Below are 92,760 nucleotides of genomic sequence, written 5' to 3' on the forward strand. Positions count from 1 at the left end.
CTTGTTCCAGAATAAGTCGGTAACCATTGAAGCAGGTCAAAAAGTGGGGTTAGTGGGCTATTCAGGCAGCGGCAAGTCCACTTTTGTTAATTTGATTTTGCGACTTTATGAGGTAGTGGATGGACAAATTCTAATCGATGATCAAAACCTATCTGAAGTGACTCAAGAGAGTTTAAGACAAGCCATTGCTATGATTCCTCAAGACCCTACACTTTTTCATCGAAGCTTAATGGATAATATTCGTTATGGTAGGACAAAAGCCTCGGATGAGGAAGTCATTTTAGCCTCCAAGAAGGCTCATGCGCATGAGTTTATCAGTCTTTTGCCAGAAGGCTATGAGACATTGGTCGGTGAGCGTGGTGTGAAGCTTTCAGGCGGGCAACGCCAGCGTATTGCCATTGCTCGTGCGATTTTAAAAAATGCACCCATTTTAATGTTGGACGAAGCCACGTCCCAGCTGGACTCCATTACAGAATCCAACATTCAAGACAGTCTTTGGGAGTTGATGCAGGGAAAAACAACCCTGGTCGTTGCGCATCGCTTATCGACTCTGCTGCATATGGACCGAATTTTAGTATTTGATAAAGGCCATATTGTTGAAGATGGCACACATACTGAACTGTTGAATCTTGGTGGTTTGTATAAAACCCTGTGGGACGCGCAAGTAGGTGGATTCTTGCCTGATGAGCGAAAAGAAGAATCTGAAGAGTCAGTTAATAACGGGGTATTAGATGAGTAAATTACATACAGAATTTTCGGAAGTGAATCATTTGCTTAATGACTTACTGTCCGGCTTGCAATCAATTTTAAAGGAACATTTGCTGGGCGTTTACGTGTATGGTTCATTCGTCTGGGGTGATTTTGATGAAACAACCAGCGACATTGATGTTCTTGTGGCATTAAACCAAGAAATGACATCAGAAGAATTCGCGGCTTTAGATTATTTGCATACCAATCTGGTTCAGCATTTTCCAGATTGGTATGACCGAATTGAAGTAGCTTATGCATCGTATAGAATGTTACAACATTTTAAGACAGAGCAAGGTCAAATTGCTGTCATTAGCCCAGGAGAACCGTTTCACCTCAAACAGGCGGGAACTGACTGGCTTATTAATTATTATTTATTGCAAACAAATAGCCTCATTCTATATGGTCCATCAGCAAAGTCGATTGTTGCTCCTGTATCAAGCAGTGAGTTTATAGAGCATGTCAAAAAGCAGAGCATTGAATGGCAAGATTGGGTTATTCATACCAGAAATTCTTTAGGGTACCAATATTATGCTGTATTAACACTGTGCAGGGCTTTGTACGTGCTCCACCATCAGGAACAAGGCTCTAAGTTAAAAGCTGGAGTGTGGGCTAAAAATCAATTCCCAAAATGGCGAGCTTTAATTCAACGAGCATTAACTAAAGCGGAACTAGATCATGCAAGCGATATCTTGACCGAAGAAACCTATCAAGAAGTCACCGCATTTGTGGATGAAATGGTTCAGCATATTCAAGAGAGAGAATAGATGATGGAAGTCAACCAACAACAACGGCTTATCGAAGTAGTTTCTTATGATGCTAATTGGCCTATGCAATTTGAACAGGAAGCAGAGCGAATTAAAAAAGCATTAGGTAGTAATTGCATTGAAATTCATCATATCGGTTCCACTTCAGTACCTGGTTTGGCTGCAAAACCAATCATCGATATGATTCCAGTTGTTTTGGAACTAAGCAAAGTAGATAGTGCCAATGCTGCCATGAAAGCCCTGGGCTATGAAGCAAAAGGAGAATACGGAATTCCATTTCGCCGCTATTTTCAAAAGGGAGATAACCAAAGAACTCATCATGCTCATATTTTTGAGTTTGGAAACCCAGAAATCGAGCGCCATTTAAAATTTAGGGACTGGATGAGAGCAAATCCAGAAGATAGAGTAGCCTATGCTCGTTTAAAACAAGAGTTAGCACATCAACATCCCTATGACATTACTGCCTATTGCGTGGGTAAAGAGGATTTTATCGCAGCTATTGATAGAAAAGCAGGATTTAATGGATTAAGAGTGGTTAAGGCATTAACACCTCGTGAATGGGATAAAGTACGCCATTTTAGACAATTCTATTTTTTTGATAAGGCAGGGCTTTCTGATCCATATACTTGGACTTTTGAGCATGAAGCTCATGTTCATTTTGTTTTATCTCAAGGAAGCGACATCATTGGTTATGCCCATCTGCAATTATGGCCTCACAAAAGAGCAGCTTTGCGCATCATTGTGATTGATGAGGAAAAAAGAAACCACCAATATGGTGGCCAATTCTTGGCGTTATGTGAAAAGTGGCTAAAAACACAAGGCTATCAAAGCTTGCACGTGGAGTCTTCACCGGATGCGCTAAGATTTTATAGAAATAATGATTACATCGACATGCCATTTGATGATCCAGATGGCTATGAAGGTGATGCGAGAGATACTGCAGTAGGGAAAATACTATGATTCAAATCGAAAAAATAACGGGAGATTTAGCTCAATCCTTATGTCGAACCATTACAAAGGATTTGCCAGAATACTTTGGTTTGCCAGAAGCGAACGAGCACTACGCAATAGGTGTGACCACACGCACTAATTTTGCGGCAAAAGATGGGGATAATACGTTTGGCCTTGTTTCAATTGATTTTCCCTATCCTGATAATGCTAATATTTACTGGATGGCTGTAAAACGTGATTATCATCGTCAAGGTGTAGGAAAGCAATTAATCAAAACGGCTTGCCATTTTGCTGCAACACAAGGTGCTAAAACTATAACCGTTGAAACCCTAAGCCCCTCTGAATTGGAAGAGAATTACCTTAAAACCTACCGATTCTATCAGTCCGTTGGTTTTAACCCTCTTTTGGATTTAAAACCAGCAGGATATGAGTGGAATATGGTGTACATGATGAAACAGCTTGAAGCTTTAGCAGAAAACCAATCGTCAATTGCCATTAAGCCACTAGAATTATGCGATATCCCCGTTTTGGTCGATGCGTTTCAAAAAGCAAATTGGCAAAAACCTTACGTTTTGTTTGAAGGGTACTATCAAGAACAAGAACAGTCTGAGCGAGTCGTTTGGGTGGCCTATGTTCAAGACCAAATCGCGGGCTATGTTACTCTAAAATGGACCTCACACTATAAACCTTTTTCTCATAAAGGAATCCCAGAAATTATGGACTTAAATGTATTGCCTGCTTTCCGCAAGCGTGGAATAGGCAGTGCTTTGCTCACTATTGCTGAAGAAAATGCAGCCAGTCAGTGTGATGTTGTAGGAATTGGTGTTGGATTATATGGTGGTCCTGATGGCGGATATGGACAAGCTCAACGACTTTATGCTAACCGAGGTTATATTCCTGATGGTTTAGGGGTAACTTATCATTATAAACCAACCATTCCTGGGGAAACATATCCCTTGGATGATGATTTAATTTTGTGGTTTACCAAAAAAGTAACCAAACATTTGCATGTAGAAAGAGATACTGTAACTAAAAAAACAACTGATAGCTGCGATGTATATGTACCAAACACAAAATATAAATTGGAGTTCAATGCCAAAGATTCATTTAAAATTATCGATCAAAAGTTGTTTGAGTTTAATAAATTGTGTGTCTCTGCAACACAACAACCGGAATTAATTGATATAAACGTTACGATTAAAAACGGTGATGAGGTAATAGCGGGTATTTGTTCGGAGGTTTATACATGGAATATCCTGTACATCAGTGTCTTTTTTGTTGAGGAAAAATATCGGAACCAAGGTTTGGGTACCCTTTTACTCAATAAAGTTGAGGAGAAAGCAAAAGAATTAGGAGTCAGTTTAATTCACCTCGATACCTTTGATTTTCAAGCAAAAGATTTTTATCTCAAACATGGTTATGAAGAGTTTGGGGTTCTGGATGACTGTCCAAAAGGTCATCAGCGTTATTATATGAAGAAGGTGCTATGAGTTTTATTAAAAAAGGAATATACCGTCATTATAAAGGCAATCTGTATGAAGTGATTGATATTGCCAGGCATTCGGAAAGCTTAGAAGATATGGTGGTTTACAGAGCGCTTTACGGCGATTTTGAACTATGGGTTCGACCTCTCAAAATGTTCCTTGAAAACATTGAGATAAATGGTGAGCTCCAAAAAAGATTTGAATTACATGAATAAATTAGAACAAGCAAATCGTTTTATCTTTACTGGCACCCCAGGCAGTGGAAAAACTTCTGTTATTTTGGCATTGAAAAGATTAGGGTATGTAGTGATTCCTGAGTCTGCAACAGATGTCATTGCAGAGGAACAGGCAAAGGGAATTATGCGTCCATGGGAAGAGACTGATTTTGTAGATAAGATTGTTTTAACACAAAAATTAAGGCAATTGAATGCTCAAGGTGCGTTGCAATTTTATGACCGATCGCCATTTTGTGCTTATGCATTGGGGCGTTATTCCGCTCATTGGCATAAAAATGATTTTACACCCTCACCTATCTTATTAGCTGAAGTTGACCACTGCCTAAAAGCTAGTATTTATCAACGCAAAGTATTCTTTTTTGAGAACTTGGGGTTTATTGAACCAACTTCAGCTCGCAAAATCAGTTATGAAGACGCCCTTATTTTTGAGCAAATTCACATAGATGTATATAAAGAGTTTGGTTTTGAAATCATGCTCATGCCTAAAAAAACGATTACAGAGCGCTGTGAATTTGTTCTTGAAACGTTAGGCATAAAAAAATAAATATCAATTTTATGAAAAAACCGCTTGACCCTATTGTTACTATATATCTTACCTTTGTTCTTAAGGAGGTAATACTATGACTCAATGGTTCGTAAAAGACTTAAGCAAATTAACTGGTGTTTCGGTGCAAACATTGCATCATTATGATCGCATTGGTTTACTTAAACCTTCATTACGACAGTCCAATGGGTATCGTATTTACTCCGAGAAGGATTTATTGAAATTACAACAGATTATTGCTTTAAAGTTTTTTGGTTTTGAGCTATCACAAATCAAAACCTTGCTCTCTGAAGAACGTCACGCGCTAAACCATTTTGAAGCCCAAGCTCAAGTGTTAGAACAAAAAGCATTGGCATGTACTTCCGGAGCTAAAACCTTAAGAAGCATTATAGACTCTGTTGATGTCAATCAATCCATTCCATGGGAAACCATTATACAACTGATTGAGGTATATAAAATGGCAGAGCATCTTGAACATGATTGGGTTAAGGAAATATTTACTCCTGATGAGCTCAAACAATACGTAGCATTTGAAAAGGAAATGAAAACAAATAACAAGGCTGAGTTTGAAAAACAATGGCATCAACTTTTAGATGAATTGAAACAAAGTATGAAACACGATCCTGATTCCACTATAGGTATCCAAACAGGGAAAAACTACATGGAATGGGTTAATAGCGTATACGGTAAAAAATATGCCCATCTGAGAACCAAAAAATGGGAAAAAGGATTTGGAGAAGGAAAAGGTCTTGATGAAATTGGTTTAACACCAGAGATTATGACATGGTTAGAGAAGGCTTTAGACGCTTATTGGAAGCATAGGCTTTATGGTATTCTTGAACAAGTAGGCAAAACGCCAGACTCCAACATATTAACGCTTTGGAATAAGGCATTAGATGATATGTATGGCGAAGAAACTTCACGAAAATATGCTGTTTGTGATATTGCTTTGAAGGATGAAAAGGTCAGTCCAGAAGCAAAGACTTGGCTCAAAAGTATCGTAGATGCTTACAACATGTAAAAAAATAGCTATAAATTTTGGATCGGTCTTGTTTTTACCGATCCAATCTCAACGGAATCCATTTTAGGTTCTTCTTTCCGTCTAGAAAACGGCTAATCTAAACATCCGACAATGTTAAAAATTTGTAAAAAAATACTGATTGAGAATAAATTTTACGGCATAGGGTATAATTAACTTACTTGTTTTTATTATGATCAATTGTATGTCTTATGCAAAAATGGCGGAATTACTTTTGCTGGATGTCATGTCTAAAGCACAAATTCCAGGAATTTCTATTGCCTTTATAAGCAGTGATGGAATCATATCTACTCAAGAAAAAGGGCTTACAGATGGTTTCGGCCTTTTTGCAATACCTGTTGATCCACTCAAATATCCCTTTCATAAGTTGGGATTAGGAACTAAAGATGCTGTAGTTCTATTTGACGACACACTTTATTATGTGAATCAAACAACACAAAGCGTTCATCAAATACAGTTAAATGAAAGTAATCAATCCTCATATCAAAAGTTACGAGAAAGTTGTACTGATACTTATAAATTGGCCAATTCTCAAGAATCTGAATTAATAACTACTCTAACAGGCCTTGCACCACCTACAAAAGTGCAACCAGAAACCGTTTTTGGAGCAGCCTCGCTAAGCAAACCCGTATTTGCCTATTTAGTACAAAAATTGATGCAGTCCAATGCGGCGAATCAAGCAAAGCGCGGGACAGGTAAATTTAATTTGGATAAATTCAACCTGAGTCAATTTGATTTAGATACTCCTCTTTTTCATATTCTACCATTAGAAGAATTTGAGATAGATGGAATGAAATTTGATATGTCTGACAAATCTGCTGTTGTCTGTGCTAAAGCACTCACTGCAAGGATGGTGTTATCACATACAACAGGCCTTGCTCATGGTGAAATGAAGTTTCAGTTCATTCCTAACCCTAAAGAAAAAGATTCTAAAGAAAAAATGCATGGATACTCAAATGTTGGTATCGTGTACTTACAACAAGTGATTGAAAAATTGACTGAAGCAAATCTAGAAACATTGGCCAAAAACCATGTATTTGATCGTTGTGACATGACTCATAGCACTTATGAGCCATTAAAGGCCTATCACTCGCTTTTGCATGCTGAAAAAGAACCCTTGTTTGATGAAATGAAACCTGGTCAGATTGTCATACTAAAAGAAGATGAGCAACTAACAGCATATTGGTTAGATAATGGAAAAATAGTCAATCGCTCCTTTCCGGAAAGAGTAGTTTCAAGCATTCTTGAACAGTTACCTGATAAAGGTAAACTTTCAAACAATCCGGAGCTGATTGGAGCTGTAGTCTCACAATATGGATGTAAAGAACCCAAACCATGTGCCGCCAATACACTAAGAACTACGGCATCAGATTATGCACAGTTTGTCAAACATCTAAGCCATGACAGCTCGATTGAAAATCCTTTTATTCCGCATGCCTTCATGACGCACGATAGAGGTTTGGCGGGAGCAATTGGAATTGCTAGAGACAAGATACGCGATTCCATTTTAAGCCATGTTGCATGGGGTTTAGGTTGGGGGTTACAAACCAATGAAAAAGAAGAGGTTGTTACCGCCTATCATTCGGGTGACATGAATGATTGCAGAGCGTGGGTTGCAATCAATTTAAAGGATAAGAGTGCCATGGTATTTTTCGCTAATTCACATAATGGACATATTCTTGCGGAACAAATTGTCCCTTCGACAATTCAAATAGAACTGGCTTCGAACTATTTTTTTCCAAAATGGGGTTTTGCTAGAACTATTGATGAGCTAGGGGGTAAAACTAATAATTGGGGCATCAATCCACTTCCAAGACCCAATCCATCTAAAGAACGGACAAGTTCTTTAAGTGAATTGCAAAAAAGAACTAGTATCCCAAGTATTGCCACAGCAATTATTTCTGACCGCGGAGTTGTTACTACAGAAGAGGTAGGTGTGACTAATGTCAGCAAACCTGAAGAAGTTACTAGTTCGACTGTTTTTGAAGCCGCTTCATTGAGTAAACCTGTATTTGCTTATATTGTATTGAAACTAGCGCAAAAAGATCTCATTGATTTAGACAAACCACTCCATGAATACGGCGATTTTGGTCCTCCACAGATGCGAACTGATAAAAATTATAAAAAATTAACTGCCCGTATGATCCTATCCCATCAAGCAGGCTTACCTAACGAATTTTCATCACCAGAATCTCTAAAGTATGTCTCTGAAGTAGGAAAACAATTTGATTATTCAGGAGTAGCTTATCAATTTCTAGGTGAAATTGTGGAACACATTACTGCAAAATCACTGGAAGCTTTAGCTCAAGAAGAGTTTGCTAAGATAGGTATGACTGATAGTAGTTTCATGCCACCAACGGGTTGCAGTCTTATTAAACTGCCAGATGAAGAGGAAGAACCAACTCCTGAACGCATTAAAAAATTATTAAAAGATACTTTAGATGTACATGGTCAATTAAGTATTATCCTACAAAAGGATAAATTATTTGTTGCTGAAAGGGCAGTAGACGGCAGCGTACAAATGACTGAAAAAAATTCCAACCAACTTGAAGAAAAAAGCCTACAAGAAATCAAAGCTCGCTTTGCTCAAATACCACCATTTTTTTGGTCAAAGCCAATACCTGTTGAAGCAAGGGAGTTACCCCTTGTGACTACAATTATTGGTCATCCTCCAGAACATGCTGCAACAATAGCAATTGGCCATGATCAAGATGGCTCAGTAAATCGTAAGCAAAAATTTTATATGGTTCACCCGGCAGGATCCTTGTATACAACGACTTCTGACTATGCAAAATTTCTAAAAGCCTGTATTAACGATCCCTATATTAGATGGGAAATGTTTAAACCGGTTGTTTCATCGTTGAAAGATAAAGATACTAAAGCAATGAAGCAAGGAGTCTCTACTGATACTTTAGATCAAATCTCTTGGGGTCTAGGAATTGGGATTCAGAAAAATACCGATGGAACCCGTATCGCTTTTCATTGGGGTGATAATGGAACTGGACGCAATTTAGCAGCGATCAACCTTACTACTGATGAAGCAGTTGTTTGTCTCACTAATAGCGAGAATGGACCCGCTGTTTTTCGAGAAATTGCAGAGCCTATCGTTGGTGATCTAAGTGCTATTGGGCAATGGTTATCAATACGAGAAGAATTGCCTCTTGATATGCGTTTAAAAGAAAATCCCACCCAAGAAATGAACCCACGTTTACAAGAGCAGACACAAATTAAAACGACAGGCGTTGCTACTAAAGGGCAACAAGAGGTAGAGCAAAAGCATTTTGACTTAGGGCTGTTCTAAGCACCGCAGCGTTTTGTACAAACCACCACAATTCAATAGTTCAGCATACGTTTAATTTGTCGATCATTAAGTAGGAGCTCTGGGGTTTGCACCCAGAGCCCCTATAAGATGTCTTAACTAAATAAAACTTCAACAAATTTATTTTCTTTCAAAACTATTTCAAGGCTACTATTTTTATAGTAGTATCTACTAAAAATATAGTAGATTATGTTTTACTTAGTTTCTGGAGAAAAAATGTCAATAAAAAGAGGGGAAAACACTTTTGCTCATGATCGCCTCCTTACAGAGGTAGAGCTTGAATTAATGAATATTATTTGGAGCCTTAATAAAGTAACCATTAAAGATATTGTTTCACATTTGCCCAAAGAAAGACCTTTAGCTTATACCACTGTGGCAACTGTAGTAAAAGTACTTGAACAAAAAGGATTTTTGGGATGCCAAAAAAATACTTATGCCCATGTTTTTCTCCCAATTGTTACCAAGGCTGAGTACGAAAGCACGTGCATTGAGCATATGGTCACTAATGTTTTTGATGGTGAACCTGTAGCACTGGTGCAAAGACTCTTGATGGCCAAAAAGCTACAACATGATGACATTCAAGCAATTGAGGAAGCACTAAAACAATTAGTAACCTCTGAACAAAAAATAGAGGCATGATTATGTTATTCCTGGAAATTTTATTGAGCATTCATTGCTTGCTTTTAGTCAGTTCATGGTTTATTGGCGGTCGTTGGCTCTCAAATCAGCCATCATTTAAACTCAAATTGGCTCGCTTTTTATTAATTAGCTGTGTGATTTCTCCATTAATGGTTCATTGTATTAAAACCAATCAAAAATTGGAGCGGCATCACTATGCATCCATTGATGCTTTGCAAGAGTATGTGAATCAACCTATTTTAAAGTCTAAACACTCCCAAGAGACTCCTGAATCAGCAACCTCTTTTTCAATAAGCAATACGAGTTATTTTCATATTTTTTATATCGTATTTTGTTTGCTCGTCTTATTTCGCAGTTATAAAGTATTGTTGAGTTTGGGCAGTTTAAGAGCACTATTAGCTGAAGCAATTCCATATCGAACTTCCGGTAAATTGGTCATTAAAGTTTCTCGACGTTGTCATATTCCTTTCTCCGTCGTTTTATTTAACAAAGCTTATATCGTATTACCCGTATCCCTATTTTCTTCCTCCAAAAATGTGAAGATTGCCATTGCTCATGAGGGCCAACATCATCGTAATGGTGATTGTCTATGGGCCTATTTTATTGAAGCCCTGCGCATTCTTTTCTGGGGTAATCCAGGTGTTATTCGATGGGGTCGTATTTTAAGCGAATTACAAGAATGTTCATGTGATGAAGTATTGGTTGGCCAGCCAAAAATTTCGGCACATGACTATGGCAGCTGTCTGTTTCATGTAGTGCAGACAGTGTCTCAATGTTCTCTGTCATCAGACCTAGAAATTGCATGCACGGTAGGTATGGCCTTGGGCAAAGACAATGAAGACTGTACTTTTATCATCAGGAGAATTTCAATGTTATCAGCTTATCCACTTAAACCATCTAAATCATTATGGTTAGCAGTTGGATTTATGGGGGTTTCTATTTTGGCACCAATCTGTGTCGCCTATTCAGCAGTCGGTTCATTGACCGGTTCTAAGGCACAAGAAATCGATACCTCTCATTTAGATCCTAAAATGCAACAAATTGCCGCGCAAGAAATTAAAATGGCGGTAAAAAACTATCATGCAAAATCGGGGGTTATTGCAATCGTCAATGCACAAACTGGTAATCTCATTGCCTTTGCTGAGTCCGGTAATGATGAAAATCAGAATAGCTGGAAATCACGTGTTTTTTCACCTGGCTCTACGATAAAACCGTTTATTGCGGCGGCAGCAATTGATGCTGGGAATAGTTCTGAAACCAAAAAATATGATTGTCGCTCACCTTACTCCGTAGAAGGTAAAACATTTACAGATTACTATGTAAGTCAAGGCCCTACTTCATTGACCCAAGCGGTTGCAAGATCAAGTAATGTATGCATGATTAAAGTCGCCCAAGAAACTGGACTACCTGTAATTCGTAAAAAACTCACTGAATTTGGTTTTGATATTAATACTTGGTGGCAAGCAAATCAAAGTGATGACTTGCAACTTGCAATGGTTTCTCTTGGGGAGAATATACCGGTCACAATTGATTCATTAACAAAATCCTACGCCATTCTTGCAAACTTTGGACGTCCATTCAAAGGAGAAGAGGCTCCTATCATTTCAGCAGCAACAACCAATTCAATAAATCATATCCTCGAGAACGTTGTTATAAATGGCACAGGAAAACTTGCTGCGATTCCTGGTGTTCATGTCGCGGGTAAAACAGGAACTGTTACAGAAAATATTAATGTTGCAGAAGGCGAGCATATTGCCTTGTTTGCAGGTTTTGTACCGGTTGATGCGCCACGTTATGCCATGGTGGTTGTAATAGAAGACGGTCATTCAAGAAAAAATGGTAAGACTTTAACCTCCGGTGGAGAATTGGCTGCTCCAGTATTTCGTAAGGTTGCTCTAAATAGCCTAAGTAATACCACGCTATAAATCACCTGTGGGTACAGCAGTGTAGCTCGTACCCATATCGATATAAATTCACATGATGTTGGAGTTGTTATGAAGAAACTAAGCGTACTTCTATGGTTGACACTATTTTATTGCGGAACTATTTGGGCCCAAAGTACTTGCTTTTTGGTACAGGAAAATCAAACTGTGCTAAAGCACGAGGGTAAAGATTGCAATAAGCGTTTTGCGCCAGAATCAACCTTTAAAATTGCTTTGAGTCTTATGGGTTTTGATTCAGGAATATTAAAAGACACACTCAATCCGGAATGGCCGTACAAAAAAGAATATGAACTTTATCTTAATGTTTGGAAATATCCTCATAATCCACGTACCTGGATAAGAGATTCCTGTGTTTGGTATTCACAAGTTCTAACACAACAATTAGGTATGACTCGATTTAAGAATTATGTTGATGCATTTCACTATGGCAATCAGGATATTTCCGGCGACAAAGGTCAGAATAATGGATTAACCCATTCCTGGCTATCAAGCTCGCTTGCCATCTCACCAAGTGAGCAAATTCAGTTTCTGCAAAAAATAGTCAATAAAAAACTATCCGTGAATCCCAAAGCTTTCACTATGACTAAAGACATTCTATATATTCAAGAATTAGCGGGTGGTTGGAAACTGTATGGAAAAACAGGGAATGGTCGACAGTTAACAAAAGACAAAAGCCAAAAACTATCACTACAACACGGATGGTTCATCGGCTGGATTGAGAAAGATGGTCGTGTGATTACCTTTACGAAACACATTGCAGATAGTAAAAAACATGTAACCTTCGCCAGTTTCAGAGCGAAAAATGAGACCCTGAATCAATTATTTTACTTAATTAATGAATTGGAAAAATAATACATGAAATCCAACATTTCTTTATTAATAGCACAAGCTCTATTCCTATTTTGCTATCAAGCTTTTGGTTACGCCAGTGAAATAGCAATTACTTTTGATGATTTACCTGCTTCAATCGAAGAATCTATAGAGGAACAAGCTCAAATAAATCAGCAAATAGTAAATGCGCTTATCAAATATAGAGTACCTGCAATTGGATTTGTGAATGAAGGGAAACTCTACCGCACTAATGAAACTCAAGAAAAAATAAATCTCCTAAAATTATGGGTGGATAACGGATTTGATTTGGGAAATCATACTTATTCGCATCTGTCCTTAAGTAGCATCACAACCAAGCAATTTAAAGCCGAAGTGACTAATGGCTCTAAAATATCCAAACAATTAATGCAAAGTGCAGGTAGAGAGTACCGTTACTTTAGGCACCCCTACCTTGATACAGGTGAAACATTCAAGATTCGCTCTCAATTTGAGTCGTTTTTAAAACATGAAGGATACCTAGTTGCTCCAGTTACTATAGACACTGACGATTGGAAATTTAACCAACAATTACATGAGTTTCCTCAAAATAAAGACAAAATCATTCAAAGTTACTTGAAACATACACGTGCTAAATTTGCCTTTTATGAAAGCGCATCTAAACAAATGTTTGGTAGAAATATTAATCAGATTTGGCTACTTCATGCCAATCTTGTTAATTCATTAGCCATTGAATCACTCTTAACTATAGCCCAAGAATACGGTTATCATTTTATCAGCCTAGATGATGCACTACAGGATAAAGCCTATCTATCCGCTGATTCTTACTATGCCCATTTTGGGGTTTCTTGGCTTTATAGATGGGATTTTACCCGCGGGAAAGTGGTTGATTGGTCTCAGGATCCAGAGCCTGATAACAATCCATTTATCTCAACTAAGACCATTAAATTTTATGATAAAGATCGCAAACGACTTATTCCAGTTAAAATTTATGTGAGTAATGAATCACAGGGGAAAGCAAATGCTGGTATTATTAAACTACCCGTTGCCATCATTAATCATGGATACACTGTACGCGATACTGAATATTCATTCTTAGCCAATGCACTTGCTGCAAACGGTTATTTTGTTGTAAGCATCCAGCATGATCTAAAATCAGATCCCCCATTAGCTCAAACTGGCAATTTATTTGAGCGACGCAAACCCTTATGGGAACGAGGAAGTACCAATATACTTTACGTAATCAAAGAGCTTAGCCGGATCAACCCCAGTTTAAACTTGTCTAAAGTGACATTAATTGGTCATTCGAATGGTGGTGATATTGCCATGTTGTTTGCAAGAAACCATCCTCAATTTGTGAAAAAAATTATATCATTGGATAGCTTGCGCATGCCTTTTCCACGTACCGGGCTAACACCTATTTTATCGCTGCGTGGAAATGATACTAAGGCAGATGAAGGCGTACTGCCTTCTCAAGAGTCGTTAAAACAATTAGCCATAACAATTATTCCACTACCTGAAGCCAAACATATTGATTTATGTGACCGTGGGCCTGAGGTAATTCAGAAACAAATGAATGCTCTTATTTTAAAGTCTTTGCGAGGCTAGTTTATGAAAAAAATGTTCACCTTGTTCATTTTAATATCTTCCTTAAGCCTTATGGCAGCAGCCAGCATATCGACGAAGATACAAAGTAATCCGCTAGAGGAAAAATACACGAATACATTTAGCTTACATCATACGTTAACCAAAGAGTTTCCTTCAAAGATCAATGGAATCAAATATAACTTATATATTAGTCTCCCCAAAGAATATGATTCTAACAAAAAAGACTATCCAACTATTTACTTATTAGATGCTGATTACAGCTTTGCATTAGCCAAACAAATTAGTGAGCATTTATCTGACCGAAATAGAATCAACGACTCCATTATTGTTGGGATAGCTTATGCAAATCCTAATGAGTATAAGAAAAATAGAACCAGAGATTACACACCAAGTTATGTTGGATCAGGAGGATATGGAGCTGAATATCAAAAATACTCGGGTGGTGCCGAATCATTTTATCGATTTATTCATTCAGAACTTATTCCATATCTTCACCAGACATATAGAGTTAATAAAACCGCTACTTTTGTCGGTCATTCTTACGGTGGATTATTTGGGGTATATTTATTAGTCCACCATCCTGGAATATTTAATCGTTACATTATCGTTAGCCCCTCTCTCTGGTATGATAATCATTTGGTGCTAAAAGCAGCTCAAAAAAAGCAAAATTTTAATCTTGAAGAAAATACTCGTGTTTGCTTTATTATCGGCGACCAAGAAAATAAAGGCGATTACCAAATGATAGATGATTTAAAGTTATTGAATGAAACCATCATGAGCAAGCCTCACAGGAATTTAAGCACTGCTTTTAATGTTCTAAATAATATGGATCATGATACTGTTTTTCCAGGAGCTTTAAGTTTAGGACTTCTAGAGTCTTCATCTGACTTCAAAAAGAATCGACTCTGAACTCAATCAATAAGTCTGTATACAAAGGATAAACGATTATGCTTGCTAAGTGTTCTGTTTTTATTGCTACAAGTCTTAATGGTTTTATTGCAAGAGATGATGGTTCTATTGATTGGCTAACCAAAGCAAATGAGCTTGTGCCATCTGGTGAGGATGGTGGTTATAAAGAGTTCATATCTACGGTCGATGGACTCATTATGGGTAGGCATTCTTTTGAGAAAGTATTATCATTTAATCCTTGGCCTTATGGTGAGCTTCCAGTTGTAGTGATGAGCAGCAAACCCATAAAAATTCCTGTTCATTTAAAACATGTTTCAACCTCCTCCGAAACACCTATTGAGCTCGTGAAGCGCTTAACTGATGAAGGGTTTAAACATCTTTATATTGATGGCGGTATAACTGTCCAGAATTTTATAGCCGCGCATTTAATACATGAATTAACAATAACCATTGCACCAGTGTTGCTCGGCTCTGGGCGTTCGTTATTTGGACCTTTGGCACAAGACATCGAACTGGAGCATATTGAAACTAAATGTATTGGCGGTGGCTTTGTTCAATTGAAATATCGAACTAATCCCTCAATCAAGAAAAGAAATAAAAACAACGTCTACCTTATTTATGATGAAATTTCTGAGTGGTTTGATAGTCACCGCAATAAAGAGCTCAAAATGGAGCAATTTTATTTGGAACTACTACAAAATCAGATTCCATCCAAAGGAACTATTTTAGATGTTGGCTGTGGCACGGGCGAACCCATAGCCCAATTTTTAATGAAACAAGGGTATAAAGTAACAGGCATTGATGCAAGTAAAAAAATGATTGAGCAATGCAAAAAAAGATTCCCAAATGCAAAATGGCTACTTGCTGATATGAGGGCTTTAGATTTGCAAGAGAAATTCGATGCAGTCATTGCCTGGCATAGTTTCTTTCACTTACCTCATGACGATCAACGAAAAACATTAAAATCCCTTGCCTCTTTAGTGGAGCAAAATGGTTTATTAATATTTACTTCCGGACCGGAGTATGGAGAAGTTTGGGGTGATAATGGAGGATATGATTTATATCATGCCTCCCTTTCTTCCGAAGAATATACTCAAATCCTTCTAGAGTGCCATTTTAAAATCCTTGTACATAACGTTAGGGGCCCAGAGTGTGGAGAAGCAACGGTTTGGGTTGCTCAAAAAAATCGACTTTGTCCAGGATAAAATGGAAAGAAACTTATCAAAGCGTCTTCAAATCTCATGCTCAATAATAAAAGGACATCTATATTGTATTCCAGGCCACTAATTTTACATCATACAGACGCTACTGGTAAAATCAGAAACCAAAACTTCATCTTCTAACACAATGACTATTGAACAGAATGAATTAGAGATCAAAAATAATGTCCACCAAAATGTCGGATGGGGACAACCTATTCCACTTTCTCCAATCTTAGCCCCTGACTGTCCTTATCCAGTTGAGGCACTTCCCCCAATTGTAAGAAAAGCCGTAATCGACTATCAACAATATGGACAGCAACCCCTGCCTTTGATTGCATGCAGCGCCTTGGCTAATATGTCACTATCATGCCAATCACTTGCTAATGTGGCGCGAGACAACTATTTAATTAGTCCAGTATCACTTTATTTTTTAATTGCCAGCGGCTCTGGCACCCGAAAAACTGCTGCAGATAATGTTTTTTCGAAAGCAGCGCGTCACTGGGAGACATTGATTCGTAAAAGGCGCGAGCCTGAAGTGTTATCAGCACTAACGCAACATCAAGTATGGCAAATGGAAAAAGATAGTTTATTCTCTCAAATCAAACGTGCAACTTATACGGGGGAAGATTCTGATTATGCCAAAGAAATGCTTGATGAATTAATTCATCAAGAGCCGGAAATTCCTTTGCAACCCACTCTTTATTTTGAAGATGCGACCCAAGAGGCACTGGCCATTCATTTGGCTCAAGGTTGGCCTTCCGCTTCCCTTTGGTCTGATGAGGCAGGCATCATCTTAGGTAGCCATAGCATGCAAGGTAATCCGACTCGTTTTGTAGCTTTGCTTAATCGTTTGTGGGACGGTAAGACATTCACCGCGCATCGTAAAACAACGCAAGGATTTACCATTGAAAATCGGCGCTTAACACTTAACTTGATGATGCAACCGCTTATCTTACAACAACTTACCAAGCAAGCTTCGGGTATCAGTCGACAAAGCGGTTTTTTAGCTCGTTGTCTCATGGCTTATCCTGCCAATAGTATGGGAAATCGATTTTACCAAGAACCGCCTGCTTCTTTGCATTCTCTAACCTATTATGACCAACGCGTCACTGCCTGCTTAAATCAGTCAGAACAATTAAGCCATCAAGGTTGTATTCAACTTCCATTGTTGAAAATGAGTATGGCCGCAAAACAACAATGGATTTTATTTTTTAATGCGGTAGAAGCAGGGTTAAAACCTCAAGGCCAGTGGGTCGATATCGTTGATTTCGCATCAAAAGCGGCTGAAAATACAGCGCGGCTTGCAGCACTTTTTCATCTCTTTGAAGGACGCGATGGGGATATTAGTGTAGAGCATACCGAAAATGCTATTGAAATAATTAATTGGCATTTGCAAGAAGCACGGCGAATTATGCCTACCGAAACCGTTTCTTTGCAGTTTTCCGATGCCCTAAAACTTATGGGCTGGTTTATTGAAAAGAATATTAGTTCAACAACGTTACGAACCATTCAACAATTAAGTCCGTTGCGAGATAAAATAAAACGCGACCATGCAGTTGAATTATTAGTGGAACACAATCAAATACGCATTGTAAAATCAGGTTCAAAAACGATGGTGGAAGTGAACCCTCGTGCATTCAAAGTATAAGTTCAACTTGATACATTAACCATAGTACACCAATTAACAGGAGAAATTTGTGCCCTTTGACATGCTAAAAGAATGGTTGAACAAGGAAAAAGAACGAGGGATTGAGGATCCTTTCTGTGCTGTTTTAAGCACTTGTAGCAGCTTAGGTGATCCTCATAGTCGAGTGGTGGCCATTCGCGAAATTGAAACCGAGAGTCTATTATTTTTTACTCAACAAAAAACACGCAAGGTTGCTGAATTATTAAATAACCCTAAATCCTGTTTAAATTTTTTATTTGCAATGCAGAGCCGACAAGTTATTTTAGAAGGAACAGCAATACCCATTTCCCAAGAAGAAAATGAAGCTTTTTGGAGAACTCTTCCTCGTGAACGCCAATTAAGATTTTCTGCTTATGCCCCTACTTCAGGTCTTGTCATTAAAGATTTAGGCCAATTGGAAACAAGGAAAAAAGAATTGAGTGATCAATTTGCAAGCCTTTCTATCCCTATGAGTGAGGATTATTTTGGCTTCCGCTTCATCCCAAAAACATGGATTTTTTACACAGTCGGCTCCATTTCTTTTTCTGAGGTAATTCGTTATACGAAGATAAGCAACTCTTGGAAAACAGAATTAATTTCCCCATAGGTGATATCATGTACATGCTTTGTTTTTGTGTTCCAGAAACACATTTAGAAATTGTTAAAAATGCTATTTTTGATACAGGGGCAGGAAGTGTGGATCATTATCAGCATTGTGCGTGGCAAACATTAGGCGAGGGGCAGTTTATGCCATTACCTGGCAGCCATGCTTTTATTGGAACAATCAATCAACTTGAGAGAGTGCCTGAATATAAAGTAGAAATTATCTGTACTGAAGAGCAAATCAAAGCTGCTGTTGCAGCCTTAAAGAAAGCTCATCCCTATGAATCACCCTCTTATCAAGCGTTTCGGGTTGAGATGATATAAACAATGATGAACGATTACTTACTAAAAAACTTCTATTTCTCTTTAGGTCTTTTTACAATTCGCTAGACTAGCCCCAAACCTGAGGTTTAACTATTGTTAAGAAATTTCCAACAGTAAACTTGAAAATGCTTTGCAATTGAAAAACCAAGGTTTTGATAGATACGAAGCGCGCTATTATTTTGTGTCGCAACAGTCCGATAACAGTTTTGGTAGTTTTTATCTGAAAAATAATTTAAGCTATAGGGAAGTAAGATCTTTCCAATACCCTGTCCTCTATAATGAGGTGAAACACCAAGTGTTCTGACTTCGCCACACCTACTACGTACATGATCGGTTAAAGTTGGGGTACGGCCCCGATCCTGGTAAAAAGTTATCAAATCTCAGTTTAATTAACCATGTCAGTATTAATATTAATAAAAATATTTTTTTCTCTCATCGGCGGTGGTAAGAATCTGCATTTTTCCATCACTTGCTTATAGTTTTTTCCTCATTAAATAATTAATAAACTTTACGCCGTTTATAGAGACAGTTTGTTCTTTTTCAGTGACATATCCTTTGAATTCCAAGAATTTCTTTGCCGTGATGCTCACATCCGCATATAGCTCTTTCATCCCTAACTCAATAGCTTTTTGTTCTAATGCTTTGAGAAGAGCAAGACCAACACCTCTTGCTTGATAATCTTTATTAACATATCCACGGTCAATATGTCCATTTTTCTCTAAATCAGCAAAGCCAACAATCACGTTTGTTTGTTCTTCTACAGCCACAAGAGTATAATTTCTTTCTAAAGACTCTCTCCATTTTTCCAAATCAGCTTCCTTCGGAGCCCATGTATTTAGCTGCACTTCATCATAATCTTTAGAGTTAATAGAATGAACTGCATCATGAAATAGTTTATAAATTTCTACTTCATCTCCAACAATAAAATTCCTAATTCTAAACGCCATTTTTGAATAACTCCCCATAACTACTAGTAATTACATCAATTTTTGTCATTTTTTAAAAATACATATTTATTATTGTAATGACATTTTGTTACTTCTTTTATGAAACATTAATTCAGTAACAAAAACGAGGGTTTATCTCCTTCGCATTTGATTCTCTCAGTAATTTTTTGAATTATATGTTCCATTTTTTCTGGAGAAATTACATGCGATAGAAGCCGTTTTTGCTGTGTTAATTCCATTAAATTATACCTTAATTACATTGCGATTTTTATTCTTCATTTCCCCACCTTTTAGCAGGAAGGAATCCAATATTTTTACATTCCATAAGGTTCTATAAACTATCAACTCTTATTGGTAAATCTCAATTTCTTGTACTGCATAATGCTATTTATTTTTCATACGATAGAATTTGCACATAACACCATGGCCATACCCATCTTTGTAATATTCCATACCACACTTTTCCATAACACGTTGTGACGCAATATGACCTTCTGGTGCAAAAGCAATAATATATTCTGAGTCGATATTTGTACTAGCCCATTTCAATAGTGCTTCCAAGGCCTCTGAAGCATATCCTTTCCCCCAAAATTTTTTATGCAACAGATAACCTACTTCTATTTCTCCGGTTTCAATTGGACCAAATCCACAACGTCCTATGAACTCTTTTAAAGAATTATCAAAAATAACAAAACAAGGAAGTCCTTTTTCTTTATAAAAACTAACGAATTCTTTTATTCTTTTCGCAGTTTGATCTGTGTCTTGGACTCCATCAGGAAAAAATTTCCTTACTTCTGGATCAGAATTAAGTTCAGCAACCTCTTTTAAATCATCTTCGTTAATTAAACGCAAAATCATTCGAGCTGTTTCAATCTTAGTTGACATGCTATTGACCATATAAATTTTAAGTTACATTCTGTTATCAGATAACTTTCATGTTCTATTAATGAATAGTATTTTCTTTTCTCAATACAATTATTAAGATGAATATATTTTTATTGTAACCTAAATAATTTATGTTTTTTCTCACTCATAATCCTGATATCAATAATTTTTCTTAGTTTATCAATGTCCCTTTTGATGGATACTCAATATTTAGCTGATCGCGCATCACCTCTGAGAGGTTTCCATATATCGCTACATTTGCTACATCTTATTGATGAAAGATCTATATTGCCTTGTAAGTTGCCTGTGTAAAAGGATTATATCACTATCCCTGCATCAAGATACCCCACAAATATGTAGCAATAACCATGCTACATAGACACTACTATTTGCTACATATTGCAACCAAAAATAAAATGCACGTGCTATTTCATTTTTTATCATTTTCCTTTTTTATATAAGAATATTTTAAATTAGGAACTCTTTACAAAAAATGGCGGCGTACAAAAATAAGCAACACCAGATAACTCAGACCACTCCTCATGACATCCTCTTTTGTATATTTCGGGATGTGTTTTTTCAGCATTTGAAATGTAGCATGGCGTAGCAATATAGTAGCAATTTTTTGCTACAAATAATTGATCGAATTTGTAACAGAAAAAATGCATTACTCTATGATTTCATAGATAATTTCATCTGGATGGTTTGAATGATTTGATGATCGTGTAGCAATGTAGCAGAATACCTGGAAATGACTGAATGAACCTTACTGAAATAATACTAATGGCAAATATAATCTCCTGCCCCGCTATCTAGGTTAGCCTTATTAAGGCGCAAGGATCTTTTAGATTTATTGATAACTTTTGATCGATAATTCTACTTAATATAAAATCAGCACAGGGTTTTACAAGCACATTAATATCATCCCAATATTCATCTTCCAAACCAATGCATATGTGTTTCGCTCTGTTCATCACGGGCTGATACATTTTAGGTAGACGATCAATCACCCAATCTGCTGCTATAGGTTTCGATCGAATCTCATTAGTTTCTAATGTACTCCAAATCCGTGCATAGGTTAGTAATACATTTCGAGTGTCCTGTTCAAGTTCCGCTGAAAGTCTATCAAGATCATGAAGCATCGCGTTTATAAAGTCGCTATATGGGACCGGGTCTAATAGTTGCTTAGGGCTTTCCCCCATCAATGTATGACTCTTCAATAAGACCTGCGTGATAATCAGCGCAAGATCCGGCATTGCACGATCAGACCATGGTTCAAAATTTCCCATTTCAAATGATGAGCGAAGCCATTCGCCATATTGGAAATCAAAAAGGGGTGGATAAATCCAAGGATTAATTGCGACCCTTTCCACAAGGGTCATTTCTATAGGTGGCTTCGTACTTTTCATGTAAATGCCTGATATTTGGAGTAGATGGTTAGTCAACTCCATCTTTTCTTTTGACGTTGTGGTACGATTTGTTACAACAAATAAATCAATGTCACTGTATTTTTGCAAACCACCTATAAGATAAGAACCATAAAGATAACTCCCAAAAGCTCTGCGCCTAAAATCTTTGTTAGTACCTCAAGACATTCATTGAGTTGTTGCTTTACATCACTGTTGTTTTCCATCATTAACACTCAGCCATTTTTTAAAATCCTTTAACAATGCTTCTGCTTGAGCAATACAAGTTATTACTGCACTCTCAGGAATAATATCGCCAGAATAATCTGCAATATTGCGTTGTTTACGCATAGCATCCAATATAATCACTGTTTTTTTATCAATACCTAAAGTCTGAGGCAATAACTGAATCATCGTTTGATGATGTCCTGGTTTAGAAGTCAAGGTTCGATATCCATGAGATTGAAGTGCTGCATTTGCTATTTGCATAATTGCTTTATAGGCAGCATCAAAGCGATTCTCCGCGCTAACCAAGTCAATTTTTGAATCCACAATATTACGTTCAGCAGCATGCAAAAGCCGATTTATGGTATCTGGGTGAGGTGGTATTTTTTCCAGGCTGATGCCAATTAAATTATCCAAGGTCATGTTCAGCTCCCATAATAAATAGCTTGGGATTATTTAAAACCTCCTGAATGAAAAGATCTTGTTTTTGTAAAGATGACTTCCATTGTTCCCTGGAATATATTTTGGGGTTAATTTCTCTCCCTAAACTCGCTTGGGCAGCATAAAGAGCTGCAACTGCTTCTGTAAAATCAACCTCACCAATAATAAGCACATCAATATCACTTCCAAGGTTTTCGGTTCCTTTGGCCACCGAGCCAAAAACAAAAGCTACTTCAATTTTTTCAGCTAATGGAGTTAAAAAATCAAACAACACATCCACCAAACCAGACGTTTTCTTTAAAATGCTTGAAAGCTCCGTATAAATAGGAAAATTTCGATTTGCTTGGTAATAAACTTGATTACCGCTCTGCTCGCGCAGAAGTACTTTGGATTTAGCAAGTTTGGATAGTTCTCGATGAAGTGTACCCGCTGTGGTATTCGTTAACCGCGCAATCTCTCGGACATGATAACGCTCATCAGGATGCAGCAATAAAAGTGCCAGCACACGCCGCCGATATTCAGAAAACAATATTGAAGTATCAAACATGATTTTTATGTTGAAGCCAACTAAGCTTCAATCATAGCCTAAAAAGCTACACCATTCAATCAGATAAATAAGAAAACCATAAAAAGAAATATCCGTTATAAATCAACTATCCACTGTATCAGTTTAACACGCAACCAATGACCTCAATGATCTTGTAGATATCGAAACTTAAGGGCTCAGTCTTGAGAAAGCATGAAATGGTATTTCCCAATTACGTAATTGTCTTATTGGAAATAAAATGGGGCCTTGAAATTAAAGTTCTTTTCAAAAATCAATAAACACCTACTTCTATTACCATGGCTTCATATTAAAAGGAGATGGGTTAAAAATTTCTTGTTCCCCATCCTCAGATGTATTATGTATCTCCTCATTAGCTTCTTGTTTGGAGAGTTGATTTTTATTAGACGGTCTTGGTTCTCTTGAAAGTGGACTTGCAGTAAGGCCTTGCTCTTTCGTTACCTCATCTCTTTCTTGTGCTTTCGGACTGGGTACGGGCACTAAATTATTTGCTAGCTGTTGAATAAATGCATCGTATAAAGCTAATGTGGGCATGGTAATGCGAAGAGAACATATGCTTCCCTCCTCATCTTGAAGGATTTGTATGCAATCATCAGAAAGATGATTTTCTTCTTTAAATTCATTGAATTCTTTTATAATCGCTTCCATGAATTTTTTTAATTCTTCTCTTTGTTCTTCAGTTAATTTACTAGGTTCACATTGTAATTTAATTGAAAGAGTCATTGATACGCGATCACTATCAACCAGCAATAATCCTTTGGCGATCAATTCCGCAATTATTTCTGGGTCAAAACCAGACTCTAAATCAAGTTCTTCTGAACCAAACACGCCTACCAATTCATCTTCAGACCCAACTGCTTTGCCAGGTTTAGTTAGGAATTTAACTTCACCAGGACTCGCTTTTTCCTCAGATGTCTTCTTATCAGAGGTGGCACTATCACCTCCGCTACCACCTGCGCCATGTCCGGAACAAAGGCGCTTAGGTGCGATTTCTTTAAAACAAGTCCCGCAGCGTACTTTTGCACCTTCCTCAGCAGCCTCTTTTTTTTCTGCTTCCTTTCTAAATTGTTGTAAAGCTAATGCTATAGAGGAGGTTTTGGGTTCATCTGCCGTTATGGATTCAAGGACAGGCTGATGTTGTTCTTTGTCTTTTTTCATGAGAATACTCCAGTGCAAGTTCATAATGGTTTCATCCGAATAAAGATTTACTTATCTGTTATTATACCGAGTTAAAAAAACCCAATTGTATATATAATGTACATTAATTGGGTTGCTCGTTTCTTCGACTTAAAACATCGAGTACATAATCCCAAATTTTACCTGCTACATTAATTCCTTTCCCATCAGATGGATTGAGATGTAATTCAATGTAAGGGAAGCTATTATTTTCAATAATTCCAAATTGTTGCTTATGCCATGGAAGAGAAATGTCCTGACAAATAAAATCAAGACCTGTAAGCGGTATATTGAGTATTTTATGTACTTTTTCCAATAACAGTTTATTCTCAGGATGTATCAGGTCGATAACAGTACTGATTTTTGCACCACTACTCATAGTAACTTTTTTGGCAATAAAGATTTGTTGTCCTTTGTTTATTACCGTATTAAGAGCAACTCCTTGGGCTGCCAAAATTTTCATTAAGTTGCTATTTCGAGTAATTTTGTAGGGATATTCACCATGTCCTTCTTTCCACGTAACTTTATTTTTTTTATCAATTAACTCTTGAAGTGTAGTTACACCATCGCCAACAATGCTCTCAGGTTGTCGTCTCACACAAGCGATTAATGAATCATTAATAATTAATGACCGATAAACATCACCAGGAATGTGTTTTTCAACCAGCACGCGAAAATCAACCTGCTTTACTATTTTTATCGCTTCTTTTAATTCATTTGGAGTTTGAATAGTACATGAAGTATGAATACTTAGAGATTCAGATAGTGGCTTAACCACAAGAGGAAATCCCAATGAGATACCATAGTTGTAGGCGTTTTTGCTGGAAATAAAAACCCTCCCTAAGGGGCAGGGAATTTGGCTATCTAATAATTTTTTCTTGAGGCTCCATTTATTATCATATTTAGTATCCTCATCAAAGCGTGTATTTTTTTGAGAAATAAGAGAGATTGGAGTCTGTATGAAATAATATTTTTTCCTATTGTAGACCAACTTAAAATACAGAGTATGCAAGTTAGATTCCTTAAAATTATACAGCTCTAGCCCTCTTTTTTGTGCTTCATCCCAAAATGCAAGGACACTGTTATTGAATTGTTTCCTATCAATGGTCTGAGTCTTGGTATATAGTTTTATTTTTTGGAAAATATTAATGACCAACTGATTTAATAGGTTATTGAATCGTAAAAAATCCTGCTCTGATAGGAGAAAGAGTTTAGATAAAAGATAGATAAATGGATTGAATATAAAATAATGGAATAAATTAAAAAATTTTCTTCGAAAATGAGAACGTTTTTCGGGATAGCAATGCTCACAATGTTTATTGTCCATATACGCTGTGGGAACAGGTTTTAATGATTTGCAAATGTCACGTGAAGATTTGATTTCTTTATGTTCATCAAAATTTTTAACATAAGCGCTCATAATTTATCTCCACAGATTCGCCCATTAGCTATCATTATATCGAGTTAAAACAGATCAATTGTATATAAAATGTACGGATGCGCCGTGTGTTTGCTTACCTACTGATATCTATGTAACACTGAACTTAAAAATCAATTCAGACTAAATTTGTTTAGAGAGTTTTCTTATTTAAAGAGGCTTAGACAGAACGAATGAAAGATAAATCAATATTGCTTGTAGAAGATAACGTTAAGTTAGCAAATTACCTCAAAGAAAGCTTACAAGAAGCAGGTTATGATGTTTCTATTGAAAAACGTGGTGATAGATCGGTCTATCGCATCATTCGTGAGCAACCTTGCCTAGTAATATTAGATATAATGCTTCCTGGCATGAATGGAGATCAAATATGCCATACCATTAGAGATGAGTATTTGGGGAAAATACTCATGCTAACAGCAATTAATGATATTGAAAGTGAAGTATCCTCTTTAAATTTAGGAGCAGATGACTACTTAACTAAACCTGTTGCAGACGAGGTTTTGAAAGCAAGAATAGAGGCATTGTTACGTCGACCCAATTTAGTTAATAATCAAAATCAATTTCACTTTGGCAATTTTTCTATCAATTTTAGTACTAAGAGTGTTCAGCTCTTTGATGAAGAAATTTCAATAAGTACCAGTGATTTTGAAATGCTTGCTTTGTTGGTTAAGAACCATGATAGGTTGCTGAGTCGAGATAGCATTATGTATGCTCTTTCTGGGCATGAATATGATGGGGTTGATAGAGGTATCGATTTAAAAATATCACGTTTAAGAAAGGCATTGAATGATAATAATAAAAAGCCCTATCGTATAAAAACAATTCATAAAAAAGGATATATATTTGTATCAGCGGCTTGGGAATAAATATAGATCTCAGCCACCAATCTTATGTAAGACTTATCAAAAATAGTGAAAAATTCTTTTGCCTCGACCTTGGGATTTTTCGTCCAGTTATGAAAGCTTCACCCAATATATCGCAAATCTATAATCATTTACCCTCGACAAAAGTATCATTTTAGAACGCTTGTACAATATATATACATATGAGCCGAGTGTTTTTGATAAAATCAACCTATTATTTTAAGTAATAGTCGAGATGAGCCATGAAAGACGCTGCAATAGAAATCTTAATATATAAACCAGATCCAGATCATCCACTGCCTGAAAATCAGAGGGGTGTGGTGATAAATCCTCACTTAAAACAACGGTTCAAGCAATTTGTTCCAATTGGCGTCTATTTAGAAGGCCCTGATTTGAAGTATTATTTTTTCGATCAGTGTGATAAATCCCCAAAAATCTATAGTAGTTTGGATGAACTCAAACGAGACTTACCGGAAGAACTAGACAATATATTTGAGAAAAACCCAAAATTATTTATTATGGGCCATGCTGGTGGTGGCGAATATGGTATGGGTAATTGCCATGGCCCAAGTGAGCAGTTATATGATGATAATTTTGATAATTTATTACATGGTTTTAAACGAGCATTGCCCGCACATCATGGTGAAGTTTTTGTGACTTTAGAAGGTTGTAATACAGACAATCAACTTAATGCTGCAGCAAACTCACAGGAAAAAACATTTTTAGAAAGAGTGTCAGTGAAACATCCAGAAATCACGTTTGGTGGAACTGGACCATGGGATGCGCAAGATGTACAGACCGGCTTCCGATCCCTTTCGCCGGCATCCCCTATCACATCGATGGCAGGAAATATTTGGAAGGCTGGAAACAGTGTTATTTTTCATCATGGTGAATATCAAGTTGCCGTTCGAAAATCTTTATTTGCCTCAACACAAACAGCTAAAGAATTAAAAGTTAACACCCTAGAATATGCCCGTGCAATTCTAGGTAAAGACGAAGCCGATGAACTGATAGCAAAAATCGCTTTAAATCGAGATATTCTAAGCATTCAAGATTTAAAGAAAATTGATAGTTTTCCAGAATTGCGATTTGAAGGAGAAGATGTTGCAAAGTTTGTTGAACAGGAAAACCAAATATTAGGTAAAGAACAAGAAAATTATTTAAACCGTGTCCGTGATATCTTAGGTCGGGCGGATCCTATAGAACAACTGACACATAGAGATGTACTAGAACTTCTCTTAGGTTTAAAAGAACCTTCTGTATTTAAAGGTCATGAAGACTTGCTCGAGTCAATTCTAGCTAATAAAGCTTTGTTAAACCTGGCAATGGTAAGTTGTGGAAAAGTCCTTATTGGTGGCCCAAGTAATGATGGCGTCATTGCTTTATTATTAAAACATGGCGCTGATATTAATAGTACTGATAAAAAAAGCATGACGGCTTTGCACTATGCGGTACAGAATTTTTATAATTATAGAAAAGAGCCCTTACATCTCATTAAAAAGTTAATAGAGTGTGGTGCTAGTCTTGAAGTGCGAAATGAAAAAGGACAGACTCCTATCGAGACAGCGCAAGAACATAGCAAAGATGGACGAGTGACTGCTAGTGATAAGCTTCTCGCATCTTTGAAATCTAGCAATTCGCCACCAACTCCCTTAGAACTAAAACAATCTGTTAGACAAATATTTCAGATGAGTCAACACAAGGCTGATGAACTACTTTCATTACCTATTGCGAAACGTGAATATAGCAAATGTAGTGAAGGCACTCTTTATATTCCTGGAGATGTAGTGGAAAAATTGCATGGAATCTTGCAATCTGCAAAGGGGAATAATGAACTATTATCGGCGTTTGAATCAGAGCTTAGTATGGTTATCAGTGCTCTTGAAAAAGGTATTGGAACTGGAGAAGTGGTTGATGGCGAGGAAGATGAATTCATCCCTAAACGTTTTGAAAATGCAAAACTCCAGTTAACAGCGGTTATGGACGCACTGGTTGAGATGAAACAAGAGATCGATACTTCAAAAGATGCTAAAGTTGGGGCCAACTTCCAAAACTAAAATCTTAATCGCTAAGAATATCTTGGAAGTACTATGGTGAATCGAGCACCTTTTAATATCGGTGATTGTGTAGCCATGACCTTTCCTCCGTGGAGATTAACAACTTTTTTAACAATAGCTAATCCTAACCCAATATGTTTATCTCCAATTCCGGAGTTTTCGGCAATTGTATATTCAGAAAAAATGTCATCCGCACCATCATCCGGCAAGCCTGAGCCATCATCGTCTACGTGAATTAAAATATGACTATTATCCAGCGAAATGGTTAAAGAAATAGTGTGCTCTGCAAATTTCATAGCATTTGTAATCAAATTGGTAACAGCATGTTTTAAATTATTTTCATCTATGTATGCTTTCAAAGAATTTAACTCATTAGTATGAAATGTAATTTCAAATGTCGATGAAGAATAAGACTCTAATAGCTTTCTTAACCATACTATTATATCGGTCTCAGACTGTTTTAATTTCAATTCGTTTGAATGCATTTTTGAGTAAATCAAAAAAGTGCTGACGAGGCGATTCATATCTGCAATATCTTCTTGTATGCTGTTTAGCTGTTTATTGAGTAATACATCTTCAGCATTTTTCCTTTTGATACTATCCGTCGCCATTTGTATGGTTGACAAAGGGGTCCTAATTTCATGCGCGACAAACCGGCACAATTGTTTATGTGATTCAATCAGTTCTTTTAATTGCTCACCCATGTGGATGATATTTACATACAGCCCATACAAAATAGAGGTGGTACCTATTTTCCGATGAAAATCAAAGTTCCCTTGACTGAAATTTTTAGTTATCTGATACACCTTTTTCATATTTCTAACAAAAAGCAATGAAAAAAAGGCAATAAGACAAAGGGATAAAAAAAAGAAAGTCCCTATAAAATAATACATAACATCACTGATTCTTGCCATAACGGGCAGATAGCTTAGTGGGCCAATTTTGAGTATTCCACCACTAAAACTATAATAGAGAATAACAATTTGTGACGAGTTTTTATTGGTTTCAAATACTAAACGCTTTGTTGATAAAGAATTAATTATATTACCTGGTAAGTGTTTACTTTTAGTTTTATAAACATGAAGAGGAAAACCATATATTTTTTCTAACTGTAATAGTTCATTACTCCATGTATTTTTTGATTTTGATAATAAATGTTGAACGATTTGTATTAAAACAGGATTCATATAATTAAAAATAATTTCGCCAGGATCTGAAAAATTGTAAGCTAATGCATACGGGGTATTACCAATTTTTTTATACGCAGTATGTTCTACAATTACCTCGTTTAGAAATTGATAGGTTGTACCTGATAAAAAAATGATTTCACCATTATTTAATTGATTATTCTGCTTCAGGGTGAGTTTTAGACTGTCGATTACTATAAGATGAATAAGATTATCTGTTTTTTTCTTTATTATTGCATCCCAGTTTGATTTCGGATTATTAATTAACTCTTTTTCTAAACTAATTAAAAGTCCTTGTGACATCGTTTGTCCTGCATTAACAATTATCTTTGTCTCAACTGACTTTAAATATTTAAAAAATGCCAAAACAAGAATTAAAAAAATCACGAAGAACGCAGTCAAAATTTTAATATAAATATTAAATTTCATTACTATGCACTCTAAATAAGAATAATAGATGCCTTTTCACAAGAAATACTCTGGATTATCTTTGATAATTTCAATATCTAATTCTGGCATAATTATCCTACGTTTTGTCACTCTTTATAACTCTTGTAATTAGCCTATTTAAGGCATTCAAATTATCGATATTCGTTATGGCCTCATCAAATAATGATAAAGTCTCTGGATCGTGTGTTTCTAAATACTTGAATGCTTTTTTTGGACCTTGATAACGCAATTCTTTGAATACAAAATAATCCTCTAGAATTGTGAAGATTGACCAAATATGGCGATATTTCCCTTCTAAATCTCTAGTATACGCCCTTGCCAGCATTTTTTGATACCACACTCTACGTGCTGTAATTTCATCAGGAGGGAGGGACTCAGGCAATATTAAAAAAGCAGAGAGTTTTTTTAATAACTCTGTGCCAAAATAAGCTTTTTCAACAACAACGATGCCATCTGACATACATAAATGTTCATCAGAAATTGAATCAAAAGCATTCTCTGGATAAACAAAAATATCATGATAAACTTGATGTGCTTCATCAAAGCGTGCAATTCGTTGCTTATCTCCTTTTTCCCTAATCCCTGCAACATCATAATCACTGGTTACTGTGAAGTCTCCTCGTGCGCGCGAGCCATATAAAATAATTGTATGGCAATGATGTAAAGATATTAATTCATCAACAATGAATTGCAGAACAGCATCATTTTCTAATGATATTTTCTTTTGTGTCATTTCCTTACCTTCTTACTTTGTAACCATAATACCAACGGCTCCCTGTGGTGGAACTGGTTTGAACCGTATGATCTACTCCTGCTGGAATCAATACTTCTTCTCCAATAGCAGGTTTTAACGTTTTATTGCCCATGGTTAAAATCCTTCCAAATTTGACCTGGGGGATCTTCCCAAAGCTCAAAACTAAAGCCACGAGAGCGCCAATTGCTCTCAATTATTGTTGTATCCAGCATTTAGGCTCATTATTTAAAATCATTCTTTAAATTTTACACCACTGGAGAGCATCAACACCACAACCAATGACTTCAATGATCTTGTGTCGAGACTGAAGGCCTCTCTTTATTTAAATTTGACTTTTAGGGACTTTGAATAAGACAGACAGGTATCGCACTAATTCCATGTTGGCTTTATCTTCAATAGAAGGTGCCGCGATTTTTATCTTGAGTTCCCCTCCAACAGCACCTACTACTTGATTGCATTTGGCGCCGGGTTGAATAAGCAAACTAAGAATTAATCCATTATCCTTTTGTTTATACCCCGGATATAGGTAAATCATCTTGCTGTTCCATTATTTTATCCTGCTTTTACTATTCTATTGAGACTCGCTTTTTTATGTATAATATTCTCTGGGTAACTATTTAAAGGGAAGTTTTTTATGTTAAGTAAGACTTATATTTTTCTCGTCATTTTTTATGCATTTTAACTTCCAAAAATGAATAATCTACTACCACTTTTCAAATGGGGAACCGATTACCTGGTTTCTAATGGCTACTCAATAGAGCGCTCGCCAGAAATTGTATTGTCAACACCGTGGTCTCATGTGATCCGATTTGCAACATCAACAGAGAATTTTTATTTAAAACAAACACCACCATCTTTTTTTCTATCTAATGAGCCCAAAATCATTCGAGTATTGTCATCCCAATTCCATGCCAATGTGCCCGATATAATTGAAATTAATGAGGATTTACATTGTTTTCTAATGAGGGATGCGGGTATTTCTTTGCGTCAAACGCTTAAAACCAACTTCAAGCCAGAGCTATTATGCCAAGCAATAAAACAATATGCCACAATTCAACGCAGATCTGAAGAGTGTATCGCTACGTTTCTCAAACTTGGTGTACCCGATTGGCGATTAAATCAATTACCCTTTCTTTATGATCACATCTTAAAGCAAACTACTTTTTTAAAAGCAGAGGGACTCACCGATAAAGAATTACAAACACTACACGCCCTAAGCCCGAAATTTTCAGCACAGTGCAAATTATTAGCAAGCTTTAAGATTCCTGAAACCATTGGTTATCACGATTTTCATGATAAAAATGTTCTTCTTGATCCAATTACTAAAAGAATGACTTTTGTTGATTGGGGCGAGACCGCTATCCTTCATCCATTTTTTTCGTTACAGACCTGTTTAGAACAATCGATTACTCACCATGGAGTAACAGAAGGTGATTCAACCTACCTGAAATTTCAAGATGCTTGCTTCGAAAATTGGCTAGGATTAGCGACAGAAAAACAACTGTTAAATGCATTCATTGTTGCCAAACAGATCCGGCTATTTTGGAATATACTCGCATCTAACCAGTTTATGCTCAGTGTGGATCGCCAGGCCTACAAGGCCTATTATCCCAATCAACCTAGTCCGATAGCAGGTGGTTTTAAAGCACTTCTTGAAGGCATCCATTAGTCCCAAAAATTAAGTTACTATTAGAAATAATCATAATAAGCAGCTTATTAGTTCTATAAGTATTCATGATATACTACTGGCATAATTTGGCAGCAGTATCTTGTCCCGAACTGAACGTTTGTTTGATTTAATTCAATTATTACGACGTCACCGATTACCCGTGAGTGGCAAAAAACTTTCAGAAGAATTAGGCGTAAGCCTACGCACTCTGTACCGAGATATAATAACCTTACAATCCTTAGGCGCGCCCATTGAAGGTGAGCCCGGTGTTGGTTATGTGCTTAAATCTGGTTTTATGTTGCCTCCTTTGATGTTTTCAGATGATGAAATTGAGGCAATGGTGCTAGGGTCAAGTTGGGTTGCACAACGAGCGGATACTCAACTTAAAATCGCAGCTCAAAATGTGCTTGCAAAAATTTCAGCAGTCCTTCCTACTGAATTAAAACACCAACTAGAAACTTCAGGACTCTTAGTTCCCCCAGGAAAATGTGCCGAAAGTAAAGATAGTGATCTTATTCTCATTCGCAAAGCGATACGTTTAGAACGAAAAATCGAATTAGAATATCAAGATCTCCAAAACAATCATTCGACACGAATACTCTGGCCTATCGCGCTCGGCTTTTTTGATGAAGTGCATCTCATGGTGGGTTGGTGTGAACTAAGGCAGGACTTCCGTCACTTCAGAACCGATAGAATTATTCAATTATCCATTAAAGAACAAAAATATTCCGAACGCCGACAATCCCTTTTAAAGAAGTGGCGCACCCTACATAACATTCCCCAATCCTATTGAATGATGCTGACAAAAACTGTCATCCGTATGTTTTATATTCTCCAATGAATTTAGCGAAATAAAAAACAGGAAAAATCATGACATTCGACCCCAATTTAGTTCTATTTTATGTGAGCAATATAGAAAACAGTACTCATTTTTACTCAGAATTGCTCAATGCTCAGCCTATCCACACTGAGCCTGATTACGCCATGTTTTTATTAAAATCCGGTTTGCGATTGGGATTATGGTCTCAAAATTCTGCGTTACCTGCACCAACTGCATTAGGTGGCGGTAGCGAACTCGCTATTTTGGTTCCCGATGAGCAAGCCGTTGATGAACTTTTTAGAAATTATCAAACTAAGAATTTTAAAATGATACAAGAACCAACACCGATGGATTTTGGTTATACGTTTGTAACCTGCGACCCAGATGGTCATCGAATTCGCTTTTTTTCAAAGAACGGATCATGAACCAAAACTGGCTGGCTGTCGCCTGCGCGTCCCACGTGCAAATTGGAGTGGAAGGAGGGTTTATGCAAGTTTGCTACGGTAAACTTGCACCTCTAAAGAGAATAAAAGCGGACGATTGCATCATTTATTACTCGCCGACGCTGCACTTTAAAGGCATTGAAAAACTGCAAGCATTTACGGCAATTAGAATCGTTCTACCAGGTGAGCCCTATCAAGTGGATATGGGTAATGGTTTTCATCCATTTCGACGAAATGTACTTTGGGCCAATAAAAAGATTGATGTTTCGATACACACGCTTATTGAATCGCTCGAATTGACAAAAAATACCAAGAATTGGGGATACCCATTTCGTTTTGGCCTATTAAAAATCAGTGAAGCGGATAAACGCATCATTGCCAATGCCATGCAGGCTTATATTAATTAAAAACTTCTACTTTGGAGCCTTATATGACTGTTATTATACCCCAATTGACCCAGATTCAAGAATTTAAAGTAACTGGAATGAGTGTAAGAACAAAAAATGAAGAGGATTTTAATCCCAAAACTGCACGAATACCTCATCTTTGGGAGCAATTTCTTGATTCAAAAATCAAAACACAACAAGATAGCCCCGTTTATGGCGTGTATCACCATTATGAGTCCGACTCATCAGGGTACTATACAGTTACTGCTGGGATAGGAATTGTGAATGAATCCAAAGCTACGCACTTGGATAGAGTCACTATAAACGCGGGCAACTATCTGGTTTTTAAAGCAATTGGGCCTAATCCCTCAGCAATCATTAATGCCTGGCAAACTATTTGGAGCTATTTTAATGAAAAGCCAAAATACGAAAGAATCTACCTCACTGATTTTGAGCTCTATAAAACGCCTCATGAAAGTGCAGTATACATAGGCATAAAATAACTAACATAAGATATTAACTATGACAACAACTCTAAATAAAACCGAAATGATGGAGTCACTCAAAACACTTAGAAGCGAGCTCGAGTTACTTAAAAAGCCTTATTCGCAGCCAAAAACAATCTATTATAAAACGGGGCCGGGAGATTATGCAGAGCATGACCAATTTATAGGTGTAAGCGTCCCTGAATTAAGAAAAGTCGCCAAACGTTATCAAACCGTATTACCCTTTTCTTTGTTACAAGAGTTGTTGTATTCATCTATTAATGAAGAACGCTTATTAGCGCTATTAATGTTAGTAACTCATTATCAAAAAGGAGATATAGACCTCAAGCAAACGATTTTTCAATTTTATTTAACTCATATCAATCAGATTAATAACTGGAATTTGGTTGACGCTTCAGCCCATTGGATTGTTGGGGCGCATTTATTAGATAAGGACAAAACACTCCTCTTCACCCTTGCAGAAAGCACTAACCTTTGGGAAAAACGTATCGCCATTGTCGCCACTTGGTATTTTATTCGAAATAATCATTTTGATTGCACTCTTAAACTTGCAGAAAAACTGCTATGCGACGATCATGATTTAATTCATAAGGCCGTAGGCTGGATGTTACGAGAAGTAGGAAAACGTAACCAAGCTATCCTCATCGAATTTTTAGATAGCCATGCTTATCGAATGCCAAGAACCATGCTGCGCTACGCCATTGAACGATTGATGCCAATAACGCGAAAAAGTTATTTATTAGCTAAGCCAATCGAATGCATTTAGAATCATGGTTGTTCATGAAATAAAGCAATTAGTTCTTTACTGGAAGAACATCCTAAGGACTCCATCAATTTAGCAATCATTCCTTCAACTGTTCTGTAAGAAACATGAGTTTCACGCGCAATTTCTTTAGCTGTTTTTCCTTGTGCCAACAACTTCAGGTATATGGCTTGTTGTTCAGTTAGCTCAACTTTCGTGTGAAATTCCTTATGGTATAAAGTAAAATCTTTTTTCTCCAAAATTGATGTTAGGTTTTTTTGGGGTAACATTTCTTCATTCCCCACCACAGCCGTCACAATACAACGTGTATGCTCCTCTAATTTCCCATCATCACCATGCATAGTGAGTGTAGCAACCTCTTTATATAAATTATCTCGCTCATCATGTAGTTGCTCAAAAAAATCGCTCAAACTTGGTATAGGCAATAAACTTGTAGTATTGCGTGCAGTACGATCGATTTGGACCGGAGTACTCACATCCAAAAATACAGTCATTTCATCGTGCAATAACTGACGATTTTTTAATGACAAAACAACGCTGGAATCCGTTGTCACAATGATATGCTCTTGGGTGCAAAGGGAAGTTAATATATCAAACTGACATTCATAAAAAGCATCACTCCCAGGGCCTCCAAGTATTTCCCACACATGTCGTCCAACATGGAACTCTAACCCCAAATCCGCATCGACAAATCGCCACCCTAATGATTGAGACACAGACTTTGCTAATAATCCTTTACCCGCACCATGATGACCAACAATAAAAATTCGTTGAGGTTGATTCATTCTTACTATCTCCTAAAACTAAATGATGTAATAATTATACAAATAGACCATAAGATGCATCAATACGTAGAACTACGTGAGTATTGAGTATAGGATTATTATTCTAATCTAACAGAAAAATTAATTTTGGGAAAAATAGCAGTATTTTTTTCTTCCAAGCATTCACTTGAGAGTACACTGATTGATAAGATAACAAGCAAAACATTGCTAACAATTTCTATGAGTAAATATTCTATGCCCAACTATCTGCATCTCGCCCTGAAATCCGAACGACTTCAGTTAATCCCTATTTCACTAAACTATGCCGAAGAGTTGTGCAAAGAATTTACCGCTGAAATTACAGAACATATGTGGCCAAGTGCTCCGAAAACTCAAGAAGAAATTAACCAGCATATTTCTGAACAACAAATCAAAATGCAGGAAGGCACTGAAATCGCATTAGTCATTTTAAACGAAGAAAACCAAGCTTTTTTAGGATATGCCTGCCTGCACCAAGCGAATACGAAAACACCCGAATTAGGTATTTGGTTAAAGAAAAGTGCTCATGGATTTCACTATGGTTTTGAAACAATTAATTTATTAAAAACATGGGCTGAAACTAATCTTGTTTATGATTATCTAAAATATCCAGTTGTAAGACATAATATCCCAAGTCGCAAACTTGCCGAAAAAATGGGTGGCATCATTCAAGATGAATACATCAAAACAAGTGAATCAGGCAAGTTGCTTGATGAAGTAGAATATCGATTTTATGGTGTACCAATGACAAATACACAACCCATGAATATTACTGAAAGCTTAGTGCGCGAGCTCATTGCTCAGCAATTTCCACAGTGGAGTCATCTGCCTATTCAAGCTGTAAACAATAGCGGTTGGGACAATAGAACCTTTCACCTAGGTACAGAAATGCTCATTCGTATGCCAAGCAGCGCCGAATACGCAGGACAAGTGGAAAAAGAGCAAGCATGGTTACCCCAATTGGCCCCACATCTTCCTCTTCCGATACCCGCACCGCTTGCGATGGGAAAACCCAGTACCCTGTATCCTTGGAAGTGGTCCATTAATCATTGGCTTCCTGGAGAAACAGCAGCGGTTACTCCCATTAATGATTTACCTGAATTTGCACATGATTTAGCTCTATTTCTTAAAGCGCTCCAGAGCATCAATTCAATAGGCGGTCCTCTTGCTGGGCCCCAGAGTTTTTATCGTGGTGGTGATTTAGCAGTTTATGATTCAGAGACACACAAAGCCATCGAAAATTTGAAGGACAATATAGATTTTCATTCTGCAACACAAGTTTGGGAAAAAGCACTCTCCACCTCATGGCAAAATCCACCAGTATGGGTCCATGGTGATGTGAGTGTTGGCAATTTATTGCTTTCTCAAGGAAAATTAAGTGCGGTTATCGATTTTGGCCAACTCGCAATCGGCGATCCTGCTTGCGATCTTGCTATTGCCTGGACACTATTTGAAGGAAAAAGTCGGAGCATTTTTTTAGAAACACTAGAACTTGACTCAAAGACTTGGGAACGAGGACGTGCCTGGGCTTTATGGAAATCAATGATGTACCTTGTGAATCAACAAACAGAGATGAATTTTGAAGCAAAAAGAGCATTGCGCACAATTCATGAAGTGATCGAGGATCATAGGAAACTATCATGAAGAATCCTCACATAGAATGGGCACTTAGTGCCTTAAACAATTTAGGATTTCAAATTGAACCCACCAAGCCCGAAATAATTCTCGATACAGCTTGGTCAGAAGTGTGTCGCTTTCAAACGAACTTTGGATTGGTTTATTTGAAGAAGGTTCCTTCTGCATTGTCATTAGAAACCAACGTCATTCAGCTATTGCAGCAACAATTCAATGCTCCTGTTCCGCAAATCTTGGCTCATAATCAGGAACTAAACTGTTTTTTAATGCAAGATGCTGGCATTCCTTTACATGATGTCTTTAAACAGGAATTTAGACCTAACCTTTTAATTGATGCCATTCATCATTACACAAAGCTGCAGATAGACTCAGCAGATAAAATAAACCTCCTTCTTGATTTAGGCGTCCCTGATTGGCGCCTGCAACAATTGCCAAGACTTTATAACCAATTAATGAATGAAGAAGAGTTATTAATTGGCGATGGATTAACTCAAAAAGAATTAAAACAATTAAAAAATTTAGAGAGTAAATTACAAATTCTTTGTGACCAATTAGCCAGTTTCAAAGTGCCTGATACTTTTGGCCATGCCGATTTTCATGATAAAAATATCTTAGTGAATCTCAATACTCATCAAACCACGCTGATTGATTTAGGGGAAGTTGTTATTACTCATCCTTTTTTCTCATTCGTTAATTGTTTGTATCGTGCAACAGAACATTTAAAACTACCAAGCAGTCAATATAAGAAATTACAGGAGGATTGTTTTAAAAACTGGCTCTCGATAGAGTCCTCTGCGCATTTGCTTGAGATCATTGCAATTATTGAACAATGTTGGGCTATACATGCGGTGTTGGGCGAGTATCGCCTAATTAAAAGCATCGACCCCATCGCATCAATAACACTGTGTCGACAAGGCCGATTTGCTGGAAAATTAAGAGCTTGGATAGAACAATAAAGCGCTATTATTGACGGACCAACCGGATATTTTCTCTACCAAAAGGACTATTTTCTGTGGAGCGATAGGGGTTAATATCCAATCCTCCTCGCCGAGTATAACGTCCATAGATTGATAATATTTCCGGTTTGCAACAGTTCATAATATCCACAAAAATCCGTTCAATACATTGTTCATGAAACTCGTTATGATTTCTAAAGGAAACAAGGTATTTTAATAAGCCTTCTTGATTAATCTTTTTTCCTTTATACGCAATTTGTATGCTTCCCCAATCGGGTTGATTAGTCACCAAGCAATTTGATTTTAATAGGTTAGAATACAATCTTTCTTCCACTAACTCGTTTTGAACACTAAGAAATGATGGCTCAACCAAATAGACAGAGCATTCAACATCGAGATGGTCAATGCACTCACCTTTCGGTATTTGTGATACAGCGTAGTGTTTTGCTTGTTCCAAAAGATAAATTTTAACTGAAACTGGAGCTTCTATACGTGCTTCTAAATCATTTTTTATTGTATTTTCTAACTCACTAATACTTTTTATTTTGGTATTATTGAATGAATTAAAATAAAGTTTTAATGACTTGGATTCGATGAGTTTGGGCGAGTTACAATCATAAAAAATTTCACCAATCCCAACCATCGGTTTACCTTTTTCGTTGAGCCAAGAGACTTCATAATGATTCCAGCAGTCAAAACCCACAAAAGGAGGATGGGGGCAGGATCAATGCCAATTTCTTGTCGCTTACCTGCTCTGGGAATAGGATAGAGTCGATTGGGATTATAGGTGGAATCATAGTCTGATTTTTTACCTAACTCTGATTCATTAACGGATTGATATTTTTTTAATACAGCATCGCTCATAGTATTTAACTCCAATATTTCAATAATTTTTGCACTACTTTGCCAATTGATTGGCTGGTTTATTTCCAGTTGACTGGCAATATACGTTAACAAAGAGGCTGCTTCATTTATTTTATTAGCCTTTTCACTCAATTCGCGGGCTTGAAGGCTCATTGATGCGGCCAGATTAAAGTTTGGATTCGCAAGGATTTCTTTAATAGTAGATAAAGAGAATCCAAGGAATTTTAAGGTGATAATTTGTTGTAAAATAAGTAAATCAGTTTCAGAATACAAACGATAGCCAGAATCAGAGCGCTTTGTTGGTTTTAACAAACCTACTTCATCATAGTATTGCAATGACCGAATTGAAAGAGAGGTCATTTGGCTGATTTCTTTAATTTGATAATATTTCATAAGCATCATCTCCTTAATTGATGATTCTAAGCTATCACGCAACGTGAGGGTCAATAGTCATTTTATTCAAGAGAATAAAAAAATTGTTTGTTTCATGTTAAGATGTGCCGCTTCATAGTTATATTTACTGCATAGTGGTTATTATGAGCCCAAATACTATTCAATTAAATCAAAATCATGGGGGACCACTCCACTACCTCGGAAATAGGTACCTCACTCTTCCAGATTTAACAGGACATATGTCCCCTGATACCAGCTGGTTGAATGAACATTTCTCTGTATTATTGGCGAATAATAAAGGCCAAAAATACAAGAAAGCTATTGAGCCTTTTTCAGGTTCTGCTTCTTGGAGCTTGGCTGCAATGGAGGTTGGCCTTGCAGAAGAATATATTGTCAATGACAGCAATAAAGTTCTGATTAATATACTTCAATTAATTAGAGACAATCCTACGCTTGTTAAAACCTCTTATGCTGCGTTAATAGAAAAATATGATGTTTCCCTATCGAAGAAAGATTTTTTCCTTAAAGTGATTGAGAATTACAACCAGACAACTGATGAGGAAAAACCATTATTGCTCCCCTTTATCATCAATCATTCATGGGGAGGAATTCTTTTTTATGATAAAGAACTGAATATTATCTATCGCGAAGGTGAATTATTTGAAGGAAAAAACGCCAATCGATTTCTTGAACATGCAAATTTGTCGTTGGAAATGTTCTTGTGTGAGATTGACCGAGTATCTAACCTTCTTAATGTAAATCAAGTTTCATTCAGAAGTGGTGATTTTATGGACGTGATTTCGATCGCGACACCTGGTGATTTTGTGGCGCTGAATCCTCCTTATCCAGAGAATGAGCACTCAACGTTTGAAAAAGCTGGGATGTATACTGAACTTTATTCACCTGAAAAACTGCACCAAAATTTGGTTCACATCGTTCACTATCTTGAAAGCCAAGGTATTCATTATTACATGACTTATGGGTTTTATAATCCCAAATTCAGAAACTACGTCTTAGCTAATAAGAACCAGCAACCAATTAATTACTTTCGTGTTCTCGGTTATAAGCATTGTGCTTTTGGAATAGGCCTTGATCAGATGTACTTTACTTCCCAGTTTTCAATTCCCAAAAGGATAAACATATTCAAAGCAGAAGAGGTTTTAGGGAACCAAGATTTAACACCTGAAGAAGCACTAGAACAATTTAAACGACTTTCAAAAAAATGTTTTGCTGTTATTTACCGAGCCTTTATTAAGCCTGGGCTTGAGATGGAGTATCAAAAGGCCTGGCATCAGGTCGCTTCCTATTTTGTGCAATATCGCGGAGCGTTAGGTTCTTGCCTGCATAAAACTAACGATGGTATGTGGCTTGCCTATTCTCGTTGGCCAGATAAAGCGACTCGAGATGCTTCTTGGCCAGGCGACAATGCACCATCTGAGATGTTACCTGATGACATTAAAAAAGCGCTTATAACCATTCAAGAGAGTATTGATCAAACGCAAAAACTACCCGAAATTACTATGGAAGTTATCGATGATTTATTGTATTCAAACTAATTTTAGAAGATATAACTCATGAATCAAGCCGCAAATTACCAACTAGAGCTTGTTATAGACCCCAAGCTACTAGAACAGCAAGATAAAATTATTCGTGATGGGATAGTAAATTTTAATGCTCCTTTTACGGGAACCAAACCAGAGCGTTACTCAATCTATGTGAAAGATAACGAAGGTACTATTATTGGCGGTGCTATTGTATATGCTCATAAAAGCTCAATATACGTTGATGTCCTCTGGGTTAATGAAGAATACCGTGGTCTTGGTATTGGTGCTGAGATATTACGCAACGTTGAAGTCGAAGCAATTAAACGAGGGATTCCAGCATCAACATTAGATACTTTTTCTTTTCAGGCAGAAGGGTTTTATTTAAAACAAGGCTATCAGCATTTAGGAACAATTAACAAATACCTAGAAGGACATGATCGGATCTATTTGAGAAAACAATTGAAGAAAGAGTAAAGGCATATCCCCCATAAAAGAAATATACCTTGAAAAAGAACAGAACAAACGAAGCATCTATTTTCCGAAGTTGATCTTTTATTGGAACTGATCGTAAAAATTCATAAATGAATTAGAAAGGAAAGGGAGGTAGCTGACTCTTATCTCTAAGCCAGAATGGATGATGCCATTCTTCATAGATAGAAACTGGCATATTGCTTTGCTTAAATTCATCAAAAGATAAGCCGCAAAGAATCCATTTAAGGAATTCCCCGCAAGTTTCTGGACTTATTAAGTGACCGGACTGATAAGCCTCATCAAACATTTTATGCAAATGAAATGAAGTTGTTTCTCTTAAAATTTTTTGAATTCTTGTATCCACTTCCCCTGGAATAACACAAAACACACCGATATTTTTCTCGGCTAACTCTTTTCTCACAATAGCCGTTACTTCATCCAAACCTGCTTTACTGGCACAGTATGTTGAACTTTCTTTAAGTTTCAAAGTGGCTGCCCTTGATGTAACAAATAAAATCCGAGACTTCTCAGGCATCCCTACCGCGAGAAGTGCTGTTAGTTTCATGGGAGCTAATAAATTAACCTGGAACACTGCGTCAATACTGTCACAATCATATTCAGTTAACGGACGTGGAGGGCTTTTCATTCCTGCATTATGAACTAAAAGATGAAGCGGTATATCAGATTCATTAATAATTTTTGCAACCTGTTCAATATCACTATTGCGGGTAAAATCCGATTGAATGGGAACAAAACGAGGAAATAGCGCTTTAGTATTCATCATGAAGCATTCCTTGAAACTTAAGTTAATTTCGTGCGATATGGTAATCAAAGTTGAATAAAGTTAACAGTTTATTCTTAATTCACGTGTTACTAATTGAGTTAATTCTGTAATACTCGCCTTGACTTGAATAATAGTAGGCAAAACCTGAAGAACCTGTTCAACACCAATATTCTGCTGCTCGCTATCAGAGCTAAAAGAACGCTCTATATTATACACCAGCCAATTGATCCAATTACCAAGAACACCATAAAAGGCGGCCTCTAAATGATCCTGATTTATAGTTAATCCAGATGATGCATATATTTTTAGCATTTTTATAAATAAAGATTTATGAAAAAATGGGGTAGTAATTCCACTCCAATCAAGAGCACAATTGACTATTTCATAGGTAGGATTAAGTTTTCGCGCAGACTCCCAATCGATGAGAAATGGAGTATCATTTTTATCCCATAAAACATTTTTTTGATCCAGATCGCCATGGGTTACTACACTACTACTTTGTAAAATAGGTATTACTTTTTGATAGAGCTCATTAAGCTCAATTATAATTCGTTGATTACTTTTTAATTGCTCTTTAAACACCAAATTTTGGCTTGCTGACTGGTCTATTAACACACTAATTTTTTCATTGGTATGAATATCAAATTCTTGAGTGCTTAGTTCAGGGACATTAAGATTAATACAATGAATTTTTGCCAAAAAGGCAGCTATTTTAAGTGCATGCACCTCAGATATAGCGTCTTTATTTAATGCTTTTGCTGCTATCCAAGGATAAACAAGAAAAGCTTCATCTTCCGAAAGGATTAAATAATTATTTTCTATTTTTAGAGCATGGATTGCAGGTATCGTATGCTTGGAAAATAGGAAGGCTATCTCTTCTGTCAATTCATATTGGGATTTAACTTCTTCAGTCAATTGGATCCTGCTATTGAGTTGTTTTACAGCAAACTGCGAGCCATTGCACTCCAGATACCACATTTTATGTAAAAGACCGCCATAGACTCTTTGAGGCAAGTCACAAGGTTGGTTTATCTTTAATTTTTTACAGATTGTTTCTAGCTGACTTCTATTCACTATGAACCGCCTTAAGAATGCCTTGTGTTTCTAACTCTTCATTAAAAAATTTAACAAAAAATGTTTTGCTTAACTTGGGATTTTTTTTATTGATTCTCGTAAATTCTGCTGTAAAACCGCATTTCTTATAAAATTCTGGCGCTTGAAATGCACTAGTCACTAAATTGATATTATTAAAGCCCTGACCTTTGAAATGATGTTCTAGAGCAAGCAATAACTGCTTACCATACCCTTTACCACGATAAGCGCTATCTACCCAAATATCATCCACATAAATTTCAGAAAATGCTGTATAGGCATTAATCACCCCAAAAACTTCTCCTTGGGCAGAAGAAATAGTCACTGAAAAACATCGATAATTGACGTCGATACCATGCTGAGCCTCATAGGCAACAAATCCCTTTGTCATTCGGTTTTCTGTTGTCTCATCAAGCTCATCAACAAATTGGATTTGATATTCTTTCTTGCTTTCTAAAGGTTCCCCTACATTCTGTACATTACTATCAAAACGAAAAATAACTCGCTGAGGCTGATGTGGATCATAATTGACTGTTTTAATTTCTTCCTGGAAATTACCCATTGTAATTTTTGCAATAGTTTTGCGCCAAAAGTTAAGCGCTGGCTTATTTTCCGGAATCACAGAAATTTCCCATAAGCCTGGATGCATGTTCCAAAGTTCAGAGGAAACCAAAAAACCTAAACCTTTGCCTTGAAACTTTGCAGTAATGAAAAACTCGCCCATATTCCACATAGTATCTGGGTAAATTCCTTCTTGATTTAATAGGGCAAAACCTGCTAATTCATTACCTACTTTAATCAGAAAGGCTTTTCTTGTCGGCTCTTCAAAGTATTTTTTAAAATCGAAGCTTTCATAAAGGCCATCGGGAGGCAAAGCCCAATCCTCTGAAATAAAACCGCAGTCACGAGAGAGTTCATATACATAAAATCGTGCCATATTTTGGATGATAGGATAATCATCTAATGTTGCTGTCTCAATTTTTAAAGCAGATTGTAATTCTTTGATGTTCACAGCACTTTCCTTAAATACAGTTTTGCCATATGACCTTCATTCTGATAACCAAGCGATTTGTAAAAATCATGAGAGCCCTCTTTGGCTCGCCTAAGTCCCGATGTCAAATCAATGATACAGGGACTAAACTGCCTGGCAAATTCCTCAACAGTAATCATAAGCTTTTTACCTATTCCTTGATTACGATATCCTTGGTCGACCACAAGGCCTTCAATATGAAATCTTGTTGTTTCTGAAACAAAAAGATAGCTCTTAGACCAAGCAATCCAACCAACAACTTTTCCAGCAATTTCCGCAAGAAGAACACCGTAATGCAGTTCATTAGTAAATAGCTCAAGTCTTCTTTGCAACTCATCAGGCGATTGCGGATAGCCCAATTGCTCCATTAAAGGGTGAAGATGTTGAGCATCATCAATTACTGCTTTGCGGATAATCAATTCAACAGACATTTTAGGACTCCAGATTCACTCTATCCCCGGATAGATTAGGAGATGAAATCACCAAAAAAGAAACCAAATTTCCGGAACTGTTTTTCACTTTATGAGCTGCCCATGCTTTAATAGTTATTCCTTCCTGTTCCTGCAACACCTGTTCATAATTTTCAAACTCAATAACCAATTGTCCTTGTAAACAATAAAAAAATTGTTCTGTTTTCTGATGATAATGCTTTATCTCACAACTTCCAGCAGGCATCGTTTCATAAATAACACTAAACTGCCCCTCATTTTTTAACCACCATCCATCGCAACCTTGTCCCCATTTAAAATGGAGTGCATTGTTTATTGAGACAGCCTCTTCTCTCACTACAGATTCTAATACATGCGATTTTAGGCTTTGACTTAAGCCGGAGACTGAATCACCATTTAAGAGCCCGATGTCTGTTGTTTCTTGAAATTCTTTACGCAAAAAATAAAAAATAGAATTTTTTTGAAATCCATGCCGCTCAAATTCAAGTTTGAACCCTAATTTTTTATAAAATTCTATTGCCTCCCAATCCATAGTGTTAACTGTTGCAAAAGCGCAGCCTTTCTCACTACCATACTTCAATGCCTTTTGCATGAGTTTTGTTCCCCATCCTTGATGTCTGATGGATTCACTCACCCAAAGATTATCGACATGAAGACCTCCATAGAGTGTTCCGCCACTACAACCACCCACAATGCTATTGTCTGCATCACGAATAAAGCATGCAAAGAAATCTAAAGATTCGAAGCCTCTTTGTTGTTTGGCATACGCCTTAATCCCATTTGTTAATATTTGAACATCATCAGGGTTTGGATTTTCTAAAAACGATAACTTTAAAGTCATTTAATTTATCCCACTGTAGGAGACCAGGCACCATGCTCCACATAACTTGCCTCATCACTGCCTGACCAAGGTGGCATAGTAACGCAAATAAACACTAAATCTGCTGCATCACTTCGATATTGAAAATGTGTTCCCAAGGGAATATCGATGCTGACTCCAGGTGTTAAAGGCGTAATACTCTCTTCATCGTTCAATTTACGCCAAATTGCACCGTCACCAGAAAGGACATGCCAAAATTCAGATACAGTTTTATGACGAACTGCTTTGGAAATTGTTCCTGCTTTCAAAGTACAGTGAGCCATTCCACCTAAATGATTATTCATCAGCAATCGAACTTCAGCACCTGCTGGAGAGATATGTTGATACTCTTTGGGTATTTCTTGTGTATTCATTTATGCCTCTATTAAAACAATGTTCTCATCAGTAGTGGTTATTTCTTTTTTTAAATTTGAATTGTAACGCAAGCATTATCTGCATCTAAAGTAACCACTTTGCCAATTGGAAGAATGCAATTTTGCTTACCGTGCCCATAGGGAAACTCTTTAATGCAAGGTACTTTTAATTTTGAAGCCCATTCATTGATTACATCTTCTACCGTACCATCATGCTGATGCGAGTTCTTACTTTTACAGTGTTCAAATGTACCAAAAATAACGCCAGAAACTTCATCAAAAATTCCTGCTAAATCTAGTTGGGAGAGCATGCCATCAATATTATAGGGCTCGACACCAACGTCTTCTACCAACAAAATACTTTCTTTAAAACTAGGCAGATAAGGTGTGCCCATTAAATTAGTCATCAGAGTTAAATTTCCACCAAGTAAAGGGCCTCGACTAACACCTGCATGAACCTTTATTCCTTTGGAAATTATGTATTCTTGGCCTAATAAAGAAGAAAGTAATGTTTTTTTAACCTGGGTACTCAAATGAATAGTCAAAGTAAATCCTGTATAACTTACTAAGCCACTGTTTTTAAATAGGCCTAATTGCAACGCGGTGGTATCACTAAACCCGAATAATTGTTTTGGGTTTCTCTTAATTAATTCATAGTCTAAAAAAGGTAAAATACGTTGTGAACCTTGTCCGCCTCGGGTTGCAATAATTGCTTTCACTTCAGAATCTTTAAAGAAATCCATCACATCATTGGCACGTTCACTGTCTTTTCCCGCTAAAAATCGTTCTGATGCAAACATATGCTTTGCATACTTTACCTTAAATCCATTCAACTTTAATAAATGAACTCCCGCTTCTATATCCTGTTCCATAATAGGGCTCGACGGTGAAATAAGCCCTACGATATCTCCTTTTTGCAGTGGTGCTGGACATAGAATCTTCATTTATTACCTCAATTATTTTCTGCATTCAAAAACAATACTTTCGTCTTTTTCATCAGGTGGCGCGTTTCGGTCAAATCCTTTAACCATCCGTACATTGCTAAAACCAACCTCAGTAAGCAAATTGTGCAAGAAAGAAGAGTTTTGATAAATGCGAATTTTATATTCCTCTACCTCTGTTTGAATCACACGGTTGTTTTCAATCAACTCGTATTTGCCGATAGAGTAACAAACCTCTTCATTGAGCATGGCTAATTGACTTAATACGATGAGAGTTCCATCTTCTTTGGGCCATCTTGAGCCTCTCCATATACCTAATTCATTAGGAACTGCATAGCGTGTTTCTACTTCAAATACAAAAAGTCCTTTATCTTCTAGGTGCTCATAAATGATTTTTAAGGCTTTTTGGATATCCGCCTTTTCAGTAATGAGACAAAATGAACCACTGGGTATAAAAATCAAAGAGTACTTCTCAGATTGATTTAAATCTTCAATAAAACCATACCAGACTTTTGGATTAAGATTTTTGCTCCTTGCTTTTGCATGCAGTCGCTCAAGCATCGGTTGACTTGCATCAAAGCCCTGAACATCAAATCCTTCTTCAGCCAAAGGCAATAAAAATCGACCCGTACCACACATAGGCTCTAAAATGGTGCCTTTAGCCTCTACAGCATAGCTTCGGTAAAAAGAGTACGCATCTTGTGGCACATTGGGTTTACTTAAATCATATACTTCAGTACACAGGCTCTGATAGGTATCTAGTTTTTTCATGGGTTCCTCTTTAAAATCCAATACCATTAAATATTCATCATAGAAGGTATCATTAATTTTAAGTGCTTTAGGTTCAGTACCATAAATTCGAAACCCTTGCTTTTGATAAAAAGCGCGGGCCACAAAATTGCTCGTAACACAGGTTAAGTGCAATTGAGTAACGCAGGTTTTTGCATGTTGTATCAGGGTCTGAATTAATGCTGTTGCAATACCTTTCCCTCTGTATTCAAGACGAGTATACATACCCCAAAGTACACCACGGTGTTTGGTTTTAAGTGAATTAAGCTTATAGAATCCAGCACAAGACACTAATAAATCATCAACAAAGGCACCTAATACGTATCCTTTACTTAATCCATTTTGAAAATCAGTATCGGACATTAACGCTTCCTCGTCATAAGAAGAGCCAAAGCTTTCTGGTGAGTTGGCCAGAGCCTCTAAACGTATTTCTTTCCATATATTCCAATCCGCATCAAACAATTGTCTAATCTTCACAATATTATCTCCATGACGGTGACAGGATGTCCTTTAAATTCATCCATGCCAATCGTGCGCCAACCAAGACGACTGTAATATTCTGGAATGGTAGGATCAAAAGCAAAAAGATAAAGATTTTTAAACCCTAATGTTTGGGCTTCTTCTTTTACTCGAAGAATAAGCTGTCTTGCAATACCTTGTTTTTGATGGCCTGGCGCTACCACTAACGAGCCTAGCCAGGGAGTTAGTTCAGGACGGATCCCATCATTCACGCGTAAAGAGCACATCCCAACAGGTTTATCTTCATCAAAAGCAACAACAGTGAGCGGTAACTGCTCGATGTTTAAATGATTTCGTAAATTTTCTTCTACACGCGAAGTGGGCACATCAGGAACCCAAATTTTTCCTAATACTTCATGCCAAATCTTAGCAAGCTCTGGAATGCAATCGGAGTGATGTTTTAGATAGGCTATCGTTATCATCTTAATACCTGTAAAAATGAATTATTCCTCTTGGCAAGGCGTGCCTTGATGAAACACCATTTGCCAACGGTTGTGTTTGTATTGCCAGAGCGAAGAACGTAAGGAACTTTTTGAGGCAACAGTAACCTTATAAGTTGCCAACATGACTTCGGGCGACACCTCTAATACTGAAAAGTCATTAACCATATAACTTCGTGACTCTTCTTCTGGAAGAGAATCAAGTAGGTCGTTCTTATTGTAAATTGAACCAGAGGCCCCATACTCGATAAATTTATCAGCAATCAGTAGCTTCAGTTGGGTAATCGATTTTCTCGTTTTCGGATTTAAAAGAGAAGTCTCTAGCTCATAAATCAGTTGGTGTTCTTGTTTCATAGCGATATCCTCATCAAATATCTGGGCTTGTGTTATTCACCATCGAGAAACAGAGCCAGTCCAAAAAAACAAAACGCGGTTTTGAGTAATGCTCTTTACTTAATTTTTGAATTGCTTATTGAGGTAAATAACGCATTAAGTCAACTTTCTTGAGATCGCAATCGATCTAGATGATGAATAATCAATGAATTCACCACTTGTTTATTAAAATCAGGACAAAAACGTGGATAATCACGTTCAAGACCATAAGACCATTTTTCCAAACGTTCATGATCATATTCGATCATGTCTTCAAACAAGTAATCTTCTCCATAAGTTTCTTCACAATGAAGGCCAACTCCTCCATCATAAAGTTCTCCTGAAGGCATGCGCAATGCAATGTGCCAGCACTCTTCATGGGATTTCATCATCACAAAAACAATATGCACTTTATCCTGAAAGCGGTCATTCCAAGCATCAAAAAATAATTTAGCAAACGCGCCACAAGGACCATAATTAATCCTTGGTGTTTCTTCATGAAATCCCAGCAATTGATTTATATCGTTTTTTAAATCATTTAAAACTGTAATTTCTTCTGCATTCACTCATAACTCCCGTAGTATTAAGCTACTTTTTTGATTAAGACACTTTATGTTTAAGCTGAATTTATTGTACCAGATAAATTTCAATTCGTTCTTTACCTTTACCCACATTCGACCTTTTTAACGTAATATAACCCACTTCAGCGGTTGATTTTACATGTGTTCCACCACAAGAAACCTTAGAAAATCCTTCGATTTCCCAATAACGCATTTGACTCTTCTCATCAGAAAATCCAGTGTGAATAAGCATATCTTTTGCAATAATTTGATTGTATTCAAACAAAAGAGAGTCAAAGATATCCGAAATATTGTGCTGATAGCTAAAATCAATTCTAGCCTTATGCTCAGCAATATGAGCACCTATTTTTTCAACGGGCAGCATTCTTTGGACAAGCTCTAAGATTAATTCAGCAGCAAAATGAAGGCGCATCAATTTATAACGACGAACAAAGTCAATTTCCATAAGGACAACATCGCCTTTAGAAAGTCCATGCTCCGCAGGTAATGTATAATAAATCAAGTGATCTTCTATTTCAGAATGAGTGACTATCAGGCCGTTCACGCGGACTGTATCACTTTCCTGACCACCGGAAAACGAAAAACCAATAGTCTCTGCAAAAAGTAGTCGATTCTCATTGACTGACACCACTTTAGTCATTAATTGGCGTTGATAGGGATTATCCCAGAATATTTTTTGCATGACTTACTCTCTAATCTTTACCACCATCCCATTTGTTAGCTGTTTCAATGTTTCAGGAGATAATGAAAACACTGCATTGGGCGTTCCTGCTGCAGCCCAAAGAACTTCATGGCATAACAAATCTTCATCAATAAGAACCGTATCAATAACGTTTTTATGGCCAACGGGAGGAACTCCACCAATCGCAAAACCAGTGATTTCTCGTGTAAAATCTGCATCAGCTTTCCCAATAGGTTCATTGATGAGACTAACAATCAAGCTCTCATTCACACGATTAACACCACTTGCTAATACTAATACTGGCTTGTTGGTTTTTTCTGTGCAAAATAGTAATGACTTCACAATTTGAGCAACACCACATCTTAAAGTATCAGCAGCATCTTTTGCCGTGCGAGTGCTCGAATCAAGTTCTTTGACCTCACACGATATCCCTTTTTGAGATAAAAAATCTTGTATGATTTGCGCGCGTTTACTTAACTTTTTCTCTTTATTCATCGCTTATCACCATCCCATCATCGCCACAAAGAACACTTTCTAGTGAGCTCTGTCACTACGTCCCAATCCCCAAACAAGACAATGCCATAATAAATCAGATCGTTCTCTTTAACCTGTGCCGTTCTTTCAATTTGCTCTTGATAGGACCCAACAGTCATCGTATCGGTAAAATCATTAAAGAGAACATTTTTTGCTAAAGCATTCTGGCGTAATGTTCTAATTTTGTTGGAATTCTCACAAAGAATTATAAAAGGGATTTCTGAAATATACGGGTGAGAGCCTCCGTCTGCATCTCGATAATCGGTTAAACGCAGTTCTTCTGTACCAATCACAGCGCCTAAACCAATACACATATGAGCAAGTGCATTCATTACTTTGCCAGGCTCGATACGTTTGTTAAGCACTGCAACCAGTTTGTTTTTAAAAGGGTGTTCAACCATACAATCCTCCACAATCTACTTCACAATTCGTGCGTTATAACGCATAATAAACCAGTATATACTTGTGCGCTAAAACGCACAAGCTTTTTTTAATAAGGGACATAATGCAAGAAATTTCAAACCGCATTGCAAAAATACTAAAATCATTAAGACAAGATCGAGGTTGGAGCTTAGATAAAACAGCGCTTGAAACGGGCGTTTCTAAAGCGATGCTTGGGCAAATTGAACGCGAAGAGTCAAGCCCAACGATTTCTACCCTATGGAAAATTGCGAGCGGCTTTCAAACCTCCTTTTCATCGTTTATTGAAGACAGTCTGGATGATTCAACCAATCCTATTTATAGAACAGGGCATGCTGAAACTTTGCATCCAGATGATGAAAAAATACGAGTACTTCCTCTGTTTCCTTTTGATGAACAGCTACATTTTGAATTGTTTGTTATTGAGTTATTGCCCGGATGCGAACATCTTTCACCTCCTCATAAACATGGAGTCATTGAGCATGTCATTGTTGTGGATGGAACCATTGAAATTTTGTTAGGTAGGTTCTGGAAATCACTTTCCAAAGGAGAAGGACTGCGTTTTAATGCCAATCAACCGCATGGCTACCGAAATCCAACCAATGAGCTATCGCGCATCCATGATATTATTCATTACCCACCTCAATAGGAGTTCCCTTAATCGGTTATGGCACATAAAACAAAGGGGTTAATGCCATAGTTTTTAAGTCATGAAGCCATTCATCCCCTGGCTTTCCTCCTGGAGCTGTTTCTTCAAACCAGTTGTATTTACACCAGAGGTAGATATCTAAGCTTTTCATTTGCGAAAAATGATTCACTTCTTTTAATTCTTCTGAGCTCAATGGCCGGATTTGCCTATATCCTTCTATAAACCATTCAAACAGTGGTTGCCAGAGAGGCCATGGTTTATTGCATAAGTCCAAAAAAGGTTTGGCAATATCGGCAAGATACCAATGATATACTGGCTCATCAAAATCAATCAGATGAACGCTCTCACCATCATAAAGCACATTTCCAGGACGATGGTCCCCATGGGTTAGGCCAAAATTAGATGAGTCGATTGAAAAAGTTTTGAAGCGTGTCGTAATCGTTTCATATAAATCCTGAATCAAGGACTCTTCTTGACGCGCATAATCCAAAGTCTCACGCCACAAATCTTCCCAAGTTAAAAAGTGATGTTTCTCTGCAACATAACTTTGCGAGGCTTGATGCAATAGCCCTAGAGCCCTTCCCCATGTTAGATAAGCTTTTTTATCTGAATAATCAAAATGCATGATTTGCCCTGGTACCTCCCGGCAAACATGAACAAAAAATTCCAAATCCTCTTGGTGCACAGTTTCAACATCATTTCCTTCTTGAGATACCACCGGTTCACAAATAGGCGTACCACACAAAAATAAATACTTCTGAAAATCAATGGCACTCAAAAGTTCGCGAGCTTTTCGTATTTTTTCATGCGTCATGCGTAGGTAAAATCCTTGTCCATTAGATTCAAATCGATAAACACAGTTAATTTGATTATTGATAAGCTTAAGATGGGTAGGGTTTTTTACCCATTTTTGCGCCGCATGGTTCGCTGTTGTATCCGTAATTTTTTTTAACGTGATCTCCCAAATCATGCTTGAATACCTTTGTTGTTTAGATAATCAGCCCTGGATAATCGATAAAGCACATGTCGTCTCAAGGGACTATTAGGCTCCAATTTGGGATGGTCAAAATCATCCTTGGTATTGTGATGTAAACCAATTTTTTCCATAACACGTCTTGAAGCTAGATTATTCACTGTTGTAAATGAAACTACTTCGGGAATATTTAAAGAGGTAAAGGCATAATGCAAAACTGCTTTTGCTCCTTCCGTAGCATAACCCTGATTCCAATGTGTTGAGGAAAGTCTCCAGCCGATTTCAACAGAGGGAGTAAAGTCCGCTTCAAAAGAAGGGGTCATTAACCCTAAAAATCCTATCATTTCCCCTGTACTTTTCAGTTCAACAGCATACAAAGAAAATCCCTTCTCTTTATAATGTGCAATAATCCGCTCAATGCCTGCTTTTGTAGCACTCTTACTCCCTATTCCTGGTAAAAATTGGCATACTTTTTTGTCTTGATCAATAAGTGCCATAGGATCAAGATCAGCTTCCTGCCATGTTCGTAAAATCAGACGGGGAGTTTCAAGAATATTCATGGGACCCTCTATAAGTAAGCATGTTTATCATGAGTAGGTAATTGGGATCTTCACTGTATTGCGTGGGAACAAAACCAGCCTTTTGATAGCACGCTATGGCTTGTTCGTTTCCAATTTGAGGATCAACGACAACGGCTTTAAATCTGTAGAGTTGTTTTGCAATAAAATGCCTTATAATTTGTCTACCCAACCCTACTCCACGACACGATGGCTCTGCAATAAAAAGGTCGATACCAGCCAATTGTTCAGGTGTAGCCTTGTCAAACAAGGAAGCATTATGTCCTGAAATTCCTTCGGGTAAATGGTCGGCAAGACAGTAATATTGAATAAAACCAATTGGTTTTTGATCCAAATAAATAATAAAACTCGGGACTGGATCCATGCCTTCAATGCGGGGTAAGTACTTTGCCCTAATATCTTCCAAAGAAAACTGTTGATTTCGTGCATACCCTTGTTTCACTGTAGGCTCTGCAAACCATTGGGTCATTAAGTTCAAATCTTTTTGACTCAATGGTTTAAATTCCAGATTCTGATTTTTACTCCCATAAACTAAGGAAGTCCAATCCAAAATACAACGCGCTGACTCCTCTGCTGAAAGGAGGCTCACATCTAGAGTCATTTCATACGGCTCTTTGCTAAAATAAACGTCTTCTTCAAACAATCTTTTTGTAATAAGCGCCTCATCTTGTGTTTTAAAATAGCCTTTTCTATCTGAGTCTTTTAAGCGTTTAACAAGCTCTGCACCATTACAAATCAGTCGGATAGGAACAAACACAGCTCCCCGTTTTTGAGCAACGGTTTGTACTTGATTAAAAAATTCCTGATGCCAAGAATTATTCGCTAAGAGCTCATAGGTAATAACAAAGCTCGCTTCTTTAGAGCAAACCGCAGTCATCGTATCAAAAATCACATCACGAGCTTTGTTAAGCGCTGCCCATCCTTTATCATCAAGAGACCAAAATACTTGAGCATCGTTACCTAAAAGTTTTAGAACCGGATCGATCCAAGCATGGTGATGCGCTAATCGAAACTGAGGGGCCAGCGTTGTAATTGCCTCGCCTATGGTTTTTTTACCGGTACCTGCAATACCCATCAAGAGTATTATCATATTCGTCGGCATCATTTATTAAAATCCTGTCACAATACTTTACTCTTCTTTATGTTTAAGCACACGCATCAAGTGCGCCACATCATATGGGCTACGGAGTTCAATGAATTTCACTTTTGGATATTGGTTCTTTAAGACATTTAATAAAGGGTTAATCCGTTGTTCATAGTTCCACATATAACTTAATAGCGACCATCGGACCGTTTCATTGCAACCAGCGGCTCTATCATCAATTTCTGAAGCCTTATAAAACAAGCGCTTAAATACCCGCCAATAACATAGCCACTTGGGTAAATTAAAGTACAAGCACATATCGGCTTCGCGATAACGTATCTCAAATGATTTGCTGGAATTACCATCAATAATCCAGCAAGGCTTAGCAGCTAATTCTTTTTGGAGTGACAAAAAATTCTCATATTCTCGTGGCACCCAATCGGCAATAAAAAAATATTTATCTAAATGGAACAATGGAATATTTAGACTCTTTTGCAACATAACAGAAAAAGTGGACTTGCCACTTCCTGGTCTACCAATAATCATGATACGTTGTAACTTTATCATTTCATTCAGAGTTTAATTTACAGTTTTCTTTTCTTATAGATGCAAATGATTGTTGTATTCATCCGCTACACTATCTAAAACGTTAAGTAGTCTGTTCTTCACTTAACTGTTTAAGTACAGTTTTTATCGTGGCATGAGAAAAACCTCGACCACTTAAGAAACGAGCCAATTTTGTATTTATTGCCTCATCTGTCTCATTCTTAAATCCACGCATTTTTTTCCGAGCTTCATCCAGGGCGCGAACATCTTCCAGTTCAATATGTTCTAAGACTTGCTCAATCACTTCTTCTTTAACGCCCTTCTGTTTTAATATTTCTTGAATAAAACGGTTTCCTTTATGGATATAACGGGCACTTAATGATTCAGCCAAACGATTATCATTAATTAAATGTAATTCCCGAAGGCGAGCTAGGGTTGCATGAATCTGAGCATCTAACTCGGGCACATGCGAAAAATCCCTCTCCAATTGCCTTATGAGTTCTATTTCACTGCAATAATGATTCGAAAGATATTTTATTGCTGCATCGATGAGTGTATTCATACTAAAGTTCTACTATAAACCACAATTTTATTTTTGCTTTTGCCAAGACAGCCTGATTTATTTAGAATACCATTATAACAGGAAAATATTGAGTCTTTTATGCCAAAAGAAGGAAAGGCCAGAGTCTTAAGTGAAGCGGAGTTTAAGCGACTGCTTATTGTTGCCAAAGATGGGCAATTCGCTATAAGAAATAGCGCCCTTGTGTATTGTTCTTTTGGTCTTGGATTGCGAGTGAAAGAAATCGCCTCTCTCACTATTGCAGATGTAGCCGATTACAACTATCAATTACTTGAAGAGATTTGTTTGAAGCGCTCAATGACCAAAGGTGAAAAGCAACGTTACGCTTATCTTGCCAATGAAAAAATCCGCAAAGCACTCCAAGCACATCTCGATACCCTAAAACATGTTGCACGAGACAAACCCTTATTTCAGACCCAACGTAAAAGTCGCTTTACACCCAATAGTTTGCAAAAATGGTTCAAGTCACTTTATGATAAAGCAGGAATCATTGGGGCAAGCTCCCATTCTGGTCGACGTACTTTCATTACCCGATTAATTGAACAAGGCGCGGATATTAAAGCAGTCTCACGTCTTGCAGGTCATGCTAACATTGTGACTACCGCAATTTATGTTGAAGACAATCCTGATCGCCTAAAACGCATTGCTAATTTGGCTATTTTCTAAATGACGCTCTGGTTTATTACTTTACCCTGGTTACACTATTTGGATTTTACCTACAAAGAAGTCTACCATGAGGCACGCTTTGAGAAAGACAAACGCTATTATGTGCTTCGTCTAGAGAAAGATTTACTGGATGATTGGACAATCACCGCCATTAATGGAAGAATAAAATCTAAGTTGGGACAAAGAAGAACATTAGCTTTTTCAACGTACACAAATGCGTTTGCTCAATTCTTAAGCATGATAAAAATCCGTTATCAGCATAATTATCGACTTAAAACTTTGTATAGTGAAAATATTTTTTCCCTTCACAATATGCTGTTTCTTTTAATATCACAAAAATATACTAATAAAACCAATACCAAAAGGAAGAAAAAACCAAGGTCCGAATTGAGTCAAAATAATTGCTCCACGACTGTTCACAACAACTTATCTCATACAACAGCATTCCAACTTGACTTACTTTTTAATTTCTAAAAGAAAAGTGGTTATTAAATAATCAGATCGATTTAAGCACGCTTTAATAGTGATTAGAAAGAAGATGATCTTTTGCCACACTTTACCATTCGACGTAGTCCAATCGTCTCTTGAAAGTAAAATTTGGAGGTCGTTTTTTTCCGGTATACCAGTAAAATTATAACTACAGGCTCAAGGCAAACAACTTCCAATTTTTCCACATAGTTATCCACTAATTTTGTGAATAAAAAATAGCCCTACCCTTCCACCTTAAGATGGGCCATTAACCAATCTGCTTCCTCTAAAGAGTCAAAACTTATCACCACCCTACCTTTTCCTCCATCATTAAAATGCATGTTAACTTTTGATGAAAGTTTTTTCGACAATTGTGCCATCCAATCTTTCGTTTTTTGTTCAAATTGATGATTTAGAAAAAACTCCTGTTTATCTTCTGGCCTATTTAAGCGCTGAACCAATTTTTCAGTTTCCCTAACAGATAAAGACTTACTAGTAATTATTTTTGCTGTTTCTACTTGTTGTACATTCGACAAACTTAATAAAGCTCTAGCATGTCCCATTTCTAATAATCCCGTTTTTAACATTTCTTTTACTTCATCTGTGAGAGTAAGCAATCTAAGAAGATTAGTAACCGTTGTTCGAGATCTACCTAAAGTTTCAGCAACTTCACCATGCGTCATGTAACACTCTTCTATTAATCGCTGTATAGCTTGCGCTTCTTCCAATGGGTTTAAATCTTCTCTTTGAATATTTTCAATTAAAGATACTGCCATCCCATTTGCTTTATTGTATTTTCTAATGATTGCAGGGATTTTTTCTAATCCAACTATTTTAGCTGCGCGCCAACGCCGTTCACCTGCAATAATTTGATATTCATTCCTATTATGATCTATTTCTTTGACAAGAATAGGCTGTATAATCCCATGCTGCCGAATTGATGAAGCCAATTCTTCTAGTGAAGCATCGCTAAAAAACTTTCTAGCCTGATTTTGATCTGGATAAATTTTTGATAAACACAGATCAATTGCTTCCAAGGACTGGAGCTCATTCTTTAGATTGATTGGTTCAAAGGCCGGAAATTTCATATTAAACCGCCTCCATTTTAATTGGCTTCTCTAAATAATGTTGCTTTAATTTTTCTTGGGCTTCTAGAACAAATTTCTGCATGTTTTTAACATGCTCTTGGTTATCTCCAGCTTTAGTATATCCTGATAGTTTTTCCCAATGATTGAGTTCTGCCTGTAAAGCGAATAATTTCTTTTCCCACTCAGCTTCATCATTAGATGCTTTTTCTTGAGAAACTTCTGGCTTAGGTTCTTCCTTAAATTTATAATCGTGTTTTAAGGCGCTAATAAAATATGGGATAGGATAAAAACCTGTCCGCTCTTTTTTTGCATATTTCTTGGTATAGTTAATCTTCTCTTGAATATACTCTTCTGAGTAGTTATTTATAATATTTTCTAATATTGACTCATTTAATATGCCAAAAGTTGATTTTATTTCTTTATGTATCTGCTCATTTTCACGATCAATACAGCTGACTTCTGATATTATTGTATTTTTTTTGTTCTTAACTAGAACCTCAAATCCAGTAATTTTTCTACCAACTCTTATTGGATCCAAGCTAACAGCAAAATTAGCTCGATCATTAACCTCTTCTAATGAGGGCGAAATGACATTTCTTGTAAGTTCCCGCATACTTGGATATTTATCTTCAGGAACTCCTAAAATTTTTCTAAATGTATCTAATGAAATAATTTTATTTTTTTGTAAGTTAATAAACCGTGTACTATTTTCATAAAGAGCATGACCATATTTCGATTCAAATTCAGATTGCAGATCAACGTCGATTGTACCGTATATAGATGGATTAACTAGTAAATCAAGCATGATTTTATGAAAAGAAAAATTGATGGTATTATCTTGATAGAACGTAGGCGCACCATGTAAAACTCGTAAATTTAAAAACGAGATATCTGTAGGTACCTTATCTTTCAATAAATTCCATTCTATTTTTAATGATGCCAACCCATCAATGGACTCTTTTAGATATTGGGTATTATTACTATTAAACTTGACTGCTTTTAACAGCTTAGAAAAAGGCATATTACATTCGACAGCGACCGAATTTTGATGGTTATTTATGCGACCATCTCCTTTTATTGCTTCATACAAAAGCACATTGACAATTTTCCGTTGCAATACACTCATTAAAGAGTATGCATGAATAATTGTTACATGTTTACGTATTGTTTTTTCAGCGAACATTACCCATTCCGTTTGGCCTTTTTTCTTATTTTTTCCTCATCATTCTACTCAAAATAGCAGCGCGTATTATGGCAGTTTGAGGGCCTCTTATATCAGGATATTCCTTTACAACTTCATTTCTCATATCAGAAAAAAAACATCGTTGCTTAAATGTCATATAAATTTTATCAAATACGAAATTTTCACTATTCCCTTCTGCATTGAGTACCATTTCTTTGTAATCAGGATTTTCCTTTAACATTATGATGGCTTCGTTTACCCAATCAGTTTTCTTTTTTAAATTATATTTTTCAGAATTTAACAGAATTTCTCTGAGTGACTCTTTAATTTCTTTATTAATAGTAAATGTAATAATTTTCTTATCGTCTTCATTATTATTGAGTTTCAGCTTATTCATTTTAATCACACTTCCTGAGCAATTAGAGGAATTATTTTTTTAAAGCACTCCTCAACTGACTTACCATTATTCCATTGGACATTATTGCTTAACATATTCATTTGCTCGACGATGCTCTCGTGTAGAATGTTGCTTGAAACTAAGGCATCAAAGATAATTTTGGCAATATTGGGTTTTACCTTACCTAAACTAACATTTAATTGTTTACGTCCTCTTATTTCTTTTTTTGTAACTAACGAAAATTCAAGTTCTTTTTTTAGCTTTACAATTGCATCAAAGGATAGATTTTCTATGGCTGCCTTTAAGAGAACTTGTTGATGTTCTGCGTTTTCAACTGAAATAATTAATTCAATTAATTTTACATTCTCTATTTTTCCTTCAGCAATCGCCTGCTTTATCTCTGGACTAGCTTGCAAAATCAGAATATATCTTCGAGATTGTGTTATAGACATTCCCGTTAAATCACTTAATACTTTTGATGTTATTTTCTCGCTATCACTTTTTTCTTTATTTTCGTTTAAATACTCTTTAACAATAGCCTCAATACTCGCAACTCTTTCAGCCAGAGATAAGTCTACACGCTCATTATTCTCAATCCACTGTAGAACTCTTAACTTTGAACCAACAGGTCGTTGACTTGCAATTCTTGCTATAATTTCCTTTTTACCGGCAATCGCTGAGGCCAAGGTTCTACGTTCACCAGCGATTAAACGACATTTGTTCCCAAATCTGTATACAAATATGGGGTTAATTAACTGATCATCTAGTATAGTTTTTGCTAATGACTCAAGCGATTTCCAATCATTTTTCTTTTTTGTATATTCAGGATCAGAGGGATCTATTCCATTTATTGCATCATGAAGTGTTAGTGCTAGTTCACGATTGTTTTCCGGATCAAGTTCTATTTTATCTAAGGACAATACTTCTATTGACAGTTCCCCAGCATAATCATTGGCAATTGCCAGTGTTCTTGATATGGCATCCTTTGTCTCTCCAGTTTTAACTGAATTCAGTTTGAATTTACTAACCATAGGAAGCCTCCTTTTCTTCTATTTTGTTGTATACATTATGAAATACCCTGTCATATACATAAGAGCACCATTTCTCACTTTCAATTCTAGCGAGATGTGTTTGTGGTAAGTTAAATACACAATTAGGTTTTGCATCCTCTACTACCAATTCTGAATAAATGGTTCTTTGGGCTATAGGAGGTAATAACCATTCTTCTGATTTTTCTATTGAACGCAAATCATTAAGGAACTTAGTATGTACTGCTGTTTTACGAACTTGGTTAGGTAAAATTCCCGCTATTTTAATAGTATCGTCTTTCACTCTTCTAAGTTGCTCTTGTGAAATTGCTTGGATCATGCCTATGGTTCCATTAATACCATATTGTTCAAGTTCAGTTGGCAATAGTCCATGAGTTGCTGCTCGCAACCCTGCCATTGTTAGTGGGCCAAACTGTGGATTCGTATCAATAATAACAAATTGGTAATCACTGTGGGTTGATAGCATTTCGGTAAATTCTTTAAGACGATTTATAACCTTTTCTTTTACATCAACTTTTAGAACACGTTGTGCATCTTCCAATAATGAAGCAAAAGAAGGAAAACAATGTAAATTGTCAACCCATGTTGGATATGGATAAATAGATTTACCTATGAATATATCTGCAATACTACTAACTCCATCCCAATGAGGATCATCTTCTGGTAAGTTGTTTGGATCCCACTCTGGATGTGCTTTAGGCATGTAACCAGTTGGGTGAGCTGGATCTCTTGTAGTCGGAATTAAGCTAGATGAAGAGTTGCCTTGTGGGTCTAAATCGATAAAGGCCCCTTTCATGTTTTTACATTTAGCTAGATATTGTGCAAGAGTGAGAGCAATAGTTGATTTGCCAATCCCTCCTTTGTTTCCGGCTGTTGTAATTACTTTCATCCATCCCCCTTTGCAATAAGGTGCTTTGTACTATTTTTTTAGACTAACTTTATTGAAACAAATTTGCAAGCGGTAATTTGTACTATTCATCTTAATTCTAAAAAAAGGAAAATATATATCTTTTTTCTTCTATTCATAAGTTCATCAAATAAAAACATCATAACCATATGATTTTAAATGATTTATATAAGAGCTATTGTGTATTTATTTGGGATTGATAGTGTAGGTTTATGAGTTTTTGTGTGTAGTAATATGGGGATTAATGGGACTTAAAATTTCATGTGTGGCTTTATGGGAGGTCATGGTGTAGGTATATGGTAATGGTGTAGCTTTATGGGGTGTTTTTAGCTTTTATCCACATTTTCTAATGTCGGAAACTTCTGACAGATACTGGATTTTTACTCTAGTACCTTTAAAATTTTGATTAGTATCTCGCATTGTGAATTTTTGTAAAATAATTATTCCAGCGTTTTGTGCGCGTTTATACTAACCGCCCAACTATCAAATAGATGTGTTTATCTTGAAGACAGAGTAATATTGCAAAAGTTACATTAAATTATACTTTTTGCATTTTTACGAGTAAGTTATTGACTTATTTTGATAATATCCTAAATTCGAGAATGGATATAAGATAATGTTATTTTCATGTTTTAGATATCATTTTTAATTGTAATAAATTACTTTCTATAAATAGAGCATCTCATTATCTGATGAATGACGGCTCCTTTAGTAAGCTAAATGTCAAAAATAAAAGAACTGTTTTCCCATCTGCGCCAGTGTATATGATTAATTCATATTTAGAATATTGATTGTTAAGCAATATATGTTGGTAATATTAGTCTTCGTATAGAGTTATCTGTTTTATCTATCTTTACCCATGGCGAAGAATATATTGTTTGGCTGAGATTTGTGTTTTTGATTAAGTGGACAAATCTTTTTTATAGCTATGCGCTTATTATCAAGATAAATGGTTGTGTCGTTTGTTATTTTTCAATAACCTATTTAACAATAGTCCTATATCTCTCAGGGCATTATATTAAATCTTTTATTTTGATGGAATAGATGGATTTCTCTACTAAATTTATTCTCCTAATTTAATCAGGCTTTTTAATGTTGAAGCAATGGCTATTACATTAATCCTAGAAAAAGCAGTTCAATCGTAACGTGAGGCTTTAGTGTGCTAAATTTTAAAGGGTTTGTGATGCTCTTAATTGTCTTTGATATTTTTTTGTTTTGGGCCGTTTGAATTTTATTAAATTTAATCCTGGATCTGTTTTAATGGCACTTTAAATTTCACGGGACCACTGTTATGGATTATCGATTTAATAAATTGTCCCCGGGGGATAATATCGTTAACTCATTGATTATAAATAATAAAAATATAATTAATTCTTTAATTAACGGTTGTGGAATGGTGTAGATTTATGAGAAAGAAAATTCTAGAGTAAATTGAAGAAGATTAACAAGAAAGGATTCTAACTTAATCGGAAAAACATAAATCTCAATAACTTAAGTGATTAAATATAAAATTTGGGAGGAAAAAACTTGAAGAATCATTTATTATACAGGGCGACATCCATGTTAATTATTTTTTCTTAACAGCAATACATTATAATTAAAGGTCTGAAATATTGGCAACTTATCATGGGTGATGCAATTGTGGCTGTAACGTAGAGGAATTACTATATGACTATTATTGATGCAAGACCTACCTGTTTTTATCATCCGATAAAAGTCATTTTTTTAGATGATAACAGAGCATTTTTGGATGCGTTAGATTTAGAATTTGGCCAAAAGTTTAATATACTAACACTTACAAGCTCAGATATGGCTTTTCATCTTATTGATAACGATTGTCAAGATATCACCCAATCAATTTTCAAATTAATGAATGATGTGAATTTAGATACTACTAATGATCGAGTTATTGGCTTTGATGTTAGTAACATGTTAAATCAGCTTTATCATAAAGCAAGGTTTGAGAATGCACCATTGTTAGTTGTGGACTATCAAATGCCCGGTATTAACGGAATTGAATTTTGCAAAAAAATTAAAGAGAAAAAAATCTTTAAAATTATGCTAACGGCTGAAGCAGATAAAGATACTGCGATAAAAGCTTTCAATCACGGTTTAATTGATAAATTTATACTCAAGACAAGTGAAAATCTATATCCAGAAATTACATTAGCTGTGGATGACCTAACTCAGCGCTATTTCAGAGAGTTAACAAAAAATATAGTTAATGCGTATGAAAACTCCATTAATAATTTATTTGATAATGAATTATATCAAAAATTATTTGCTAGTGTTCTAATACAAGCACAGGCTGTTGAGTATTATCTAGTTGATAACTCAGGTAGTTTTTTATTTCTTGACAAAGACGCCAAACCTACATGGCTTATCCTTAGACACGTAAAAGAGCTGTCAGATCAATTAGATTTAATGCGGGGATATGAGCTACCCGAACAGACCATGGCCGCTGTTACAAAAAAAGAGAAAATATTATTCTTGTTATCAGAAAAAGAATATAAAAAACCAATAGCTGAGTGGATTAACTATTTATTTGATGCGCAAAAGCTAGATAACAATTACTACTACAGTATTACCAAAGATCATTTAACTGATTCTATAGATTGGGGAAGGGTGGTTTCATATTCCTCATATCTAGCAGAGAGATAATTTGTCACAATTATTCATTAAAAAGAGATAAAAAATAATTTTCAATCTTTGAAGTTTGCTCACGTATAGCGCTCATAGAATATAAAAATTTTTCCATCTGCTTTTGGTTAATATCGACGGTATCCATTGACTGTGAAATTGTATTCATGAAACTCGAAGCAGATTTTGTCATGCTGTTGATGATAACAATTGAGTTTAAAAAATCGTGTTTTAATTTATCTTTATCCGTAGAGTTCATGTTGAATTCCCGTGTGCAAATTGAAAAGGTGGCTCTTTACCAACAATTGTTTTAATCCATGGCACTTGGCGAAATCGATCTCGCGAATGGCCAGTGGCAAGATGAACGTCAATAAACCCCTTATCAAAAAGGAGTTTTGCGCAATCCTCGCCTCTAACATTGTTTCCTAGATCTGAGTCAATATAAATAAGAGTATTCTTACAATAATTATTTATTTCATTTACGAACTCATCAAATGACGAATAGGTTGAAATACTTTGTCCAGCCTCTTCAGCCGCAAAGATCCAAGTCATTCGCATCATTTCATCATCATCAATAAAAACCACCGTATTTATAAGTTCTTTCTCTGGAGTCTCAATAATTTTAATATAAGGTACATAAGATTTTGGTATGATTTTAACGCCAATATTTTCACATCGATTTCGTATAGCAATATCTTCAAAGCAACTGGTAACTAAAATAGCTTTACCATTTAAATTAAGCTCTTCAATCACATCTAAACCATTTTTAATATCAGCGAGCAACTCATAATCCACTAAATATAATATTGGAGTTTTTGGATCAACTTTATACTGAACTAAGTCGATCGCGTTATAAAAATGAAACATTTTAACGTGTGAAATATTTGAAAACCGTTCATTCCATGCGTCATGGATGGATATATCGTCATCTAATACGACAATATTAGTACCATACCTAATATTCATTGAGTCACAGAACCAACTAGGGGGGTTAGACCTAATTAGAGTGATATGAATTTTTGTCCCAACTTTTTCTTCAGAGTGAATATGCATTGAACCATTGATCTGCTCTAAATATTGTTTAGCATAAGATAAACCAAAACCAGCACCAGTTTTCTTATTAAAGCTAAATCCTTGCTCTGTAACCTTTGGCAAGATATCGGGAGGAATGCCGCAGCCATTATCTTCAATAATAATTTCGACATGCGTAGTATTGCATGTTAGAGAGATAATAATAGAGCCATTAGAATTAACTGCCTCAATACCATTATTAATGAGATTAGATAGAACGCGCTTAAAAGAATCAGGGTGTATCTTAGAAAAACAATTATATGAGTGGTCGGACCCAAGTAAGTTGATTTGGATTTTGGTTGCGTAATATTCATATCTTTTTTCTGCAACGATATTATCTAAAACTACAAATATTAATTCTGGAGAATTATTCATATATATTTCACTACTTTTACAGTCAAGCAAATTATTTTTAGATTGTAAGAGTAGGTTATTAGCAATATCATTGATTCTTTTAGCTGCATTTCTGATCATAATGCGTTTATTTTCAGGAATCGATGTTACATCTGATAGTGCGGTGTTTATTGCCGCTAATGGTGATCGGATATCGTGAGCAACAAGCTCAGCAATATTTTTTCTTACCTCGTAATAGGCTTTTTCTTTCTGTAAATTGATTATTTCTCGATGTTCATCAATAAATTTATTAGCAATTTGTCTATATTCATTAATTTCAACTTTTGCAAAATCAACAGCATTATTACTTTGATGTGATGAAATAAAATCAAGCAAGTATTCGGTATTGTTTGCTATTTTTTTTCTCATAGAAAGGAATAGAAATAAGAAATTAAAAAGAAATATTCCAAGTACGATCAATAAAATTAACAAAAGCCCATAGGACACTGGCAAAGTATAGATAGAATTATATTGCTTACTTGCAACCACCGAGCCCAATATCTTTTCATCATTTTTAATTAATGTTATACCGGAAATTTGCCCATTATCTTTTTTGCATAGAAGGTAATTATTTTTGCTGTTTTCTTCGCAAGTACCTACATCTTCAATTTTATTTTTTAAAGGAACAAATTTTATTGAGTCTAGTTTGCGTTCATTACCTAAATTGTATAGGACTAAATCAAGAGCATCCTTATTATTAAGAAGCTGATATCTACCAATTTCATCAGTGGTAAATGAGTCATTAATAATTAAATTTCTGGAAAAGACACTCATCTGATTATGAAAATAATCTTTTGCAAGCATGAGTATAAATCCAAAAATAATAAATTGGATTAGAGCAGAATATGCCATTTTCTTGATAAAAATTGCTTTGATTGAAGAGCTTTTATTTTTCATAAGCATATCCATTGCTATTAACTGATAAAATAACGTAATTGGTCGATCGATAAAATTGACCATTATTTAAATAAGCCCCGGTAATGCCAATATAATCAGTACTTAATATGCTGTTTGTATTGACGATACCGGTTCTATTCAATGCTTTCAAAATAATCTTCATCGAATCATAAGTGTATGCTGCCAATACAGTGGGTTTTTCATGGAATTTTTGAATATAAATATTTTCAAATTTAGTTAAAGCATCATAGGGCTGTATAAAATCTAAATTGCGGATAAAATGAGAGTGAATTACTTTATCATTTAGTCGCATAAAAAATGTTTGACTAACTGAAGAACCAAAGTTTTCTGTGCCAATAAAAACAGTGCTATGGTTATTCATAATATTGGCAATTTTTGCTGATGCTATTGCACCTGACAATAAAAAAACATATTGATATTTTCGTTCATTCAAAAAAATGCTCAATTTTCCCTCTATATCGCTGTCATTTTCTAGAAAATCAAATGTAGAATATTGTACGTGTTCCTTTTTTAGAATGCTGGAATACACTTCCTTATACTTTAGCATCTCATCACGGTTAATTTCCGTTATAAGCAACACGTTGTTTATATTTTTATAGCGCTCATGTAAGTAGCTCATCATTTTTTCAGCTTGGTAATTATAGCTTGGCATAAAGATAAAAATATTCTTAGGTAATTGATCAGAGTTGGTGGTGCTAGCGTAGGAAGTAAAAATAGGAATGGTGTCATTTTTCTGTTCTTTTACAGCTAATAACAAGTCTGATAGATATTCAAACCCAATAATTGCAGAGCAAGAGTCATTTACCATTTGATTATAAATATGCATTGGCTCCAATGGTCTGTTATTATAAAAATAACTCTTAATCACAACTTTGTTAGAGAGATCATTTTCTTCTTTGGCAAGATATGCTGCATTTAAAAAAGACTGACCATATGATTTTAAATTTTCTACAATCCTACCGGTCAAACATATTTTAATTTTAGATTGTGCGTGAACAACAGGGGATATTAGTATAGAAAACAATAAGATGATTGCCTTAGAGCTATTTAATAAATTCATTTAAAAGCTCACTAAAACGATCATTCTCTTCTAGATGTGGGTAGTGAGACGATTTATTGAAAGTTATAATTTCATGAATGTTCGACAATGCTATTTGGTGTCCGTTCATGACAAAATCGTGAAAACCATTTATCCATAATTTACGTATTTTAAGCTCATTAATATTAACAGAAAAATTGGCTTCTTTTGAATAAAGATCTTTTCTTACACTGATAAACGTGTTCATATCCAATGGTAGATTGATCTTTTTCTGTGCATTTTGAACCAAATTATAATATTCTAAATTGGCCCAATATAAATAAGGTCTGTCTTTATTTTCTTGGAAAACTGGAGTTAATTGTTCTGATAGTTCCCAGATTTTATTAAGGTCAAGATTATTAATTTCATTTAATATTTTGTTATATAACTCTAAATTACTTTTTTTCAGATAGGATAGGTCTAGCATTAAATTATTCAAACGAGGTGTTAGTATTGATTGAGCGGTAGAAACAAAAACACCAGGGATGGTCGACTCATAATTTTTGTAGTAATCAAAAAGAAGTTTTGCACCATAACTATGTCCAATCAAAGCATGGATGTTAAGATTAAAATGGTCATCAAGGTATAGAATTATTTTTTGCAAATCATTTATATTATCTTGCTGTAATACTAACTTTTTAATTTTATTAGATTTACCGCAATTTCGTTGATCATACAGAATAATATTGCACTGGAGAGAATTAAATAAATTATGATGATCAATAAGATACTCTATGGTTCCACAATTGAGACCAGGGCCACCATGAATGAAAAGAGCATAAGGTAGACTCGAGCTTTTAGTAAATCTGATTATATAAAATTCTTGATGTGGCAAAATATCTTTTTTGTAAGCTTTCATTAGTAATTATTTTCTCGAAATATTCTGCGGATCCATACAATTGGGGCTGCAAATTTAATGGCGGTATTTTTTATTTCTTTTTTCACTAATGTAGTTTTTTCATTTAAACAAACTAAGTCATAGCGAGCTGGTTCTTGTCCATGCCTTAAGATCCTGACAAATACTTCATCATTGTCCGCAATAATAATACAATCTTTGCCAATGGCACTCTCAATGTTGTTGACTATTATACCGCCAACATAATTCCCAGGGTATAAGAGAGGGATCATGCCATCATCTTTTATAACGGTGTCAATAGAGTGTTGTAGTTCTCTGAATAGTAGTAATTCTTTAGCTATGTGGCTTTCGTCACCCTCTTGGATATCTAAATCTTTTGTGATTTTTGTGGCATTTTTACCAATGCCATGCATTAACCATGATTCTGTGCAATAAATATTTAACTCTTTAGCTCGTTTAACGATTTTTACAGCCCCCTGCTGGGATAAACCTCCTCCCCATGCTAATTCCCATCCTTTTAATGATTGAGCAGTAAAATTAGAATCGCGACAAAAATCTTCTCGTGTAAAAGACAGGAGATGCTCGCGTATGAATCTTATTCTCTTGCCCCGAGACTCGGGGATGAAACATTGTCTATTACAGGATTGCTCATATTTAAATAATTCAGTCAGGTGCATGTTTATTCTATGATATACCAAAATGGTTAATAAATCTTCGTAAGAATTTACCAAAAAAATAGTATAAAAAACATCAAAATACAATGCGTTATAGCATATTAGGTATGACAAATCATTATAAATTTACCTTAATGGTAAAAAAATTATTGTAATTTTTACCATTGGCTGATAGTCTTATCTAATAAATTAGATAAATAAAAGGATTTGTTGATGAAGTTTGATGTTGAGTTATACATTAATGCTAGGAAACAAATAGAAAAAAAGTTTCAATTATTACCCTATGGTCCTAGATTAATTATTTATGAACTATTAAATCTTGCAAATCCTCTTACGGGAATTGTATCTGACATTAGTTATCGTGATCTATCAAGATCCTTAGAGATTAAAACCGCTCCAGGTCGAATCAACAGTGGTGTTCCATCTAAGCAAACCATCAGAAATTTCATAAAGTCTATAGAACATGAGTGTAGCGAATACTTTCAAGTTATAACTGAAGGGCAAAATTTAAAATTTATATTCCCAGAGGTCCCTAAGATCTATAATCAATTGATTATAAAGAAAGAAGTTAACACAGATCTTAATTCACCTAAATCCCTTATAGATTCTGATAGAGAAGGAGATTCAGAGGGAAAATCTAACATAGAAGTTAACAGAGAAGCTAACACACTAAAGAGCTCTGCAAAGAATATTAATATATTTAATATAACTAACTCAAACAAACAAACTGAAATTGCGAGCAATGATTTTTGTTGCAGCAAAAAACCAATTTGCGATGACTTTTACCCAAACACAAAAACCATCGAAATGGCATTTTCCATGGGACTAACCAAAGTAACTGACAAAGAAGAAATTCAGGCGTTTATCAAGCACAACAAAAAACAAAACACTCTATGGGCTGACTTTAATCCAGTATTCATTAACTGGCTTGAGCGAGATGCCCAATACATGCAAAAACAACTACAAAAGGCACAAGGACAATTAAGGAGTCATCACAATGAGCGTGGTACAAATCAAAGCACTCTTAACCAAACAGCACTTGAGCGAGTCAGCGAACATCATGGCATTTCAATCGACTCACTCTGGGACACCTCAGGCAATGAACTCAACTCCGGTTCATTTATCGAAGGAACACTTGTCCAGCCTCTGGATGAAGCTGACTGCAATATACGGGCAACTTTTTATCAGTAAGCATGGAGTGAATGATACAGGAGTTTGGTTTGCTGCACTTAAAGATTTAACTCCAAAAGCATTAGACAGTGGTGTGGAGCGATTAATGACATTGAGTAAAGGCGACAAGTTTTGTGAATTTCCACCCAATTGCCTGCAGTTTCGAGCTTTGTGTCTTGGCTTTTATAGTGATTTGCGCCTGCCTTCTGCTGCCGAGGCGCATAGGGAGGTTTTAAACAGCGCTTATTCAACGAACCCAAACTGGAGTCATGCAGTGGTTAAATTTACTGCCAAAAGACTGGGGCTTAAATTTCTGGAAATTGATAATGAAGGCCATTCTTTTGCAGTATTTAAAGAGGCATATGAACGGGTATGTCATTTAATGAGACAAGGACACCAGATCCCGGAAATTAAAGAGAAGGTGCTGTGCACTTTGCCTCAATCAAAAGACATTGCAACAACACACCTTGCGAAAATTCGCCAGTTATTGGGAGTTGCATGATGAAACAAATTCCATGTTTAAAACTGTTTACAAAGGAAGAGCTGTACTGTCTTTTAAACGCCTGCTCTGAGTCATTAGCTCTGGCCTATCAGGAAATCCCTGAATGCGATTTCTGGCACATTGCAATGGAGGCACGATTGGCATGCGAAGCGCTTCGATTCGAGATTGATTCACAAAAAAAAGAATATTCAATTCACTAACCAATAAAAGGAACACAGCATGTTAATACTTACACGTAGAATAGGCGAAACCGTACTAATCAATGATGACATTTATATCACCGTGCTCGGTGTTAAGGGTAATCAAGTCCGCTTAGGGTTCGATGCACCACAAGATGTAATTATTCATCGTCAGGAAATACATCAAAAAATTAAAAAAGAACAATCTCTGTTTTTAAATAAGCCTGGTCAGTGGAAGGAAGCACGGGGCGTACAGACTCATTAACCATTCAAATCACCATACTAACGAGTTAAGGGAATAATATGAAACCATGCATTAACCAGATACAAAAGGCAATTACCACTTTAGCTTTAACTGGATCTTTTGCCCTGTTGGTGAGCTGTGCTGCAACATCAACAGTGATCGAACATCGTAACTTAGAAACAGATACAAAACTCAGCCAAACGATTTTTCTTGATCCTGTGGCTCAAAGTCAAAAAACGATTTACATCACAATTAAGAATACTTCTCAAGAGTCATTATCCATTGATAAGTCACTAAAGCAGGCATTAGAAGAACATGGCTATAAAGTGGTTGGAAATCCATCCAAAGCCCATTACCTGCTGCAGGCCAATATTCTTAAGGTGGGAAAAATGAGCGCGTCTGCAAGCCAATCCGCGCTAGGTGGCGGGTATGGCAGTGCATTGGCAGGGGCAGCAACAGGAACTGCACTGGGTGCATTAAGCGGTCATTCAAGCACCATGATTGGTGCAGGTATTGGTGGGGGAATTATTGGTTTGGCTGCAGATTCTCTAGTCAAGGCAGTGAATTACACGATGATTACCGATGTACAAATTTCTGAGCGCGTTGGAAAAGGTACTGTTCATGAGCAGTTTAATTCCAACCTTCAAAATGGCACTGCATCTGGAACCACACAGACATTGAGCAAACACAGTGATTACCAACGCTATAGAACGCGGGTGGTATCCAATGCCGATAAAGTCAATCTGAGTTTTGCAGAAGCACGACCCGCATTGGAACAAGGTCTGGTAAAAACATTAGCGGGCATTTTTTGATGCAGCCTGATTAGAGCTTCATGAAAAAAGTGCATAGGATTTAAAAAACAATAATGAGTTAAAGAGGGAATAGTAATGAGAATCAATGTAATAGCAGGACTTATCATCACCGCACTGGGTTCACCCTGTGCTGTTGCAACCAGTTCGAATCACTACGATTTAGAAAGACCAATTTTTGATACGTCTTATCAACTCAACCAGATTGCCAAAGAAAACAATTCCGATTTATGTTCTGGAGATGTCGCAATTGCTGCAGCCTACCTGGAATCAGCAGGAGCCCAATTGCAGCATCATAAAAAAGACAGTGCAGTTGTTTCTATGGCTTATGGATACAATGAATTAAAAGCAATCAGCAATGTAAGAAGCTACTGTACACATTTATCACCGAAGGTAAAACCCTATCTTGCACGAGTTATTGTGATGAAAAGTGAACTTGAGAACATCAACATACCAGAAACAGACCAAACATCGGACTAATTTTAAAAGCTTAAGTTCATAACAAAAATAAAAGGAGCGCTCAATGAACCCAATTAAAACACTCATGCTGTCGATGACCCTCATCGTTGTGAGTGGAGTTATTCATGCAGAGCCCACAACACTGCCTGAAAACAATTTTAAGATTAATCAGAATCTGACTGCCGTTTCAACTGAAAATGATGAACAGGATGTCGAATATTTTAAACACATTCTTTCCAGTGGAGCGCTTTTTACGCTTTTGCTAGCAATGGATAAGGAGGTTCCTGACATAGCAAAAGCAGTTGAGTATGTGGCTTTGTTCAAAAAACTGGATTCTGCAAATCACCTACTGACGCAAATTTTAGTTGAACTTAAAAAGAACAACCACCTATTAAGTCAAAGCATGCTTGATAAAGGAGTAACCATGGATGGATAAGCGCTCTTTATAAAACCACAAAAACACGATTCATTAAATAAAAAGAATAAAAAATGAGCACAAATTGGGGCTCAGGGGGATTTTTTTAACCAAAAAAGGAGAATGTGATGAACTATAGAACAGCAATGAACGATTTGAGCATTAAAGGATATCTGTATGCCAGGCAGCTGCTCCCTTTTTTAATGATTGGTTTGGCACTGTTGTGTTTGATGCCAGACTCCTGTTTTGCTGCTGAGAATCGGCTTTCTGGATTAAAAGAGGAAGTAAAGGCAACCTTTGGAGCGGATTCAGATCTCCCTTATTTTCTTTTGTTAGCAGAAGGGCTTGCAGGGGCTTATGCCTACATCAAAACCAAAAATATCGCAGTCCTTGCGGGTGTTCCTGTATTGATGGTGTTTACTCACTGGGCATTGAAATAATGGCTCGCAACTACCAAACCTTTATGCTCTCTGATGAGCCTAAAATTGCGGGTATTCCTGTTACCACAGGCCTGCCCATTTTTTTACTCACGGGAATTGGGCTTTTAACAGGACTTGCCTATCAGCTTTTTATGATAGGCGCAGCCCTAAGCGTTGCGATGCATATCAAGTATGGAGGACTGCCTCTGCGGAGTCTGTTTGCCATCGTATACTGGTCGCTGCCTCACAGGTTAACGTCCCTTGTATTTCGAGCTTTTCCCGATTCTGCCAACCGAATTTATATCAGGTGATTTAATGGATACTTCATTTCGTGATAATGCGATTGCAAAAAACAGACTGTTATTCAAGCTGACACTGATTTGGGCGCTATCGAGTACGTTTGCAATTATTGTCCTTTGCGCCTTAAATTTTTATACCTTACTGCATAAGCAGGTTCACTGGCTTCCAGTGTGTACTGGTCTAGAGTTTAGCATTGGTGATAAAGGCTATTCACCCGAATACCTGAAAGAAATGACGCAGAAAGCTGCTGACTTACGCCTGACCTACAATCCTGAGACCATTGATGCACGCTACACCATGCTGTCTCATCTGATTCCAGCGAAATACCAGGAATCGTTTTCCAAACTATTGGATGCCGAGCGAAAAACAGTACATGAAAAAAATGTAAGCTCAGTTTTTTATGTTGAAAAAGTATCCGTGGATGTCTCTAAAAATCAAGGTCAAATCGAAGGGCAATTGTATCGCACAAGCCATGGGCTTCAATTAAAGCCACAACACAAAATGTATCGAGTGCAGTTTTCACATCAATCAGGCCTTTTAAATCTTGTGTCCATTCAGGAGATACACCATGACTAACTCAATTTATGATCAAGTTAAAAAAAACATTCTTCTTATAAGTTGTTTGTGCTCAGGAATTGTTTGTGCAAGCACAGCTCCTTCGGTCATCGCTTTTGAAGAAGGAGAGCAGTTTAATCTGACCTTATCGAGTATTAACTTTAATCGTGTGTTTGTTGAAGGGGAATCGATCACTAAATTAAGTTACCCAGAGCATGCTATTACAGTAGATAAAAGTGAGATGGATAACCCTGAAAGCACGGATTCTTCGGTGTATATAAAGCCCAATTTTCAAGTTCCCATTACCCTGTTCCTAACTACAGATAAAGGACATCACGTATCACTTACCCTGACACCTGATGAATCGGTTGGAAAAACCTTAAGGCTTGTGCCGCGCGCTCAAACAAAATTGAAATTTGTGAAACTGGATACCCCTGATGCCAGTGAAGTAGATGAGGCAATCGCTGCCATGAAAGCAGGGGAGACCCCCAAAGAATTTAATGAGAAACGAATTACTCCACGTTCTTTTTACATTAAAAAAAACATTAAGGTAACTCTTGAAAAACAATATCAGGGGAAGCGTTTCACCGGCTTTATCTATCGGTTAGAAAATACATCAAATCATGAGCTGGCGCTTACAACCGCCTTATTTGCCCATAAGGACGCAGAATCCCTGTCATTAAGTGATGAGGCGCTCCCACCTAAAAAAATCGCTTATTTATATGGGTTATACAGCAATCAGGGATAAACCAGAAGCTGCTTAAAATGAGTTGGAAGGAGAGTAGGTAATGTTTAAAAAAATAAAACAATGGTTGACGCTAAAACCTCAAAACGCCAATAAACTGGCCAAAAAGGAACAATTGAAGCACGCAGCCATTTTATTACTGGTGGGTGGGGCATCCTATGGATTTTATTGTTACTCATCAGCTGAGAAAAAAAAACCAGTCCACCAGGAAGAAGCTCCGTTCGAGAGTATTTTTGAAAGTACTTTTAATCAGGGCAGTGACGAAGCACTCCTTCTGCAACAGCAGCAACAAATTGATTCTTTAAAAGAGTTAGTGGCAGAACATCATAAAAAACAGCAGGAAGCAGCACCTGTGAAAACAGAAAATTCGGAAACAAAAGCTTTGATCCAGGCCATGAAAGAACAGCTTTCACACCTTGAAGAAGAAAATAAAAAAATGAACGAACAATTACAGGTTGCACTGGTTTCTACCCGTCAGGCAAGCCTGGTCACCGTTAGGCCGCCAACTCGTGAAGAAATGGAAGCACAGCAAAAGAAAAAGCATCAGGCAGAGCGCGAACTGCTCGCAAAATCAGGACTGGAAACAGTGCAATTTAACAACCGGAAGAAAAAAAACAAGGAAGTGCGAACCTCTAAAAATTATGTTTGGGCGGGAACCTTTGTTGAAGGGGTGTTGCTGACTGGGGTTTTAGGTGATGCAGGAATAAACGGCTCAAAAAACATGGGAACTGCTTTAATCCGCCTTACCAGCGGAGGAATCATGCCCAACAATCAGCGTTCTCATCTGGAAGACTGTGTCGCCCTGGTATCCACTTATGGTGATTTATCAGGAAGTTCCGTGGTGATGCATTTAGAAACACTGTCTTGCGCAGGAAACAACATCAATTTTGAACAAAAGGCCTACGGCTCTGTATTTGATTTGGATGCCATGCAGGATTTACGCGGAACATCCATTCTAAAAACAAAGCCGCTCTTAACCTATTCGGCAGCGGCAGGCATGCTGGCAGGATTTGGTGATGGCTTAAAGAATTTAAATACCGCTCAAACAATCAATCCGGGGGCTGGCACCATTACGACCTACGGGCAGGCATCAACCCTTGCTCAATCGGCTGCTGGTGGTGCGCTTAGTAATCCTGCCAATCGTATTTCAGACTATGTAATGCGCATTGCTGATATTTATCATCCACTGGTTGTGGCACGTGCTGGTCGTCGTGTGTCCGTTTTATTTACTAAAGGCTTTTGGATAGACAAAGAACATCAGGTGTACGAGTCAGGACGCGCTATCAATGAAGGACATGCCCAAAACGAGTCTGGGGTTACAACCACTGTAAGCCGTGCCTATGAATTAAATACACACCCTGTGAATGGCGCTTCATTGATGCAGTCCAATAATCAAGAGCCCATGGTTCAAACCGTTAATCCTGTTGAGAATCCCCTCTTAAATCAACCAGGACAACCCTCTACCCCATTATTTTCAACCGTACAAAATGAGGAGCCACTTCATGACTAAACCTCTATTTTTATTGAGTACCCTTTTCTTAGTGTCGCAGTTATGTGCCTGCTCGAAATCCATCCTCGACAATCAGGATGCAAGATGTCCTTTTTCTGACAGGGGTGGTTGTCAAAGTATGGAAATGGTGAATCGTATGGTGCAGGAAAAACGCTATACACCCGATGGTCAATTCGTGCAGCAGGCAAGAATTCAAGATCTGTATTCAGATTATAAATAGGCGCTGGCACGAATACAGGAGAGAAGCAATGCTTACAAACGCTATAGAATGGGTTCAAGATACTTATCAGTTGCTAAAGGAGACCTGGAATGACAAAGGGCTAGCCGATAACGGAGCCGCTTTTGACCTCAAGGCGCATCAATATCCTTCTTTTACTGAGGAGCTATTACCTTATCAATATTTTGATGAGGAATCGAAGCTGTTTTTTAATGAACACAATGCGGGTTTAATTTATCGCATTGTCCCTTTAACGGGTGCGAATGAACACATAGCAGAGCAGCTGGATGCGCTGCTTCAATCTAAAGTGTCTCATGAGTTCACCTTGCAGTTGATTTGCGTCAAACACAATCAGGTAGGGAAAGATATTGAGGCATTTACTTCGCAGTTCACAAAAAGCGAATTTGAAAATTTAAGCCTGTTAGGAGAGAACCTTAAGGCATTTTATCAAAAAGCCGCCATACACGGTTTTAAAACCAACACGATGCTTGCACCTCGATTAACGCATACGGATTGCTATATCGTCATTGATAAAATCAAAAAAGAATCTGAGAACGATTTAAAAGCCTGTTTTGGCCAGTTTCGCGTTTCATTTGAAGCATCCTTAAGTGCTGCAAAAATTGGATTTAAGCAAGCAGATGCGACTGATTTTTTGCATTTGCTTCAGTTTTATCTGGATAATTGCCCTGATGCAATTACCCCACGCCCTGTTATATACGACAAAACCAAATTACTTAAAGAGCAGGCACTGTCTCATGACTTTGATATTGAAATTAAAAACAATGAAGTAGTAATTCAAGGGGCTAATGAAACTGGACATGCTTATGAAACAGCTGTATCTGTTCTGACCATTGATCGCCTCCCTCGTCAGTATTGTTTATGGGAGAACATCAATAATACCAGCAACATTTTTCATCCTGATAAAAGAATATCCTGTAATCACATCATCTCGGTCATCTATCTGGTTGAAGAGCAGGGACGTGCTCAGGGTAGAGCGAACCGCAAGACCCGTGATTTGGATAAAAAATCTAAAAGTGATTATGCCTTGAATGTAGCGGGAACTGAGGAGCAGGCAAGAGTATGGCGTACTTTTCGAGATGATTTATCCTCACAGAAGACTCGTTCTGTAAAGATGCTTTATAACGTGGTTCTTTTTTCAAGACCTCATGAAAAAGAGCGTGATGTGGAGGCTGCTCGCACGGTATTTGCGTTCAATGACATTAAATTGGCATTGTGTAAACGTATGCAATGTCCGTATTTTTTAGTCTCGATGCCGTTTTTTTTCACAGGAAATCTGGCTAAGGATTTTTCTCTTCCAACCATGATGTGGCCAATTTCTTCATGGAATGCAACCCAATACATGCCAATTCTTTCTGACTGGCGCGGGGTGGGCAAGGGTATTTTGTTGCCCACCATGCGCGATCAGTTTGCCTGCATCGATCCTTTCTCGGGTGCATTTGGCAGCAATTACAATATGGCTGTAACCGGAACATCGGGCGGTGGTAAAAGTTTTTTCATTCAGATGCTGATGCTCAATATTTTATTTAATGGCGGGGATATTTTTATTATTGATGTAGGTGGAAGCTACAGAAAACTGTGTGAGGCGCTTGGTGGGACTTATCTTGAATACAGCAATTTGGCGATGAATCCCTTTACCCATGTTACGGACATTTTACGAGAGATTGATGACATTATTGCCTTGTTTGAATTATTAACTTGCCCGACCAGCGGTGCTACAGATGACGACAGAGGCACTTTAAGAGAAGCCATTTTAACCGCTTTTGGAACAACTCAGAATCAAACGCGCATTGATGAGGTTGCAGGAGTCTTATTGTCATTGTACGAGCACGACCGCGAAACCTATCCTACAGCGCGCATTTTGTCTAAAAACCTTCAGCGTTACTGTTCTGCCTCAGAGCATGGAAAGGCGTTTAATGAACCATCCCAGTTATCGCCTGATGCCCGCATAATTGTAGTTGATTTGAAGGAAATTGAAGACAATCAAAGCATTCGCGCACCGGTTCTCCTGTCCGTTATTTCTCAGTTTCAAAGACGTATGTTCAACTCGGACAGGAACAAACAAAAGATGTGCATCATTGATGAAGCCTGGTCTTTTTTTACAGGGGATTTAATTGCAGTGAACTTTATTACCAAAGGCTTTCGTACTGGTCGGCGGCATAAAGCATCATTTGTCACGATTACTCAGGGGATTGAGGATTATTTTGAATTTTCAGAAGCTCGTGCCGCATGGGAGAACTCCGCTTTAAAGCTTGTTTTTTTACAAGAAGAATCACCGCTTTTAGAGCATCAAAAAAAGCATGAGACTTTTTCGGACTACGAGATGACTATTCTGAAATCATTCCCAATAGCGAAAGAAGCTGGTTTTTCGCAAGTTTTGTTGCGCGCCAACGGTATTTCCTCCTTTCATCGCTTGTTCGTTGATCCATTTACTCGCGTGCTTTTATCTTCTGATGGAGATGATTATCAGGCGGTCATTAATTATGTGGCACAAGGGATTGCATTTCTTGATGCGGTATCGCATGTCGCAGAACTGCATTATGGGAGGGGTTATGCCATTTAATCGCTTAAACACCACATATTGGGTCATTGCAGGAGTTTGTGGGTTCATTGGAGTCCTGGCGGGTATGTTTATGATGTGGCCTAAGCCGTTACCTCTTTTGGTGGTTGATATGAATCGTGCCATAGAGGCACCTTCGGTGCTGCTTGCCCGTTCTAAACTGACTCATGAAGAACAATTAAACATTATGGATCGCTTTTCACGAGCCCTTCCAGAAGTCATCAAGGACTATGGAAGGTCTCACCGGGTAACCTTAGTCAGTGCACCTGTATTGACTGGTTACAAACCCTCCCAAGTGGATGTAACAGACGAGCTCATTGCTTTGACCATAGCAAGGATAAAGCATGAAGCGCACTAACAAACGGTTTTTAGCCCTGATTCTTGGTCTGGCCTTCTTATTAGAGCCTGTAAGTCATGCAAAAAATATTGGTCAGTATGGCCAGACATTCCCTGTTAGAGAAGAGGATATAAGAAAAGTCATTATGAACAAACTCAATGCATTACAGCAAAGTGGTGATTTAGAGCATGTTCAGCGTGATTTAGAGCAGAAAGCAGCGCGTCAGGCGATGAGACCACACCCTTTGGCATTGAGCACGACTCGCACGCCTAAGACGTTTCGCATCTCACCGGCAGTGACTGTATCTCATGATATCTGGACTCCTGATGGGTATTTAATTGCAAAAGCAGGAACGCGGATAAACCCATTTGAGCGCGTTCACTTCCTCAAAACCCTGATTTTCTTTAATGCGGATGATGCAAGACAGGTTGCCTGGGTTAAGAACCATTACACCGATTTTAAGCACGTTAAGTTCATTTTAACCGGTGGTGATGTTCGAGTTGCTGCAGAGCTTTTTGGTCGAATTTATTTTGATGTGAACGGCATCATTTCATCTCGGCTGCAGCTTCAACACGTTCCAAGCATAGTCAGTCAGGTAGGTCTTGATTGGCAAATTAAAGAAATTGGAGTGAATGATGAATAAACGACTTTTCTGTTCAATTGCTGCAGGCTTATTCTTCATCTGTTCATTGCACGCATCGCAGTGTAAAGGGCATTTTGTCAATCCTATTACCGACATTTGCTGGGATTGTTTGTTCCCTTTAACCATTGGTTCCTCCGAAGTAGTAAAAAGCCAGTATCCTGATACTAAAAATCCTGGGAACCCTATCTGTTCCTGCCCAAACAAATTACAACTTTTAGGAGTTACTATAGGTTATTGGGAACCCTTTGCGTTAGTCGATGTGACACGAAAGCCATATTGCATGGTGAATCTTGGGGTGCAACTACATATTAAAGACCAGGGTCTTGGTGGTTCACAAATGCCCGATACGGATGGGCGAGGCGCATTTTATTACGTGCATTGGTACAAATACCCTCTGATGTATTGGCTGCAGGTACTTACATCCATCGGCTGTATGGAGACAGAAGATTTTGATGTGATGTATTTGAGTGAACTTGATCCAACATGGAATGACTCTGAGTTTGCTTTTGTTCTTAATCCAGAGGCCACCTTATTTACCACATCGCCAGTACGGGCGTCTTGTGCAGCAGATGCAACCAAAGCATTGGCAGGAACGGCCATGGATTCTCTATTCTGGTGCCAGGGCGCTCAAGGATCTACCTATCCGCTCAATGGTTTTGTGGCAAATCAGGCAAGTCCCATCAGTGCCGCAACGCTCCTGGCAGAACGCACCGACTTTAAGCTTCATCGCCTTGGAGCAATTAAAGATTCGGTCGGTAAAGATTGGCCTGCACTTTGTCGCACCTATCACTCTTCCATTTTGCCTAAAAGCCGGTATCGCTACCAGTTAGTCAATACATTACCTGATGCGAAACGCTGCCAGCCCTTTGGCCGTTCAGTCATTACCTGGGAGGCCGGACATACCTACCCTGGAGATGGGGATAATTTTGGCTTCATGATTTGGCGCAAGAGAAATTGTTGTTTTTTATAAGGAGGCCTTTAATGGCGCACTACATTAAAATCATTATCCTGTTTCTGACCGGGATTGGCGGATGTTTTGCAAACACTAATGATGAATTAAGGCAGTATCAAGAGGAGGGGGCTCACCAAGTATCAACCATTTCGAGTAAGACAATCGAAATGCTAAATCGTACGTCCTCACGGAATCAATCAGAGCACCAATCATTGATTGATACACTCATGCAACGCAGCGCGGACGGTTTACAAAGCAATCAAAAACCGCAGAGAGTAGAAGGTGCCATTTTATTTGTATCCTTTTCCATGCCCGACTCACTTCTATTTGCATTGAGCGATGAAGCAGCACGGTTTCATATTCCCGTGGTCATTAATGGCTTAGTGGATGGTGATTTTAAACAAACCATAGAAACATTTAAACGCCTTAATAGCGAAGCTCAAAAGCAGCATTTAAACTTTAAGGGAATTTCTATTGATCCGGTCTGGTTTAGTCAATTCCACATTACAACGGTTCCAGCGCTTGTAGTCACAGAGCCCTCCAAGTCTTGCGGTTCAGGGCAGTTCTGTGCCAATCAACCCTTTGATGTAGTCTATGGCAATGCAAGCATAAAAAAAGGACTGGAGCTCATCGCCCAGAAAGGAGATGCAGGAGCCACATTAGCGGCCACCATATTGGAGAAAGGCCATGTTTAGATGCATGTTGGCCATCGTCTGTATTTTTGGATTTGGCACGTTCTCAGCTGCCAATACAACAGCGCAGGACTTTCAGAAATTAAAAGAATACGCAAAATCTTTGGGGAATCAGCCACTGAGCGCCATGAATGAATTTAAGCCCCAGAATACCTTCAAAGACTATACGGAAAATCCCTCGCAATCGCTTCATTATCAGGGGGTTGAAACTGAAAAAACGGATTTAAGTACCTTGGCTGCGAATGCCTTAAAAAATGATGCCGGTGGACATACTGTGACCGAGCATTTTGGTCAGCGCCAGTTTGAAATCAATACTAAAAATGAAGCGATTAAAAACGCCAAATTAATTGAAGAAGAAAGTTATGCGATTACCCATGGACAATCTAATGAGCGGATTAAATGCGATGAAAAGCCACAGGCTTGTGAGATTAAGTCGCATGAGGAAATCTGTCATACATCAAGGCAATTACCAGAACAACAGTGTTTAAAAAAACGCAAAGTAACCGTGAACACAGAACGATGGAGTCAAAGAGCTGACTTTGAGGTATGGGTTCATAAAAAATGGACTGGACTCATAGCGGTTAATCTTATAACGGGTGCGATGACCAATAGCGCAGGAGGACATTTAACCAATCCTGTTAAATTAAATCATCCCTGCGAGGAGATGAAAGCCACAGTACACTCCATTCTAAATAATGGTGGTTCTGCTCATTGGGTGCGTGTTGTGGGACTTCCAACCTGCCAGAATGGAGGAGTAATCACCCTGTATATTTCAGATAAGTTCAGTCGCTATTACCCAATTCAAGTGGCATTGACGATTAATGCTCATTCTAAATCCTATGTGGAAGAAGAGCACTGGGATAATGAATGCGCTGCTCTTGAGACAAACAACCTATGTCAAAAAACACAAGAGCAGTGTACTGATTCCAATCCAACCCGTGTCATTAATGGCCTGCCCGTCACCCGCGATTGCTGGGAGCTTAATGCACGATATCAATGCGCATCCGCTGCAGCTGATGAATGTAAAACGCAACGTGAAAAAGGATGCTTACAGGCAAGCTCGCGCTGTACATTAATGAACAATAATGCCTGTTCACTCTATGAGCAGGTATATCGTTGCGATGAGACAGTCTGCCCACAGCCTGTGGCTTGTGTGCGTGATCTCTTTTGTGCCGATGGAGACTGCACGGAACATGCTGCGACTCAGAATGATGGTTTTGGAGAGGCCATGGCACCCATGGCCGTTGCAGGAGCTGCTGGCGCTGAGTTTGGTAAAACGCAGGCCACCTTATTTTCAGGCCATCCCGTTCAGTGCAAAATCTGGGTTTGGGACATTATTGATTGTTGTTCGAATGAAGGCTGGGCTGACAAACTCCATATCGATTTGTGTCGTGAAGAAGATAAGGCTTTAGGCAAAGCCAAACTCAATTATCTGGCTCATTACGTAGGCGAATTCTGCAGTCAGAAAGATCCCATTTTTGGCACCTGTCTGGAGCACAAACGCACCTATTGTGTCTTTGACAGCAAAATGGCGCGCATTATCCAGGCCGAAGGACGTTTAAGACAATTAAATCCCAATGCTTTAGGAGATGCGGAGCATACACGCTGCGCGGGGCTCAGTGTGAATGAATTACAAAGCCTTGACATGGGGCGCATCGATTTTTTAAACCCTGTCTATCCATTTCCCCAAGGACAACCAACAAAAGAAGCAGGAATTGTAGGCGATGTCGTTTTAAATAGCCCCGACGCTTCAAAAGCAATGGATGAAATCAAACGGCGAGTCCAGAAAAAGGCAGAACAAAAATGAGATTATTTACTATTATTTTAATGTTACTTTCCATGCCGGCCATGGCTGATTTAGTAAGTCCACCTGCTCATGGGTTTCATTGGTACAGTACAGAAAACAAAGAACCTCAGATGAAACCTGTTCAAATTCCAAAGGTGTCAAAGCCTGCGCTGACTCCATATGAAGAGCTCATGGAAGTCCGCAAAGCCACCATGAATAAGCTCGCAACGGCATTAATTGCCCCATCATTTGATGCAACCTATGAGTACATGAAAGCCCAGCAGGTGTATGCCAAAAACAATCAGAAATTTGTCCAGTACTGGCAACAGGTGCTGTTGTCTCATCCTGAGCTGGATCATTCCTTAAATTTTCCAACTGACAATACGGCTGTGGCCATTCGCAATGATTCAATGAATCTTTTAATGGAGAGGGTAGTCCGAGAAGGGGCTAAACGTTATGGATTAATCCTTTTTTACAAAGGGAACAGTTCCATTTCGCAAAAATTCATCACTCATCTTGTGCCATTCGTCAATCAGACCCACTTTTCAATGATTTCGGTCACAACAGATGGACAACCCATTGAAGGTTTGCCTAATCCTAAAAACATACCTCTTCATGAAATACAAAAAACAATGAATTTACAGTCACGCTACATGCCCGCACTGTTTCTTGTTGATTTAAAAACACAAAAAATGTCGCCTTTATCTTATGGTTTCGTCTCCACAACCGAGTTAAAAGAACGCCTGCTGGATGTGGCGACTCATTACAAACGATACAGCTATGAGGGGTTTGAAGCATGATTGTCCGCATCATTTTTTTACTGCTTTGTTCTGTAATTAATCCATTGCACGCCAATGTGGCAGTTGAAGAACTCAATGCACTGTTATTGAAAAAGCAAGCCCCTAAAGCTTTTGCACAGAAGGAATCAGCTGAAGCTAAAGATTTATCCCAAAATTATTATTTTGCATTTATTTATCGAAGCACCTGCCCACATTGTAAAAAATTCTCCCCTGTTTTAAAGGATTTTTCAGAAACATTCCATATTAAGGTTCGTGCTTTTAGCCTGGATGGAGAGTCCCTGGATGGACTCGATACCACACCATTAACACCTGAGCTTTTTCAAACATTCTATGTATCAGGAGGGTATAAGCCTACGGTTCCCGCCTTGTTTTTAGTCAATCGACATACCCTGGAGGCCTACGCTGTCTTGTTTGGAGAAGCAACTCCTTATCAGCTGGCACAAAGAGTACATGAATTAAAGCAACACATTGAGGAGAAATTTAATGATTAGAGCTCTTGTGCTAACCGTTGTTGCGTCTTTTACTTGCGTGACAGGAAATGGTGTTCATGCATCAGCCAGTGCCGATTTAAATCATTTTTTTAATAATCTTGGTTATTCTGCGAATGTCACGGGTAGCCATTCCTATGAATCACAGGCAGCAGGATTTGCATCATTAGGCTCTGTCTATGCCAGAAATCAGGTGCGTTCCATTCAGATAGCTCACGTTGATGTACCTGGGTTTCGCTCAGGATGTGGCGGAATTGATATTTTTGCAGGTGGTTTTTCCTTTATTAAATCAGAGCAGATTGTTTCCTTCATGCAGAATATTTTAAGTAACGGGGCAGGCTATGCAATGAACCTTGCACTGGAGACCGAGCTGCCTGAAATTGCTCATGCCATGCAATACATGCAAAAGCTGGCAAATGACATTAATGGGACAAATTTTAATTCGTGTGAGATGGGAGAAAACCTGACTGCAGCGCTTTATCCCAAAAATAGAGCGGCACATCAGCGTTTGTGTGAGGACATCGGGCGTAATCGTAATGTATACACCGATTGGGCAGAAGCCCGACATAAATGTTCGACAGGAGGGGAGATTGAAAAGCGATTGGAACAGGCAAAAAACGATTCAGAATATAAAGACAGGGCTCTTTTGAATACCAACGTAGTTTGGGATGCATTACAACTGAATGAATTCATCAAATCAGATACAGAAATTTCAGAAGTCTATATGTCGATTTCAGGAACACTGGTATTTGATGCCAAAGGAGGGATGCAAACGTATCCCTCTTTAGCGACTAATCAGGATTTTGTAAAAGCCTTGCTCTATGGAGGCAAATTACCCAGCTATAAGTGCACTGATTCAAACAAACCCATAAAATGTGTTGCCATCAATGTGAAAGGAAGCCAGGAGATCAGCAGCAAAGATGCTCTGGTTTCTCAGGTACAAGCCATCCTGCAGGGAGTTTATGAGAATATCAAATCAGGGACGGCCTTAACGCCACAACAAAAAGGGTTAATTGAACTAACCCAGCCGTCTGTATTTCAGCTCATTTCAGCCAGTGCACAACAGAATATCGGCATACAAAGCAGTTATGAACTTGCTCAGAGTGTAGCAACGGATTTGCTTGCCCAGTATCTTGCAAATTCACTTGAAGTGATTCGAGCATCCCTTGCAGGGCGTGATTTAGGTAGTGATCATGAAGAGAAATTATTTAAAAACCTGCAGGTAGCCCAACAATTTGTAGATAATTTTAATAGCGAATCACGAGCACGTTTTAATGCCGCACTGACCACCAATCAATTGGTTCAAAACAACGTGAAGCAGGCGCTTAATGCCCTTAATCCCATCTTAAGAAAATCATATACCGGAGGGGCACAATGAGCCCATTATTAATCTACACCCCACAAAATGGGATTTATTTAAAAGAGTTGCTTGATGGTATGGCCGCTTTGCTTACTGAATCTACCTTTAGTACGGCGTGTGACATTATCATGATTCTATCCGTTGGTATGGTCGGTTATCAGTACGTGATGGGGAAAAAGCTCGAATCATTAACTCGCTTTGTGCTGACCACCTTTTTAGTCATGTATTGCGTGCTAGGCATTAAAGTGCCTGTGGCTATAATTGACATGCAGACAGCCGAAGGAGCAGGAGAGGCCTTAACAGTTGATCATGTGCCTTTAGGTGTTGCATTACCTGCAGCAGTCATTAGTGGCATGGGGTACGGAATAACAACTGCTTTTAGTGATGTATTTCACATGCCAGATAGCCTGGAGTACAACAAAACCGGAATGATTTTTGGTGCAAGAACCTGGCTTGCGGCAACCCAGACAAGGCTCTCCATGTCGCCTGATTTGGCACAAGACCTATCGTCCTATATCCGTCAATGCGTGTTTACGGCAAAACTTTTGGCAAGTCACCAATTAAGCCCTCAGGAGCTTACCCAAAGTGCTCATCTATCTAAAACCTATTTTGAGAGCCCATCGCCTATTTATCGGGTGATTCTGCACAATGGAGACAATTTAAGTTGTGCTGATGCAGCAGCCAATTTAAAAACTCGATTGCCCGTTGCAGCCAAATTAGAGTTGGAGCGTCTTAATCATCTGGTAACCACAGGTGCTTTAGGATCACGCAACACGGACAGCAGTTCTTTACCAGGCGAAAAGACTTTTGGTGACCGGCTGCAAGCTGCTCACAAATATTACATGAACATTACCGAAGATGCGGCTGAAACACTTACGCAGAATATCTTAATTAATGCGACCCGAGATGCTGCTGCCGATGCTTTTGCTTTTTCAGGAGCTGATGCGGCACTCATGAATTACACCAATACGGACAGCACTCAAAAAATGCACATTGCCGAAGCCAATAGCTTTTGGCTTGCAGGATTTCGCCTGCCTTACTATATGACCGTGATGTGGATGCTAACGCTGTGTATTTTTCCATTAGTTGTTTTAATTTCATTTTTCCCGACCCTGAGTAACGCTTATTTCTTGTGGGTACAATCTCAAATCTACCTTTGGTCATGGCCGCCGATGTTTATTATTTTTCATTGGTTTGTTTCTATGGCCTCAAGTACTACCATTACTTTGTTTGGTCAAAAAACCGGAGGTGTGACCTTCTCTAATATCGATTCATTAGCGAGCATGCACAGTAATTTCGCCTATACGGCAGGCGCATTGGCGGCAAGTGTTCCTGTTATTGCCCTGTACATCACGAAAGGATTGGGACAGATTTTAAGTACCTCCTCCCAGCATTTTGGTGGTATGGCACAATCTTTGTCAGTCAGTGAAGCACAATCTGCAGCTGCAGGTAACATCTCAATGGCAAGTTACAGCGGTTGGAATATGAACTATGAAAATACCAGCGCCAATAATGTTTCGGCTAACAAGCACGATACCAATTGGACGAACATGCATGGGATGCACACGGAACAATTGGGAAGTGGAGTGCTTAAGACGACCACAGGCCATGGAGATGCTGTTTTTGATGTAAGTCCTGGGATGTCACGAGGACCCGTACACATTTCAGATACAAAGGCCTTAAGTGGCTCTTTAAATCAGGCTTTTGAGGAATCCAGGCAGGCTGCAGCCAATGAAAGCCAGCATTATCAAACGTCCTTATCCAGTTTTGCGCACAGTGCCGTACAATTATCGAAAATGCAGGGACATGATATGCGTTTAGGCGATGGAGTATCTGAAAGCGAATCCGGTCAATACAGCCAGGCCTTATCGACCATGACGCATATTGCCTCGGATGTAGCTAAGCGCGAAGGGATAAGCCAAGAGGATGCGCTGGCTCATATGACCTCAGCTGGATTAAATGCCCACGTCGGAGTCGCAAGTGAAAAAAGTATGCTGGGAAGTATTGGGCGATTTGCTTTTGGAGCAACAGGAGGTGCTGATAGTCATGCCAAGTTCGATAGGTCATCAACGAGTAGTGATCGTTACCATGAGGGTACGGACAGCAGCATGTCAGCGAAGGAAGCAGAAGACTTTAATCAGGCGCTTAATTACGTGAGCCAGTTTGCACAAAACCATCATTTTGATAACAGCCATTCGGAAGGGGCAAGCCTTTCGAATCAAATGGGTACTGACTTGCGGGAAGCACAAACGGCAAGTCAAAACTACGATGCCTCGATGTCTAAAGCCGCTCGCATTAGCACGGCCAGGAGTTATGTGGAATCAAACTCCGATCAGATTACAACCGATCTTAATCAGGCATTTCCTGGCTTTGTGGCACACCGCATTGGAGAAAAGGCACGAGATGAATTGTATTCTAATCCTTCAGATCTGGCTTCATTAAAACAATTACAAATGCTAGCTAATGAGTTTATCAGTGAACAACGAGAAGGTTTAATCGCACGATACGGCAATGCTTCTAAAAATGCTCGGATTGACTCCTTTTATCAGGATGCAGCAAATCCATTAAGTACCAAAGAGTCACAAATGAGAGCGGACTACCACAAAAACAGTAATGCATTGGAGGATTCTGGAAGGACTCTGGGAGTTGGCATGGATGCATCAAGAGCCGAAAGCATGCAGCAAAAAATTAATAATCAGGTCGATGCGGCGGTAAATAAAACAAGCAGTGGAGGAGGGCGTTTAAAGAGTCAATACCAGCAAGCGGTTGAAACAACGAACAACGATGTAGGCGAGGGGAAAAAACTGGGGCAAAGTAACGTCAACGCAGTTATACCTCGCCTATTTTACTAAATGGGTTGATCATCATGATAAATCAGCCCCAAAGAAGGAGCTTATCCATGAATAATGAAGAAATGAATTCACAAGAATTAAAAGAGGCCATCGCCTTGGATATAGAAACATTAAAAACATTGGACGTGGATATTATGCCGGCCAAGGAGTATTACCAGGCGAACAGGCGTTTGTTTTTGCATGTTTTTTTTAAACTATATGGAACAATACTTCTAGGATTTTTACTTCCACTCCCTTTTTATTGGAACGTATTGATGGTGGAGATTTCAACGCACGAGCTCATCTACATGTTTTTCTGGCTGCCATTAATGGCTCTAGGACTATGCCTTTTTGTTTTTCTATTCATTTACAGCACATTAAATCAATACATTTTGATTGACTATCAATTGAAACACAAACTAAGAACAGGCTCATTGATTGTAAAACAAATAAGAAGGGCTGGAACTATAGCCTATCGAATATTTGCGGGGATTGTTTTGATTCCTTCACTGTTCTTGTTTCCCAGTGCTGCCTTCTTCATATCCTTTGGCGCGTTTTTCATCAGCGGGATTTTAACGAGCATCCTTGTTGAAATGGAGCTCAATAGGATAGGCATCAGCGTGCTGTTTACTCTCATAAAGAATTATTTTGATAAGGACAAAAATGCCAGTGCGGCAATACCCTTAAAATAAACAAAACACATCAAAAAGAATAATTTTTAACCACAAATACAAGCAGTGGAAGCCGCTGCTTTGCCCAAAACAAGCTGGAGGAAGATATAATGCGCCATGAATCCAATTACAAACATTATACACGGGGCGGCCAGATCTCATTCCATAATCTGCGGATGTGGTTTCAGATTAACAAAGCGCTCTTTCATGTTTACTTATTCATTTGGGCAGGGTTAAGCATTGTAATGACCTGTATCTTTGCGCCACATGGAATGATAAGACAGACTGTGTCCTATCATGCGGCTCATTTTTATCACCTGGCAGGGGTGCCACATGTATTTTCTATCCCTGTTAAAGGGGGGTATGCATCACAAACTGTCGAACAGCTTCTCCACAATCACTATTTTTCTGCTACCTCCGATCGTTTACTGACACTCCTGTTACAGTCAACTCTATGGAGTTTTCCCCTATCGTTGATTGTGGCACTTTTGGTGAGCCGATATTTCATTTATCGAGGAAAGGTACAAACACAAAACCAATTTATACGAGGGGCTAGTTTAGTCCCATCAGAAACACTTAAAAAACAGATCATAAAGCAAAGAAAAGCATCTGATTTACATCTTGATGGATTTCCCCTGTTGCAAGGTGCAGAGGTGCAGCATTTATTGGTTCATGGCACGGTTGGGATGGGGAAAAGTCAGTTCATTATGAAATTGATGGATTGTTTACGTGCACGAGGCGACCGAGTCATTGTCTATGACAAGGGATGCACGTTTACTCAGGCTTATTTTCAGGAAGATCATGATGTTTTACTTAATCCTTTTGATGCACGCTGTGCTAATTGGGATTTATGGCTGGAAGCCCCAAAAGATGAATTACTGGAAAACATGGCAGAAAGCCTCATCCCCATGCATGGAGAAAACGATCCATTTTGGGTTAATGCAGCACGCACCGTGTTTGCCTGTCTTGCAAGTCAAATGCGTGAGGATAAGGAACGTTCCCTATCCAAGCTGTTAGGGTTACTGGTAACGGGCGAGTTTAGTGAGTTGGAACCTTATCTCAACGGCACGGCTGCAGCGACTTTGGTCAGTAATAAAATAGAAAAAACAGCCATCTCCATTCGCTCCGTCATCACAACCTACCTTAAATCAATGCAGTCGTTAAGTGGGCTTGATGAATCTGGTAAGCCTTCCTTTTCCATTCGTGATTATCTGTTAAATAAAGATTTGGAGGGCTGGCTTTTTATATCAAGCAATGGGGAACAGCATAAATCTTTAAAACCATTGATTTCGATGTGGATTGCCATGGCATCCCTGACACTTTTGAGCTTGCCAGAAGATGCGAACAGGCGAATTTGGTTTATTTGTGATGAATTACCAAGCCTGCACAAATTACCCTTATTGGGTGAAACCATTGCTGAAGTCAGGAAATTTGGCGGCTGTTTTCTGCTGGGAATGCAGAGCTTTAGTCAATTGGAGAAGGTATATGGGCGTAGTGGGGCGGCTGAAATTTTTGACTTGCTGAATACCCGAGCCTTTTTTGCAAGTCCAAGTCATGAAATGGCGCAACTTGTCAGTAAGGAACTTGGGGATGAGGAAATTGATGATACCCGAGAAAATTATTCTTATGGAGCTAACTCCATTCGTGATGGGATTTCCTTAGGAAAAAACCGTATTACACGACCCTTGGTGACTTATCCTGAAATTATGGGGCTTGATCCGCTTACTTGTTATCTGCGATTGCCAGGTCAATATCCTATAACAAAATTGGAGCTTCATTATCAAAAAAGAAGCGCGAAGGCTTCAGGTTTTCTACCTCGTGCCATACCGTCTCTTCCTGTTTCTAATACCAGCATTAAACATGTGCCTGTTGTTAATGAGTCCTCAGACAGTCGCTTTAATGCGCAAGAGTCGACTAATTCCAAGCGTTTCCAAGGTGAATACGAGATTGAATCTATTTTTTGATAGAGGAATAAATT

100 protein-coding genes and 4 pseudogenes (1 of these 104 cut by a window edge) are annotated in these 92,760 nt (G+C 37.6%); 59 read left to right on the forward strand and 45 right to left on the reverse strand.

Features of this window, described 5'->3' with window-relative positions; genetic code table 11:
• From HBNCFIEN_RS16695 to HBNCFIEN_RS16775, 18 genes and pseudogenes are all read left to right on the forward strand, one after another.
• Positions 1–739, forward strand: the 3' portion of a protein-coding gene (locus HBNCFIEN_RS16695; protein WP_014845086.1) for an ABC transporter ATP-binding protein. It extends 1,073 nt beyond the left edge of the window; only the last 739 of its 1,812 coding nucleotides appear in the window; its start codon lies off the left edge, out of view; its stop codon occupies positions 737–739.
• Entirely contained in the window at positions 732–1,514 is a 783-nt protein-coding gene (locus tag HBNCFIEN_RS16700; RefSeq protein ID WP_014845085.1) for a nucleotidyltransferase domain-containing protein, read from the forward strand. Before HBNCFIEN_RS16695 ends, HBNCFIEN_RS16700 begins: the two co-directional genes overlap by 8 nt.
• Positions 1,515–1,517: 3 nt before the next feature.
• Complete coding sequence (locus HBNCFIEN_RS16705; RefSeq protein ID WP_029489092.1) at positions 1,518–2,474, forward strand: bifunctional GrpB family protein/GNAT family N-acetyltransferase; 957 nt, start codon at positions 1,518–1,520, stop codon at positions 2,472–2,474.
• Positions 2,471–3,955, forward strand: coding sequence for a GNAT family N-acetyltransferase (locus tag HBNCFIEN_RS17900; RefSeq protein WP_014845083.1), 1,485 nt, complete (start codon positions 2,471–2,473; stop codon positions 3,953–3,955). Before HBNCFIEN_RS16705 ends, HBNCFIEN_RS17900 begins: the two co-directional genes overlap by 4 nt.
• Positions 3,952–4,164, forward strand: a complete 213-nt coding sequence (locus tag HBNCFIEN_RS16715; RefSeq protein ID WP_014845082.1) for a DUF1653 domain-containing protein — start codon at positions 3,952–3,954, stop codon at positions 4,162–4,164. The genes HBNCFIEN_RS17900 and HBNCFIEN_RS16715 overlap by 4 nt, the downstream gene beginning before the upstream one ends.
• Positions 4,157–4,729 carry an AAA family ATPase gene (locus tag HBNCFIEN_RS16720; RefSeq protein ID WP_014845081.1) on the forward strand — a complete coding sequence of 191 codons (573 nt, stop codon included), beginning with the start codon at positions 4,157–4,159 and terminating at the stop codon, positions 4,727–4,729. Before HBNCFIEN_RS16715 ends, HBNCFIEN_RS16720 begins: the two co-directional genes overlap by 8 nt.
• A 76-nt stretch (positions 4,730–4,805) precedes the next feature.
• Complete coding sequence (locus tag HBNCFIEN_RS16725; protein WP_014845080.1) at positions 4,806–5,750, forward strand: MerR family transcriptional regulator; 945 nt, start codon at positions 4,806–4,808, stop codon at positions 5,748–5,750.
• A 202-nt stretch (positions 5,751–5,952) separates the two neighbouring features.
• Complete coding sequence (locus tag HBNCFIEN_RS16730) at positions 5,953–9,069, forward strand: serine hydrolase (protein WP_182393735.1); 3,117 nt, start codon at positions 5,953–5,955, stop codon at positions 9,067–9,069.
• Positions 9,070–9,303: 234 nt separating this feature from the next.
• Complete coding sequence (locus HBNCFIEN_RS16735; protein WP_014845078.1) at positions 9,304–9,726, forward strand: BlaI/MecI/CopY family transcriptional regulator; 423 nt, start codon at positions 9,304–9,306, stop codon at positions 9,724–9,726.
• 2 nt (positions 9,727–9,728) lie between these two features.
• Positions 9,729–11,651, forward strand: a complete 1,923-nt coding sequence (locus HBNCFIEN_RS16740; protein ID WP_019350454.1) for a M56 family metallopeptidase — start codon at positions 9,729–9,731, stop codon at positions 11,649–11,651.
• Between the two features lie 69 nt (positions 11,652–11,720).
• Complete coding sequence (locus tag HBNCFIEN_RS16745) at positions 11,721–12,521, forward strand: oxacillin-hydrolyzing class D beta-lactamase OXA-29 (protein ID WP_014845076.1); 801 nt, start codon at positions 11,721–11,723, stop codon at positions 12,519–12,521.
• 3 nt (positions 12,522–12,524) lie between these two features.
• On the forward strand, positions 12,525–14,105 hold the full coding sequence (locus tag HBNCFIEN_RS16750; RefSeq protein WP_014845075.1) for an alpha/beta fold hydrolase: 1,581 nt from the start codon (positions 12,525–12,527) through the stop codon (positions 14,103–14,105).
• A gap of 3 nt (positions 14,106–14,108) precedes the next feature.
• A complete protein-coding gene (locus HBNCFIEN_RS16755; protein WP_014845074.1) occupies positions 14,109–15,014 on the forward strand; it encodes an alpha/beta hydrolase in 906 nt (301 codons plus the stop codon).
• Positions 15,015–15,052: 38 nt separating this feature from the next.
• Positions 15,053–15,583: pseudogene (locus HBNCFIEN_RS17905) on the forward strand (dihydrofolate reductase family protein); the annotation flags it as partial.
• Positions 15,584–15,682: 99 nt separating this feature from the next.
• The gene (locus HBNCFIEN_RS17910; RefSeq protein WP_370530130.1) at positions 15,683–16,219 is read left to right on the forward strand and encodes a class I SAM-dependent methyltransferase; all 537 of its coding nucleotides are present in this window, start codon (positions 15,683–15,685) and stop codon (positions 16,217–16,219) included.
• Between the two features lie 142 nt (positions 16,220–16,361).
• On the forward strand, positions 16,362–17,864 hold the full coding sequence (locus HBNCFIEN_RS16765) for a YfjI family protein (protein WP_014845072.1): 1,503 nt from the start codon (positions 16,362–16,364) through the stop codon (positions 17,862–17,864).
• A 49-nt stretch (positions 17,865–17,913) separates the two neighbouring features.
• Positions 17,914–18,489 carry a pyridoxamine 5'-phosphate oxidase family protein gene (locus HBNCFIEN_RS16770; RefSeq protein WP_014845071.1) on the forward strand — a complete coding sequence of 192 codons (576 nt, stop codon included), beginning with the start codon at positions 17,914–17,916 and terminating at the stop codon, positions 18,487–18,489.
• Between the two features lie 8 nt (positions 18,490–18,497).
• Positions 18,498–18,809, forward strand: a complete 312-nt coding sequence (locus tag HBNCFIEN_RS16775; protein ID WP_019350456.1) for a structural toxin protein (hemagglutinin/hemolysin) RtxA — start codon at positions 18,498–18,500, stop codon at positions 18,807–18,809.
• Between the two features lie 86 nt (positions 18,810–18,895).
• On the opposite strand, the gene HBNCFIEN_RS17915 is transcribed toward HBNCFIEN_RS16775, so the two are convergent.
• The 8 genes from HBNCFIEN_RS17915 to HBNCFIEN_RS16815 all read right to left on the reverse strand — a co-directional run bounded on the left by HBNCFIEN_RS17915 (position 18,896) and on the right by HBNCFIEN_RS16815 (position 25,874).
• Positions 18,896–19,186, reverse strand: coding sequence for an N-acetyltransferase (locus HBNCFIEN_RS17915; RefSeq protein ID WP_076547508.1), 291 nt, complete (start codon positions 19,184–19,186; stop codon positions 18,896–18,898).
• 96 nt (positions 19,187–19,282) lie between these two features.
• On the reverse strand, positions 19,283–19,756 hold the full coding sequence (locus HBNCFIEN_RS16785; protein ID WP_014845069.1) for a GNAT family N-acetyltransferase: 474 nt from the start codon (positions 19,754–19,756) through the stop codon (positions 19,283–19,285).
• 384 nt (positions 19,757–20,140) lie between these two features.
• Positions 20,141–20,641 (reverse strand): GNAT family N-acetyltransferase, encoded by a 501-nt coding sequence (locus HBNCFIEN_RS16790; RefSeq protein WP_014845068.1) that lies wholly within the window; start codon positions 20,639–20,641, stop codon positions 20,141–20,143.
• A gap of 812 nt (positions 20,642–21,453) precedes the next feature.
• Entirely contained in the window at positions 21,454–22,050 is a 597-nt protein-coding gene (locus HBNCFIEN_RS16795) for an aminoglycoside adenylyltransferase domain-containing protein (RefSeq protein WP_019350459.1), read from the reverse strand.
• 207 nt (positions 22,051–22,257) lie between these two features.
• The gene (locus HBNCFIEN_RS16800; protein ID WP_019350461.1) at positions 22,258–22,695 is read right to left on the reverse strand and encodes a DNA-binding protein; all 438 of its coding nucleotides are present in this window, start codon (positions 22,693–22,695) and stop codon (positions 22,258–22,260) included.
• Positions 22,682–23,260, reverse strand: a complete 579-nt coding sequence (locus tag HBNCFIEN_RS16805; protein WP_014845064.1) for a nucleotidyltransferase domain-containing protein — start codon at positions 23,258–23,260, stop codon at positions 22,682–22,684. Before HBNCFIEN_RS16805 ends, HBNCFIEN_RS16800 begins: the two co-directional genes overlap by 14 nt.
• Positions 23,261–23,551: 291 nt before the next feature.
• Positions 23,552–24,436: a hypothetical protein gene (locus tag HBNCFIEN_RS16810; protein WP_014845063.1), complete on the reverse strand. Its 885-nt coding sequence runs from the start codon at positions 24,434–24,436 to the stop codon at positions 23,552–23,554.
• A 103-nt stretch (positions 24,437–24,539) separates the two neighbouring features.
• Positions 24,540–25,874 (reverse strand): hypothetical protein, encoded by a 1,335-nt coding sequence (locus HBNCFIEN_RS16815; protein WP_014845062.1) that lies wholly within the window; start codon positions 25,872–25,874, stop codon positions 24,540–24,542.
• Between the two features lie 191 nt (positions 25,875–26,065).
• Between HBNCFIEN_RS16815 and HBNCFIEN_RS16820 the strand changes: the two genes are divergently transcribed.
• Both HBNCFIEN_RS16820 and HBNCFIEN_RS16825 read left to right on the forward strand, forming a co-directional pair.
• A complete protein-coding gene (locus HBNCFIEN_RS16820) occupies positions 26,066–26,758 on the forward strand; it encodes a response regulator (protein ID WP_014845061.1) in 693 nt (230 codons plus the stop codon).
• A 239-nt stretch (positions 26,759–26,997) separates the two neighbouring features.
• Complete coding sequence (locus HBNCFIEN_RS16825; protein WP_014845060.1) at positions 26,998–28,812, forward strand: ankyrin repeat domain-containing protein; 1,815 nt, start codon at positions 26,998–27,000, stop codon at positions 28,810–28,812.
• Between the two features lie 11 nt (positions 28,813–28,823).
• On the opposite strand, the gene HBNCFIEN_RS16830 is transcribed toward HBNCFIEN_RS16825, so the two are convergent.
• From HBNCFIEN_RS16830 to HBNCFIEN_RS16845, 4 genes are all read right to left on the reverse strand, one after another.
• Positions 28,824–30,386 (reverse strand): sensor histidine kinase KdpD, encoded by a 1,563-nt coding sequence (locus tag HBNCFIEN_RS16830; RefSeq protein ID WP_243753453.1) that lies wholly within the window; start codon positions 30,384–30,386, stop codon positions 28,824–28,826.
• A gap of 139 nt (positions 30,387–30,525) precedes the next feature.
• The gene (locus tag HBNCFIEN_RS16835) at positions 30,526–31,182 is read right to left on the reverse strand and encodes a nucleotidyltransferase domain-containing protein (protein ID WP_014845058.1); all 657 of its coding nucleotides are present in this window, start codon (positions 31,180–31,182) and stop codon (positions 30,526–30,528) included.
• 4 nt (positions 31,183–31,186) lie between these two features.
• Positions 31,187–31,315 carry a hypothetical protein gene (locus HBNCFIEN_RS17775; protein WP_255464427.1) on the reverse strand — a complete coding sequence of 43 codons (129 nt, stop codon included), beginning with the start codon at positions 31,313–31,315 and terminating at the stop codon, positions 31,187–31,189.
• Between the two features lie 210 nt (positions 31,316–31,525).
• Positions 31,526–31,738 carry a DUF167 family protein gene (locus tag HBNCFIEN_RS16845; RefSeq protein ID WP_014845057.1) on the reverse strand — a complete coding sequence of 71 codons (213 nt, stop codon included), beginning with the start codon at positions 31,736–31,738 and terminating at the stop codon, positions 31,526–31,528.
• A gap of 156 nt (positions 31,739–31,894) precedes the next feature.
• Here HBNCFIEN_RS16845 and HBNCFIEN_RS16850 point away from each other — a divergent pair, with 156 nt between their 5' ends.
• From HBNCFIEN_RS16850 to HBNCFIEN_RS16875, 6 genes are all read left to right on the forward strand, one after another.
• Positions 31,895–32,872, forward strand: a complete 978-nt coding sequence (locus HBNCFIEN_RS16850; protein WP_014845056.1) for a phosphotransferase — start codon at positions 31,895–31,897, stop codon at positions 32,870–32,872.
• A 100-nt stretch (positions 32,873–32,972) separates the two neighbouring features.
• Positions 32,973–33,665: a YafY family protein gene (locus HBNCFIEN_RS16855; RefSeq protein ID WP_014845055.1), complete on the forward strand. Its 693-nt coding sequence runs from the start codon at positions 32,973–32,975 to the stop codon at positions 33,663–33,665.
• Positions 33,666–33,742: 77 nt separating this feature from the next.
• A complete protein-coding gene (locus tag HBNCFIEN_RS16860) occupies positions 33,743–34,117 on the forward strand; it encodes a VOC family protein (protein WP_014845054.1) in 375 nt (124 codons plus the stop codon).
• Positions 34,114–34,542: an EVE domain-containing protein gene (locus HBNCFIEN_RS16865; protein ID WP_014845053.1), complete on the forward strand. Its 429-nt coding sequence runs from the start codon at positions 34,114–34,116 to the stop codon at positions 34,540–34,542. The genes HBNCFIEN_RS16860 and HBNCFIEN_RS16865 overlap by 4 nt, the downstream gene beginning before the upstream one ends.
• 23 nt (positions 34,543–34,565) lie before the next feature.
• Complete coding sequence (locus HBNCFIEN_RS16870) at positions 34,566–35,024, forward strand: GyrI-like domain-containing protein (protein WP_014845052.1); 459 nt, start codon at positions 34,566–34,568, stop codon at positions 35,022–35,024.
• A 19-nt stretch (positions 35,025–35,043) separates the two neighbouring features.
• A complete protein-coding gene (locus tag HBNCFIEN_RS16875) occupies positions 35,044–35,793 on the forward strand; it encodes a DNA alkylation repair protein (RefSeq protein ID WP_014845051.1) in 750 nt (249 codons plus the stop codon).
• A 2-nt stretch (positions 35,794–35,795) separates the two neighbouring features.
• Here the strand turns inward: HBNCFIEN_RS16875 and HBNCFIEN_RS16880 are convergent, their stop codons facing one another.
• Complete coding sequence (locus HBNCFIEN_RS16880) at positions 35,796–36,575, reverse strand: shikimate kinase (RefSeq protein WP_014845050.1); 780 nt, start codon at positions 36,573–36,575, stop codon at positions 35,796–35,798.
• A 234-nt stretch (positions 36,576–36,809) separates the two neighbouring features.
• Between HBNCFIEN_RS16880 and HBNCFIEN_RS16885 the strand changes: the two genes are divergently transcribed.
• Both HBNCFIEN_RS16885 and HBNCFIEN_RS16890 read left to right on the forward strand, forming a co-directional pair.
• Entirely contained in the window at positions 36,810–38,237 is a 1,428-nt protein-coding gene (locus tag HBNCFIEN_RS16885) for a GNAT family N-acetyltransferase (RefSeq protein ID WP_019350464.1), read from the forward strand.
• Positions 38,234–39,184 carry an aminoglycoside phosphotransferase family protein gene (locus tag HBNCFIEN_RS16890; protein ID WP_014845048.1) on the forward strand — a complete coding sequence of 317 codons (951 nt, stop codon included), beginning with the start codon at positions 38,234–38,236 and terminating at the stop codon, positions 39,182–39,184. Before HBNCFIEN_RS16885 ends, HBNCFIEN_RS16890 begins: the two co-directional genes overlap by 4 nt.
• A 7-nt stretch (positions 39,185–39,191) precedes the next feature.
• Here HBNCFIEN_RS16890 and queF read toward each other — a convergent pair.
• Positions 39,192–40,048 (reverse strand): annotated as a pseudogene (queF, locus tag HBNCFIEN_RS16895) (NADPH-dependent 7-cyano-7-deazaguanine reductase QueF).
• A gap of 240 nt (positions 40,049–40,288) precedes the next feature.
• Positions 40,289–40,450 (reverse strand): annotated as a pseudogene (locus tag HBNCFIEN_RS17780) (MerR family DNA-binding transcriptional regulator); the annotation flags it as partial.
• 134 nt (positions 40,451–40,584) lie between these two features.
• Here HBNCFIEN_RS17780 and HBNCFIEN_RS16905 point away from each other — a divergent pair.
• A complete protein-coding gene (locus tag HBNCFIEN_RS16905; RefSeq protein ID WP_019350465.1) occupies positions 40,585–41,997 on the forward strand; it encodes a DNA adenine methylase in 1,413 nt (470 codons plus the stop codon).
• An 18-nt stretch (positions 41,998–42,015) separates the two neighbouring features.
• On the forward strand, positions 42,016–42,459 hold the full coding sequence (locus HBNCFIEN_RS16910) for a GNAT family N-acetyltransferase (protein WP_014845044.1): 444 nt from the start codon (positions 42,016–42,018) through the stop codon (positions 42,457–42,459).
• 112 nt (positions 42,460–42,571) lie between these two features.
• On the opposite strand, the gene HBNCFIEN_RS16915 is transcribed toward HBNCFIEN_RS16910, so the two are convergent.
• The 15 genes and pseudogenes from HBNCFIEN_RS16915 to HBNCFIEN_RS16980 all read right to left on the reverse strand — a co-directional run bounded on the left by HBNCFIEN_RS16915 (position 42,572) and on the right by HBNCFIEN_RS16980 (position 52,303).
• Positions 42,572–43,240, reverse strand: a complete 669-nt coding sequence (locus HBNCFIEN_RS16915) for an SDR family oxidoreductase (protein ID WP_014845043.1) — start codon at positions 43,238–43,240, stop codon at positions 42,572–42,574.
• A gap of 60 nt (positions 43,241–43,300) precedes the next feature.
• Positions 43,301–44,314 carry an aminoglycoside phosphotransferase family protein gene (locus tag HBNCFIEN_RS16920; RefSeq protein ID WP_014845042.1) on the reverse strand — a complete coding sequence of 338 codons (1,014 nt, stop codon included), beginning with the start codon at positions 44,312–44,314 and terminating at the stop codon, positions 43,301–43,303.
• A complete protein-coding gene (locus tag HBNCFIEN_RS16925; protein ID WP_014845041.1) occupies positions 44,307–45,344 on the reverse strand; it encodes a GNAT family N-acetyltransferase in 1,038 nt (345 codons plus the stop codon). Before HBNCFIEN_RS16925 ends, HBNCFIEN_RS16920 begins: the two co-directional genes overlap by 8 nt.
• A complete protein-coding gene (locus HBNCFIEN_RS16930) occupies positions 45,341–45,793 on the reverse strand; it encodes a GNAT family N-acetyltransferase (protein WP_014845040.1) in 453 nt (150 codons plus the stop codon). The genes HBNCFIEN_RS16925 and HBNCFIEN_RS16930 overlap by 4 nt, the downstream gene beginning before the upstream one ends.
• A gap of 1 nt (position 45,794) precedes the next feature.
• Positions 45,795–46,652, reverse strand: coding sequence for a GNAT family N-acetyltransferase (locus tag HBNCFIEN_RS16935; protein ID WP_014845039.1), 858 nt, complete (start codon positions 46,650–46,652; stop codon positions 45,795–45,797).
• Between the two features lie 5 nt (positions 46,653–46,657).
• On the reverse strand, positions 46,658–47,044 hold the full coding sequence (locus HBNCFIEN_RS16940) for a cupin (protein WP_014845038.1): 387 nt from the start codon (positions 47,042–47,044) through the stop codon (positions 46,658–46,660).
• A gap of 50 nt (positions 47,045–47,094) precedes the next feature.
• On the reverse strand, positions 47,095–47,988 hold the full coding sequence (locus tag HBNCFIEN_RS16945; RefSeq protein WP_014845037.1) for an LD-carboxypeptidase: 894 nt from the start codon (positions 47,986–47,988) through the stop codon (positions 47,095–47,097).
• Positions 47,989–48,000: 12 nt separating this feature from the next.
• Positions 48,001–48,756, reverse strand: a complete 756-nt coding sequence (locus HBNCFIEN_RS17785) for a class I SAM-dependent methyltransferase (RefSeq protein ID WP_029489094.1) — start codon at positions 48,754–48,756, stop codon at positions 48,001–48,003.
• Positions 48,757–48,798: 42 nt separating this feature from the next.
• Positions 48,799–49,251: pseudogene (locus HBNCFIEN_RS17920) on the reverse strand (N-acetyltransferase family protein); the annotation flags it as partial.
• Entirely contained in the window at positions 49,248–49,715 is a 468-nt protein-coding gene (locus HBNCFIEN_RS16955) for a GNAT family N-acetyltransferase (RefSeq protein ID WP_014845035.1), read from the reverse strand. The pseudogene HBNCFIEN_RS17920 and the gene HBNCFIEN_RS16955, both read right to left, overlap by 4 nt.
• 21 nt (positions 49,716–49,736) lie before the next feature.
• Positions 49,737–50,087: a DUF4440 domain-containing protein gene (locus tag HBNCFIEN_RS16960; protein WP_014845034.1), complete on the reverse strand. Its 351-nt coding sequence runs from the start codon at positions 50,085–50,087 to the stop codon at positions 49,737–49,739.
• A 140-nt stretch (positions 50,088–50,227) separates the two neighbouring features.
• Positions 50,228–50,671, reverse strand: a complete 444-nt coding sequence (locus HBNCFIEN_RS16965) for a hypothetical protein (RefSeq protein WP_014845033.1) — start codon at positions 50,669–50,671, stop codon at positions 50,228–50,230.
• Between the two features lie 61 nt (positions 50,672–50,732).
• Positions 50,733–51,368 (reverse strand): alanyl-tRNA editing protein, encoded by a 636-nt coding sequence (locus HBNCFIEN_RS16970; RefSeq protein WP_014845032.1) that lies wholly within the window; start codon positions 51,366–51,368, stop codon positions 50,733–50,735.
• Positions 51,369–51,371: 3 nt separating this feature from the next.
• On the reverse strand, positions 51,372–51,863 hold the full coding sequence (locus tag HBNCFIEN_RS16975; protein WP_014845031.1) for a YbaK/EbsC family protein: 492 nt from the start codon (positions 51,861–51,863) through the stop codon (positions 51,372–51,374).
• Positions 51,864–51,880: 17 nt separating this feature from the next.
• Positions 51,881–52,303, reverse strand: a complete 423-nt coding sequence (locus HBNCFIEN_RS16980; RefSeq protein WP_014845030.1) for a DUF2000 domain-containing protein — start codon at positions 52,301–52,303, stop codon at positions 51,881–51,883.
• 104 nt (positions 52,304–52,407) lie between these two features.
• On the opposite strand from HBNCFIEN_RS16980, the gene HBNCFIEN_RS16985 reads away from it, so the two are divergent.
• Positions 52,408–52,971 (forward strand): helix-turn-helix domain-containing protein, encoded by a 564-nt coding sequence (locus HBNCFIEN_RS16985; protein WP_014845029.1) that lies wholly within the window; start codon positions 52,408–52,410, stop codon positions 52,969–52,971.
• 16 nt (positions 52,972–52,987) lie between these two features.
• On the opposite strand, the gene HBNCFIEN_RS16990 is transcribed toward HBNCFIEN_RS16985, so the two are convergent.
• From HBNCFIEN_RS16990 to HBNCFIEN_RS17010, 5 genes are all read right to left on the reverse strand, one after another.
• Complete coding sequence (locus HBNCFIEN_RS16990) at positions 52,988–53,941, reverse strand: phosphotransferase enzyme family protein (RefSeq protein ID WP_014845028.1); 954 nt, start codon at positions 53,939–53,941, stop codon at positions 52,988–52,990.
• On the reverse strand, positions 53,938–54,504 hold the full coding sequence (locus tag HBNCFIEN_RS16995; RefSeq protein ID WP_014845027.1) for a GNAT family N-acetyltransferase: 567 nt from the start codon (positions 54,502–54,504) through the stop codon (positions 53,938–53,940). Before HBNCFIEN_RS16995 ends, HBNCFIEN_RS16990 begins: the two co-directional genes overlap by 4 nt.
• Positions 54,491–55,627: a GNAT family N-acetyltransferase gene (locus HBNCFIEN_RS17000; RefSeq protein WP_014845026.1), complete on the reverse strand. Its 1,137-nt coding sequence runs from the start codon at positions 55,625–55,627 to the stop codon at positions 54,491–54,493. The genes HBNCFIEN_RS16995 and HBNCFIEN_RS17000 overlap by 14 nt, the downstream gene beginning before the upstream one ends.
• A gap of 24 nt (positions 55,628–55,651) precedes the next feature.
• Positions 55,652–56,173: a DNA topology modulation protein gene (locus HBNCFIEN_RS17005; RefSeq protein WP_014845025.1), complete on the reverse strand. Its 522-nt coding sequence runs from the start codon at positions 56,171–56,173 to the stop codon at positions 55,652–55,654.
• Positions 56,174–56,255: 82 nt separating this feature from the next.
• The gene (locus HBNCFIEN_RS17010) at positions 56,256–56,714 is read right to left on the reverse strand and encodes a regulatory protein RecX (RefSeq protein WP_014845024.1); all 459 of its coding nucleotides are present in this window, start codon (positions 56,712–56,714) and stop codon (positions 56,256–56,258) included.
• A 99-nt stretch (positions 56,715–56,813) separates the two neighbouring features.
• On the opposite strand from HBNCFIEN_RS17010, the gene HBNCFIEN_RS17015 reads away from it, so the two are divergent.
• Together HBNCFIEN_RS17015 and HBNCFIEN_RS17020 are read left to right on the forward strand one after the other, a co-directional pair.
• Positions 56,814–57,398 carry a site-specific integrase gene (locus tag HBNCFIEN_RS17015; RefSeq protein WP_014845023.1) on the forward strand — a complete coding sequence of 195 codons (585 nt, stop codon included), beginning with the start codon at positions 56,814–56,816 and terminating at the stop codon, positions 57,396–57,398.
• Positions 57,399–57,872, forward strand: a complete 474-nt coding sequence (locus HBNCFIEN_RS17020; RefSeq protein WP_014845022.1) for a hypothetical protein — start codon at positions 57,399–57,401, stop codon at positions 57,870–57,872.
• Between the two features lie 236 nt (positions 57,873–58,108).
• On the opposite strand, the gene HBNCFIEN_RS17025 is transcribed toward HBNCFIEN_RS17020, so the two are convergent.
• From HBNCFIEN_RS17025 to HBNCFIEN_RS17045, 5 genes are read right to left on the reverse strand one after another with little or no spacing between them, the layout of a single operon-like run.
• Complete coding sequence (locus HBNCFIEN_RS17025; RefSeq protein ID WP_225316559.1) at positions 58,109–58,903, reverse strand: ParB/RepB/Spo0J family partition protein; 795 nt, start codon at positions 58,901–58,903, stop codon at positions 58,109–58,111.
• A gap of 52 nt (positions 58,904–58,955) precedes the next feature.
• On the reverse strand, positions 58,956–60,137 hold the full coding sequence (locus HBNCFIEN_RS17030) for a replication initiation protein (protein ID WP_014845020.1): 1,182 nt from the start codon (positions 60,135–60,137) through the stop codon (positions 58,956–58,958).
• A gap of 25 nt (positions 60,138–60,162) precedes the next feature.
• Positions 60,163–60,534 carry a hypothetical protein gene (locus HBNCFIEN_RS17035; protein ID WP_010655311.1) on the reverse strand — a complete coding sequence of 124 codons (372 nt, stop codon included), beginning with the start codon at positions 60,532–60,534 and terminating at the stop codon, positions 60,163–60,165.
• A 5-nt stretch (positions 60,535–60,539) separates the two neighbouring features.
• Positions 60,540–61,565 (reverse strand): ParB N-terminal domain-containing protein, encoded by a 1,026-nt coding sequence (locus HBNCFIEN_RS17040; RefSeq protein WP_014845018.1) that lies wholly within the window; start codon positions 61,563–61,565, stop codon positions 60,540–60,542.
• Positions 61,558–62,472, reverse strand: a complete 915-nt coding sequence (locus HBNCFIEN_RS17045; protein WP_010655313.1) for a ParA family protein — start codon at positions 62,470–62,472, stop codon at positions 61,558–61,560. The genes HBNCFIEN_RS17040 and HBNCFIEN_RS17045 overlap by 8 nt, the downstream gene beginning before the upstream one ends.
• Before the next feature lie 1,686 nt (positions 62,473–64,158).
• On the opposite strand from HBNCFIEN_RS17045, the gene HBNCFIEN_RS17050 reads away from it, so the two are divergent.
• Entirely contained in the window at positions 64,159–65,151 is a 993-nt protein-coding gene (locus HBNCFIEN_RS17050) for a response regulator (RefSeq protein ID WP_014845164.1), read from the forward strand.
• A 10-nt stretch (positions 65,152–65,161) separates the two neighbouring features.
• Here the strand turns inward: HBNCFIEN_RS17050 and HBNCFIEN_RS17055 are convergent, their stop codons facing one another.
• The 5 genes from HBNCFIEN_RS17055 to HBNCFIEN_RS17075 are packed head-to-tail and all read right to left on the reverse strand — an operon-like array spanning position 65,162 to position 70,123.
• Positions 65,162–65,389: a hypothetical protein gene (locus tag HBNCFIEN_RS17055; RefSeq protein ID WP_019350432.1), complete on the reverse strand. Its 228-nt coding sequence runs from the start codon at positions 65,387–65,389 to the stop codon at positions 65,162–65,164.
• Complete coding sequence (locus HBNCFIEN_RS17060) at positions 65,386–67,491, reverse strand: sensor histidine kinase KdpD (protein WP_041174156.1); 2,106 nt, start codon at positions 67,489–67,491, stop codon at positions 65,386–65,388. The genes HBNCFIEN_RS17055 and HBNCFIEN_RS17060 overlap by 4 nt, the downstream gene beginning before the upstream one ends.
• Complete coding sequence (locus tag HBNCFIEN_RS17065) at positions 67,481–68,572, reverse strand: ABC transporter substrate-binding protein (RefSeq protein WP_014845162.1); 1,092 nt, start codon at positions 68,570–68,572, stop codon at positions 67,481–67,483. The genes HBNCFIEN_RS17060 and HBNCFIEN_RS17065 overlap by 11 nt, the downstream gene beginning before the upstream one ends.
• Positions 68,556–69,449 carry an alpha/beta fold hydrolase gene (locus HBNCFIEN_RS17070; RefSeq protein ID WP_014845161.1) on the reverse strand — a complete coding sequence of 298 codons (894 nt, stop codon included), beginning with the start codon at positions 69,447–69,449 and terminating at the stop codon, positions 68,556–68,558. Before HBNCFIEN_RS17070 ends, HBNCFIEN_RS17065 begins: the two co-directional genes overlap by 17 nt.
• Complete coding sequence (locus HBNCFIEN_RS17075) at positions 69,449–70,123, reverse strand: helix-turn-helix domain-containing protein (protein WP_255464429.1); 675 nt, start codon at positions 70,121–70,123, stop codon at positions 69,449–69,451. Before HBNCFIEN_RS17075 ends, HBNCFIEN_RS17070 begins: the two co-directional genes overlap by 1 nt.
• Positions 70,124–70,333: 210 nt before the next feature.
• Between HBNCFIEN_RS17075 and HBNCFIEN_RS17080 the strand changes: the two genes are divergently transcribed.
• The 25 genes from HBNCFIEN_RS17080 to traD all read left to right on the forward strand — a co-directional run bounded on the left by HBNCFIEN_RS17080 (position 70,334) and on the right by traD (position 92,746).
• Entirely contained in the window at positions 70,334–71,311 is a 978-nt protein-coding gene (locus tag HBNCFIEN_RS17080) for a hypothetical protein (RefSeq protein ID WP_014845159.1), read from the forward strand.
• Positions 71,312–71,318: 7 nt separating this feature from the next.
• Positions 71,319–71,792 (forward strand): hypothetical protein, encoded by a 474-nt coding sequence (locus HBNCFIEN_RS17085; protein ID WP_223499707.1) that lies wholly within the window; start codon positions 71,319–71,321, stop codon positions 71,790–71,792.
• A complete protein-coding gene (locus HBNCFIEN_RS17090; RefSeq protein ID WP_014845157.1) occupies positions 71,789–71,992 on the forward strand; it encodes a hypothetical protein in 204 nt (67 codons plus the stop codon). Before HBNCFIEN_RS17085 ends, HBNCFIEN_RS17090 begins: the two co-directional genes overlap by 4 nt.
• 19 nt (positions 71,993–72,011) lie before the next feature.
• On the forward strand, positions 72,012–72,236 hold the full coding sequence (gene csrA, locus HBNCFIEN_RS17095) for a carbon storage regulator CsrA (protein WP_014845156.1): 225 nt from the start codon (positions 72,012–72,014) through the stop codon (positions 72,234–72,236).
• 38 nt (positions 72,237–72,274) lie between these two features.
• Positions 72,275–73,027 (forward strand): complement resistance protein TraT, encoded by a 753-nt coding sequence (locus tag HBNCFIEN_RS17100; protein WP_014845155.1) that lies wholly within the window; start codon positions 72,275–72,277, stop codon positions 73,025–73,027.
• Positions 73,028–73,102: 75 nt separating this feature from the next.
• Entirely contained in the window at positions 73,103–73,504 is a 402-nt protein-coding gene (locus HBNCFIEN_RS17105; RefSeq protein WP_014845154.1) for a hypothetical protein, read from the forward strand.
• Between the two features lie 43 nt (positions 73,505–73,547).
• On the forward strand, positions 73,548–73,919 hold the full coding sequence (locus HBNCFIEN_RS17110; protein WP_014845153.1) for a hypothetical protein: 372 nt from the start codon (positions 73,548–73,550) through the stop codon (positions 73,917–73,919).
• A gap of 107 nt (positions 73,920–74,026) precedes the next feature.
• A complete protein-coding gene (locus HBNCFIEN_RS17115) occupies positions 74,027–74,338 on the forward strand; it encodes a type IV conjugative transfer system pilin TraA (protein ID WP_014845152.1) in 312 nt (103 codons plus the stop codon).
• Positions 74,338–74,628 (forward strand): type IV conjugative transfer system protein TraL, encoded by a 291-nt coding sequence (gene traL, locus HBNCFIEN_RS17120; RefSeq protein ID WP_014845151.1) that lies wholly within the window; start codon positions 74,338–74,340, stop codon positions 74,626–74,628. The genes HBNCFIEN_RS17115 and traL overlap by 1 nt, the downstream gene beginning before the upstream one ends.
• A 4-nt stretch (positions 74,629–74,632) precedes the next feature.
• Positions 74,633–75,193, forward strand: coding sequence for a TraE/TraK family type IV conjugative transfer system protein (locus tag HBNCFIEN_RS17125; protein WP_041174155.1), 561 nt, complete (start codon positions 74,633–74,635; stop codon positions 75,191–75,193).
• The gene (gene traK / locus HBNCFIEN_RS17130; RefSeq protein WP_014845149.1) at positions 75,186–75,920 is read left to right on the forward strand and encodes a type-F conjugative transfer system secretin TraK; all 735 of its coding nucleotides are present in this window, start codon (positions 75,186–75,188) and stop codon (positions 75,918–75,920) included. The genes HBNCFIEN_RS17125 and traK overlap by 8 nt, the downstream gene beginning before the upstream one ends.
• 40 nt (positions 75,921–75,960) lie before the next feature.
• Positions 75,961–77,427: a TraB/VirB10 family protein gene (locus tag HBNCFIEN_RS17135; RefSeq protein WP_014845148.1), complete on the forward strand. Its 1,467-nt coding sequence runs from the start codon at positions 75,961–75,963 to the stop codon at positions 77,425–77,427.
• Positions 77,420–77,647 (forward strand): hypothetical protein, encoded by a 228-nt coding sequence (locus HBNCFIEN_RS17140; RefSeq protein ID WP_014845147.1) that lies wholly within the window; start codon positions 77,420–77,422, stop codon positions 77,645–77,647. Before HBNCFIEN_RS17135 ends, HBNCFIEN_RS17140 begins: the two co-directional genes overlap by 8 nt.
• Before the next feature lie 28 nt (positions 77,648–77,675).
• Positions 77,676–80,225, forward strand: a complete 2,550-nt coding sequence (traC, locus tag HBNCFIEN_RS17145; RefSeq protein ID WP_014845146.1) for a type IV secretion system protein TraC — start codon at positions 77,676–77,678, stop codon at positions 80,223–80,225.
• Entirely contained in the window at positions 80,215–80,580 is a 366-nt protein-coding gene (locus HBNCFIEN_RS17150) for a TrbI F-type domain-containing protein (RefSeq protein ID WP_014845145.1), read from the forward strand. The genes traC and HBNCFIEN_RS17150 overlap by 11 nt, the downstream gene beginning before the upstream one ends.
• Positions 80,567–81,202 (forward strand): type-F conjugative transfer system protein TraW, encoded by a 636-nt coding sequence (gene traW / locus HBNCFIEN_RS17155; RefSeq protein ID WP_014845144.1) that lies wholly within the window; start codon positions 80,567–80,569, stop codon positions 81,200–81,202. Before HBNCFIEN_RS17150 ends, traW begins: the two co-directional genes overlap by 14 nt.
• Complete coding sequence (gene traU, locus HBNCFIEN_RS17160) at positions 81,195–82,172, forward strand: conjugal transfer pilus assembly protein TraU (protein ID WP_014845143.1); 978 nt, start codon at positions 81,195–81,197, stop codon at positions 82,170–82,172. Before traW ends, traU begins: the two co-directional genes overlap by 8 nt.
• Positions 82,173–82,183: 11 nt before the next feature.
• Positions 82,184–82,849, forward strand: coding sequence for a type-F conjugative transfer system pilin assembly protein TrbC (gene trbC / locus HBNCFIEN_RS17165; protein WP_101901819.1), 666 nt, complete (start codon positions 82,184–82,186; stop codon positions 82,847–82,849).
• A complete protein-coding gene (gene traN / locus HBNCFIEN_RS17170) occupies positions 82,842–84,653 on the forward strand; it encodes a type-F conjugative transfer system mating-pair stabilization protein TraN (RefSeq protein ID WP_014845141.1) in 1,812 nt (603 codons plus the stop codon). Before trbC ends, traN begins: the two co-directional genes overlap by 8 nt.
• The gene (gene traF / locus HBNCFIEN_RS17175) at positions 84,650–85,432 is read left to right on the forward strand and encodes a type-F conjugative transfer system pilin assembly protein TraF (RefSeq protein ID WP_014845140.1); all 783 of its coding nucleotides are present in this window, start codon (positions 84,650–84,652) and stop codon (positions 85,430–85,432) included. The genes traN and traF overlap by 4 nt, the downstream gene beginning before the upstream one ends.
• Complete coding sequence (gene trbB, locus HBNCFIEN_RS17180; protein WP_014845139.1) at positions 85,429–85,923, forward strand: type-F conjugative transfer system pilin assembly thiol-disulfide isomerase TrbB; 495 nt, start codon at positions 85,429–85,431, stop codon at positions 85,921–85,923. Before traF ends, trbB begins: the two co-directional genes overlap by 4 nt.
• Positions 85,916–87,298, forward strand: coding sequence for a conjugal transfer protein TraH (locus HBNCFIEN_RS17185; RefSeq protein ID WP_014845138.1), 1,383 nt, complete (start codon positions 85,916–85,918; stop codon positions 87,296–87,298). Before trbB ends, HBNCFIEN_RS17185 begins: the two co-directional genes overlap by 8 nt.
• Positions 87,295–90,132 carry a conjugal transfer protein TraG N-terminal domain-containing protein gene (locus HBNCFIEN_RS17190; protein WP_014845137.1) on the forward strand — a complete coding sequence of 946 codons (2,838 nt, stop codon included), beginning with the start codon at positions 87,295–87,297 and terminating at the stop codon, positions 90,130–90,132. Before HBNCFIEN_RS17185 ends, HBNCFIEN_RS17190 begins: the two co-directional genes overlap by 4 nt.
• 47 nt (positions 90,133–90,179) lie before the next feature.
• A complete protein-coding gene (locus HBNCFIEN_RS17195; protein ID WP_014845136.1) occupies positions 90,180–90,803 on the forward strand; it encodes a hypothetical protein in 624 nt (207 codons plus the stop codon).
• A gap of 89 nt (positions 90,804–90,892) precedes the next feature.
• Positions 90,893–92,746, forward strand: coding sequence for a type IV conjugative transfer system coupling protein TraD (gene traD / locus HBNCFIEN_RS17200; protein WP_014845135.1), 1,854 nt, complete (start codon positions 90,893–90,895; stop codon positions 92,744–92,746).
• Positions 92,747–92,760: the final 14 nt, after the last annotated feature.

Source organism: Legionella sp. PC997, from assembly GCF_014109825.1.
GTDB lineage: Bacteria > Pseudomonadota > Gammaproteobacteria > Legionellales > Legionellaceae > Legionella.

What these genes read in the sequence shown, in the direction of transcription:
- HBNCFIEN_RS16700 (WP_014845085.1), top strand. Translation starts at nt 732, where the DNA reads ATGAGTAAATTACATACAGAATTTTCGGAAGTGAATCATTTGCTTAAT.
- HBNCFIEN_RS16705 (WP_029489092.1), top strand. Translation starts at nt 1,518, where the DNA reads ATGGAAGTCAACCAACAACAACGGCTTATCGAAGTAGTTTCTTATGAT.
- HBNCFIEN_RS17900 (WP_014845083.1), top strand. Translation starts at nt 2,471, where the DNA reads ATGATTCAAATCGAAAAAATAACGGGAGATTTAGCTCAATCCTTATGT.
- HBNCFIEN_RS16715 (WP_014845082.1), top strand. Translation starts at nt 3,952, where the DNA reads ATGAGTTTTATTAAAAAAGGAATATACCGTCATTATAAAGGCAATCTG.
- HBNCFIEN_RS16720 (WP_014845081.1), top strand. Translation starts at nt 4,157, where the DNA reads ATGAATAAATTAGAACAAGCAAATCGTTTTATCTTTACTGGCACCCCA.
- HBNCFIEN_RS16725 (WP_014845080.1), top strand. Translation starts at nt 4,806, where the DNA reads ATGACTCAATGGTTCGTAAAAGACTTAAGCAAATTAACTGGTGTTTCG.
- HBNCFIEN_RS16730 (WP_182393735.1), top strand. Translation starts at nt 5,953, where the DNA reads ATGTCTTATGCAAAAATGGCGGAATTACTTTTGCTGGATGTCATGTCT.
- HBNCFIEN_RS16735 (WP_014845078.1), top strand. Translation starts at nt 9,304, where the DNA reads ATGTCAATAAAAAGAGGGGAAAACACTTTTGCTCATGATCGCCTCCTT.
- HBNCFIEN_RS16740 (WP_019350454.1), top strand. Translation starts at nt 9,729, where the DNA reads ATGTTATTCCTGGAAATTTTATTGAGCATTCATTGCTTGCTTTTAGTC.
- HBNCFIEN_RS16745 (WP_014845076.1), top strand. Translation starts at nt 11,721, where the DNA reads ATGAAGAAACTAAGCGTACTTCTATGGTTGACACTATTTTATTGCGGA.
- HBNCFIEN_RS16750 (WP_014845075.1), top strand. Translation starts at nt 12,525, where the DNA reads ATGAAATCCAACATTTCTTTATTAATAGCACAAGCTCTATTCCTATTT.
- HBNCFIEN_RS16755 (WP_014845074.1), top strand. Translation starts at nt 14,109, where the DNA reads ATGAAAAAAATGTTCACCTTGTTCATTTTAATATCTTCCTTAAGCCTT.
- HBNCFIEN_RS17910 (WP_370530130.1), top strand. Translation starts at nt 15,683, where the DNA reads ATGGAGCAATTTTATTTGGAACTACTACAAAATCAGATTCCATCCAAA.
- HBNCFIEN_RS16765 (WP_014845072.1), top strand. Translation starts at nt 16,362, where the DNA reads ATGACTATTGAACAGAATGAATTAGAGATCAAAAATAATGTCCACCAA.
- HBNCFIEN_RS16775 (WP_019350456.1), top strand. Translation starts at nt 18,498, where the DNA reads ATGTACATGCTTTGTTTTTGTGTTCCAGAAACACATTTAGAAATTGTT.
- HBNCFIEN_RS16785 (WP_014845069.1), bottom strand. Translation starts at nt 19,756, where the DNA reads ATGGCGTTTAGAATTAGGAATTTTATTGTTGGAGATGAAGTAGAAATT.
- HBNCFIEN_RS16790 (WP_014845068.1), bottom strand. Translation starts at nt 20,641, where the DNA reads ATGTCAACTAAGATTGAAACAGCTCGAATGATTTTGCGTTTAATTAAC.
- HBNCFIEN_RS16795 (WP_019350459.1), bottom strand. Translation starts at nt 22,050, where the DNA reads ATGAAAAGTACGAAGCCACCTATAGAAATGACCCTTGTGGAAAGGGTC.
- HBNCFIEN_RS16800 (WP_019350461.1), bottom strand. Translation starts at nt 22,695, where the DNA reads ATGACCTTGGATAATTTAATTGGCATCAGCCTGGAAAAAATACCACCT.
- HBNCFIEN_RS16805 (WP_014845064.1), bottom strand. Translation starts at nt 23,260, where the DNA reads ATGTTTGATACTTCAATATTGTTTTCTGAATATCGGCGGCGTGTGCTG.
- HBNCFIEN_RS16810 (WP_014845063.1), bottom strand. Translation starts at nt 24,436, where the DNA reads ATGAAAAAAGACAAAGAACAACATCAGCCTGTCCTTGAATCCATAACG.
- HBNCFIEN_RS16815 (WP_014845062.1), bottom strand. Translation starts at nt 25,874, where the DNA reads ATGAGCGCTTATGTTAAAAATTTTGATGAACATAAAGAAATCAAATCT.
- HBNCFIEN_RS16820 (WP_014845061.1), top strand. Translation starts at nt 26,066, where the DNA reads ATGAAAGATAAATCAATATTGCTTGTAGAAGATAACGTTAAGTTAGCA.
- HBNCFIEN_RS16825 (WP_014845060.1), top strand. Translation starts at nt 26,998, where the DNA reads ATGAAAGACGCTGCAATAGAAATCTTAATATATAAACCAGATCCAGAT.
- HBNCFIEN_RS16835 (WP_014845058.1), bottom strand. Translation starts at nt 31,182, where the DNA reads ATGACACAAAAGAAAATATCATTAGAAAATGATGCTGTTCTGCAATTC.
- HBNCFIEN_RS17775 (WP_255464427.1), bottom strand. Translation starts at nt 31,315, where the DNA reads ATGGGCAATAAAACGTTAAAACCTGCTATTGGAGAAGAAGTATTGATT.
- HBNCFIEN_RS16845 (WP_014845057.1), bottom strand. Translation starts at nt 31,738, where the DNA reads ATGATTTACCTATATCCGGGGTATAAACAAAAGGATAATGGATTAATT.
- HBNCFIEN_RS16850 (WP_014845056.1), top strand. Translation starts at nt 31,895, where the DNA reads ATGAATAATCTACTACCACTTTTCAAATGGGGAACCGATTACCTGGTT.
- HBNCFIEN_RS16860 (WP_014845054.1), top strand. Translation starts at nt 33,743, where the DNA reads ATGACATTCGACCCCAATTTAGTTCTATTTTATGTGAGCAATATAGAA.
- HBNCFIEN_RS16865 (WP_014845053.1), top strand. Translation starts at nt 34,114, where the DNA reads ATGAACCAAAACTGGCTGGCTGTCGCCTGCGCGTCCCACGTGCAAATT.
- HBNCFIEN_RS16870 (WP_014845052.1), top strand. Translation starts at nt 34,566, where the DNA reads ATGACTGTTATTATACCCCAATTGACCCAGATTCAAGAATTTAAAGTA.
- HBNCFIEN_RS16875 (WP_014845051.1), top strand. Translation starts at nt 35,044, where the DNA reads ATGACAACAACTCTAAATAAAACCGAAATGATGGAGTCACTCAAAACA.
- HBNCFIEN_RS16880 (WP_014845050.1), bottom strand. Translation starts at nt 36,575, where the DNA reads ATGAATCAACCTCAACGAATTTTTATTGTTGGTCATCATGGTGCGGGT.
- HBNCFIEN_RS16885 (WP_019350464.1), top strand. Translation starts at nt 36,810, where the DNA reads ATGCCCAACTATCTGCATCTCGCCCTGAAATCCGAACGACTTCAGTTA.
- HBNCFIEN_RS16890 (WP_014845048.1), top strand. Translation starts at nt 38,234, where the DNA reads ATGAAGAATCCTCACATAGAATGGGCACTTAGTGCCTTAAACAATTTA.
- HBNCFIEN_RS16905 (WP_019350465.1), top strand. Translation starts at nt 40,585, where the DNA reads ATGAGCCCAAATACTATTCAATTAAATCAAAATCATGGGGGACCACTC.
- HBNCFIEN_RS16910 (WP_014845044.1), top strand. Translation starts at nt 42,016, where the DNA reads ATGAATCAAGCCGCAAATTACCAACTAGAGCTTGTTATAGACCCCAAG.
- HBNCFIEN_RS16915 (WP_014845043.1), bottom strand. Translation starts at nt 43,240, where the DNA reads ATGATGAATACTAAAGCGCTATTTCCTCGTTTTGTTCCCATTCAATCG.
- HBNCFIEN_RS16930 (WP_014845040.1), bottom strand. Translation starts at nt 45,793, where the DNA reads ATGTCTGTTGAATTGATTATCCGCAAAGCAGTAATTGATGATGCTCAA.
- HBNCFIEN_RS16935 (WP_014845039.1), bottom strand. Translation starts at nt 46,652, where the DNA reads ATGACTTTAAAGTTATCGTTTTTAGAAAATCCAAACCCTGATGATGTT.
- HBNCFIEN_RS16940 (WP_014845038.1), bottom strand. Translation starts at nt 47,044, where the DNA reads ATGAATACACAAGAAATACCCAAAGAGTATCAACATATCTCTCCAGCA.
- HBNCFIEN_RS16945 (WP_014845037.1), bottom strand. Translation starts at nt 47,988, where the DNA reads ATGAAGATTCTATGTCCAGCACCACTGCAAAAAGGAGATATCGTAGGG.
- HBNCFIEN_RS17785 (WP_029489094.1), bottom strand. Translation starts at nt 48,756, where the DNA reads ATGAAAAAACTAGATACCTATCAGAGCCTGTGTACTGAAGTATATGAT.
- HBNCFIEN_RS16955 (WP_014845035.1), bottom strand. Translation starts at nt 49,715, where the DNA reads ATGATAACGATAGCCTATCTAAAACATCACTCCGATTGCATTCCAGAG.
- HBNCFIEN_RS16960 (WP_014845034.1), bottom strand. Translation starts at nt 50,087, where the DNA reads ATGAAACAAGAACACCAACTGATTTATGAGCTAGAGACTTCTCTTTTA.
- HBNCFIEN_RS16970 (WP_014845032.1), bottom strand. Translation starts at nt 51,368, where the DNA reads ATGCAAAAAATATTCTGGGATAATCCCTATCAACGCCAATTAATGACT.
- HBNCFIEN_RS16975 (WP_014845031.1), bottom strand. Translation starts at nt 51,863, where the DNA reads ATGAATAAAGAGAAAAAGTTAAGTAAACGCGCGCAAATCATACAAGAT.
- HBNCFIEN_RS16980 (WP_014845030.1), bottom strand. Translation starts at nt 52,303, where the DNA reads ATGGTTGAACACCCTTTTAAAAACAAACTGGTTGCAGTGCTTAACAAA.
- HBNCFIEN_RS16985 (WP_014845029.1), top strand. Translation starts at nt 52,408, where the DNA reads ATGCAAGAAATTTCAAACCGCATTGCAAAAATACTAAAATCATTAAGA.
- HBNCFIEN_RS16990 (WP_014845028.1), bottom strand. Translation starts at nt 53,941, where the DNA reads ATGATTTGGGAGATCACGTTAAAAAAAATTACGGATACAACAGCGAAC.
- HBNCFIEN_RS16995 (WP_014845027.1), bottom strand. Translation starts at nt 54,504, where the DNA reads ATGAATATTCTTGAAACTCCCCGTCTGATTTTACGAACATGGCAGGAA.
- HBNCFIEN_RS17000 (WP_014845026.1), bottom strand. Translation starts at nt 55,627, where the DNA reads ATGATGCCGACGAATATGATAATACTCTTGATGGGTATTGCAGGTACC.
- HBNCFIEN_RS17005 (WP_014845025.1), bottom strand. Translation starts at nt 56,173, where the DNA reads ATGATAAAGTTACAACGTATCATGATTATTGGTAGACCAGGAAGTGGC.
- HBNCFIEN_RS17010 (WP_014845024.1), bottom strand. Translation starts at nt 56,714, where the DNA reads ATGAATACACTCATCGATGCAGCAATAAAATATCTTTCGAATCATTAT.
- HBNCFIEN_RS17015 (WP_014845023.1), top strand. Translation starts at nt 56,814, where the DNA reads ATGCCAAAAGAAGGAAAGGCCAGAGTCTTAAGTGAAGCGGAGTTTAAG.
- HBNCFIEN_RS17020 (WP_014845022.1), top strand. Translation starts at nt 57,399, where the DNA reads ATGACGCTCTGGTTTATTACTTTACCCTGGTTACACTATTTGGATTTT.
- HBNCFIEN_RS17030 (WP_014845020.1), bottom strand. Translation starts at nt 60,137, where the DNA reads ATGTTCGCTGAAAAAACAATACGTAAACATGTAACAATTATTCATGCA.
- HBNCFIEN_RS17035 (WP_010655311.1), bottom strand. Translation starts at nt 60,534, where the DNA reads ATGAATAAGCTGAAACTCAATAATAATGAAGACGATAAGAAAATTATT.
- HBNCFIEN_RS17040 (WP_014845018.1), bottom strand. Translation starts at nt 61,565, where the DNA reads ATGGTTAGTAAATTCAAACTGAATTCAGTTAAAACTGGAGAGACAAAG.
- HBNCFIEN_RS17045 (WP_010655313.1), bottom strand. Translation starts at nt 62,472, where the DNA reads ATGAAAGTAATTACAACAGCCGGAAACAAAGGAGGGATTGGCAAATCA.
- HBNCFIEN_RS17050 (WP_014845164.1), top strand. Translation starts at nt 64,159, where the DNA reads ATGACTATTATTGATGCAAGACCTACCTGTTTTTATCATCCGATAAAA.
- HBNCFIEN_RS17055 (WP_019350432.1), bottom strand. Translation starts at nt 65,389, where the DNA reads ATGAACTCTACGGATAAAGATAAATTAAAACACGATTTTTTAAACTCA.
- HBNCFIEN_RS17060 (WP_041174156.1), bottom strand. Translation starts at nt 67,491, where the DNA reads ATGAAAAATAAAAGCTCTTCAATCAAAGCAATTTTTATCAAGAAAATG.
- HBNCFIEN_RS17065 (WP_014845162.1), bottom strand. Translation starts at nt 68,572, where the DNA reads ATGAATTTATTAAATAGCTCTAAGGCAATCATCTTATTGTTTTCTATA.
- HBNCFIEN_RS17070 (WP_014845161.1), bottom strand. Translation starts at nt 69,449, where the DNA reads ATGAAAGCTTACAAAAAAGATATTTTGCCACATCAAGAATTTTATATA.
- HBNCFIEN_RS17075 (WP_255464429.1), bottom strand. Translation starts at nt 70,123, where the DNA reads ATGCACCTGACTGAATTATTTAAATATGAGCAATCCTGTAATAGACAA.
- HBNCFIEN_RS17080 (WP_014845159.1), top strand. Translation starts at nt 70,334, where the DNA reads ATGAAGTTTGATGTTGAGTTATACATTAATGCTAGGAAACAAATAGAA.
- HBNCFIEN_RS17090 (WP_014845157.1), top strand. Translation starts at nt 71,789, where the DNA reads ATGATGAAACAAATTCCATGTTTAAAACTGTTTACAAAGGAAGAGCTG.
- csrA (WP_014845156.1), top strand. Translation starts at nt 72,012, where the DNA reads ATGTTAATACTTACACGTAGAATAGGCGAAACCGTACTAATCAATGAT.
- HBNCFIEN_RS17100 (WP_014845155.1), top strand. Translation starts at nt 72,275, where the DNA reads ATGAAACCATGCATTAACCAGATACAAAAGGCAATTACCACTTTAGCT.
- HBNCFIEN_RS17105 (WP_014845154.1), top strand. Translation starts at nt 73,103, where the DNA reads ATGAGAATCAATGTAATAGCAGGACTTATCATCACCGCACTGGGTTCA.
- HBNCFIEN_RS17110 (WP_014845153.1), top strand. Translation starts at nt 73,548, where the DNA reads ATGAACCCAATTAAAACACTCATGCTGTCGATGACCCTCATCGTTGTG.
- HBNCFIEN_RS17115 (WP_014845152.1), top strand. Translation starts at nt 74,027, where the DNA reads ATGAACTATAGAACAGCAATGAACGATTTGAGCATTAAAGGATATCTG.
- traL (WP_014845151.1), top strand. Translation starts at nt 74,338, where the DNA reads ATGGCTCGCAACTACCAAACCTTTATGCTCTCTGATGAGCCTAAAATT.
- HBNCFIEN_RS17125 (WP_041174155.1), top strand. Translation starts at nt 74,633, where the DNA reads ATGGATACTTCATTTCGTGATAATGCGATTGCAAAAAACAGACTGTTA.
- traK (WP_014845149.1), top strand. Translation starts at nt 75,186, where the DNA reads ATGACTAACTCAATTTATGATCAAGTTAAAAAAAACATTCTTCTTATA.
- HBNCFIEN_RS17135 (WP_014845148.1), top strand. Translation starts at nt 75,961, where the DNA reads ATGTTTAAAAAAATAAAACAATGGTTGACGCTAAAACCTCAAAACGCC.
- HBNCFIEN_RS17140 (WP_014845147.1), top strand. Translation starts at nt 77,420, where the DNA reads ATGACTAAACCTCTATTTTTATTGAGTACCCTTTTCTTAGTGTCGCAG.
- traC (WP_014845146.1), top strand. Translation starts at nt 77,676, where the DNA reads ATGCTTACAAACGCTATAGAATGGGTTCAAGATACTTATCAGTTGCTA.
- HBNCFIEN_RS17150 (WP_014845145.1), top strand. Translation starts at nt 80,215, where the DNA reads ATGCCATTTAATCGCTTAAACACCACATATTGGGTCATTGCAGGAGTT.
- traW (WP_014845144.1), top strand. Translation starts at nt 80,567, where the DNA reads ATGAAGCGCACTAACAAACGGTTTTTAGCCCTGATTCTTGGTCTGGCC.
- traU (WP_014845143.1), top strand. Translation starts at nt 81,195, where the DNA reads ATGAATAAACGACTTTTCTGTTCAATTGCTGCAGGCTTATTCTTCATC.
- trbC (WP_101901819.1), top strand. Translation starts at nt 82,184, where the DNA reads ATGGCGCACTACATTAAAATCATTATCCTGTTTCTGACCGGGATTGGC.
- traN (WP_014845141.1), top strand. Translation starts at nt 82,842, where the DNA reads ATGTTTAGATGCATGTTGGCCATCGTCTGTATTTTTGGATTTGGCACG.
- traF (WP_014845140.1), top strand. Translation starts at nt 84,650, where the DNA reads ATGAGATTATTTACTATTATTTTAATGTTACTTTCCATGCCGGCCATG.
- trbB (WP_014845139.1), top strand. Translation starts at nt 85,429, where the DNA reads ATGATTGTCCGCATCATTTTTTTACTGCTTTGTTCTGTAATTAATCCA.
- HBNCFIEN_RS17185 (WP_014845138.1), top strand. Translation starts at nt 85,916, where the DNA reads ATGATTAGAGCTCTTGTGCTAACCGTTGTTGCGTCTTTTACTTGCGTG.
- HBNCFIEN_RS17190 (WP_014845137.1), top strand. Translation starts at nt 87,295, where the DNA reads ATGAGCCCATTATTAATCTACACCCCACAAAATGGGATTTATTTAAAA.
- HBNCFIEN_RS17195 (WP_014845136.1), top strand. Translation starts at nt 90,180, where the DNA reads ATGAATAATGAAGAAATGAATTCACAAGAATTAAAAGAGGCCATCGCC.
- traD (WP_014845135.1), top strand. Translation starts at nt 90,893, where the DNA reads ATGCGCCATGAATCCAATTACAAACATTATACACGGGGCGGCCAGATC.